General features: G+C 59.4%; 84 protein-coding genes, 1 tRNA gene and 2 riboswitches. Of the genes, 39 read left to right on the top strand and 46 right to left on the bottom strand.

From position 1 onward, the window contains the following. Nucleotides 1-238: 238 nt before the first annotated feature. The 3 genes from RHIBUN_RS0122085 to grxD form a co-directional block, all read right to left on the bottom strand. A complete protein-coding gene (locus RHIBUN_RS0122085) occupies nt 239-1,519 on the bottom strand; it encodes a multidrug effflux MFS transporter (protein WP_025661199.1) in 1,281 nt (426 codons plus the stop codon). A 35-nt stretch (nt 1,520-1,554) separates the two neighbouring features. Beyond that, complete coding sequence (locus RHIBUN_RS0122080) at nt 1,555-2,760, bottom strand: multidrug effflux MFS transporter (protein WP_018854872.1); 1,206 nt, start codon at nt 2,758-2,760, stop codon at nt 1,555-1,557. 143 nt (nt 2,761-2,903) lie between these two features. Then, complete coding sequence (gene grxD, locus RHIBUN_RS0122075) at nt 2,904-3,239, bottom strand: Grx4 family monothiol glutaredoxin (RefSeq protein WP_007532908.1); 336 nt, start codon at nt 3,237-3,239, stop codon at nt 2,904-2,906. A gap of 281 nt (nt 3,240-3,520) precedes the next feature. Between grxD and RHIBUN_RS0122070 the strand changes: the two genes are divergently transcribed. After that, on the top strand, nt 3,521-4,672 hold the full coding sequence (locus tag RHIBUN_RS0122070; RefSeq protein ID WP_025661198.1) for a hypothetical protein: 1,152 nt from the start codon (nt 3,521-3,523) through the stop codon (nt 4,670-4,672). A gap of 20 nt (nt 4,673-4,692) precedes the next feature. Here the strand turns inward: RHIBUN_RS0122070 and RHIBUN_RS0122065 are convergent, their stop codons facing one another. The 3 genes from RHIBUN_RS0122065 to RHIBUN_RS0122055 all read right to left on the bottom strand — a co-directional run bounded on the left by RHIBUN_RS0122065 (nt 4,693) and on the right by RHIBUN_RS0122055 (nt 8,854). After that, nucleotides 4,693-4,926 carry a BolA family transcriptional regulator gene (locus RHIBUN_RS0122065; protein WP_025661197.1) on the bottom strand — a complete coding sequence of 78 codons (234 nt, stop codon included), beginning with the start codon at nt 4,924-4,926 and terminating at the stop codon, nt 4,693-4,695. 19 nt (nt 4,927-4,945) lie between these two features. Next, entirely contained in the window at nt 4,946-7,180 is a 2,235-nt protein-coding gene (gene purL / locus RHIBUN_RS0122060; RefSeq protein ID WP_025661196.1) for a phosphoribosylformylglycinamidine synthase subunit PurL, read from the bottom strand. Nucleotides 7,181-7,435: 255 nt separating this feature from the next. Continuing rightward, nucleotides 7,436-8,854 carry a PLP-dependent aminotransferase family protein gene (locus RHIBUN_RS0122055; RefSeq protein ID WP_025661195.1) on the bottom strand — a complete coding sequence of 473 codons (1,419 nt, stop codon included), beginning with the start codon at nt 8,852-8,854 and terminating at the stop codon, nt 7,436-7,438. A gap of 78 nt (nt 8,855-8,932) precedes the next feature. Here RHIBUN_RS0122055 and RHIBUN_RS0122050 point away from each other — a divergent pair, with 78 nt between their 5' ends. After that, complete coding sequence (locus RHIBUN_RS0122050) at nt 8,933-9,193, top strand: DUF1127 domain-containing protein (RefSeq protein ID WP_025661194.1); 261 nt, start codon at nt 8,933-8,935, stop codon at nt 9,191-9,193. Here RHIBUN_RS0122050 and RHIBUN_RS0122045 read toward each other — a convergent pair whose 3' ends face one another. The 7 genes from RHIBUN_RS0122045 to RHIBUN_RS0122010 all read right to left on the bottom strand — a co-directional run bounded on the left by RHIBUN_RS0122045 (nt 9,194) and on the right by RHIBUN_RS0122010 (nt 15,101). Then, nucleotides 9,194-9,592 carry a hypothetical protein gene (locus RHIBUN_RS0122045; protein WP_025661193.1) on the bottom strand — a complete coding sequence of 133 codons (399 nt, stop codon included), beginning with the start codon at nt 9,590-9,592 and terminating at the stop codon, nt 9,194-9,196. Nucleotides 9,593-9,639: 47 nt separating this feature from the next. Then, the gene (purQ, locus tag RHIBUN_RS0122040) at nt 9,640-10,311 is read right to left on the bottom strand and encodes a phosphoribosylformylglycinamidine synthase subunit PurQ (RefSeq protein ID WP_018854879.1); all 672 of its coding nucleotides are present in this window, start codon (nt 10,309-10,311) and stop codon (nt 9,640-9,642) included. An 8-nt stretch (nt 10,312-10,319) separates the two neighbouring features. Then, nucleotides 10,320-10,565: a hypothetical protein gene (locus RHIBUN_RS0122035; protein WP_025661192.1), complete on the bottom strand. Its 246-nt coding sequence runs from the start codon at nt 10,563-10,565 to the stop codon at nt 10,320-10,322. A gap of 22 nt (nt 10,566-10,587) precedes the next feature. Continuing rightward, entirely contained in the window at nt 10,588-10,830 is a 243-nt protein-coding gene (gene purS, locus RHIBUN_RS0122030) for a phosphoribosylformylglycinamidine synthase subunit PurS (protein ID WP_025661191.1), read from the bottom strand. A 33-nt stretch (nt 10,831-10,863) separates the two neighbouring features. Then, nucleotides 10,864-11,628 (bottom strand): phosphoribosylaminoimidazolesuccinocarboxamide synthase, encoded by a 765-nt coding sequence (purC, locus tag RHIBUN_RS0122025; RefSeq protein ID WP_007532892.1) that lies wholly within the window; start codon nt 11,626-11,628, stop codon nt 10,864-10,866. A gap of 231 nt (nt 11,629-11,859) precedes the next feature. Next, nucleotides 11,860-14,073, bottom strand: a complete 2,214-nt coding sequence (locus RHIBUN_RS0122020; protein WP_245271700.1) for an EAL domain-containing protein — start codon at nt 14,071-14,073, stop codon at nt 11,860-11,862. Nucleotides 14,074-14,546: 473 nt separating this feature from the next. Beyond that, on the bottom strand, nt 14,547-15,101 hold the full coding sequence (locus tag RHIBUN_RS0122010; RefSeq protein ID WP_018854883.1) for an alpha/beta hydrolase: 555 nt from the start codon (nt 15,099-15,101) through the stop codon (nt 14,547-14,549). A gap of 158 nt (nt 15,102-15,259) precedes the next feature. Between RHIBUN_RS0122010 and RHIBUN_RS0122005 the strand changes: the two genes are divergently transcribed. Next, the gene (locus tag RHIBUN_RS0122005) at nt 15,260-16,063 is read left to right on the top strand and encodes a DUF2189 domain-containing protein (RefSeq protein WP_018854884.1); all 804 of its coding nucleotides are present in this window, start codon (nt 15,260-15,262) and stop codon (nt 16,061-16,063) included. A 71-nt stretch (nt 16,064-16,134) separates the two neighbouring features. After that, on the top strand, nt 16,135-16,614 hold the full coding sequence (locus RHIBUN_RS0122000) for a low affinity iron permease family protein (RefSeq protein ID WP_025661189.1): 480 nt from the start codon (nt 16,135-16,137) through the stop codon (nt 16,612-16,614). A gap of 6 nt (nt 16,615-16,620) precedes the next feature. Here RHIBUN_RS0122000 and purB read toward each other — a convergent pair whose 3' ends face one another. From purB to RHIBUN_RS0121980, 4 genes are all read right to left on the bottom strand, one after another. Beyond that, nucleotides 16,621-17,928, bottom strand: coding sequence for an adenylosuccinate lyase (purB, locus tag RHIBUN_RS0121995; protein ID WP_025661188.1), 1,308 nt, complete (start codon nt 17,926-17,928; stop codon nt 16,621-16,623). Nucleotides 17,929-17,990: 62 nt separating this feature from the next. Continuing rightward, nucleotides 17,991-18,482 carry a hypothetical protein gene (locus tag RHIBUN_RS0121990; RefSeq protein ID WP_018854887.1) on the bottom strand — a complete coding sequence of 164 codons (492 nt, stop codon included), beginning with the start codon at nt 18,480-18,482 and terminating at the stop codon, nt 17,991-17,993. Nucleotides 18,483-18,498: 16 nt separating this feature from the next. Next, the gene (rpe, locus tag RHIBUN_RS0121985; RefSeq protein WP_025661187.1) at nt 18,499-19,179 is read right to left on the bottom strand and encodes a ribulose-phosphate 3-epimerase; all 681 of its coding nucleotides are present in this window, start codon (nt 19,177-19,179) and stop codon (nt 18,499-18,501) included. Nucleotides 19,180-19,218: 39 nt separating this feature from the next. Next, nucleotides 19,219-20,301, bottom strand: coding sequence for a branched-chain amino acid ABC transporter substrate-binding protein (locus RHIBUN_RS0121980; protein ID WP_025661186.1), 1,083 nt, complete (start codon nt 20,299-20,301; stop codon nt 19,219-19,221). A 171-nt stretch (nt 20,302-20,472) separates the two neighbouring features. Here RHIBUN_RS0121980 and RHIBUN_RS0121975 point away from each other — a divergent pair, with 171 nt between their 5' ends. Genes RHIBUN_RS0121975 through RHIBUN_RS0121945 form a run of 7 tightly spaced genes read left to right on the top strand, consistent with a single transcriptional unit; the run spans nt 20,473 to nt 26,144 of the window. After that, nucleotides 20,473-20,967 carry a flavin reductase gene (locus RHIBUN_RS0121975; protein WP_018854890.1) on the top strand — a complete coding sequence of 165 codons (495 nt, stop codon included), beginning with the start codon at nt 20,473-20,475 and terminating at the stop codon, nt 20,965-20,967. Nucleotides 20,968-20,987: 20 nt separating this feature from the next. Next, entirely contained in the window at nt 20,988-21,917 is a 930-nt protein-coding gene (locus tag RHIBUN_RS0121970; protein WP_025661185.1) for a MoxR family ATPase, read from the top strand. A 3-nt stretch (nt 21,918-21,920) separates the two neighbouring features. Then, nucleotides 21,921-23,162 (top strand): VWA domain-containing protein, encoded by a 1,242-nt coding sequence (locus RHIBUN_RS0121965; protein WP_025661184.1) that lies wholly within the window; start codon nt 21,921-21,923, stop codon nt 23,160-23,162. Beyond that, nucleotides 23,159-23,488: an XdhC family protein gene (locus RHIBUN_RS0121960; protein WP_025661183.1), complete on the top strand. Its 330-nt coding sequence runs from the start codon at nt 23,159-23,161 to the stop codon at nt 23,486-23,488. Before RHIBUN_RS0121965 ends, RHIBUN_RS0121960 begins: the two co-directional genes overlap by 4 nt. Continuing rightward, nucleotides 23,488-24,192, top strand: a complete 705-nt coding sequence (locus RHIBUN_RS0121955; protein ID WP_025661182.1) for an XdhC family protein — start codon at nt 23,488-23,490, stop codon at nt 24,190-24,192. Before RHIBUN_RS0121960 ends, RHIBUN_RS0121955 begins: the two co-directional genes overlap by 1 nt. Next, nucleotides 24,189-25,823: a molybdopterin-binding/glycosyltransferase family 2 protein gene (locus RHIBUN_RS0121950; protein ID WP_025661181.1), complete on the top strand. Its 1,635-nt coding sequence runs from the start codon at nt 24,189-24,191 to the stop codon at nt 25,821-25,823. Before RHIBUN_RS0121955 ends, RHIBUN_RS0121950 begins: the two co-directional genes overlap by 4 nt. Before the next feature lie 3 nt (nt 25,824-25,826). Beyond that, a complete protein-coding gene (locus RHIBUN_RS0121945; protein ID WP_018854896.1) occupies nt 25,827-26,144 on the top strand; it encodes a TfoX/Sxy family protein in 318 nt (105 codons plus the stop codon). Nucleotides 26,145-26,147: 3 nt separating this feature from the next. On the opposite strand, the gene RHIBUN_RS0121940 is transcribed toward RHIBUN_RS0121945, so the two are convergent. The 5 genes from RHIBUN_RS0121940 to RHIBUN_RS0121920 form a co-directional block, all read right to left on the bottom strand. Beyond that, the gene (locus RHIBUN_RS0121940; RefSeq protein WP_025661180.1) at nt 26,148-26,570 is read right to left on the bottom strand and encodes an NUDIX domain-containing protein; all 423 of its coding nucleotides are present in this window, start codon (nt 26,568-26,570) and stop codon (nt 26,148-26,150) included. A gap of 5 nt (nt 26,571-26,575) precedes the next feature. Beyond that, nucleotides 26,576-28,063: a DEAD/DEAH box helicase gene (locus RHIBUN_RS0121935; RefSeq protein ID WP_018854898.1), complete on the bottom strand. Its 1,488-nt coding sequence runs from the start codon at nt 28,061-28,063 to the stop codon at nt 26,576-26,578. Between the two features lie 157 nt (nt 28,064-28,220). After that, on the bottom strand, nt 28,221-29,519 hold the full coding sequence (locus RHIBUN_RS0121930) for a M23 family metallopeptidase (RefSeq protein ID WP_025661179.1): 1,299 nt from the start codon (nt 29,517-29,519) through the stop codon (nt 28,221-28,223). Between the two features lie 97 nt (nt 29,520-29,616). Beyond that, nucleotides 29,617-30,444 (bottom strand): ferritin-like domain-containing protein, encoded by an 828-nt coding sequence (locus tag RHIBUN_RS0121925; RefSeq protein ID WP_025661178.1) that lies wholly within the window; start codon nt 30,442-30,444, stop codon nt 29,617-29,619. Further along, nucleotides 30,441-30,914 (bottom strand): peroxiredoxin, encoded by a 474-nt coding sequence (locus RHIBUN_RS0121920; protein WP_018854901.1) that lies wholly within the window; start codon nt 30,912-30,914, stop codon nt 30,441-30,443. The genes RHIBUN_RS0121925 and RHIBUN_RS0121920 overlap by 4 nt, the downstream gene beginning before the upstream one ends. 119 nt (nt 30,915-31,033) lie before the next feature. Here RHIBUN_RS0121920 and RHIBUN_RS0121915 point away from each other — a divergent pair, with 119 nt between their 5' ends. Then, the gene (locus RHIBUN_RS0121915) at nt 31,034-34,420 is read left to right on the top strand and encodes a DUF3971 domain-containing protein (protein WP_025661177.1); all 3,387 of its coding nucleotides are present in this window, start codon (nt 31,034-31,036) and stop codon (nt 34,418-34,420) included. Between the two features lie 52 nt (nt 34,421-34,472). On the opposite strand, the gene tyrS is transcribed toward RHIBUN_RS0121915, so the two are convergent. Continuing rightward, the gene (tyrS, locus tag RHIBUN_RS0121910) at nt 34,473-35,729 is read right to left on the bottom strand and encodes a tyrosine--tRNA ligase (RefSeq protein WP_025661176.1); all 1,257 of its coding nucleotides are present in this window, start codon (nt 35,727-35,729) and stop codon (nt 34,473-34,475) included. A gap of 116 nt (nt 35,730-35,845) precedes the next feature. On the opposite strand from tyrS, the gene RHIBUN_RS0121905 reads away from it, so the two are divergent. Together RHIBUN_RS0121905 and RHIBUN_RS0121900 are read left to right on the top strand one after the other, a co-directional pair. Continuing rightward, a complete protein-coding gene (locus RHIBUN_RS0121905) occupies nt 35,846-36,964 on the top strand; it encodes an anhydro-N-acetylmuramic acid kinase (protein ID WP_025661175.1) in 1,119 nt (372 codons plus the stop codon). Continuing rightward, nucleotides 36,964-37,488 (top strand): GNAT family N-acetyltransferase, encoded by a 525-nt coding sequence (locus RHIBUN_RS0121900; protein ID WP_025661174.1) that lies wholly within the window; start codon nt 36,964-36,966, stop codon nt 37,486-37,488. The genes RHIBUN_RS0121905 and RHIBUN_RS0121900 overlap by 1 nt, the downstream gene beginning before the upstream one ends. Here the strand turns inward: RHIBUN_RS0121900 and RHIBUN_RS0121895 are convergent. Beyond that, nucleotides 37,485-38,162 carry an alpha/beta hydrolase gene (locus RHIBUN_RS0121895; protein WP_007789602.1) on the bottom strand — a complete coding sequence of 226 codons (678 nt, stop codon included), beginning with the start codon at nt 38,160-38,162 and terminating at the stop codon, nt 37,485-37,487. The genes RHIBUN_RS0121900 and RHIBUN_RS0121895 overlap by 4 nt on opposite strands. A 205-nt stretch (nt 38,163-38,367) precedes the next feature. On the opposite strand from RHIBUN_RS0121895, the gene RHIBUN_RS0121890 reads away from it, so the two are divergent. The 9 genes from RHIBUN_RS0121890 to RHIBUN_RS0121850 all read left to right on the top strand — a co-directional run bounded on the left by RHIBUN_RS0121890 (nt 38,368) and on the right by RHIBUN_RS0121850 (nt 47,176). Next, nucleotides 38,368-39,531, top strand: coding sequence for a cysteine desulfurase family protein (locus RHIBUN_RS0121890; protein ID WP_025661173.1), 1,164 nt, complete (start codon nt 38,368-38,370; stop codon nt 39,529-39,531). A gap of 143 nt (nt 39,532-39,674) precedes the next feature. Continuing rightward, on the top strand, nt 39,675-41,144 hold the full coding sequence (gene sufB, locus RHIBUN_RS0121885; RefSeq protein WP_018854908.1) for a Fe-S cluster assembly protein SufB: 1,470 nt from the start codon (nt 39,675-39,677) through the stop codon (nt 41,142-41,144). A gap of 72 nt (nt 41,145-41,216) precedes the next feature. Next, nucleotides 41,217-41,972 (top strand): Fe-S cluster assembly ATPase SufC, encoded by a 756-nt coding sequence (sufC, locus tag RHIBUN_RS0121880; RefSeq protein ID WP_018854909.1) that lies wholly within the window; start codon nt 41,217-41,219, stop codon nt 41,970-41,972. A 23-nt stretch (nt 41,973-41,995) separates the two neighbouring features. Further along, a complete protein-coding gene (gene sufD, locus RHIBUN_RS0121875; protein WP_025661172.1) occupies nt 41,996-43,270 on the top strand; it encodes a Fe-S cluster assembly protein SufD in 1,275 nt (424 codons plus the stop codon). Nucleotides 43,271-43,282: 12 nt separating this feature from the next. After that, nucleotides 43,283-44,524 carry a cysteine desulfurase gene (locus tag RHIBUN_RS0121870; RefSeq protein ID WP_025661171.1) on the top strand — a complete coding sequence of 414 codons (1,242 nt, stop codon included), beginning with the start codon at nt 43,283-43,285 and terminating at the stop codon, nt 44,522-44,524. 11 nt (nt 44,525-44,535) lie between these two features. After that, nucleotides 44,536-44,916: an SUF system Fe-S cluster assembly protein gene (locus RHIBUN_RS0121865; protein ID WP_018854912.1), complete on the top strand. Its 381-nt coding sequence runs from the start codon at nt 44,536-44,538 to the stop codon at nt 44,914-44,916. 77 nt (nt 44,917-44,993) lie between these two features. After that, nucleotides 44,994-45,386: a Fe-S cluster assembly scaffold SufA gene (sufA, locus tag RHIBUN_RS0121860; protein ID WP_025661170.1), complete on the top strand. Its 393-nt coding sequence runs from the start codon at nt 44,994-44,996 to the stop codon at nt 45,384-45,386. Nucleotides 45,387-45,524: 138 nt separating this feature from the next. Continuing rightward, on the top strand, nt 45,525-46,142 hold the full coding sequence (locus RHIBUN_RS0121855) for a LysE family transporter (RefSeq protein WP_025661169.1): 618 nt from the start codon (nt 45,525-45,527) through the stop codon (nt 46,140-46,142). A 74-nt stretch (nt 46,143-46,216) separates the two neighbouring features. Continuing rightward, nucleotides 46,217-47,176 (top strand): UDP-glucuronic acid decarboxylase family protein, encoded by a 960-nt coding sequence (locus RHIBUN_RS0121850; protein ID WP_025661168.1) that lies wholly within the window; start codon nt 46,217-46,219, stop codon nt 47,174-47,176. A gap of 5 nt (nt 47,177-47,181) precedes the next feature. Here RHIBUN_RS0121850 and RHIBUN_RS0121845 read toward each other — a convergent pair whose 3' ends face one another. The 6 genes from RHIBUN_RS0121845 to RHIBUN_RS0121820 all read right to left on the bottom strand — a co-directional run bounded on the left by RHIBUN_RS0121845 (nt 47,182) and on the right by RHIBUN_RS0121820 (nt 53,710). Then, a complete protein-coding gene (locus RHIBUN_RS0121845) occupies nt 47,182-48,198 on the bottom strand; it encodes a glycosyl transferase family 90 (RefSeq protein WP_037217342.1) in 1,017 nt (338 codons plus the stop codon). Nucleotides 48,199-48,351: 153 nt separating this feature from the next. After that, nucleotides 48,352-48,624 carry a DUF982 domain-containing protein gene (locus RHIBUN_RS0121840; protein WP_051420074.1) on the bottom strand — a complete coding sequence of 91 codons (273 nt, stop codon included), beginning with the start codon at nt 48,622-48,624 and terminating at the stop codon, nt 48,352-48,354. A 70-nt stretch (nt 48,625-48,694) separates the two neighbouring features. Further along, on the bottom strand, nt 48,695-51,559 hold the full coding sequence (gene gcvP, locus RHIBUN_RS0121835; protein ID WP_025661165.1) for an aminomethyl-transferring glycine dehydrogenase: 2,865 nt from the start codon (nt 51,557-51,559) through the stop codon (nt 48,695-48,697). After that, the gene (gene gcvH / locus RHIBUN_RS0121830; RefSeq protein WP_018854919.1) at nt 51,559-51,921 is read right to left on the bottom strand and encodes a glycine cleavage system protein GcvH; all 363 of its coding nucleotides are present in this window, start codon (nt 51,919-51,921) and stop codon (nt 51,559-51,561) included. The genes gcvP and gcvH overlap by 1 nt, the downstream gene beginning before the upstream one ends. Before the next feature lie 23 nt (nt 51,922-51,944). Further along, nucleotides 51,945-53,081: a glycine cleavage system aminomethyltransferase GcvT gene (gcvT, locus tag RHIBUN_RS0121825; RefSeq protein WP_025661164.1), complete on the bottom strand. Its 1,137-nt coding sequence runs from the start codon at nt 53,079-53,081 to the stop codon at nt 51,945-51,947. A 74-nt stretch (nt 53,082-53,155) separates the two neighbouring features. Further along, a riboswitch (glycine riboswitch) is annotated at nt 53,156-53,236 on the bottom strand. A 3-nt stretch (nt 53,237-53,239) separates the two neighbouring features. Next, nucleotides 53,240-53,327: riboswitch (glycine riboswitch) on the bottom strand. A 113-nt stretch (nt 53,328-53,440) separates the two neighbouring features. Beyond that, complete coding sequence (locus RHIBUN_RS0121820) at nt 53,441-53,710, bottom strand: hypothetical protein (protein WP_018854921.1); 270 nt, start codon at nt 53,708-53,710, stop codon at nt 53,441-53,443. Nucleotides 53,711-53,828: 118 nt separating this feature from the next. Between RHIBUN_RS0121820 and crcB the strand changes: the two genes are divergently transcribed. The 7 genes from crcB (at nt 53,829) to RHIBUN_RS0121785 (ending at nt 59,339) form a co-directional block, all read left to right on the top strand. Next, on the top strand, nt 53,829-54,206 hold the full coding sequence (gene crcB, locus RHIBUN_RS0121815) for a fluoride efflux transporter CrcB (RefSeq protein ID WP_025661163.1): 378 nt from the start codon (nt 53,829-53,831) through the stop codon (nt 54,204-54,206). Between the two features lie 89 nt (nt 54,207-54,295). Further along, nucleotides 54,296-55,291, top strand: coding sequence for an RluA family pseudouridine synthase (locus RHIBUN_RS0121810; protein ID WP_018854923.1), 996 nt, complete (start codon nt 54,296-54,298; stop codon nt 55,289-55,291). Continuing rightward, nucleotides 55,288-55,941: an HAD-IA family hydrolase gene (locus RHIBUN_RS0121805; RefSeq protein ID WP_018854924.1), complete on the top strand. Its 654-nt coding sequence runs from the start codon at nt 55,288-55,290 to the stop codon at nt 55,939-55,941. Before RHIBUN_RS0121810 ends, RHIBUN_RS0121805 begins: the two co-directional genes overlap by 4 nt. Nucleotides 55,942-55,949: 8 nt before the next feature. Beyond that, complete coding sequence (locus RHIBUN_RS0121800; protein WP_025661162.1) at nt 55,950-56,735, top strand: ATP12 family chaperone protein; 786 nt, start codon at nt 55,950-55,952, stop codon at nt 56,733-56,735. Nucleotides 56,736-56,805: 70 nt separating this feature from the next. Next, on the top strand, nt 56,806-57,261 hold the full coding sequence (locus RHIBUN_RS0121795) for a hypothetical protein (protein WP_025661161.1): 456 nt from the start codon (nt 56,806-56,808) through the stop codon (nt 57,259-57,261). Between the two features lie 32 nt (nt 57,262-57,293). Continuing rightward, nucleotides 57,294-58,826 carry an acyl-CoA carboxylase subunit beta gene (locus RHIBUN_RS0121790; protein WP_025661160.1) on the top strand — a complete coding sequence of 511 codons (1,533 nt, stop codon included), beginning with the start codon at nt 57,294-57,296 and terminating at the stop codon, nt 58,824-58,826. Nucleotides 58,827-58,952: 126 nt separating this feature from the next. After that, a complete protein-coding gene (locus RHIBUN_RS0121785) occupies nt 58,953-59,339 on the top strand; it encodes a DoxX family protein (RefSeq protein ID WP_018854928.1) in 387 nt (128 codons plus the stop codon). Between the two features lie 67 nt (nt 59,340-59,406). On the opposite strand, the gene fghA is transcribed toward RHIBUN_RS0121785, so the two are convergent. From fghA to RHIBUN_RS0121745, 8 genes are all read right to left on the bottom strand, one after another. Continuing rightward, nucleotides 59,407-60,240 (bottom strand): S-formylglutathione hydrolase, encoded by an 834-nt coding sequence (gene fghA, locus RHIBUN_RS0121780; RefSeq protein ID WP_025661159.1) that lies wholly within the window; start codon nt 60,238-60,240, stop codon nt 59,407-59,409. After that, complete coding sequence (locus RHIBUN_RS0121775; RefSeq protein ID WP_025661158.1) at nt 60,237-60,704, bottom strand: YaiI/YqxD family protein; 468 nt, start codon at nt 60,702-60,704, stop codon at nt 60,237-60,239. Before RHIBUN_RS0121775 ends, fghA begins: the two co-directional genes overlap by 4 nt. Nucleotides 60,705-60,808: 104 nt before the next feature. Further along, nucleotides 60,809-61,387 carry an S-(hydroxymethyl)glutathione synthase gene (gene gfa / locus RHIBUN_RS0121770; protein ID WP_018854931.1) on the bottom strand — a complete coding sequence of 193 codons (579 nt, stop codon included), beginning with the start codon at nt 61,385-61,387 and terminating at the stop codon, nt 60,809-60,811. Between the two features lie 104 nt (nt 61,388-61,491). Next, nucleotides 61,492-62,619, bottom strand: coding sequence for an S-(hydroxymethyl)glutathione dehydrogenase/class III alcohol dehydrogenase (locus tag RHIBUN_RS0121765; protein WP_018854932.1), 1,128 nt, complete (start codon nt 62,617-62,619; stop codon nt 61,492-61,494). Nucleotides 62,620-62,751: 132 nt separating this feature from the next. Beyond that, nucleotides 62,752-64,020 (bottom strand): hypothetical protein, encoded by a 1,269-nt coding sequence (locus tag RHIBUN_RS0121760; RefSeq protein ID WP_025661157.1) that lies wholly within the window; start codon nt 64,018-64,020, stop codon nt 62,752-62,754. Between the two features lie 98 nt (nt 64,021-64,118). Further along, nucleotides 64,119-66,128: an acetyl/propionyl/methylcrotonyl-CoA carboxylase subunit alpha gene (locus RHIBUN_RS0121755; protein WP_025661156.1), complete on the bottom strand. Its 2,010-nt coding sequence runs from the start codon at nt 66,126-66,128 to the stop codon at nt 64,119-64,121. Nucleotides 66,129-66,213: 85 nt separating this feature from the next. After that, nucleotides 66,214-66,921 carry a hypothetical protein gene (locus RHIBUN_RS0121750; RefSeq protein ID WP_025661155.1) on the bottom strand — a complete coding sequence of 236 codons (708 nt, stop codon included), beginning with the start codon at nt 66,919-66,921 and terminating at the stop codon, nt 66,214-66,216. A gap of 98 nt (nt 66,922-67,019) precedes the next feature. Further along, nucleotides 67,020-67,946 carry a DMT family transporter gene (locus RHIBUN_RS0121745; protein WP_025661154.1) on the bottom strand — a complete coding sequence of 309 codons (927 nt, stop codon included), beginning with the start codon at nt 67,944-67,946 and terminating at the stop codon, nt 67,020-67,022. Between the two features lie 257 nt (nt 67,947-68,203). Between RHIBUN_RS0121745 and RHIBUN_RS0121740 the strand changes: the two genes are divergently transcribed. The 6 genes from RHIBUN_RS0121740 (at nt 68,204) to RHIBUN_RS0121715 (ending at nt 74,644) form a co-directional block, all read left to right on the top strand. Further along, a complete protein-coding gene (locus tag RHIBUN_RS0121740) occupies nt 68,204-69,691 on the top strand; it encodes a mechanosensitive ion channel domain-containing protein (protein ID WP_025661153.1) in 1,488 nt (495 codons plus the stop codon). A gap of 260 nt (nt 69,692-69,951) precedes the next feature. After that, nucleotides 69,952-70,362, top strand: coding sequence for a cupin domain-containing protein (locus tag RHIBUN_RS0121735; RefSeq protein WP_025661152.1), 411 nt, complete (start codon nt 69,952-69,954; stop codon nt 70,360-70,362). A 107-nt stretch (nt 70,363-70,469) separates the two neighbouring features. Further along, nucleotides 70,470-71,228 (top strand): SDR family oxidoreductase, encoded by a 759-nt coding sequence (locus tag RHIBUN_RS0121730; RefSeq protein ID WP_025661151.1) that lies wholly within the window; start codon nt 70,470-70,472, stop codon nt 71,226-71,228. A gap of 73 nt (nt 71,229-71,301) precedes the next feature. Continuing rightward, on the top strand, nt 71,302-72,465 hold the full coding sequence (locus RHIBUN_RS0121725; RefSeq protein ID WP_025661150.1) for an HlyD family secretion protein: 1,164 nt from the start codon (nt 71,302-71,304) through the stop codon (nt 72,463-72,465). 60 nt (nt 72,466-72,525) lie between these two features. Continuing rightward, a complete protein-coding gene (locus RHIBUN_RS0121720; protein ID WP_025661149.1) occupies nt 72,526-74,130 on the top strand; it encodes an MDR family MFS transporter in 1,605 nt (534 codons plus the stop codon). Between the two features lie 76 nt (nt 74,131-74,206). Continuing rightward, nucleotides 74,207-74,644 carry a hypothetical protein gene (locus RHIBUN_RS0121715; protein WP_025661148.1) on the top strand — a complete coding sequence of 146 codons (438 nt, stop codon included), beginning with the start codon at nt 74,207-74,209 and terminating at the stop codon, nt 74,642-74,644. A 33-nt stretch (nt 74,645-74,677) separates the two neighbouring features. Here RHIBUN_RS0121715 and RHIBUN_RS0121710 read toward each other — a convergent pair whose 3' ends face one another. Beyond that, nucleotides 74,678-75,442: an SDR family oxidoreductase gene (locus RHIBUN_RS0121710; RefSeq protein WP_025661147.1), complete on the bottom strand. Its 765-nt coding sequence runs from the start codon at nt 75,440-75,442 to the stop codon at nt 74,678-74,680. A gap of 325 nt (nt 75,443-75,767) precedes the next feature. On the opposite strand from RHIBUN_RS0121710, the gene RHIBUN_RS0121705 reads away from it, so the two are divergent. Continuing rightward, the gene (locus RHIBUN_RS0121705; RefSeq protein WP_025661146.1) at nt 75,768-76,406 is read left to right on the top strand and encodes a response regulator; all 639 of its coding nucleotides are present in this window, start codon (nt 75,768-75,770) and stop codon (nt 76,404-76,406) included. 55 nt (nt 76,407-76,461) lie between these two features. On the opposite strand, the gene RHIBUN_RS0121700 is transcribed toward RHIBUN_RS0121705, so the two are convergent. The 3 genes from RHIBUN_RS0121700 to RHIBUN_RS36485 all read right to left on the bottom strand — a co-directional run bounded on the left by RHIBUN_RS0121700 (nt 76,462) and on the right by RHIBUN_RS36485 (nt 79,332). Continuing rightward, the gene (locus RHIBUN_RS0121700; protein ID WP_025661145.1) at nt 76,462-77,100 is read right to left on the bottom strand and encodes a response regulator; all 639 of its coding nucleotides are present in this window, start codon (nt 77,098-77,100) and stop codon (nt 76,462-76,464) included. A gap of 348 nt (nt 77,101-77,448) precedes the next feature. Next, a complete protein-coding gene (locus RHIBUN_RS0121695) occupies nt 77,449-79,023 on the bottom strand; it encodes a carboxylesterase family protein (protein WP_025661144.1) in 1,575 nt (524 codons plus the stop codon). A 156-nt stretch (nt 79,024-79,179) separates the two neighbouring features. Further along, nucleotides 79,180-79,332 (bottom strand): hypothetical protein, encoded by a 153-nt coding sequence (locus RHIBUN_RS36485; protein WP_112647943.1) that lies wholly within the window; start codon nt 79,330-79,332, stop codon nt 79,180-79,182. A 250-nt stretch (nt 79,333-79,582) separates the two neighbouring features. Here RHIBUN_RS36485 and RHIBUN_RS0121685 point away from each other — a divergent pair, with 250 nt between their 5' ends. Next, nucleotides 79,583-81,901 carry a PAS domain-containing sensor histidine kinase gene (locus tag RHIBUN_RS0121685; RefSeq protein ID WP_025661143.1) on the top strand — a complete coding sequence of 773 codons (2,319 nt, stop codon included), beginning with the start codon at nt 79,583-79,585 and terminating at the stop codon, nt 81,899-81,901. A 22-nt stretch (nt 81,902-81,923) separates the two neighbouring features. Here RHIBUN_RS0121685 and RHIBUN_RS0121680 read toward each other — a convergent pair whose 3' ends face one another. Together RHIBUN_RS0121680 and RHIBUN_RS0121675 are read right to left on the bottom strand one after the other, a co-directional pair. Next, nucleotides 81,924-82,283, bottom strand: a complete 360-nt coding sequence (locus RHIBUN_RS0121680) for a response regulator (protein WP_025661142.1) — start codon at nt 82,281-82,283, stop codon at nt 81,924-81,926. A 927-nt stretch (nt 82,284-83,210) separates the two neighbouring features. Beyond that, nucleotides 83,211-83,295: transfer RNA gene (locus RHIBUN_RS0121675), tRNA-Leu, on the bottom strand. Between the two features lie 171 nt (nt 83,296-83,466). On the opposite strand from RHIBUN_RS0121675, the gene lipB reads away from it, so the two are divergent. Beyond that, the gene (lipB, locus tag RHIBUN_RS0121670; RefSeq protein WP_025661141.1) at nt 83,467-84,186 is read left to right on the top strand and encodes a lipoyl(octanoyl) transferase LipB; all 720 of its coding nucleotides are present in this window, start codon (nt 83,467-83,469) and stop codon (nt 84,184-84,186) included. A gap of 45 nt (nt 84,187-84,231) precedes the next feature. On the opposite strand, the gene RHIBUN_RS0121665 is transcribed toward lipB, so the two are convergent. Together RHIBUN_RS0121665 and RHIBUN_RS33730 are read right to left on the bottom strand one after the other, a co-directional pair. Continuing rightward, on the bottom strand, nt 84,232-84,603 hold the full coding sequence (locus RHIBUN_RS0121665) for a hypothetical protein (RefSeq protein ID WP_025661140.1): 372 nt from the start codon (nt 84,601-84,603) through the stop codon (nt 84,232-84,234). 247 nt (nt 84,604-84,850) lie between these two features. Beyond that, on the bottom strand, nt 84,851-84,966 hold a 116-nt coding region (locus RHIBUN_RS33730; protein WP_037217335.1), incomplete at its 5' end, for a peptide deformylase.

Below are 84,966 nucleotides of genomic sequence, written 5' to 3'. Positions count from 1 at the left end.
GCTCGGCCATGAGCCAGCCTGTCTTGCGCTCTACTCCCGACAGCACGCCATCAAGAAAGGCGCCGCTCGATAATCGCAGTTCACGACGACGAAAGATCGGCCCCAGTCGCTCCTTCAATGCATCGAGCTCGCGTTGCCATGCCAAAATCGACCCAGACCAGCTTGCGACGGACATGCAATTCCCTCCAGCTAAACGCCGAGAGTGAATCATGATCTCGCATAAAACGCAACTGTAGTACTAGAAATGCCCGGCGCCTGGATCGATGTGCGGGCTGTCACCCGGATGTGTGAACAGCTTGCCGCCTTCGGCCCACAGCGTTGCCGCGATGCTGATCGCCCCGAACACCGCGAAGCCGCCGAAGAGCGGCTGCACAGTCCCGTTGAATAGCTGTCCGACCGTGCCGCCGAGGATCGCGCCGAAGGTCGTCGATACGAAGCCGGTGATGGCTGTCGCGGTGCCGGCGAGGTTGCCCATGGGTTCCAGGCTGATTGCCGTAAAATTGGTGGCAATAACCGCAAACATCATCAGCAGGATCGTGAACAGGGTATAGGCAAAGGCGAAATCGGGCCGGCCACCGAGAGCTTTGACGAAACCGATTGCAGACACGATCGTGAACAGGATCATCGCAACGTGCGAGATGCGGCGCATCCCGAATTTGCGCACAAAAAACCCGTTGGCGAAGTTCGCGACAGCGATGCCGCCGGCCGTTGCCGCAAAGGCGATCGGTAACCAATCGCCAAGGCCGTAGACCTCGCCGAACACCTGCTGGACCGAAATAACGTAGGCGCTGATGACGCCCGTGAACATCGTCAGCCCGATCATGTAGCCACAGGTGATCTTGTTCGTCAGGACGGTCTTGAAACCGTCGACGACGGAGCCGACCGATAACGGGATGCGCTCTCCTTTCGGCAGAGATTCTTTCAGACGCGCGAGTGCCCAGATGAACAGGACCCCTCCGACAAGGCCGAGCAGGATAAAAATCCAGTGCCAGTTGGCGTAGGTGATGATCAACTGACCGACGGAAGGCGCCACGATCGGAACGATCATGAAGACGATCATCACGTAGGACATGACCCGCGCCATCTCACGGCCGCCGAAGCAGTCGCGAACAATCGCCATGGTCGTGATGCGGACGGCTGCGCCGCCGAGGCCTTGGACAAAGCGCATGATCAGCAGCATTTCGAAGCTGCCGGTAGCGGCAGCGGCGAACATAGCGAGGACATAAACGGCGAGGCCGCCAAGCAGGATGTTTCGGCGGCCGAAGGTATCAGACAGGCTACCGAAAATGATCTGCGACACGCCGAATCCGAGGAAGAAGACGCCGATCACGAGCTGCGTATCGTTGGCGTTCGTGACACCGAGCGAATGGCCGATCGCGGGCAGGGATGGCAGCATGCTGTCGATCGCCATCGCGACACTGGCGGTCATGATGGCGATGGTAATGACAAATTCGACGAAGCCCATGCCTATGCGGCGGGAGCCCTGATTCTCAACATGGGGTTTATGTGGTGGCGTCATAATCGAAATCCTGAAATAGGGGCGGAGAGAGCCGATCAGACCGCAGGATTGTGCGGCTGGAAGAGACGTCCCTTCTCTGCGATCAAAACGAAGACCAGACCGATGATCGAGACGGTGAAATAGCCTGCGACCATTGGCAATGCTGTGCCGTTGAATGCCTGGCCGATGCCGGCGCCGATCAGCGCGCCGCCGACCGTGCTCATGAAGCCGAGGACGGACGAAGCCGTTCCCGCGACGTGGCCGAGCGGCTCCATGGCAAGCGAGTTGAAGTTGGAGCCGATCCAGCCGAACTGGAACATGGCCACACCGAAGAAGCAGATGAAAAACGCAAAGGGCATCGGTTGCGGCCCAAGAACGAGGGCTGCGAGCCAGATGGTGTTGACGGTGATAAAGCCGACCAACGCGCCATGCGACAACCGCCGCATCCCGAACCTGCCAACAAGCCGCGCGTTGAGGAATGACGAAAGCGACATGAAGACAGCGACTCCGGCAAAGGCGAAGGGGAAGTAGACCCCCAGCTCGTAGATGCCGACGTATATCTGCTGCGCGGAATTGATGAAGCCGAAAAGCGAACCGAAGATGAAGGTGGTGGCAATCGTGTAGCAGAGGGCGATGCGGTTCGTGAGAACCAGCTTGAAGCCACCGATCACCGAGCGTGCGGTGAACGGGCGGACATTCGCGGGACGCAAGGTTTCGGGAAGGCGGATATAGGCCCAAACCGAGATCAAAGCGGCCAGGACGGCGATGAACACGAAGATCAGATGCCAGCTGCCGAAGAACATGATGATCTGGCCGCTGCCCGGCGCGATGACGGGAACGATCATGAAGACCATCATGATCAGGGACATGACCTCTGCCATCTGCCGGCCGCCGTAGATATCACGGACGATGGAGATGGTGATGACGCGCGTCGCTGCGGAACCAATGCCCTGAATGAAGCGAAGTGCGAGAAGGCCCGCAAAGGACGGTACCAGTGCGATCCCCAGCGCAGAACAGATATAGATGACAAGGCCGATCAACAGCGGCAGACGGCGGCCGAAGCGGTCGGAGAGAGGGCCGTAGAAGAGCTGAGCCGAGCCGAAGCCCAGCAGATAGGCGGAAACGACGAACTGACGGTGATTTTCGCTTTCGACGCCAAGGCTTGCGCCGATCTGCTGCAGTGCCGGCAACATGATGTCGATCGCGAGCGAATTGACCGCCATCAAGAAGGCGGCGAGCGCAATGAATTCCCCTTTGCCCATGGGCAATTGGCCCGCGTGCACGGTTTGTGATGAATCTGTCACAATGAAATTCCCATAAACGGGCCAAGGCGCTGTTCAGCACAGCGCCTCGGACTCAAAATGCAAGATATGGAAACCGGGCGGACGCCCGGTGACCGAACAGGTCAGGCGGCGCCGCGAACGGTCACGCCATGTTCCTGCAGGTGCTGCTGCAACTCGCCGGCCTGGAACATTTCCCGGACGATGTCGCAACCGCCGATGAACTCGCCCTTCACGTAGAGCTGCGGGATCGTCGGCCAGTTGGAGTAATCCTTGATGCCCTGGCGGATCTCAGAGTCAGCGAGCACGTTGATGCCCTTGTAGTCGACGCCGATGTAATCGAGAATCTGCACGACCTGGCCGGAGAATCCACACTGCGGAAACTGCGGCGTGCCCTTCATGAAGAGGACGACGTCGTTGCTCTTGATTTCGTTGTCGATGAATTCGTTGATACCGCTCATAGGGACTAATCCTTTCCACAGGCGAGTTAAAGGCCCGCCGTTTCAATCGTTAAGCTTAGATAGCATGTGATCCGCGGAATTCCAGCAGGCCGAGCCAAAAAAAGAGCGCCCTATCGGTTTGCGGACGGCGCATTGTTGCGCTTGCGTTACGCCTGGTTCAGGAGCGGCTTAGTCTCGCGCGCGCATTGCCGGTTATGGCAAGGAATTCACCCGGATTTTGCCACAATTCTCGCCGATTGCGGCGCAGCAATTTCCTGCCGTGCGCGGCCAGAAAGAAAATAATGACATTGATTTCGAAACGGGTCGTTCTCCATTTTCCGGGGTTCGAGCCACTTGATGGGCGTGCTCACAGGGCGCGCTATGAACGATCCGCAAAACAAAGTGCAGCGACCTGGAATTTCTCCGTGCTGACAGGCGAGCCGGACGACGGACCGGCGTCGACGGCGTTCAGGGTGAAGGCGGGTATTGACGGATGGGAAACCAACAGCCACATCCATATTTTCGACCACAATGCTTTGGTGGAGCAGCTTCGATCACGCAGCATACCTGCGCAAATTCTGGCGGGCTTTCGTAGTGCTCTGCAGGTCATCCTCCATGGCGGGATGGCCGGCTACTTCAGGCACGCTTGGCGATTCGGGCTGTTCTTCGTCTTTCCGTTCCTGATGATGATACTCGGCTTTTCGCTTAGCGCCATCATCGCCGTGATACCACTCGAAATGGAGTTGCCCGCTTTTCATCTCCTGTGGAGCACGGCGTTGGCATTGTGTTTCTTCGTCTTCGTGTTTCTGCCTTTCGCGGAGCGCTTCTACACGCTGCATCTCTTCGCTGACTGGCGGATGGCGGTCGCTCTTGCCCGGACGAGCGATGCGGCATTCAACCAGTGGCTAGATCGCTGTGCCACGGCCGCGCAGACCGCCCTGTCGGAACCTGCGCAGGAGTATGTGATCTCATCTCACAGTATGGGATCCAGCGTCGCCGCCCACGTCGTTGGCCTCCTGCTCGAACGGGATCCTGATGTTTTTGCCGGCAAGAAGGTGATCTTTGCAACGCTCGGCTCGGCAATCCTGCAATGCGCATTGTTGCGACCCGCGCGCGTGTTGCGGTCACGGGTCGGCCTGATCGCGCGATGCGACAGCGTCAACTGGCTTGATGTCCACTGTCTGACCGACGCCATTCATTTCTACAAGGTGCCGGTCGTGGCGGTTTGTGGACATGGAGATGCACGGCCTGCGAAGATGATCTTCATTCGCGTGAAGCATATGCTGACTATCGAGCACTATAAGAAGATCAAGAAGGATTTCCTGCGCGTGCATCGGCAGTATGTCCTGGGGCCAGACCTGCGGGCGCCCTTCGACTTCACGCTGCTAACCGCCGGCCCACGCTCGGACATGGTCTTTGCTGCAGACGTCTATAACGCAATGCCCGGCTTCTAACCGGGCATTTGCGTTCGATATCACTCAGGTGCCGATGTCTGCAGCGCCAGGGCATGCAGTATGCCACCCATGTTGCCCTTCAGGGCTTCGTAGACCATCTGATGCTGCTGCACGCGGCTCTTGCCGCGAAAAGCTTCCGCTACCACCTCAGCCGCATAATGATCGCCGTCGCCGGCAAGATCGCGGATGGTCACCTTGGCGCCGGGGATGCCGGCCCTGATCATGTCTTCGATATCACCGGGTTTCATAGGCATGATCGTTACTCCTTGCGCATTATTCCGTGGCAGCCAGTGTGCCATGGCCTTCCATGTAATCAGGGAACCATGATTCATGTGCGTCGCGCAATTGCTGAATCGGCAGCGACAGCAGATCGTCAATCACGAGGCTTTCACCTTCGACAGTGCCGAGGCGGCGGAAAGGTACACCCGCACCTTCGGCGTTGGCGCAGACGAAATTGGCAACATCCGCTGGCACCGTCAGCACGTAGCGGGCCTGATCTTCGCCGAATAGGAGCGCGTGCGGTGCGCCTTTGCTTTCATGAAGATCGATGTTAAGGCCCTTGCCTGACGCCATCGCCATTTCGGCGAGAGCCAGAACGAGGCCGCCGGAAGAGATATCGTGGCAGCTCGTTGCCTGGCCGTTTCGGATGACCGAGCGGACGAAGTTGCCGTTACGGCGCTCCGCGAGGAGATCGACCTCGGGAGCGGGGCCTTCAGTGCTGCCGACGACATCGCGCAGATAGGCCGACGAACCGAGATGGCTGCCGTCCGTACCGATCATGATTACCTTATCGCCATTCGAGGCGCTGCCGATGCGCGCCATCTTCTTCCAGTCGGGCAGAAGGCCGACGCCAGCGATCGTCGGTGTCGGCAGGATCGCAACGCCGTTGGTTTCATTGTAGAGTGAGACGTTCCCCGACACGATGGGGAAGTCGAGGACGCGGCAGGCTTCGCCGATGCCTTTCACGGCCTGAACGAACTGGCCCATGATTTCCGGCTTTTCAGGGTTGCCGAAGTTCAGGTTGTCGGTCGCCGCCAGCGGCTCTGCGCCGGTCGCCGTGATGTTGCGCCAGCATTCTGCGACTGCCTGCTTGCCGCCCTCGAACGGATCGGCCTCGACATAGCGCGGCGTCACATCGGACGAGAATGCAAGAGCCTTGGTCGGATGGTTCTCGACGCGAACGACGCCTGCATCACCTCCCGGAAGCTGGAGTGAGTTGCCCTGGATCAGGGTATCGTACTGTTCGTAAACCCAACGGCGGCTCGATTGATTGGGAGAGCCAACGAGCTGCAACAGCGCCTGGCCGTAGTCTGCCGGTGCGGCAACGAGGTTCGCGGGCAGCGGCGCACGCTTGTCCGATTCTCGCCACGGACGATCATATTCCGGCGCCTGGTCGCCGAGATCCTTGATCGGCAGGTTGGCGACTTCTTCGCCCTGATGGACAACGAGGAAGCGCAGGTCGTCGGTGGTCTTGCCGACGATCGCAAAATCCAGGCCCCACTTGATGAAGATCGCCTTCGCCACGGCTTCCTTTTCCGGCTCCAGAACCATGAGCATGCGCTCCTGGCTTTCGGACAGCATCATTTCGTAGGCGGTCATCTGCTCTTCGCGCACCGGCACGGTATCGAGATCGAGCAGAATGCCGAGATCGCCCTTTGCACCCATTTCGACGGCCGAGCAGGTGAGGCCGGCAGCACCCATGTCTTGGATGGCGATGACGGCGCCGGTCTGCATCAGCTCGAGGCAGGCTTCCAGCAGGCACTTTTCGGTGAAGGGGTCGCCGACCTGGACGGTCGGACGCTTTTCCTCGATGGACTCATCGAATTCGGCCGAGGCCATGGTCGCACCGCCGACGCCGTCGCGGCCCGTCTTTGCGCCGAGATAGACGACCGGCAAGCCGACGCCCTTGGCTTCCGAGAGGAATATGGCATTCGACTTGGCCAGGCCAGCCGCGAAGGCGTTGACCAGGATATTGCCGTTATAACGGGCGTCGAACTCGACTTCGCCGCCTACCGTCGGAACGCCGAAGGAGTTTCCATAACCGCCGACGCCCGAGACGACACCGGAGACTAGGTGACGGGTCTTCGGATGGTCCGGCTCGCCGAAACGCAGCGCATTCATTGCTGCGATCGGGCGTGCACCCATGGTGAAGACGTCGCGCAGAATGCCCCCGACGCCTGTGGCCGCGCCCTGATATGGCTCGATGTAGGACGGGTGGTTGTGGCTCTCCATCTTGAAGACTACGCAGTCGCCGTCATCGATATCGACAACACCGGCATTTTCACCGGGGCCCTGAATGACGCGCGGGCCTTTGGTCGGCAGCGTACGCAGCCACTTCTTGGAGGATTTGTAAGAGCAGTGCTCGTTCCACATGGCCGAAAAGATGCCGAGCTCGGTGAAAGTCGGTTCGCGTCCGATCAGGCTCAAGATCCGCTGATACTCGTCTGGCTTCAGGCCGTGGGCGGCAATCAGTTCGGGGGTGATCGGGCGGGTATTGGAAATGGTCATGAGCTCTCGGAAGTCCCTGCCGTTGCGCGATTGCGGTGTCTTTAGCCTAAGTGAATGAAACGCGCGATAGGAAAATGCCCGCTGTTAACAGACAGCAGGCACCAAAAGGCGACTATCGTGCCAGCTCAAAACTTGTAGCCGACCTGGATGCCGGCGCGCGTAATCCGAATTACGCACCATCGATCATTGGCGGGTAAAGCATTTTTGCCGACCGACGTTGCTTTGTCGCTGGTCTGCGGCCGATCTGCCGTCGCTTCAAATCTCACCATCATAGCCGGCGCCGCCGCTTTCTAGTAGGCGTCTCAAAGTCATCAATCCTGCAACCAGATCGTCACGGTTTCTGGGGGACGAGAAGCCTATCCGCACGCGGTGATAAACTTTCTCGGCGCGAGCGGCCTTGAACTCGTCCTCGTCATCGATCAGCACGCCATCTCTATAGGCGGCGTTCTTGAAGGTTCCCGAGAGCCAGGGATCGGGCAGCTTCAGCCAGAGGAAGGGAACATGCGGATGGGACACAAAATCGTATCCCTGTAGTTGTTGCCGTGCGAGGCGCTCGCGGATGGCCAGTTCGGCCGTGCTTGCCTTGCGGATTTCGTGTGCTTGGCCGCTCTGAACGAGACGCGCGCAAGCCTCGGCCAGAATGAAAGGCAGCCCGCCCGTAATCATCTTGTGCGTTACCTTGATCCGCTGCGCAAAATGCGGCGGGCAGGCGACCCAGCCGCCGCGCACTCCGGCAGCCACGGACTTTGAAAGGCCACTGATCAGGAAGGTGCGATCGGGCGCGAGCGACGCCAGCAGGGGATTTTCGTCGCCAGTCATGCCACCGTAGAGATCGTCCTCTATCAGCCAGACGCCATGCCTGCGTGCAATCTCCGCGATCCGTACCCGCCGCTCGTAAGGCATCGTAGCCAGGGTGGGATTGTGCGCGGTCGGCATGAGGAACGCGAGCTTGGGATGCTGCTGAAGACACAAGCGCTCGAAGTCATCGGGGATTACGCCGTTCTCGTCGGAGTCGACGGTGATCGTACGGCGACCAAGAATGCGGGCGCTGCGGCTGACCTGCGTATAGCTCAAATCTTCAAATACGATCTTGTCACCGGGCGACGACACGGCCGAAATCACCGAGACCGCCGCCGCGTGCGCGCCGAGGGTAGGGACGATGTTTTCGGTGTCGGGCGTCCAATCGTTCCTGGCGAGCCAGCGCCGCCCTGCCTCGTACCAATTTTGCGGGAAAACACGGGAATAGGACGAAATCTCGGAAAGCTGCTCCTCGCCGATTCCGGCGAGCACGCTGCCGATGATCTTGCCCTGGCCGAGGTCCGGAGCCGCGGTGGTGTCAAAGCGTATCTTGCCGGCCGGCGCATCGATCGGACGCGTGCCGCCGAGCGCGATGGTCAGTGGGTCCGGCTGATTGCCGGGTGCCGTCTCGGCGCGATCCAGGACATATGTGCCGCGGCCGACTTCTCCCGCGACGAGGCCGCGTTCGTGCACCAGCGCATAGGCCCGGCCGATTGTCCCGATTGTCACGCCTATGTCGTAGGCAAGGTTTCGCTGCGGCGGCAACTTGCTGCCAGCGGGCAATGTACCTGCGGCAATGGCTGATTCAATGCTGTCCGCAATTCGGAGGTAAACCGGGCCGAAACCGCGCGAAACGTCTGGGAGCCAATTTGTCATGATGACAATTCTCTATATTGTCACCCTTCGTCCGTCAAGATTATCTGAATTACAGACACAATCCACGTGGAGAATGAAATGTCCGCCGTTCCAGAGAACGAGCTCCGGATTGCACCGCTTCCTGCTAAGGTGCAATCGATACAATGCCGCATTCAGCAAGACTCTCGCCGTGTGCCGCGCACTTTGCTGGTGTCCGCATTGCAACGACTAACATCGTGGCATCAGAAGCGAGAGAGCCGCAGGGTGTTGCGTAATCTGACGGACGCCGAACTGCTGGACATTGGCGTCACGCGCGCCGAGGCGAATAAGGAGGCCAGCAAGTCGTTCTTTTGGGACTGATCAGCCGCAAGCCTTGCCGCCGGAGGCCCAGCGGGTGACATCCTTGGCGATCCGCGGTCCGGTGGCGCCTTGCATCATCGGACCGAAGGCATCGAGCTTGGAGGGATTGCCCTCTGCCTGAACAACGAGCAATGGGCGGCTTTCGGGGCTTCCCTTGTGCACGACGAGAATGCGCGGACGACCGGAGAAGGAATTCAACTCCGGCGCCAACCTGTATGCGGCAAAGGCCGCGTCGCCCGACTTGAACCAGCAGGCGTTCGCACCGAGAGCAACGCGCTCCATGGTGGACAGCGCGCTGCGGTCAGGACCCTTCGCGGGCGTGTTCGATTGGCAGGACGCGACCAGCGCCGCCGTTGCGGCAATCGCGAGAACACGTGTCGTCGAAAGGCGAGGACGCATCAACTTGCTCCAAGGGACCGGATGAATGGCCTCTTACGTGCCGAAGGTTAAGCTGCGATTACCTCGAGGGCGGATGCAAACAGACCGCGGCCGTCGGAACCGCCATGCGCTGCTTCGATGAGGTTTTCGGGATGCGGCATCATGCCGAGGACGTTGCCCTTATCGTTCATGACCGCGGCAATATCGTTGATCGAGCCGTTCGGGTTGGTGCCTTCCGCATAGCGGAATACGACCTGGCCGCTGCCTTCGATCTTTGCCAGGGTCTCGGCGTCGGCGAAGTAGTTGCCGTCGTGATGGGCGACTGGGCTGCGAATGATCTGACCCTTGGAATAGGCGCGGGTGAAATCGGTGTCGGCGTTGACGACTTCGAGCTTGATCTCGCGGCAGACGAATTTGAGCGAGGCATTGCGCATCAGCGCGCCAGGAAGCAGACCTGCCTCGAGCAGGATCTGGAACCCGTTACAAACGCCGAGAACCTTGACGCCCTTGTTTGCCTTTTCGATGATTGCCTGCATGACCGGCATGCGCGCTGCGATAGCGCCGCACCGGAGGTAGTCGCCATAGGAAAAGCCGCCGGGGATGACGATCAGGTCGACGTCCGGAATATCCGTCTCCGTTTGCCAGATGGTCACCGGCGCGTGACCGGAGATTTTCGTCAGTGCTGCGATCATGTCTCGATCGCGATTGAGACCCGGAAGTTGAACGACGGCTGATTTCATGAGTGCGGCTAAAACCTTGTTTGTGCTTCTGCAAGTTCTCTGAGTACGAGACGCTTTTCAATACGCTCCAGCCGGCCTTCGTGCCGACCGAGGACACCGTAAATACTGTGTATTTCCTGCTCCATCGTGGTCATCGTGTCGCGCATGCAATGCATTTCGCTTCGGATCTCGTCAAGCGACGCATCCAGCGTATCGATGTGCTCGTTCATCTTCGTCAACAACTCAAGCATGAGCTCTTGCGTCAATTCAGCCATCGAGTGCGCTCCACGACCAAGATTAGTCGACGAAAATATTATAGTTCTCGATCACCGTATTTGCGAGGAGTTTCTCACACATTGCCTTGAGATCGCTCTCCGCTTTCGCCTTGTCAGCGCCTTCGAGTTCGACGTCGAAAACCTTGCCCTGCCGGACATGGCCGACTCCATCGAAGCCGAGAGCACCGAGAGCGCCCTCGATCGCCTTGCCCTGCGGATCGAGAACGCCGTTCTTCAGCGTGACGGTTACACGAGCCTTGATCACTTTATCTTCCCTGTCTTGCTTTGCCTGATAGTCTTACTTTACGAGCACTGGGCCGGTGCCGCGCACAGGCTCGTTCTCGTTGATGATGCCGAGGCGGCGCGCAACTTCTGAGTAGGCTTCGAGAAGTCCACCCATGTCACGGCGGAAGCGGTCCTTGTCCATCTTTTCACGGGTATCGATATCCCAGAGACGGCAGGAGTCCGGCGAAATCTCATCGGCCAGGATGATGCGCATCATGTCGCCTTCGTACAGGCGACCGCATTCGATCTTGAAGTCGACAAGCTGGATGCCGACGCCGAGGAAAAGACCGGTCATGAAGTCGTTGACGCGAATGGCAAGCGCCATGATATCATCGAGTTCGGCGGGGTTCGCCCAGCCAAATGCCGTGATGTGCTCCTCGGAAACCATCGGATCGTCGAGCGCGTCGGACTTATAATAGAACTCGATGATCGAGCGTGGCAGCACCACGCCTTCCTCGATGCCAAGGCGCTTGGACAGCGAGCCGGCGGCAACGTTGCGTACAACGATCTCAAGCGGGATCATTTCGACTTCGCGGATCAACTGCTCGCGCATGTTGAGGCGACGAATAAAATGCGTCGGAATGCCGATCTTGTTCAGATGGCTGAAAATGTATTCCGAAATGCGGTTGTTCAGAACGCCCTTGCCATCGATGACTTCGTGCTTTTTCTTGTTGAAGGCGGTGGCATCGTCTTTGAAGAACTGGATCAGCGTGCCCGGTTCCGGGCCCTCATACAGAATCTTGGCCTTGCCCTCGTAAATACGGCGGCGACGGTTCATTGCAATTGTTCTCTATCGTTGGCGCTCTTGGGATAGCGCGAGTGGATCGATCTCGTGGCGTCCCCTTAAAGGAAAAGCGAGGGTTTCACAATCCGCCTGTCACTCCTTCCCCGGAATCCGGGATTGCCGGAGTGCCGCTAAGAGAATCGAAGACTTTCTGCGTAGCAGTTTACAGGTTTTTTGCGATCAACGGAATGTGAGCCGTCCGTCTCGGCGGAGTCATGCAGGCCTTTATCTTTGGCGGGAGCTGTTGATCGACTTGCGCAGGTCCTGTTGCAGGTCGCGGGCAGGGCCTTCCACGCCCCGCCAGGACGCAGCGCGTACAAAGGGCGCTATCTGCAGTGCGGGCATCGGGCGGGCCAGCGCGTAGCCCTGGAGCATGTCGCAACCGAGGTCGCAGAGGATTCGGACGTGGTCCATCGTCTCCACCCCCTCAGCCGTGACGAGAATGGTTAGCGAACGACCGATGTCGATGATCGAACGGACGAGCTTCCGCTGCTCTGCCGAGTGGGGCAGCATGCGGATCAGCTCGCGGTCGATTTTCAAGGTCTTCGGGCTCAGCTTCAAAAGGCTAACAATCGACGCGTGGCCCGTGCCGAAGTCATCGATCTCGATATCGATGCCGAGGCGGCGTAGCTGCCGGAGATTGGCGGTCACGGCATCATCGCAATCGTCCAGCGAGATCGATTCAAGCAGTTCGAAGGAGATCGTGCGAGGCTCGATCTTCAGTCCGCGAAGCTTCTTCGCAAGGTTCGGATCGGCGAGGCGACGAGACGAGACGTTGACTGCGATCTTCGGGATGCGAAGCCCTTCATCCTCCCATCGCTGGCGATCCGCCAGTGCCTGCTCGAGGATAAGACCGTCGATCGTCGAGACAACATCCAGATCTTCGGCAATCGCGAGGAAGCGATCGGGGGCCAGCAAACCGTGTTCGCGGTGCTGCCAACGCGCCAGCGTCTCGACGCCGGCAACCTCGAGCGTTCGCGCCTGGAACTGCAACTGGTAGAACGGAATAAACTCGCCGCGTTCCAGGCCCAGCAGGATTTCGTCGGCCAGTCGCTTGCTGGCGATGATGCGGCGGCGCTCATCGGTCGAGAAGAATTCGTGGCGATTGCGTCCGCCGCTCTTTGCACGGTAGAGCGCGATATCGGCATTTAGCAGAAGTTGCTTGGCATCCAGCGCCGGACCGTCCCCCGTGGCGATTCCTATACTTGCGCCGAAACGGCAATCATGGCCCTCGTAGCGAATAGGCTTGCAGAGCTCGCGGATGATGCGTTCGGCCAGATTAGAGATCTTCCTTGGTGTGACGTCGAGGGTACACAGGACCACGAACTCGTCGCCACCAATACGAGCGACGAAATCAGTGGAACGGACGTTCCTTTTCAGGACCTGCGCAACGTGCTTCAGCATCGCGTCGCCGGCACGGTGGCCGAGCGTATCGTTGATCTGCTTGAAGCGATCGAGATCGATATGGAGGATCGCGAGCGTCAGGCCGGTCCGGCGACATTCGGCGGAACGCTCGTCCAGCATGCGATCCAGGTATCGGCGATTGGGTAAGTTGGTGAGGTAATCATGCAGCGCCAGGTGCTCGATGTTTTCCTTGGCGCTTTCGAGCTCCCTATTGCGGGCTTCGGCGAGATCCTTGGCGCGCTGCAACTCGTTATTGAGCCGGACTTCGGCAGTGACATCCCAATTCGCACCGATCAGCTTGCGGCGTCCGTCGCTGTCGAGAAAAAATGCCGCCTTTGCGCGGATGACGCGCTCGATGCCGTCCTGCCGGATGATGCGGAATTCGTGCTCAAAATCGGTGTTGTCAGCGATGCTCTCGTTGATGGTCGCTAGCACACGTTCCCTGTCATTGGGATGCAGCGAAGCCTCCCAGGCATCGCCCGTGGTGGCTGGCGACGTCCCAGTAATGCCGTAGATCGCCAGAAGACGGTCGTCCCAGTCGACAGTGCCATTCTCGATGTCGGCCTCGAAGACGCCGATATTGGAGATATCAAGCGCGAGATCGAGGCGTCGCGACACGTGCGCCAGCCGCTCCTCCGCCTCCTTGCGCTCGGTGATGTCGGTATCGGTGCCGACGAGGCGGGCAGGGGCGCCATTTTCGTCCCATTCGACACAAGCACCACGGCATTCGATCCAGATCCAGTGGCCGTCCCTGTGGCGCTCGCGATACACGAAAATCTGATAGTCCGGATCGCCTGCATTCTGACGATCGATCGCCCTTACGACGAATTCCCGATCATCGGGGTGGATGAGTTCAATCCAAGTGTCATAATCCCCGTCGGCATCCTCATCGGGCGCCATGCCACGCATGGTCTTCCAGGTATCGGAATAGTAACGCTTGCCAAGACGAAGATCGTGGTCCCAGACGCCGAGGCCTGACCCGACAAGAGCGTAGTTCCAGCGACTCTCGCGCTCCGAGAGTTCGGCGCTATTTATTGGGGGCGCGTGGTCGTCGAGCCCGGTCGCATGAAGCTTGGTCTTCGGTTTGCCCCGGTTGCCGGGTGTCGATCGTTTCAATCTGCGTACTCGCTCTCCTGGCGCGTGTATATTTTGGATGCATTGAATTAAACAGCCCTTAATGCCATAAAAATAATATCCACGTAAAAACAATTACTTGGTTGTGCGTTCCGCCCTGCGTAGCCTGAGGGCGCAGACAAGGTTCGACAATGCCCATTCACTTGTGCAGTGGTGCCCTATATCGCCCCAATTGGCGGAGGGAATGCGATGTCTCCAGAATGGCCGATGTTCATACTGCAATGCATCGTTCTTGTGGGCCTGGCGGGCGTTCTCTTCATTCGCGGAGAGGGTGACTAGCCGATTGCTCAGCTAAAACCGCCCGAGCGTTCCCGTGCTGGGCGCGGCGATGCAATGCCCGACTGTGAATTGCGGTTCTGCCAAAGCGTCCGGTATTACGGCTTCAAACGGCCAAGGAATTGGGCAAACACCATTGTTCCTTCCGGCCAAGGCCCGTGGCCGGACTCGGTGTTGATATGGCCGGCCTCACCAGCGTCAATGAGGAGGGATCCCCAGCTTGCAGCGATGTCATCGGCGTGCTCGTAGCTGCCGAAGGGATCGTTGCGGCTGGCGATCGTGATTGTCGGGAAGGGAAGTGGATCCCGCGGGTACGGGCCGAATGTCATCAGGTGCTTCGGCCGTATTGCCGGATTGGCGACATCGGGCGGTGCAACGAAGAATGCCCCGGCTATCTTGTTGCGAAAATGGGGAATTGCATGGATCGCCGATGGAATGCCAAGCGAATGCGCAACCAGCACCACCGGTCGCGTGGCAGCGTTCACCTCCTCGGCGATCCGCTGAACCCAATCGTCGCGGACCGGCTTCGACCATTCTGCCTGTTCGACACGACGAGCCGTGCTGAGCTTGGCCTCCCAGCGGCTTTGCCAATGATCGGGGCCGGAATTCGTATAACCGGGAATGATGAGGATTTCGGCGTCTGAAGCTTTCATGATGGCGCGGATGTGAGAAAGCTTGACGGCGATGTCAAGGGAGGGTGGGACAAGGCCTCTGAAATTTGTTATGTTTTTGGCAGTGCCGGTTGCGTCTCGTATCGGCGTTGTCGCCGATCCTTTCGCTGCCGGCTATCTTGGCTGAGGAGGAGAAAGCCATGACGGCATTCCATGTTATGTCGGGTGCAAGCGATGTCTACACACGCCCGGTCGTCAACAAGATCAGCGTTTCGGATGTCTTTGATGCGCTACGGCGCGGCCTCGACGATTTTCGTGAAAAACCATCCCACTATGTATTTTTGTGCCTGATGTATCCGATTGCCGGCATTTTTCTCGCTGTCGCGACGTCAAGTGCTAACCTCCTGCCGATGATTTTTCCGCTGGTTTCGGGCTTTGCACTGATCGGCCCTATCGCCGCGATCGGGCTCTATGAGATCAGTCGCAGGCGCGAAGCTGGCATGGATACCTCGTGGAGGCACGCGCTCGAGGTAACAGGATCGCCAGCGTTTCCATCGATCATTGCTGGCGGATTGTTGCTGTTTGGCTTCTTCGTCGTCTGGCTTGTCGCTGCGCAGACGCTCTATGCCAACGTGTTCGGCGACGTTTTCCCGCGATCGATCTCGCTCTTCCTCTCAGAGATCTTCGGCACGGCTGCAGGGCTGCAGTTGATCATTTGGGGACACGTGCTTGGTCTGGGCTTTGCTATTATCGTGTTGGCCACGACCGTCGTCACCTTCCCGTTGTTGCTGGATCGGGATGTCGGTCTCGTCTGCGCGATGGAGACATCGGTCAGAGCGACCGTCGCCAACCCGATCCCCGTCTTCTGCTGGGGGCTGATCATTGCCGTTTCTCTCATCGTCGGCACCATCCCGCTCTTTGTCGGGTTGGCGTTGGTAATGCCGATCCTCGGGCATGCCAGTTGGCACCTGTATAGGAAGCTTGTGGCACCGCCAGTGGTCTGACAGTCAGGGCGCCGGGAACTGCAACACCTCCCTGGGAGTTTCGCTGAGGCGAATACCGAGGGAGGTTATACATGGCAACGCCGCAGCATCTGTTTACCCGCTTTGCCAGCAGGACTTCTGAATGGGCAGGCAGGCCCGCCACGTTCGTGCTGGCGGTCGTACTCGTCGCGGTATGGGCAGGGACAGGCCCGGTCTTCGATTTCTCCGAGACTTGGCAACTGGTCATCAACACCGGAACGACCATCATTACCTTCCTGATGGTGTTCGTGCTTCAGAACGCGCAGACGCGGGATGCTCGGGCGGTGCAGGCCAAACTCAACGAAATCATACTCACCAGCCACGCGGAAAACCGCTTCATCGGCATCGAGCATCTTGACGACGAGGACCTCCAACATCTCGATCGCCTCGTTGCCAAGGCGGCGAAAGGCGTTCGCAATCAACGGTCGTCAAAAGCGTCCAACGGTCAAAATGGTGGAGGCGAGGCGAGCGCGTCGGCAAGGCTCAAGAAGACGAAGCGTAAAACGGCGCCCGTGAAGGCGCCGTCTCGGTAATCCAGCTTAGGCAGCGCCGAAGACGCGCCGGAAGATCGTATCAACGTGCTTGGTATGATAGCCAAGGTCGAATTTCTCGCGGATTTCCTCTTCGGAGAGCGCGGCACGGACCTCGGAGTCGGCAAGCAGCTCCTCCAGGAAATCCTTGCCCTGTTCCCACACCTTCATGGCGTTTCGCTGGACGAGCCGGTAGGCATCCTCGCGGGAAACGCCTGCCTGTGTCAGCGCCAGAAGCACGCGCTGCGAATGCACGAGGCCACGGAACTTGTCGAGGTTCTTCATCATGTTGTCGGGATAGACCACGAGCTTCTCGATGACGCCGGCCAAACGGTTGAGGGCAAAGTCGAGCGTGATCGTCGTGTCGGGCCCGATGCCGCGCTCGACGCTCGAATGGCTGATATCGCGCTCATGCCACAGGGCGACGTTCTCCATGGCGGGAACGACCGACATGCGCACCAGGCGCGCCAGACCGGTCAGGTTTTCAGTCAGGACCGGGTTACGCTTGTGCGGCATGGCCGAAGAGCCCTTCTGGCCGGGCGAGAAGTATTCCTCAGCTTCCAGGACTTCCGTGCGCTGCATATGGCGAATCTCGATCGCGACGTTTTCGATCGAAGAGGCAATGACGCCGAGGATGGCGAAGAACATCGCATGCCGGTCGCGCGGAATGACCTGCGTCGAAACCGGCTCCGGCACCAGGCCGAGCTTGGCGCAGACATGTTCCTCGACGCGCGGGTCGATATTGGCGAAAGTGCCGACAGCGCCGGAGACCGCACCGGTGGCGATTTCGGCACGCGCGGCCAGCAGGCGGTCGCGGTTGCGGCTCATCTCGGCGTAGAAGCGCGCGAGCGTCAGGCCCATCGTAGTCGGCTCGGCATGAATGCCGTGGCTGCGACCGATGCGGACGGTGTCCTTGTGTTCGAAGGCGCGTGCCTTGAGAGCGGCGAGCAGACGATCCATGTCGGCGAGCAGGATGTCGGCTGCGCGGACGAGTTGGATGTTGAATGTGGTGTCGAGAACGTCAGAAGACGTCATGCCCTGGTGGACGAAACGCGCATCGGGACCGACGATCTCTGAAAGGTGCGTCAGGAAGGCAATGACATCGTGCTTGGTGACGGCCTCGATTTCATCGATCCGCGCAACGTCGAACGTGGCGGCGCCGCCTCGTTCCCAGATCGTCTTCGCAGCCGATTTCGGGATGACACCCAGTTCGGCGAGCGCATCGCAGGCGTGAGCCTCGATCTCGAACCAGATGCGGAATTTGGTTTCGGGCGACCAGATGGCGACCATCTCTGGCCGGGAATAGCGCGGGATCATGGCTTCCTGCTTTCGTTCATAAGGAAATGCTGGCGCCCCTGTATCAAAGACAGGCGGCAATCTCAACGCATGCGTTTAGCAAGCGCAACACTAGTGCCGAAAAGGCAGAGAAGGCCGAGCGGAAGAAACAGGCGAATTCCAAGGACGGCGAACTGATAGACTGCACTGGCACCGGTGAAGACGAATTGAAACACCCACGTAAGGGATCCAAAAGAAGCGTGCCACGCCGAGTAGAAGACCCGGTAGTCCATGGCGAATAGAAAGGCGGTCATCAGGATCGTCCCGGCAGCAAGTGTCAGGAAGAAGGCTGCAAAACGCGTCTCCGGCGAGCGTCGGTGCGCAAGGAATCGACCCAATGGCAACATGAATGGCCAAGCCAGCAATCCGCCTGTGAAATAGAGTAGCGCGAGGTCGCGGAGATGTGCCGTCTCCATTCCGTTTCTGAAACAGAGCGCGGCCATCGCGGACGCGAGCATCTGCGTGCCCCAGAGCACTGCGCCTGCGAATAGATCGGGGAGAGGCGGGCGCGCCGCCTTGAGCCGCTCGGAGATCAAGGACGGCCTGCTTTCATCACGACTTGGACTGACCTTCGGCGGCACTGCGCAAGGCGCTGATGGCCGCCTTGTAGGCCTCGACCGAGCCGCCCTTGAAGATCGCCGAACCTGCGACGAGAACATTGGCGCCAGCTTTGCCGACGATCGGCGCCGTTTCGACTGTTACTCCACCATCGACTTCGAGATCGATCGGCCTATCACCGATGAGTGACCGCGCGGCGGCAATCTTGTCCGCCATCGCGGGAATGAATTTCTGTCCGCCAAATCCGGGGTTTACCGACATGATAAGGATGAGGTCGACGTCGTCGAGGACATTTTCTAGTGCCGAAAGCGGCGTGGCCGGATTGAGGGTGACGCCGGCCTTTTTGCCCAGGCTGCGCACAGTTTGAAGCGACCGGTGGAGATGCGGCCCGGCTTCTGCATGGACGGTAATGCGGTCGCAGCCCGCCTTGGCGAAGGCCTCCAGGTAAGGATCGGCAGGTGCAATCATCAGATGGCAATCAAAAACGGCGTCCGTATAGGAACGCAGCGATTTGATCACATCAGGGCCGAAGGAAATGTTTGGGACGAAGTGACCGTCCATGACGTCGAGGTGAATCCAATCGGCTCCAGCCGCGGTCACGTCACGGACTTCCTGGCCCAGTTTGGCAAAATCGGCGGCAAGGATGGATGGCGCGATGCGAATGGGCGTGGTCATTGACGTCTCTCCGTAAAACTCGTGCAGCGGCGGCAAAGCCTATTCGATCGGAGCGCTTGGCAGCACGAACGAACCGGCGTGCCATAGCAGCAGGCGGTAGGGGTTATCGGCCAATTCATGGCCGGCGTTGAAAGCAATCTTTCCGATAATCGTCTCGAAGGAGGTGCCACCGATATGCTGCGCGATCGGCCTATCATCAGCGCCGGCATCCTGGACAGCCTTCGTCGCGATTTCCACAGCTGCATAAGCAGGCAGTACATAGCCCTCCGGCTCGACGCCGCCGGCGCGTAACGCATCGACAACCGACTTCGCTTCCGGCCGCGCCGCATAGTCCGGCAGGGCAACGGCGTAAACGCCATCGGCAAGCGCGAGCGGTTGGTTGGCAGCCCGCATGGCGTCGCCACCGAGGATATCGAGTTGAATCTTTTCCGCCGCTGCGTCACGTGCGATCACTGCAACGTCGCTGCGATCCCCGCCGACAAATACCTTTGTCGCCCCGGCCTTCTTCAGGCGGCGTACAAGAGCAACCTGCTGCTCCTGGCCCGGTCGATAGGTGTCGGTGAATACCGGCTTGAGGCCTTTTTCCTCGAGCGCGTTTCGGATCGCTTCCGTAAGCTCCCGGCCATGGATAGTGCCGTCTTCGACCAGTGCGATCGGCGAGGCCGCCCACTCCCGTACGATCACCTCGATAATCTTCTCCGCTTCCGCGCCATCGGCCGGCGCCATTCGATAGAGCGGCCAGGCATTTTTTAGCGCGTCTTCCATGAGGATGCGTGAGCGCACCGAGATGGTAATCGCCGGGATATTGGCATCCTTCAGCTTTGGCAGTGCGCCCTCGAGCGTCTCGCTGCAGAGAAAGCCTACGGCTAACTGGACCTTGGCATTGATCAACGCGTCAGCGATCGCCGCGCCGCTGTTTTCCTCGCAAGTCTCCGCGACCGTGACGATCGTGTTGCCATCCTGCTGGATCCTGGCAGTGGCACCGGCAATGATCTGGGCTCCGATTGGCGCGAGGTTGCCAGTCTGTGGCGCAACAACGCCAATCGTGAGGCCGGCGGCATGGCATTCTCCGGCCGCAAGGAGCAGCATCGGCAGAAGTGCTAGGCCACGCAAAGTATTCATAAAAGCCGCAGGTCCGTGTCGTTTGTCCTGCTCTTTTATCCGTCCGGCATCGATCGTCAAAGAAAAACGCACGGTTGGGAAGCTTTTCGCCTGGCTTTTGTAGAAAAGGTAACCGATCACCTTCATATTATAGAAAACAGCAAAACCGGTAACGCCGGATGGAGAATGCCTTTGTTGAACAAGCAACCGATCGACCCGCGCCTCTACCGGGATGCGATGAGCCGCTTTGGCGGCCATGTGCAGCTCGTAACGACGGCGATCGGCGAGGAGCGCCGAGGCGTGACGATCACTGCCGCTTGCTCGGTATCCGATAGCCCTGCGACCGTACTGGTATGCCTGAACAACAGTAATCCGAAGAACGACATCTTCTTTCGGAGCGGCATCTTTGCATTGAATACCTTGGCCGCGCATCATCAAGCGCTTGCGGATGCTTTTTCGGGGCGTGCGCTGCTCACCAACGACGAACGCTTCGCGACGGGTGTGTTCGACAAGCTGGTAACGGGCGCGCCTATCCTTCGCGACGCGCTTGCCTCCTTCGATTGCCGCGTGAGCGAAATCAAGGAAATGTCGACGCACCACATCATTTTCGGCGAGGTCGTGGCAGTCAGGTACAACGAGGCGAAGCCTGCGCTTGTCTATATGAACCGGGATTACCACACGCTATAACTCCTGAAAAGGGAGGAGACATGCCGGATCAAACTCATCCGCCGCTGCCATCGTCGATCGATGAGACGATCGCGATGCTGGGCGATCAGGATTATCTCGCGGGGCGGGCGCTTGGAACAGTGCTTTTCCTGGCCCTGAAGATGAAGCGTCCTCTCTTTCTGGAAGGCGAGGCGGGTGTCGGCAAGACCGAGATCGCAAAGGTGCTCTCGAAAGCTCTCGGCCGGCCGCTGATCCGCCTGCAATGCTACGAAGGACTGGATATCGCTTCGGCTGTCTACGAATGGAACTATCCGGCACAGATGCTCGAAATCCGCCTGGCCGAAGCGTCGGGGCTGGCCGACAGGAACAGGATAGAGTCGGACATCTTCTCCGAACGATACCTCATCCGCCGGCCGGTGTTGCAGGCTCTGTCGAGCGCAGATGGGCGGGCGCCCGTGTTCCTCATCGACGAGCTCGACCGCACCGATGAAGCGTTCGAGGCCTTTCTGTTGGAGGTTCTCTCTGATTTTCAGGTGACGATCCCCGAGCTCGGCACTATCCGTGCAGCCGAGCCACCGATCGTCATTATAACCACGAACCGGACGCGTGAGGTTCACGACGCGCTGAAGCGGCGTTGCCTATACCATTGGGTCGATTATCCCGATGCCGCGCAGGAGCTGGAGATTATTCGCCGCAAGGTGCCGGGCTGTAATGCGGCTCTGTCCGCGCAGATCGTCGCCTATGTACAGAAGCTTCGGGCACTGGATCTTTTCAAGAACCCGGGCGTAGCCGAGACGATTGATTGGGCGACAGCGCTGACCGAACTCGATCGCCTGGCGCTCGATCCGGAAACGATTTCCGATACGATCGGAACACTGCTGAAATACCAGGACGACATCGCGCGTATCCAGGGTAGCGACGGTGCGAAAGTCCTGGAGGATATCAGGGGCGAGCTGCAGGCGGCAGGATAACGGATGGAACCTGTCTTTCCGCCTCTTCCGGTCGGTGACGGTCGTTTTGCCGATAATATCGTTTTCTTTGCCAGGGTACTGCGGAAGGCCGGCATGAAGATCGGGCCGGCCGCGATCGTTGATGCGATCGAGGCGGTCGAGACGATCGGTATCGGGTCGCGTGAGGAATTTCACGCCGCGCTCTCATCCGTCTTCGTCAAACGGCACGAAGACAAGCCGGTCTTCGACGAGGCGTTTCGCCTTTTTTGGCGCTCGCGGGACCTTGTCGAGAAGATGATCGCAATGCTGTCGCCAAGGGCGTCGGAAACCCTCCAGAAGGAGAAGGCAAAGCCCGGCGAAAGCCGCGCCGCGGACGCCTTGCTCGGCGACCGAAGGGACAACAAGCCGCCGCGCGACGAGCCTGATATCGAGATCGATGCGCGCTTTACGATGTCGGGCAACGAAGTCTTCCGGCGGATGGACTTCGCCCAAATGTCTGCGTTGGAGATTGCCGCGGCCAAGAAGGCACTTGCGAAACTGCAGCTGCCCCTGGACAAGGTGCGGACCCGGCGCTTCCGCCCATCGCATGCTCACGCGCATGTGGATGCGCGCGCGACGATGCGGGCTGCATTGCGCAGCGGGGCCGGCCTCATTCTTCCGCGATACCGCGAGATCCGCGAGGTTCAGCCACCCTTGGTCGTTCTCGCCGATATCTCCGGCTCGATGAGCCAGTACACGCGCATCTTTCTGCACTTTCTCCATGTGCTAACGGAGAAGCGCCGGAGGGTTCATACCTTCCTGTTCGGAACGCGTCTCACGAATGTCACTCGCCAGATGCGGCACAAGGATCCCGACGAAGCGATGGATGAATGCGCGGCAGCGGTAAGGGATTGGTCCGGTGGGACGCGGATCGGTGAGACGCTGAGGGAGTTCAATCGCCTGTGGGCTCGCCGTGTGCTGGGGCAGGGCGCGGTCGTGCTGTTGATCACCGACGGGCTGGAGCGCGAGGGAACGGATCTGCTCGCGGCAGAAATGGACAGGTTGCATCGCTCGTGTCGGCGACTGATATGGCTCAATCCGCTGCTGCGCTTCGACGGCTTCGAGCCGCGCGCGCGTGGCGTGCGCGCAATGCTGCCGTATGTTGACGAATTCCGACCGGTACACAATCTATCATCCTTGAGCGACCTCGCGGAAGCACTCGGCGCAACGCGATCGACGGAATGTGACCCGCGCCGGTACCTCGAGAGATTGAAAGGCATCGCATGACAGGTACATCTTTTGACCTTGATCCGTTAATGACGGCGGAAGCCTGGAGAAAAAGCGGGCGAGACGTGGCGATTGCCACGGTCATCGAGACGTGGGGATCGGCGCCACGACCGGCCGGAAGCCATCTCGTGATCGACCGAGACGGCAATTTCGAAGGCTCCGTATCGGGGGGCTGCGTCGAGGGCGCCGTTATCGCCGAGGCGCTTGATGTGATCGCCGACGGTAAGGGGAAGATGCTCGAGTTTGGTGTTGCGGATGAAACGGCGTGGCGCGTCGGCCTTTCTTGCGGCGGCCGGATTCGTGTCTATGTCGAAAGGCTCAGTTGATGGATGCGGCAAATCTTGCGCGGCTGAATGACGCGCGCCGGGCGCGCCGCGCCGCCATGCTGCTGACTGATCTCGAAAAGGGAGGAGATGCCGTTGTCCTTGAGGGGGAGCCAGTGGAACCCTCCTTGCGAGCGGATATCGAGGCTGCCTTTCGCTCAGGGAAATCGACGGCAATCGAGGTCGATGGGCATCGATACTTTCTTAACGTGCATCTGCCGCCGGCCCATATCGTGATTATCGGCGCCGTTCACATCAGTCAGGTCCTGGCGCAGATGGCATCGCTTGCTGGCTTCGATGTGCGAATCATCGATCCGCGCACGGCTTTCGCCACGCCGGAACGGTTCCTCGGGACCGATCTGACGGCGGATTGGCCGGTGGATGTCCTCAAGGATCGTCCGCTGGACGCCTATACGGCGCTCGTCGCCGTGACGCATGACCCGAAGATCGACGACTATCCCATTACCGAGGCGTTGCGGACCGGCTGTTTCTATGTCGGAGCGCTCGGCAGCCGGAAGACGCATGCGACTCGGCTAGAACGGTTGCGCGCAGACGGTGCGGACGAGGCCGCGCTTGCCAAAATCAGCGCGCCGATCGGGCTTAATATCGGTGCGTCGAGCCCAGCCGAAATCGCGGTCGCCATTCTCGCGGAGATCGTCCAAACGCTGCGGACGCGGACCTTATCTCCGGTTGGTGACAGCAAATGAAGTTCGGATCATTCTCCATCGAGGCAGCCGAGGGCGTGGTCCTCGCCCATGCCGTGAAGCTTGCCGGCGGCAGCCTGTCCAAAGGACACAGGATCGGTGCCGGCGACATCGAAAGGCTGCGCGGTGAGGCTATAGGGCAGGTCATTGCTGCACTAATGGAGGAGGGCGACGTCGGGGAGGACGAGGCGGCGAGACGACTTGCGCAGGCAATCGCGCCCGACCATTTGCGCCTCTCTGAGGCTTCCACGGGACGCGTGAACGTCTATTCGACTGTTGACGGCCTGTTCGTCGCAAGCCGCAGCGCCGTCGACCGGCTGAACAGCATCGACCCTGCTATCACGCTTGCCTGTCTCAACGATCATGTGCCCGTTCGCAATGGCGACATGGTTGCGACATTCAAGATCATCCCGCTCGCCGTGTCCGGCGCCAAACTCGACCTTGCATGCGAGGTGCTGCGGTCGACATCCGCCTTCGAGGTGAAGCCCTTTGCCGGCCGCTCGGTCTCGTTGATCGCGACGGAACTGCCGTCGCTGAAGCCATCGGTCATGGACAAGACGGCACGCGTGCTTTCCCGGCGGCTCGTCGCATCAGGCAGTCATCTCGTGAGGGAGATGCGGGTTGCTCATCACGTCGAACCGGTAGCGCAGGCGCTTCTCGACGCATTGCGGCTACCCGACAGCGCCCCGAAGTTGGTCATCCTTTTCGGCGCGTCCGCCGTGATCGACGCGGAGGATGTGATTCCCGAAGCCATAAGAAGGGCCGGCGGCGAAGTCGTGCAGGTCGGCATGCCTGTCGATCCAGGGAACCTGCTTGTCCTCGGTCGGATCGGTGATATTCCCGTCATAGGCGCACCGGGATGTGCACGCAGCCCGAAGGAGAATGGCTTCGATTGGGTACTCGACCGCATTCTGGCTGGCGAACAGCCGAGCGCAGTCGACATCAGCTGCATGGGTGTGGGAGGTCTTCTGATGGAAATCCAGGCGCGGCCCAGCCTACGCGAAGCCGAGGCGCGCACTAGCCCCGCCGGCAAGCTTGTTACAGTCATTCTTGCCGCAGGCCAGGCCAGACGGATGGGAGAGGGCGGCCCGCACAAGCTGCTGGCGGAGTTTGGCGGTGTGCCGCTTATCCGGCGATCGGTGATGACCGCCATCGGCAGCCGCTCGGCGTCGGTAATCGTCGTGACGGGACATCGTAAAAGCGAGATTGAATCAGCACTGTCCGGACTTGACGTGACAATTGCTCACAATCCGGATTACGCGTCGGGCATGGCTTCGTCGCTCGCAACGGGATTCTCGGTCGAGCACGCCCGTGACGCGGATGGAATTCTCGTTATGCTTGCCGATATGCCGGGTGTGTCCAGTGATGATCTCGATAAGCTAATGGCAGCTTTCCGGCAATCTGGCGGCCAGTCGATCACCCGCGCGGTGTCGCGCGGCAAGCGTGGCAATCCCGTGATATTGCCTAAATCTCTATTTGATGCAGTGCTGCGGCTGGAGGGTGATGTCGGGGCGCGGTACATCATCGAAACATCGGGCGTGCCTGTCGTGGACATCGATATTGGCGATGCGGCGCATCTGGATGTGGATACGCCGGAAGCGGTCATTGGCGCAGGAGGGGTTTTAAAGGGCTAAGGGATGGACACGGCGGCAATTGAAGAAATGTTTCAGGGGCTTGGACCCGTCACCATCAGGCGCATGTTCGGCGGCAAGGGCATCTACCATATGGGGCGGATTGTTGCTGTCGAAGTGCGCGGCGAGATGCTGTTGAAGGCCGACGAGCAAAGCGCATCGGAATTCGAGGCGGCGGGAGCGTCGCAATGGGCCTATGAAGGCAAGAAGGGAAGCCCGGTGAAGATGCCGTATTGGTCCATCCCCGACGATGCCTATGACGACCCCGATGTCATGGCGCGATGGGTTCGGCTTGCCTACGAAGCGGCTGTCCGAGCGGAATGAACCTTAGAGGAGTTCGCCCGACTTGAGCTTTTCGATTGCGGCCGCCGCAAATGCGGAAAGCGGCTGCGGGAGATCGGCGCGGCTGAACCAACCGAAGTCCGACAGCTTATCCGGCTCCGTGAGCTGCGGTTCTCCATCGCACTCGGACGCTACATAGAGCAAGGAAATCCAGTGCTGGGCATCCGCGTCGCTGATCAGTTCCGTGGCGCCGAGAAGGTTGACGCGGCCGATCGATAGGCCGGTTTCTTCTTCCGCCTCGCGTCGAGCCGCCTGCTCGGACGGCTCCATATGATCGACCTTGCCGCCCACAATGCTCCAGTGGCCGGCTTCAGGAGCGCGCATGCGCCTGTAGAGCAGGATCTTGCGGTCGCGCAAAATCACCAGGCCAACGCCAAGGCCCGGGAAATCGATGCCAGGCGTGCCCATATTCGTCAGATCTTGGCGTTGGCCGTGATTAGCATGAAGGCGGGAATTTCATCACCGAAGCCAACCGGCGTCGGACCGTCGTCGTGGTCGCGATAGCGGCGGCGGTCGCGATTGTCGTCGTTTGCCGGGTAAGGACGAGCGGCGCGCGAGCTCTGCTGCGGCTTGTTTTGTTCTGCTTTGCGCTCTTGCTTCACGCTTTCGACCTTTGCTGGTGCTGCTGTTTCCATCGTCTCGACGTCATTATCTGCGACGGCGATTTCAGATTTATGACCTCGACGGCTCTTGCCGCGGCCGGTGTCCTTGTCACGGCCCTTGCGACGCGAGCGATCGTCGTCGCGGCTGGGTTCGGGCGGAGGCAAGGCGGAGAGGTCGCCGTTCAACCACTCGACCTTCTCGCCGATCAACTTTTCGATCGCGTCGGCATGTTTCTGGTCGTGGCGGGTGACGATGGTGAATGCAGCGCCGGAACGGCCTGCGCGGCCGGTACGGCCGATACGATGCACATAATCCTCGGAATGGATCGGAACATCGAAGTTGAAGACATGGCTGACGTCGGGAATATCGAGACCGCGAGCGGCGACATCGGAAGCCACGAGAAGCTGGAGATTACCGTCCTTGAAGTTCTGCAGCATGGCCATGCGCGAACGCTGATCCATGTCGCCGTGCAAAGCGCCGGCGGAAAAGCCGTGGCGGTCGAGCGAACGGAAGAGATCGGACACGTCCTTCTTGCGGTTGCAGAAGATGATTGCGTTCTTCAGATCGGTTTGAGCCTTGATAAGATCGCGCAGAACAGCACGCTTCTCATAATCCTTGCCATGCGAGGCAACGAAGCGCTGCGTTACCGTCTTTGCGGTGGATGCCGGCTTGGCAACTTCGATCCGCTCCGGATTCTGCAGGAAGCGATCCGCAAGCTTCTGGATCTCGGGCGGCATGGTTGCCGAGAAGAAAAGCGTCTGACGGGTGAACGGGATAAGCTTTGCGATGCGCTCGATATCCGGGATGAAGCCCATGTCGAGCATGCGGTCGGCTTCGTCGATGACGAAGATTTCGACAGCACTCATCAGGAGCTTGCCGCGTTCGAAATGGTCGAGCAGGCGGCCCGGCGTGCAGATCAGAACATCCGCGCCACGCTCGAGCTTGCGATCCTGATCTTCAAACGAAACGCCGCCGATCAGCAACGCGACATTCAAGCGGTGGTTCTTGCCGTACTTTTCGAAGTTCTCCGCAACCTGGGCGGCTAGTTCGCGGGTCGGCTCGAGGATCAGAGTCCGGGGCATGCGGGCACGGGCACGGCCCTTTTCCAGCAGCGACAGCATCGGCAGAACGAAAGACGCAGTCTTGCCCGTTCCCGTCTGCGCAATCCCGCAAATATCGCGGCGCTCAAGCGCAAAGGGGATGGCACCAGCCTGAATTGGGGTTGGCGTCGTGTAACCCGCGTCGGTCACGGCGGAAAGCACTTTTTGGCTCAAGCCAAGATCAGCAAATGTCGTCAAAGGGAAAACTGTTTCCGTTCCGGTTCGGCCGTACTCTGGTTGAGTCGGCGTGATTGCGTGGCGCAATGCAGCGCGACATAAGCCGAAACTGTCCTTAAGTCAAGGAATACAGGCCTTGCAGCCAGTGCAGAGGTAAAGACGTGGTTAGCGCGCGTAGTTACTGTATGTAACTCGCAAGCTTCAAGCCCGCATTCATGAAGTAAATGGGATCAATGGCACGACCATCCTGACGGACTTCATAGTGTAAATGCGTACCGGTGGACCGGCCGGTGCTGCCGGCAAGGCCAATCACGTCCGTGCGGTCGACTTTGTCGCCAATTTTCACGAGAATTTCCGACATGTGGCCGTAACGCGTGGAAATGCCCTTGCCGTGATCCACCTCGACCATGTTGCCGTAGCCGCCAGTCCAGCCGGCCGCTATGACCTTGCCGGGTGCCGTCGGGCGAACCTTTTCGCCAGGCGCAAAACGGAAATCGATGCCCGAGTGGAGTGCGAGGCGGCCGAGGAACGGATCACGCCGGTTCCCAAACGAGCTGGTGATCTCCTTGCCGGCGGCCGGATTCTGGAATGGCAGCGATTCGGCCATGCTCCGTACAGTCTCCAGGCGGGTGAGGGCATCGTCCAACTGCGCAAGCGACGTATCGAAATCATCGTTGCTCTCAGGCTCTACGTAAGGGCCGCCGACTGCGGTGTCATCCTGCTTCAAGCGCTCGGCCGGGACCGAAATCCTGAACCGCGTCAAGACCTTCGATATGGCATTGGCGGCGCCGCCGGCATCGCTCGTCAGTTGCGCGATGCGGGTGCGTTGCTTCTGCTCAATATCCTTCAGAGACAGCGTTACCTTGGAAAAAACCCGGTCAGCTCGGTCGCCGACGGTTTCCTTTGCCGGCACATCAGCCAGCGTCGCGTTATCAGGCGTCGCCTCAGCAGGTTCTACAGCGCCGGCAAGCTGATTCTCGATAGCCTGAACTGCGCCGGAGAGCGAGGCATGCTTCTCGTTTGCGTCGGGCGCGTAGGACTGGAGTGGTGTGGCCGCCTTGTTTCCGAGCCCGGAACTTTCGGCCCGGTCAAGAAGGGAGCCCAACTTGCCGTGGCGTGAGGTGAGCGCCAGTTGTTGCTCCATCAATTTGTCGACCTTGTCTTCGACGACCTGCTGATCGAGCAACTGGCGGGAGGTAACGCGATCGACCTGAGCTCGCAGAGCGGCGATCCGGTCCTCATAGTCGTGCTGCATGCGCGCCTGTCTGGCCATTGCCGCGCCGATCAGGTCGTCACGCAGCACGAGATAGGATGTGGCCAACAGATAGCCGATCGCAAAGACCCCGACAAAACATAAGACAAGCGCCGCCATCCACGGCTTGACGGTGAGGTGACGGACCCGGTCACCGCTCGCCAGGATCAGGATATGCTCTTGTTTTCGCTGACCAAATACGCGGCTATGCTGTGCATGCGTCACGGAGAATCTCCCGATCGAAGGCTGATGCCTCAATTGCCGCAATTACGCACGATTATGGTTAATATTTACTTAGGTCAGTATGGCTGTCGTGATCGGATCAGGCGTTGCTCGTCGATGTCAGCGATCGGTAGAAGGATGGCGTCAGTCCTGCTTCGGCCCGGGCGATGTCGTTGAAGGGAGGCTTCAACGGTCCGCGGAAATTGGCGCGTACCAACTCGTGGAATGTCCGTGCCGGATCCCGCTTTTCTCTGACGCAAAGGAAGCGGAACCATTTGGCGCCTATCGCAACGTGACCTTTCTCGTCGTTGTAGATGACATCGAGCACGGCAGCGCTCTCCAAATCCCCGGTTTCGCGCATCTTGGCCTGCAGCGACGGTGTGACGTCCAACCCGCGAGCCTCGAGAATAAGCGGGACAACGGCGAGGCGCGCCGTCAGGTCATTCCTCGTCGCGTGCGCGGCCTGCCAAAGGCCGTCATGGGCGGGGAGGTCACCGTAGTCGGCGTCGAGGTCATTCAGACGGGCGCGCACCATGCGGAAATGTTTCGCTTCTTCGAAGGCAACCTGCATCCACCCGTCGAAGAAGGAGTTCGGGACGGGTTCGGTCGCGAATCGCGCAACGATATCAAGCGCCAGATCGACGGCGTTGAGTTCGATGTGGGCGATGGCATGCAGCAGCGCGATGCGCCCCTTGACGGTATGCAAGGACCGCCTCTCCACCTGCGTCGGCGGTATCAACTCCGGCTTATCCGGACGGCCCGGCCTCTCAGGCAGCGGCGCGTCAAGTGGCGAACGCAGGGACAGTGTGCGAGCAAACCAACGCGTCGCAGTTTCCTGGGCGAGCGTCGTCTTCTTATCGAGATCAGTTGCTCGGATAGCGTCGATCGCTCCGCCGCGCAGGGACGTGATGCTGGAGCGAGAGGTCATCGCGACAGGTTCTGCACGGCGGCAAGAACGATTTCTGCGTGGCCGGGCACCTTCACCTTCTGCCAGATCGTTCCGATGGTCCCATCCTCACGTATGAGGAAGGTTGTGCGCTCCACGCCCATGAAATTGCGTCCATACATGCTCTTTTGTTTCCACACGCCGTAGGCCGCCAGCGTCGTCTTCTCTTCATCGGACGCCAGGACAACCGAAAGACTATGTTTCTTGATGAAGCGATCATGGCATTTTGCGGAATCGGGAGACATGCCGATGACGGCAGCACCGGCCTTTTCGAACTGGTCTGCAAGCGCCGTGAAAGCCAACGATTCGGCCGTGCATCCTGTCGTGTCGTCCTTGGGATAGAAGAACAACACCAGCGGCTTACCACGGAAATCGGCAAGCGCGACGCGGCCTCCGCCATCGCGCGGGAGATTGAAGTCAGGCGCCGTCGTGCCGATGCTGACATCCGTCATGGAGAGACCTTTCTTTTGCCGAGTTTATGGATAACAGGTGATTTGCCAGATATATATTGGACGGGCAGTCGTCCAGCCAGTCTGGTCCAAACCGCAAATTAGGGAGTTAGGCGAGACGCATGTCGGCGATCCGCGGCGAGAAAATTACATTCCGCAAGAAAGACATCGTCGCACTGCATGAGCTCCCTTCGGCGCAGGCCGAAGATCCCATGATCGTCAGTTGCCCGCCGTCGCGTTCGCGCATGCGCAAGACCGCCGGCGCCACGGGTGGCTGCATCGCCGTTATTTTCTTCGTGCTCGCTGCAATTGTCTTCACGGTAGAAAGCGGCATATTCGACGGGCCGCTGACGCGGCAGGCGCAGGCTGCACTCAATTCGGCCATCGGGCCTCGCTATAGGGCGGAGGTCGGCTCCACTGCTATCCGCTTTACCTCGAACCTGCGCCTTGCGCTCGAAGCGCGCAACGTCAACATGATTGACGAGAAGAGCGGCCAGCACCTGTCGACCACACATGCGATGCGTATGGCGCTCGACCCGCTACAACTCTTTCGCGGTCGGATTGCGATTGCGCAGATCGAGGCGGAAGATATAGCACTCGACACAGCGCTGCTGCCGTCTGGAAAGCCGCTCAAGCTCGATGACGTTCGCATCGACGAGATTCCGGCGGCGATGGAAGCTGCGTTCGCTCAACTCGACATGATCGACAGTTTCGTCGAGCGGGGTGGGACGCGCTCAGTGAAACTCTCGGGCATAGATATCAAGCTGGCCGATACGGCGAATGGTCCACTCTCGATCGTCATCAATAGCCTGGACTTCACAAGGACACGCCAAGGCGCGCTGGCGCTGGATGGTGAGGTCGCGATCAACGGCAAGGCAGCGACGCTCAGCGTCATCACCGAAAGAACCGGCGAACGTACCTCGAAGTTGACGGGACAACTGGCGGGCGTCGACCTGGGACCGTTCACACTCAAGCGGAATGTCCAGGGTCAAATCCGGCAGGGCATCGACGGCTCTGGTGATGTGACGATCTCGGCAGTTCGCACCGGCGATCAAGCCGAGCCGGCGCTCGGCGCCTCAGTCGACCTGGAGCCTGGGCAGTTCTATATGGATGGCGACCAGCAGGAGTTGAGCGGAGGGCGCATCAACCTCGCCTACGACTTTGACAAGCAGAAGCTTGAGATCGCGAAATCGCGTGTTCAGTTCGGCGCGACATCCGTACCGCTTACCGGCGCTCTTATCGATCTGGACAAGATCGATGCCGCTGCAGGAAAGGGCTTCGGGATAGATCTGCTGGTCAGTGGCGGCACCGCGGCCCCCACCGCGTCAGGCGAGCAACCGCTCGCCTTCGATATCCAGGCGACCGGTCGCTACCTCGTTACAGACCGCGAACTCGAATTCCCGAACATGCGGGTTTCGAGTCCTGCTGGCGGTCTTTTTGGCTCGCTGCATGTTCGTCTGGGCGACGTGTCGCCGGAGATCAGCTTTGCCGGGCAGTCACAGCAGTTGCAGACAACGGCCGTCAAGCAATTGTGGCCATTCTGGATGGCGTCGAAGGGCCGCGAATGGGTTCAGCGCAACCTCTTCGGGGGCACCGTCACCGACGCATCGATCTCCGTCTTCATTCCGTTCGGACGCCTTGACGAGGCGGTCGGCAAAGGGCTGAAACTCGACAAGAACCAGATCCGGATTGCTTTCGACATCGCAGATACCCGAATGAACGTGGCCGGCGACATCCCGCCAATCCGCGATATGAATGCCCACTTTGATCTGAGCGGTCCGCGGGCGACAATCTCGATCAAGAGCGGGACGGCATTCTTTCCGTCCGGACGATCGGTGAACGTCGGCGAGGGCACGTTTGTCCTGCCATCGACCTACGACAAGCCGCTCATGGCCGAACTCAATCTTCCCATTTCCGGCGCGGCTGACGCGGTCGGCGAATTGCTCACCTATAAGCCGATCCAGGTGTTACAGCGCGCGGGCTTCGTGCCCGAGGACCTGAGGGGCAAGGTGTCGGCGAAAGTGCAGGCTCGCATCGGGCTGATCTCGTCGCAGAATCCTCCTCCTGCTGAATGGAAAGCGGTCCTGCAGCTACAGGATCTCGATGTCGCCAAACCGTTTTCGGGCCGCAAGATCACTGGTCTCGACGGCGTGTTGAACGCGGATCCAAAGCAGGTCAGCCTCGACGGAAAAGGGCTGATCGATGGCATTCCCGCCGGGATCAAGCTTGTCGAGCCGACGGACAAGTCGTCCAATGTCCAGCCGCAGCAGACCATTACTGCCACCTTGAACAATGATCAGCGGGAAAAGGTGCTGCCCGGTCTCAACGACATCGTCGATGGTAGCGTCGACGTGGAACTCAATCGCATCGATCAGGACCGACAGGCGGTCACTGTCGACCTTGGAAGGGCGCGGCTGTCTCTCCCATGGATCGGCTGGTCCAAGGGCGGGGGGATCGGCGCGACGGCCACATTCGAGGCCTCCGGCCCTGCAGACAACACCGAGTTGAAGAACTTCGTCCTCAAGGGGGACGGATTCGGGGCAAATGGCTCGCTTGTTATCGGCAAGGGCAATCTCGTGAAGGCGGATTTCGACAGTGTCAAACTGTCGTCGCTGGACGACTTCTCCGTTTCTGTGAAGCGCGGCAAGGGAGGGTTTGATGTCTCCGTGTCAGGCGAGAGTGCAGATGCACGTCCGATCATCGCGAGATTGAAGTCCAGCAGCGGCGGTGACTCCGACCACAGCGGCAGCATATCCGTTCGAGCCAAGCTCGGCCGCGTCGTCGGTTTCAACGACGAGAAGTTGCGCAATGCCGAGATGACCTATGTGTCGTCAGGCGGGAGGCTGCAGACACTGAATTTCACCGGCGTCACCGACAGCGGCGAGGCGTTCGTAGCCCAGACGAAGGGAAATGGCGTTATCAATGTCACGAGCGGCGATGCCGGCTCTGTTTCGCGCTTCGCCGACCTCTATCAGCACATGATGGGCGGCTTGCTCAATATGCAGATCCGCCTAGGGGCTGGCGACAATTGGGATGGCTCCATCGACATCAGGCGCTTCTCGCTTGTCAACGAACAGCGCTTGCACTCGATCGTTTCGACGCCGGTCGGCGAGGAGCAACGAAGCCTGAATTCAGCGGTAAAACGGAACATCGATACATCGGCGCAGCGTTTCCAGCGCGGCTTTGCGCGCATTGTTTCTCAGAACGGCGTCGTCAGTATCGAGAACGGCGTGGTGCGTGGTGACCAGGTCGGCGCGGTGTTTCAGGGAATGGTTCGTGACCAGCGCGGGAGGATGGACATGACGGGTACCTTCATGCCTGCATATGGCCTCAACCGGCTGTTTGCCGAATTGCCGTTGATCGGCATCATCCTTGGGAACGGCACGGATCGCGGCCTGATCGGCATTACCTTCAAGCTCACAGGAAAGTTGGAATCGCCGGATCTGATCGTCAATCCGTTGTCGATCATCGCGCCGGGCGTTTTCCGCAACATCTTCGAATTCCAGTAGGCACAAAAAAGCCGGCGCGAGGCCGGCTTTCTGTTTGAGACGTTGACCGCGCCTAGGCAGCGCGGCGGATCAGGATGTGCTTCTTCTTGCCGAGCGATAGCTTGATCACGCCATCAGCGGTGATCTCTTCGCTGCCGATGATCTTGCGCTCGTCGCTGACGGCCTGGTCGTTGATGCGCACCGCACCGCCCTGAACGTGGCGGCGGGCCTCGCCGTTCGAGGCTGCAAGGCCGGCGCGGACGATCAGCGACAGAAGGCCGATGCCACCGTCGAGTTCGGCAGCCGGGACGTCGACAGCCGGAAGGTTCTCGGCAAGGCCGCCTTCCTCGAATGTCTTGCGGGCGGTTTCGGCAGCCTGCTCGGCGGCAACACGACCATGCAGGATCGCGGTGACCTCAGTCGCCAGGATCTTCTTGACCTCGTTGATCTCGGAACCGGCAAGCGCTGAGAGGCGTGCGATTTCGTCCATCGGCAGCGTTGTGTAGAGCTTCAGGAAGCGCGAGACGTCATCGTCCTCTGTGTTGCGCCAGTATTGCCAGAAGTCATAGGCCGACAGCATGTCCGCGTTGAGCCAGACAGCGCCGGTCGCAGACTTGCCCATCTTGGCGCCGGAAGCGGTCGTCAGCAGCGGCGAGGTGAGGGCGTAGAGCTGCTGCGTCCCCATGCGGTGACCGAGGTCGATGCCGTTGACGATGTTGCCCCACTGATCCGACCCCCCCATCTGCAGACGGCAGTCGTAGCGCTTGGCCAATTCGACGAAGTCGTAGGCCTGCAGGATCATGTAGTTGAATTCGAGGAACGACAGCGACTGTTCGCGGTCAAGGCGCGTCTTGACGCTGTCGAAAGCCAGCATGCGATTGACCGAGAAGTGCCGGCCGACATCGCGTAGGAATTCGAGGTAGTTGAGCGATCTCAGCCACTCTGCGTTGTTGATCATCAACGCATCCTTCGGGCCTTCGCCGTAGGAGAGGTAGTTCGAGAAAACGCGCTTAATCGAAGCGATGTTGCTCTCGATCGTATCGACGGTCATCAGCTGCCGCGCTTCCTCCTTAAAGGAGGGATCACCGACCATGCCGGTGCCGCCGCCCATCAGCGAAATGGCGCGATGGCCGGTCGCCTGCATCCAGTGCAGCATCATGATCTGGATCAGCGAGCCGGCATGCAGGCTGGGAGCGGTGGGGTCAAAGCCGATATAGGCCGTTACCGGTTCCTTGGCGAAGAGTTCGTCGAGGCCCGTTTCATCGGAAATCTGATGAATGAAGCCGCGCTCTTTCAGCGTACGTAGGAAATCGGATTTGAACTCGGACATGACCTTTTGCTCTCGGGTGCGGATTTTCGGATTGGCTATTGTTGAAGTGACGCGGCGCGTTTAGCACTGTTTTGCCGAACAGTCACCATTTGGCGAGAATCTTCCAGCGAGGGGTCATGGAGAAGATCAGGACCGCGATCGGCTTGATGAGCGGAACATCAATGGACGGCATCGATGTGGCGCTGCTGCGGACCGACGGCCGAGCCTTCGTCGAGCGCGGGCCGTTCCTCGGTGTTCCGTATGAGCCAGCCTTCCGCGACCGATTGAAGCTGGCGCTGGAGCAGGCGAAGTCTATTGCGCAACGTGAGCAGCGGCCGGGCGATCTGGCGTCTGTCGAGCGTGAACTGACGTTACGTCATGTAATTGCCGTGAGGGAATTTCTGGCTACGAATGCGCTCGATGCCTCGTCGATCGACGTCATCGGCTTTCACGGCCAAACAGTGTTACATCGCCCGGACGAAGCGCTGACGGTCCAGATCGGGGATGGGGCGCTTTTGGCACGGGAAACCGGCATTCCTGTTGTCTACGATCTTCGTGCCAACGACATGATGCATGGCGGCCAGGGCGCGCCATTGGTTCCGGTCTATCATGCGGCGCTCGCCGCCAACGTCCCTCATGCCACATTGCCGGTCTGCTTCGTCAATATCGGCGGGATCTCAAACCTGACTTATATTGGCGCGGAGGGCGTCATAGTCGGTTTTGACAGTGGCCCGGGCAATACGCTGATCGACCAGTGGGTCGAAACCCATGCGGGCGTGCCGTTCGATCAGGGCGGCATGATAGCCTCCGAGGGACGGATCGTGGGGGAACTGGCCGATCGCTATTTGAATAGCCCGTTCTTCACCGCAGAGAAGCGGCGCTCGCTCGACCGCAACGACTTTCCGCCGCCGTCGGGTGCAGATGCGGAGCTTGTAGACGGCGCCCGCACACTTGCCTATGTCGCGGCCGCCTCGATCATCAAGTCCGCCGGTCACTTGCCGGTCACGCCGACCCTCTATGTCATCAGCGGTGGTGGTCGGCTCAATCGCGTGCTGATGCAAGATTTGAAAGATATCGCCCATCGCAAGGGCGCCGAGGTGATAACGGCGGAGCAGGCGGGGTTCAATGGCGATTCCATGGAGGCTGAAGCCTGGGGCTATCTCGCGGTAAGGTCGTTGGACCGCTTACCATTGACATTTCCCGGCACGACCGGCGTGCGTGCGCCGGTCAGCGGCGGCGTCGTGGTGAAGCCGTGATGCAACGGGCGATTCTGGAGACGCCGCGCCTAGTCGCGGTCATGTGGGGACCTGACGACGCGGGCCTGATCCATGAGCTTCACTCCACGATTGAGACGACACGGTATCTTTCGGGCACTGCGCCGTGGTCGCGTGAGAAGGCCGAGGAACGGCTGCGCAATTGGTTCGGCGAGCAGGAGCGGGATGGAGCCACCAAGTACAAGATCCTCAGTCGTGACGACGGCCGCTTCATTGGCCACGCGGGCTTTTCCCTGCTTGGCGGTGAGCGGCAGGATTTCGAACTCGGCTATTCGCTTCGGTTCCAGGAATGGGGCAAGGGTTATGCGACGGAGATTGCCGGCGAGTTGGCGGAATGGTTCTTCGAACGGAACTTCGCGCAGCAGTTCATCGCATTCACGCATCCGGACAATGCCGCATCTCAGCATGTCCTAACGAAAATCGGCATGCGAAGCCGCATGCCGATGATCATTGACGGATTGACCTGTCCGACGTTCGAACTGACCGCCGGGATGCGGACCGCTTAGCGGATCCGCTTGGCAGCCGGTTCCGGCACGAGTTCGCCGTTCAGGCGGCGATCGAGGTAATCCTCGCATTCGCTCATCAGCGTCTCGACCTGGCCGTTGAAGAAGTGGTTGGCGCCAGGCACCGTGCGGTGCGTGATCAGGATACCCTTCTGCGTCTTCAGCTTCTCAACGAGGCCGTTTACGTCCTTCTCGGGCGCAACCTTATCGGCTTCGCCGTTGATGATGAGGCCGGAAGACGGGCAGGGCGCGAGGAACGAGAAATCATACGTGTTCGGTTGCGGCGCGATCGACATGAAACCTTCGATTTCGGGGCGGCGCATTAGAAGCTGCATGCCGATCCAGGAGCCGAAGGAATAACCGGCGACCCAGCAGGTCTTCGAATCAGGATGCAAGCTCTGTACCCAGTCGAGCGCGGACGCGGCGTCCGAAAGCTCGCCAGCGCCGTGGTCGAATTCACCCTGGCTGCGACCGATTCCCCGGAAATTGAAACGCAACGTCGTGAACCCGCGCTTCTGGAACATGTAGAAGAGCTGGTAGACGATCTGGTTGTTCATCGTGCCGCCGAACTGGGGGTGCGGGTGCAGAATGAGGGCAATCGGTGCGCTTTTTTCCTTGGAGGGCTGGTAGCGGCCTTCAAGACGGCCGGCAGGGCCGTTGAAAATGACTTCGGGCATCGGTACTCCGGCTTTTATTTTTCGCGTTCGGCCCTGCGTAAGACTTGACGAATGTTGTCAGCTTTTTTAAAACGCAGTTTAGAACAATTCGAAACTTGCATGACGATCCACGCATTGTGGGATGTGTCATAAGGCAAGCCCGGCCGAAATTTCAAGGAAAATGAGCCGAGCCGCCTCGCAAGGATTTAGCGCAGGACAAAAGATCATGGCGCCGCCACGCCTTTATCTCGATTGGAACGCGACTTCGCCGCTGCATCCGAATGCGCGCGACGCGGTCCTGCGCGCGTTGGACCTGTTCGGCAATCCAAACTCGGTCCACGGCGAAGGCCGAGCCGTTCGTGCTGCGATCGAGCATGCACGACGCCAGGTGGCGGCACTTGCAGGGGCTGATCCGGCCCATGTAATCTTTACGAGCGGCGCGACAGAGGCAGCCAATATGGTGCTGACGCCCGAGTTCAGGATGGGGCGCACGCCGCTTAAAGTCAGCCAGCTTTACTATTCTGCCGTCGAGCATCCTGCGGTGCGGGAAGGCGGTCGCTTCCCGAAGGAACAGACGGCGGAAATTCCGGTGACGGAGGCCGGCGTCGTCGATCTCGATGCGCTTGGTGCTTCGCTTGCCGCTCATGACAAGTCGGCCGGGTTGCCGATGGTCGCGGTCATGCTCGTTAACAACGAGACCGGCATCGTCCAACCGATTGCCGAGGTTGCGAAGCTGGTGCAGGCGCATGGCTGCCTTCTTGTTGTCGATGCCGTACAGGCAGCCGGTCGCTTGAAGCTGGATATCAACGCGCTCGGCGCCGATTTCCTAATCGTCTCATCGCACAAGATCGGCGGCCCGAAAGGCGCCGGTGCGCTTGTCACGCGCGGTGAAGTGCTGATGCCGCGACCGCTGATCCATGGCGGCGGCCAGGAGAAGGGTCACCGCTCGGGGACTGAGAACTCGCTTGCGGTGATCGGGTTTGGTGCTGCCGCCGAAGCTGCGATGGAATTTGAGGCACGCAACGAAGCGATCTCGGTGCTCCGTGACCGACTGGAAACCGGAATGCGAGGCGCGGCACCTGATGTCGTCATCTACGGCTCCGAGGGCCAGCGCGTTTCGAACACGACTTTCTTCACCCTTCCGGGGCTGAAGGCCGAAACGGGCCAGATCGCCTTCGATCTCGAAGGTGTGGCGCTTTCTGCCGGGTCTGCCTGCTCGTCCGGCAAGGTCGGAGAGAGCCATGTCCTGGTTGCCATGGGGCGAGACCCAAAGCTCGGCGCTTTGCGCATTTCGTTGGGCTTTGCCACCACCGAAGAGGAGATCGACAAGGCGATTTCGGTCTTCGCGAAAATAGCCGCTCGGCGCAAGCCGGCCGGGGAGGCGGCTTGACCGCTTCATAAATTTGCGGAAACGCAATTTTCCGCTTGCCATTCGGGCTGAAAAGTCCCTTTTGGCCACCTACATACGGGGCAAACGATACTGCCCGAACGACAAGCTGCCGGACCTTTTCTCCGGCGAGATTGGAGAATGACATGCCCGCCGTCCAGGAAACGGTTGATCGCGTTCGTCAGATTGACGTCGATCAATACAAATACGGTTTCGAGACCATTATCGAAATGGACAAGGCGCCCAAGGGCTTGTCCGAAGACATCATCCGTTTCATCTCCGCCAAGAAGCAGGAGCCGGAGTGGATGCTCGAATGGCGTCTGGAAGCCTACAAGCGCTGGCTGACCTTGGAGGAGCCCACCTGGGCTCGCGTCGATTATCCGAAGATCGATTTCAACGACATCTATTACTACGCCGCGCCGAAAAGCACGCCCGGCCCGAAGTCGCTTGACGAAGTCGATCCTGAAATCCTCAAGGTCTACGAAAAGCTTGGCATTCCGCTCAAGGAGCAGGAAATCCTGGCTGGCGTCGAGAAGCCGAAGATCGCCGTCGATGCCGTCTTCGACTCTGTCTCCGTTGTCACGACCTTCAAGGAAGAGCTGAAGAAGGCCGGCGTGATCTTCATGTCGATCTCGGAAGCCATTCGCGAGCATCCGGAACTGGTGCAGAAGTACCTCGGCTCCGTCGTTCCGACCTCCGACAATTACTACGCGACCCTGAACTCGGCCGTCTTCACCGATGGTTCGTTCGTGTTCGTTCCGAAGGGCGTTCGCTGCCCGATGGAGCTGTCCACCTATTTCCGCATCAACGAAAAGAATACGGGCCAGTTCGAACGCACGCTGATCATCGCCGAGGAAGGCGCATATGTCTCCTACCTCGAAGGCTGCACCGCGCCGCAGCGCGACGAAAACCAGCTGCATGCCGCTGTCGTTGAGCTCGTTGCGCTCGATGATGCCGAGATCAAGTACTCGACGGTCCAGAACTGGTATCCGGGCGATGCGCAGGGCAAGGGCGGCATCTACAACTTCGTCACCAAGCGCGGCGATTGCCGTGGCGACCGCTCGAAGATTTCGTGGACGCAGGTCGAGACCGGTTCGGCTATCACCTGGAAGTACCCATCCTGCATCCTGCGCGGCGATGACTCCAGAGGCGAGTTCTACTCGATCGCCGTCTCCAACGGCCACCAGCAGGTCGATAGCGGCACGAAGATGATCCATCTCGGCAAGAACACGTCGAGCCGTATCATCTCCAAGGGCATCGCTGCGGGCGTGTCGCAAAACACCTATCGCGGCCAGGTCTCGGCGCACCGCAAGGCATCCAACGCCCGCAACTTCACGCAGTGCGACTCGCTGCTGATTGGCGACAAGTGCGGCGCCCACACGGTTCCCTATATCGAGGCGAAGAACTCCACGGCGCAGTTCGAGCACGAGGCGACCACCTCGAAGATCTCGGAAGACCAGCTCTTCTATTGCCTGCAGCGCGGCATTCCGGAGGAAGCGGCGATCGCCCTGATCGTCAACGGCTTCGTCAAGGAAGTCCTGCAGGAACTGCCGATGGAATTTGCTGTCGAAGCGCAGAAGCTCATCAGCATCTCGCTTGAAGGCAGCGTCGGCTGACGCGACACGACATGAATGCGCGAGGGCGCGTGGATCGCGCCTTTCTCCGATTGCTTTTTATGGGAAAACACCATGCTTGAAATTAAGAACCTGCACGCCCGCATCGCCGAAGACGGCACCGAGATCATCCGCGGCTTGAACCTCACCGTGAAGGCCGGCGAAGTGGCCGCCATCATGGGCCCGAACGGCTCCGGCAAGTCGACGCTCTCCTACATCCTGTCCGGCCGCGAAGACTACGAAGTCACCGAAGGCGACATCCTCTACAACGGCGAAAGCATTCTGGAGCTCGACGCTGCCGAGCGTGCCGCCAAGGGCATCTTCCTGGCCTTCCAGTACCCGGTCGAAATTCCGGGGGTTGCCACCATGCAGTTTCTCAAGGTTGCGATGAACGAGCAGCGCAAGGCGCGCGGCGAAGAAGAGCTGAAGACGCCGGACTTCATGCGCCTCGTCAAGGACGCAGCCGGCAAGCTGCAGATCAACACTGAAATGCTGAAGCGCCCGCTGAACGTCGGTTTCTCCGGCGGTGAGAAGAAGCGCGCCGAAATCCTGCAGATGGCCCTCCTGCAGCCACAGCTTTGCGTTCTCGACGAAACCGACTCCGGTCTCGACATCGACGCGCTGAAAATCGTTGCCGACGGCGTCAACGCGCTGCGTTCGCCGGATCGCGCTGTCGTCGTCATCACGCACTACCAGCGCCTGCTCGACTACATCGTCCCTGATACCGTTCACGTTCTCTACAAGGGGCAAGTGATCAAGTCGGGCGACAAGACGCTGGCGCACGAGCTGGAAGCCAATGGCTACGCCGACATCATCGGTGCGGCAGCCTGATTGAGGCGGAAAGGACGAGTCTCATGAACATGCAGACGACGAGCCGCCAGACCGCCGCGGAAGCGGCGCTCATCGAGGCTTTCAACAACCAGATCGGCGAACTGCCGGGCGACGGTTCGGTCATCGCCATCCGGGACAGGCTGCTTGACGACCTGAAGAAGGCCGGTTTGCCGACGCGCCGCATCGAGGCCTGGCACTATACCGACCTCAAGACCCTGCTGCGCGCCATTCCGGATCAGGCTGGCGACGCCGGCTCCGAAGCTCGCGACCCGCTGGTCGAAGAGTCCTCCGTTTTGTCGGTTATTCAGGGTGTTCCAGATCTTAAGGCTTCGGTCGATGGTCTGGACATATCAGGCTATGCGGCTCAGCTCTCCAACGGCACGGCTGCCACCAGCCTCGGCGCGCTCGGCAATGACGACGCGATCGGCCGGATCAACGGCAGCTTCGTTCGCGATGGCTACGTCATTGACGTTGCCTCGGAAACGACGTTTGACGAACCGCTTGAGATCCAGTTTGTTCACGCTGGCGGCCAGACGCATACGCGCCTGCCGGTCACCTTCGGCGCGAACGTAAAGGCGACGGTCATCGAACGTCACCTTGCAGTGACTTCGGATTCGGCTTTCGTGTCCCACATCAGTGACATCACGGTTGGCGAGGGTACCGAGCTCACCTGGATCATCACCCAGCAACAGGGCGCTGATGATACGCACCTCGGCCAGATCCGTGTCGATCTCGGCGCCGATGCCAAGCTGAAGCTGTTCGTCATCAATGCCGGCGGCAAGCTGGTTCGCCAGGAACTGCACATCAAGGTGACTGGCGAGGGCGCCGATCTGACGCTTCGCGGGATCAACCTGCTGGGCGCTGAAACGCATACGGACGTTACCATGGTTCTCGGCCATAACGTCCCGCATACAGGTTCCACCGAAGTAATCCGTAACGTCGTCTTCGACCGCGCCAAGGGTGTATTCCAGGGTATGATCCGCGTTGCGCCCGATGCGCAGAAGACCGACGCGAAGATGGCGTGCAACACGCTATTGATATCTGACGACGCCGAGTTCTCGGTGAAGCCGGAGCTCGAGATCTTCGCTGACGACGTTCAGTGCGGTCACGGTGCAACCGTTGCCGACATCGACTACAACCATCTCTACTACATGATGGCGCGCGGCATTCCGGAGAACAAGGCGCGCGCCATGCTCGTCAATGCCTTCGTTGCCGAAATCGTCGAGGAACTGGAAGACGAAGCTCTGGTCGAGGCGCTGGAAGGCGTCATCTCGGCCTGGCTCGAAAAGCACGCCTGATCGGATAGCGTCATGGACAAGATAGTTCCGGCAACCGCATACGACGTCGAAGCCATTCGCAAGGATTTCCCGATCCTTGCGAAGGAAGTCTATGGCAAGCCGCTGGTCTATCTCGACAACGGCGCCTCCGCCCAGAAGCCGCAGGCCGTCATCGACGCGATTTCCCACGCCTATTCGAACGAGTATGCGAACGTTCATCGTGGTCTGCATTTCCTGTCGAATGCGGCTACGGACGCCTATGAGGGCGCTCGCGAGAAGATCCGGCGCTTCCTGAACGCGCCTGATATCAACGACATCGTGTTCACGAAGTCTTCAACGGAAGCGATCAACACCGTCGCCTATGGCTGGGGCATGCCCAAGCTCGGCGAGGGCGACGAGATCGTCATCTCGATCATGGAGCATCACTCCAACATCGTACCGTGGCATTTCATCCGTGAGCGGCAGGGTGCCAAGCTGGTCTGGGTACCCGTCGACGACGAGGGTGCTTTCCACGTCGAGGATTTCGAAAAGAGCCTGACGGAGCGGACCAAGCTCGTCGCGATCACGCATATGTCGAATGCGCTCGGCACGGTGGTTCCGGTCAAGGAAATCTGCCGGATCGCGCATGAGCGCGGCATTCCTGTACTGGTCGATGGTTCGCAGGGCGCCGTCCATATGCCTGTCGACGTGCAGGATATCGATTGCGACTGGTACGTGATGACCGGCCATAAGCTTTACGGGCCGTCGGGCATCGGCGTGCTGTATGGCAAGAAGGAGCGGCTTCGCGAGATGCGGCCCTTCCAGGGCGGCGGCGAGATGATCTTCGAGGTGACAGAGGATGCCGTGACCTACAACGATCCGCCACATCGCTTCGAAGCTGGCACGCCGCCAATCGTCCAGGCGATCGGGCTCGGCTATGCGCTCGACTACATGGAAAAGGTTGGCCGCGAGGCGATCGCGCGCCATGAGGCTGATCTCGCGGCCTACGCCGCGGAGCGGCTGCAGGCGGTCAATTCGTTGCGGGTGTTCGGCACGGCGCCGGGCAAAGGTGGTATCTTCTCCTTCGAGCTTGCCGGTCTGCATGCACATGACGTGTCGATGGTAATCGACCGTCAGGGTGTTGCCGTCCGCGCGGGCACGCATTGCGCCATGCCGCTCTTGAAACGCTTCGGCGTCACCTCCACATGCCGCGCGTCCTTCGGGATGTACAATACACGGGCCGAGGTCGATGCCTTGGCAGATGCGCTTGATTATGCGCGCAAGTTCTTTGCCTAAGGAGTGTCCATATGAGCTTGGACGAAAGCGAACAGAAGATCGACGTGCGCGAAGGCATCGTGCATTCCAGCATTCCGGCCGACGAACTGGCGCGGCTGAGCGACGACGTAATTTCGGCGCTCAAGACGGTCTATGACCCTGAAATTCCGGCTGACATTTTCGAGCTTGGGCTGGTCTACAAGATCGACATCGAAGACGATCGCATGGTGAAGATCATGATGACGCTGACTGCGCCGGGCTGCCCCGTTGCCGGTGAGATGCCGGGTTGGGTGGAGAACGCGGTCGGCGCGGTTGAGGGCGTATCCGGCGTCGAGGTCGAGATGACCTTCGATCCGCCGTGGACGCCGGACAGAATGTCGGAAGAGGCGCAGGTCGCCGTCGGCTGGTATTGATCGGTTAAGCTACTGGCACTACATTTGAATCATGAAACGCCGGAGCTTGAATCCGTGCGCGGAAGGAGAAAAGGCCCATGGGCTTTGCAATCATGAGCATGACGGAGACCGCTGCGAACCGCGTGAAGGCGATCGTCGAGAACTCCGGACCAGAGGCCAAAGGCATTCGCGTCGGGATCAAGAAGGGCGGCTGTGCAGGGATGGAGTATACCATCGACCTCGTGACCGATCCGAACGCCAAGGACGATTTGATCGAGCGGGATGGCGCCAAGGTCTGGGTCGAACCATCAGCAGTGCTCTATCTCCTCGGCACCGAAATGGGCTTCGAGAGCACGACGTTGCGCTCCGGTTTTACCTTTACCAATCCAAACCAGACGTCTGCGTGCGGCTGCGGCGAATCCGTGGAACTGAAGCCTGCAGACCTTGCGGCGCTTGCTGCCCAGGGCAATGCTGTCGTGCCTGCGCACTGATTGTCACAATCATTCGAATTCTCGATGAGGCCGCCGGTTCGGCGGCCTTTTTGATTTTACCTCTTCGCAATAGCGCCTTAAAGGCTCTCTTTCGAAAGTCCGCGGGATTGTCTCCTGTGGAGGGGAAGCGACTGACCAATGCTATTGCTGTTTGCGAAGGGCGCCCTGCTGGGCGTCATCATCACGGCCCCGCTGGGGCCGATTGGAATGCTGTGTATCAATCGTACATTGGAGCGCGGCTTTACTGCTGGCTTCTCCTGTGGCCTCGGAACGGCACTCGGTGATGCCGGTTATGCCCTGGTCGCAGTAACCGGAATCGCGGTCTTCGAGCAGGCCATGTCGGTAGCAACGCTGCCTCTGGCGATTGGCGGAGGCTTATTGCTCCTGGCGCTGGGCTATCGAGGGCTGACGCACGATCCGGTCAGGGCTGCAAATGTCAGGGCGGCGGGCCTCCTGGGCACAACAGCTGCAACGTTTTTTCTGACAATCTCCAACCCGGCCACCATTCTCTCCTTTGGCGCGCTGTTCGCCGGTTTCGGGTTGACGGAGGAAACGCGGCGTTTCAGCTCGGCCGTGATCGTGGGCGGCGTCTTCAGCGGATCGCTTGCTTGGTGGTTTCTTCTGAGCGGTACGGTCAGTGTCGCCAGGGGCAAATTGCCAATGAATTTCACAGCAAAGGTCGTGCGCGGAACAAGCTATCTGCTGATACTCTTCGGCCTCGCAGCGCTCGCCTCAGCAGCCTACTCGCTCCTCTAGTTTCAGGCCGGCTCCCTTGAAGGCAGGCAGAATCCGCGATAGGCCTGCGACGTCACAAACAAGCGCAAGCCACTATGAATAAACGCATTCTTGTTACCGGCGGCGCCGGCTTCGTCGGCACACATCTTTGCAGAAGGCTGCTCGACGGAGGGCATCGGGTTGTCTGCATGGATAATTTCTCGACGGGCTCCATGCACAATGTCGCGGAATTGCTCAATAACCCCGCCTTCAGCTTGCTTACTCAGGACGTGAACGAGGCCGTGAACCTCGAGGTTGACGAGATCTATAACCTCGCATGCCCAGCCTCACCGGTCCATTATCAGGCCGACCCGATCGCCACGTTGAAGACGAGTGTCGTCGGCGCGCTCAACATGCTCGAGCTGGCTCGAGACAGGAATATTCCGGTATTGCAGGCATCGACATCGGAGGTTTATGGCGATCCCCATGTCCATCCGCAATCGGAAAACTACTGGGGCAACGTCAATCCGATTGGCCCGCGTGCTTGCTATGACGAGGGGAAGCGGAGCGCCGAGACATTGTTTTTCGACTATCGCCGCCAGTTCGGACTACCGATCAAGGTCGTGCGCATCTTCAACACCTACGGGCCGCACATGCATCCCGCCGATGGAAGGGTTGTCGCAAATTTCATCAAGCAGGCGCTATCGGGCGACGACATCACCGTCTATGGCGACGGAACACAGACGCGGTCGTTTTGCTACGTGGATGACCTGGTCGCGGGTCTGATGGCCATGATGAGCGGTCGTCCGGATGTTACGGGTCCGATCAATCTTGGCAATCCGGAAGAGTTTACGATCCGACAGTTGGCGGACCTCATCCTCGAATTGACCAACTCCAATTCACGCATCATCCATCGCCCTCTACCCGTAGACGATCCGCGTCAGAGGTTGCCGGATATCGAAAAGGCGAGGCGGCTTTTGGACTGGACGCCGAGCGTTCCGCTCCGCGACGGCCTGACGCGCACCATTGCCTACTTCAAGACCGTTCGTGAGGCACCGGTACTGGCAGCCGTTTAAGCCAGTTAGTCCCGATCCCAGTGTTCTTCGATGAGGTTGGCGGCGCGCCGCGCCTGGGTTGCGAAAGTAAGCTTACGTGCCAGCGCCTGACCACGTTCCGCAATGGCCTTGGCTTCGATTTGGTGGCTGCGCACCCAATCGATCTTCTCGCGAAAGTCCGACATGTCGGCAGCGACCGGTACATAGTGTTCGAACGGCTTGAGTTCGTCATAATACCACTGGCGAAAGCCGAATTGTGACTCGACCTTCAGCACGCAGCATCCGTAGAGCATGCGCACCAGGAGGTTCGACCAGGTGTTGGTATAGCCATCGATATCAATCGCGAACTTGCGCCCAAGCCAACTTTGGGCCGCAATCGGCTGCCCCAGAAGCTTTTGCCGGTCCGCCAGCGTGCCGTAGTCGTCCGCAGTCGGATGGAGATCGACGAACTTGACGTCCAGTCCCGCCATGTCCCTGAGTTGCAAGACCATCCGGATCCTCTGAAGGACGGCGGGATTGTTGATGTCTTCCGGCGAAAAGCTCGCCCAGCCGCAGCCATTCATGCCGCCGCGCCAGACGATGTCGTTCGAGCGCTCCTCCCAGCGCGGCGCTGTCTGGCCGCGCTCCAACTCGGCGGCAAAGCCGTCGTTCTGGAAGAAGTGCGGATCTGGCAGCCCCACATGCTGAGGCAACCGCACGGACGCCGCAAATCGTGCGTTGGAGACCGCCTCTCCATCCGAGGCGTTCACGGTGATGTACCTCACCTCTGGCGGACACAGGCTCAGCCAATAGGCATAGCTGCAGACCTTGTACCGCATGTATCCGGAAAACCACCGTGTCGCGGCGCTCTCGAGAACGAGGATGAACTGCTGCCCATGCCGCTCGATCCGAACATCTCGAGGCGGATTCCCGGCATCGGTGTAACCAATGCGTACCTTTGGCGGCTTGGCGCCGACCCGTTTGAACTCGCGCCTGAAATAGGGTGCAACCCGTCGCGTGCTGTAGAGGCGAAGCGGGTTGAGGGTGGAAGAATACGTCATCATATTCCTGAGCTTACGCGACAATCGTCAAACGATCGCTGACGCGCGGCAATCAATATGGTGGATTGGGGCCAAAGAACAGATCGCGTGTGTGCGCATGCAGCGCGCAAGCCGGTACCGAACGAAGGCTTGGTCCAAGGGAGGTTGGACCGGTTGTCAGCTCTTGATGTCGATGCCCGCTTCGACGGCAGCTTCTATGAAGGCACGTCGTGCATCCTCGTTCGTGCGCTTGCCCTTGACGACGTCGGCGCAGATCAACAAGGCGCGGTCGAGCGCCGGACCGTCTTCGGTCGGCCAATCCTCGATCATCGTCCAGGAGGCCGCCTGCGTCGTTGCGATCGTCACGTAGTTGCCCGGCTCTTCAAGGGCAAGCAGGACCGGCTTTGGCCAGGGAGCCTGCGTCAGAGAATCGCTGTCGTCTTTTGGCATTCCGCGCGGACCTTCATTTCCAGTGTAAGTGCGGAACGGCCCTCCCTGAAAAGGGAAGGCCGTTCGGATGTTACTCAGCAGCTTCCGCGTAGCTCTCAACCGGCGGGCAGGTACAAATCAGGTTGCGGTCGCCGAAGACGTTGTCGACGCGGTTGACCGGTGACCAGTACTTGTCGACGCGGAAGGCGCCGGGTGGGAAGCAGGCCTGTTCGCGCGAATAAGGACGATCCCATTCGCCGACGAGATCCTCGACTGTGTGCGGGGCGTTCTTCAGCGGGTTATTGACCTTGTCCGAGCGACCTTCCTCGATGTCGCGGGCCTCCTGGCGGATCGCCAGCATCGCCTCGCAAAAGCGGTCGAGTTCGGCTTTAGTTTCCGACTCCGTTGGCTCGATCATGAGCGTGCCGGCGACCGGCCAGCTCATGGTCGGGGCGTGGAAGCCGCAGTCGATCAGGCGCTTTGCGACGTCGTCGACCGTCACGCCGGCGCTATCGACCAGCGGGCGCGTGTCAATGATGCACTCATGCGCCACGCGCCCGGCCTCGGACTTGTAGAGCACGTCGTAGGCGCCCTTCAGCCGTGCGGCGATGTAGTTGGCGTTGAGGATCGCCACCTTCGTTGCCTGCGTCAGGCCTTCGCCGCCCATCATCAGGCAGTAGCTCCAGGAGATCGGCAGGATCGATGCCGAGCCGAAAGCCGCAGCCGATACCGCGCCCTTACGACCGTCGGTTTCCAGATGACCCGGAAGGTAGGGTGCCAGATGCGCCTTGACGCCGATCGGACCCATGCCCGGGCCGCCGCCGCCATGCGGGATACAGAACGTCTTGTGCAAGTTGAGGTGGCTGACGTCGGAACCGATGTCACCAGGGCGGGACAAGCCGACCATGGCGTTCATGTTGGCACCGTCGAGATAAACCTGGCCACCATGCGTGTGCACGAGGTCGCAGATTTCCTTGACGGTTTCCTCGAAGACGCCGTGTGTCGACGGGTAGGTGATCATGCAGCAGGAGAGGTTCACCGAATACTGCTCCGCCTTGGCGCGGAAATCATCCATGTCGATGTCGCCGTTCTCACGAACCTTGACGACCACGACCTTCATGCCGACCATCTGTGCCGAGGCAGGATTGGTGCCGTGCGCCGACGTCGGGATGAGGCAAACGTCGCGATGGCCGTTGCCGTTGGCGATATGGTAGTTGCGGATCGTCAGCAGCCCAGCATATTCGCCCTGCGCGCCGGAGTTCGGCTGCATGGAGAAGGCATCATAGCCGGTTACGGCGCAGAGCTTTTCCGTCAGATCGTCGATCATCTCGCGATAACCGCGCGCCTGATCGGCTGGAACATACGGATGAATATCCGAGAACTCAGGCCAGGTGATCGGCAGCATTTCCGCTGTAGCGTTCAGCTTCATCGTGCAGGAGCCGAGCGGGATCATCGCGCGATCGAGCGCCAGATCGCGGTCCGACAGCCGGCGGATGTAACGGGTCATCTCGCTTTCGGCGCGGTTCATGTGGAAGATCGGATGCGTCAGGTACTCGCTGGTGCGGGCGAGGCCCTTCGGCAGGCGATAGCTCGGCTCGAAGTCGCCGACAGCAAAATTGCCGCCGAAGGCGCGCCAGACGGCTTCCAGCGTTGCCGGGCGCGTACGCTCGTCAAGGCTCATGCCGATCTTCGTCGCGCCGACCTTGCGCAGGTTCACACCTTCGGCGACGGCTGCCCGCATGATGAGGCCCTGCATATGGCCGACATCGACGGTAATGGTGTCGAAGAAAGTTTCGGGCTCGATGGTGTAGCCGAGCTTTTCCAGGCCTTTGGCCATCAGCACGGCCTTCTGATGAACCTGCTGTGCGATCGCCTTGATGCCCTTCGGGCCATGGAAGACGGCGTACATCGAGGCCATGACGGCAAGCAGCACCTGCGCTGTGCAAATGTTCGACGTCGCCTTTTCGCGACGAATATGCTGTTCGCGGGTCTGCAGCGACAGGCGATAGGCGCGGTTACCGCGAGCATCGACGGAAACACCGACGAGACGGCCGGGCATGGAGCGCTTGTGTGCGTCCTTGACCGACATGTAGGCCGCATGCGGGCCGCCATATCCAACAGGAACGCCGAAGCGCTGAGAATTGCCGATGGCGATGTCGGCGCCCATTTCCCCGGGTGACTTCAGAAGCGTCAGAGCCAGGATGTCGGCTGCGACGATCGCGATGGCACCGGTCTGATGCAGGCGCGAAATCAGGCCGGTGAAATCATGAACATGGCCATGCGTGCCCGGATACTGAAAGATGGCGCCGAAGACGTCGACCGGGTCCAGATCGATGAACGGATTGCCGACGATGACGCTCCAGCCGAGCGGTTCTGCGCGGGTCTTGATCAGCTCGATCGTCTGCGGATGGCAGGCGGCATCTACGAAGAAGGCCTTCGCCTTCGACTTGGAGACGCGCTCCGCCATTGCCATGCCCTCGGCAGCAGCAGTCGCTTCATCGAGCAGCGAGGCGTTGGCGACATCGAGACCGGTGAGGTCGCAGATCATGGTCTGGTAATTGAGCAGCGCCTCGAGGCGGCCCTGACTGATTTCCGGCTGGTAGGGCGTATAGGCCGTATACCAGGCGGGGTTTTCCAGGATGGTGCGCTGGATAACCGGCGGCGTGATCGTGCCGTAATAGCCTTGGCCAATCAGCGAGACGAGCACCTTGTTCATGTTGGCCGTCTCGCGCAGCTTGTCGAGCGCCTCGCGTTCCGTCATCGGCGCGCCCCAGACAAGCGGCGCCTTCTGACGGATGGAGGGCGGCACGGTGGCGTCGATCAGCCCGTCGAGGCTGCTGTAGCCGATGACACCAAGCATGTCAGCCATTTCAGCCGGCGAGGGGCCAATATGGCGACGGTTGGCGAAGTCATACGGCTGGTAGTCTGTAAACTGGAATTCGGTCGGCGTCGTCATTAGGCGGTGAGCTCCTTGTAGGCCGCTTCATCGAGCAGGCCATCGGCATCGGTGGCGTTTGCCAGCTTCAGCTTGAAGAACCAGCCGGCGCCCTGGGGATCGGAATTGACCAGCGACGGATCGGCGACGATCGCAGGATTGACTTCGGTGATCTCACCATCGAGCGGACAATAGACGTCGGAAGCAGCCTTGACGGACTCGACGGTGGCCGCGTTGTCGTTCTTGGAGAAGGTGGCGCCAACTTCAGGCAGTTCGACGAAAACGAGGTCGCCAAGCTGATCGACGGCATAATTGGTAATACCGACCGTTGCGACAGCGCCTTCGATTTTCAACCACTCGTGTTCTTCGGTAAATTTCAGCATGATTGTTCTCTCCGGAAAATGTTTCAGCGTTTGTAGGTCGGTGTGATGAAGGGAAGGGCGCTGACCGTGACAGGCAGGTATTTGCCGCGCACTTCGGCGTAAACTTGCGTTCCAACGGCTGCGTGGGGAAGCTGCACATAACCCATCGCAACGGGCCCCTCGACCGAGGGGCCGAAGCCACCCGAGGTCACTTCGCCGATTTCCGTCTTGCCTTCGGAATCCGCAAAGAGCTTGGCGTGGCCGCGAACCGGGGCCTTGCCCTCGGGCTTCAGGCCGACACGCCGGCGGGTCGCGCCGCTTTCCAACTCGCGCAGAATGCGATCAGCGCCGGGGAAACCGCCGGCGCGAGTGCCGCCGGACTTGCGGGCCCTCTGCATTCCCCATTCAAGCGCGGCTTCCACGGGCGTGGTGGTCGTGTCGATGTCGTTGCCATACAGGCAGAGGCCGGCCTCAAGGCGCAGGCTGTCACGAGCGCCAAGCCCGATCGGCGCGACGTCCGGATGTTCAAGCAACCGCTTGGCGACATCCTCCGCCTTGTCTTTGGGAATGGAGATTTCGAAGCCGTCCTCGCCGCTGTAGCCGGAGCGGGAGACCAGACAGGAAACGTCGTGCAGCCGGCAGTGGCGCACGTCCATGAATTTCATCGCGGCGACATCTGCCCACAGTTCCGCGAGCACCTCGACGGAGCGCGGTCCCTGGAGGGCGATCAGCGCGCGATCAAGGAGCGTGATGTCGCAGCTATCGCCGATATGCTTCTGGAGATGGGCAAGGTCGTCATCCTTGCAGGCCGCATTGACGACGACGAACAAGTGATCGTCGAGATGGGTGATCATAAGGTCGTCGAGAATTCCGCCGTTCTCATCGGTGAAGAAACCGTAGCGTTGGCGACCTTCCGCGAGGCCGAGGATATCGACCGGAACGAGGCTTTCCAGCGCCAGCGCGGCGTCCTCATACTTTCCGGACTTTGCCTTGATGACGACCTGGCCCATATGGGACACGTCGAAAACACCGGCGGACGTGCGGGTCTGGATGTGCTCCTTCATCACACCGGCCGGATATTGCACCGGCATGTCATAGCCTGCAAACGGCACCATACGGGCGCCAAGTGACAGATGCAGCTGATGCAGCGGGGTTTTCTTGAGGGCAGCAGTATCGTCCAACGACGCCTCCGGGGTTTGCGCCTGGAATTCCATGCGCGGGCTCAAATCTTCAGACGCAGTTGCGCCTTGTACTTCGAGCCCCCTCTGTCCCTGTGCCTGAGATTGTTATCCCTTCGGCGAGCGTTTCGAGAACGCTTCTCTCCAGAGTTCCGTCTGCCCCTTGCTGGTCCTTTGGCCTGAGAGTTTCCGGGGCGGTTGCTCCTTCGGCACCGGTCGTAGACGACCAGCTTCTCCCAACAAGGTCGAGGGCAATTATCTGGCCAGGGCTGTAGTTGGCAAGGGGGAATGTCGCCGCCGAACAAATTTTTGTCGCGCGCTCCTAATGATAGGTCGCTGCGGGTGAGAAAATCCGGCGACGCTCAGCTCTCGCTGTAGAATTCCAGGGCCTGTTTCAACCCGGCCTGCGGCTGCCTTTGCCCCATTGTCATGAGATCCAGCGCGACTTCCGTCGATTGAATGATATTGGCGGGCTCTTCGACGTCCTGGCCGCTGGCTGCCTTGGTTTGACGATCGGCGGCGCGGCGAGACTCTTTGGCAGAGGTGCTTGCGGACACACGCTGTGGAATCCGAAGCGTTTCAAACGCTGCGGCGGCGGTGCTTGCGGATATGCTGCCAACCAAGACTGTCATGGTGACACGATAAGGCGCGGGGGTTCTTAACTGGCTAAATCAACCGCTAGCATTTTATGCATCTTGATCTTCCCCGCAGATGATTGGAATGTCCCGCGCGTCAAAACAGAGTAGATCCATGATTCAGGCCTTCCTTGTCGCCGTCGGCGGTGCGATCGGTTCCGTGCTTAGATACTATGTCGGCCAGTTGGCTCTCAGGATTGCAGGGCCGGCATTTCCGTGGGGGACACTGACCGTCAACGTTGTTGGCTGCTTCATCATCGGCGTATTCGCGGAGATGATCGTCCGGCGCTTCGATGCCTCGCCGGAATTGCGCCTGCTACTGATCACCGGCTTCCTCGGCGGTCTTACAACCTTCTCCTCGTTCTCGCTCGATGCAATTTCGCTCTGCGAGCGTGGCGCAACTGTCGCCAGCGCGATCTATATCGCCGCCAGCGTCGGCCTCTCCTTGGCCGCCGTGATCGGCGGACTGGCACTCATGCGCGCGATCTTGTGAGATTACGGTTTCCGTTTTCGGCAAAAATGCTCTAAAGCCAGCCGCAAAGGCCGCGCCGTGCGCGGAAACCATTTTCCGAAAGATGACGTATGGCGGGTATTGAACACAAAAAGGTGGAGCCGGATGAGGCGGGCATGCGGCTCGACCGCTGGTTCAAGGTGCACTTCCCGGGCCTCGGTTTCGGCCCGCTCCAGAAGCTGCTTCGCTCCGGACAGGTTCGCGTCGACGGTGGGCGAGTGAAAAGCGACACGCGTGTGCAGCCCGGACAGATGGTGCGCGTGCCACCGCTTGATGTCGATGCCAAGGCGAAAACCGGACCGATCGCTGGCCGCGATCTCAAGCACTCCGGCGATTTCGAACTGTTGTCGCGGATGGTGCTGCACGAAGACGACAAGGTCATCGTCCTTAACAAGCCCGCGGGCCTTGCGGTGCAGGGCGGCTCAGGCGTGACACGCCATATCGACAAGATGCTCGAAGCCTGGACCAGTCCGAAAGGCGAGAAGCCGCGCCTGGTGCATCGCTTGGACAGGGACACATCGGGTGTCCTGGTCATCGCACGCACCCGCGGCGCCGCCCAGAAGCTGACAGCCGCCTTTCGGGAACGCGACACGAAGAAGACCTACTGGTCGCTCGTGAAGGGGGTACCGCGCAAGCGCGAGGACAAGATCTCGACTTGGCTTGTGAAGGAAGCAACGCCGGATGGCGACCGCATGCGGATTGCCAAGCATGGTGAGGAAGGCGCCGACCACGCCGTTTCCTACTACCGCGTGGTCGAGACGGCGGCGCAGAGGCTCGCCTGGCTTGAAATGGAGCCCTATACCGGCCGTACGCATCAGCTTCGCGTCCATGCGCTCCATATCGGTCACCCGATCATTGGGGATCCCAAATATTTCGACGATGATCCGAACTGGGATTTTCCCGGCGGCGTTCAAAAGCGACTGCACCTGCACGCACGCCACATCGACATCCCGCATCCGTCCGGAGGGCGCCTTCGCATCACCGCGCCGCTGCCTCCGCATATGGTCCAGACCTGGAACCTGCTGGGATTTGATGAGAACTCTGCCGACGGAGCCGATGACGAATGAGACTGGCGCTCTTCGATTGTGACGGCACGCTGGTCGACAGCGCAGCACTGATCCATGAGGTGATGGCGCGGACCTTCGTGCACTTCGGATACGATAGGCCGGATGTCTCGTTGACGAAGTCGATCATCGGACTGACGCTGGATATCGCCATTGCGCGGATGCAGGGAAAGCCGCACGTGGACGACGAAGCGATCGCGATGACGGCACACTACAAGACGATCTATGCCGGTGTTCGTGACGAACCTGGAATGGACGTGCCGCTGTTCAATGGCATCAGGCCGTTGATCGATGAATTGGCGCAGAACGATGACATCCTGATCGGAGCGGTAACGGGCAAGTCGCGTCGCGGTCTTGTCCACATTCTCGAAACACACGGTTTCGCACCCCATTTTATCGTTTCGCGCACGGCTGACGACTGCCCATCGAAGCCCCATCCAGCTATGGTAATGGAGTGCTGCAGCGAGATCGGCATGAATCCCGCCGATGCGATTGTTATCGGCGATGCCATCTACGATATGCAGATGGCGAAGGCCGCGGGCGCGAAAGCGGTTGGCGTGTCGTGGGGCTATGCGAGCGTGGACGATCTGGTGTCTGCAGGGGCCGACGGCATTGTTCGTCACCCGAGTGACGTTTTGAAGCATTTTTCCTGAGGTGAAGCATGCGTGATCTGTTGAACGACCTGGCGGAAGGATTGAGCCATCCGGACCCTATTCGCCGTGCCCAGATCCAGATGAAGAAGCCGTTGCCGAAGCGCTTCTACAAGGCTGTCACGATCGCGGAAGTCGACGAAGGCCATTCCATCGAGCTGGACGGCAAGGCCATTCGTACGCCAGCGCGCAAACTGCTTGTTGTCGCGACGAAGCCACTTGCGGAGCTTTTGGTACACGAATGGGAGGCGCAGGTTGAGGTGATCGACCCCTCGACCATGCCTGTGACTCGGCTCGTCAACACCGCCATCGACGGAGTTGCAGCCGACACGCAAGCCGTCTTCGACGATATCGTGCGCTTCTCCTCGAGCGATCTGCTTTGCTATCGTGCCGAAGCCCCGCAAGCCCTCGTCGAGCGCCAGAGAGATCTTTGGGACCCGGTGCTCGATTGGGCCGGCAACTCGCTCGGCGCGCGCTTCATCCTGATCGAAGGCGTCATGCACCATGACCAGCCGCCGGAAGCAATTTCTGCGTATTCCGCAGCATTGAGGCGGCACGACGATGCGACGACCCTGGCGGCCTTGCACACCATCACGACACTGACCGGCTCCGCGCTGCTGGCGCTTGCCTTCGCCGATGGCACTCTGCCGGCGGACAAGGTTTGGTCGCTCGCGCATCTCGATGAGGATTGGACGATCGAGCATTGGGGCAGTGACGAAGAAGCCGAAGAGCGGCGCGCGAAGCGCTTTGAGGACTTCAAAGCCGCTGCGGACGTTTTTTTGGCCTTGAAGGGCTGAAACATATTGCGTTGAGCCGGGTTATCGCGAAAATCTGCGAGTCTATTGGGGGCGGATGCGGATTTTCTTAATGAGCTGGGTCAAGTCGTGCTTTTTACCGGTGGCGCTGGTTTGCATCGCGCTTGCCTCGTGCTCGATTTTCGCAAAGGAGCAACCCGCCCCGGTCTATGACGTGCGAAGCGCTGTCGTTGTCAGCGCGCAGAAGATCCCGCCAGCAATCCTTGCCGGTGTCGGCGATCGGGTAAATGCCGCGATAAACGCTACGGTGCGAACAGACGTCTATCCGCGCGTTGTGCTGACAATCCGGATCCTTTTTGTCGAAAAGGGCCAGGGCTTCGACAAGAGCCGGAATGTCGCAAAGGTCAGCGTCGATGCCGCCTCCGTCGACGATGGTTCGGTCATCGCCGTCAGTGCGTTTGAAGTGACAAGCTTCTCCAGTAGTCCAACGGCAGCCGACGAGATCCTCGCCGAGGATATCGCCGCTCGCATTCGTTCCGCTTTCTCACTGAGCGCCGGACGCGCTTGAACCAGCCGCGTGATCCGCGGCGAGGAGTATCCATGAAGGAAATTCTTGAGGAACTCGAACGCCGGCGCGGCATTGCACGGCTCGGTGGAGGCAAGGTGCGTATCGACGCGCAGCATCAGCGCGGCAAGCTGACGGCACGTGAGCGGATCGATCTTTTCCTGGACGAAGACTCCTTTGAGGAGTTCGACATGTTTGTCGAGCATCGATCCAACGATTTTGGCATGGACAAGACGCGGATCGCCGGTGACGGCGTGGTCACCGGTTGGGGAACGGTGAACGGGCGAACGGTATTCGTCTTCGCGAAGGACTTCACGGTGTTCGGCGGTTCGCTCTCGGAAGCGCATGCCGAGAAGATCATGAAGGTTCAGGATATGGCGCTCAAGAACAGAGCGCCGATCATCGGCATCTATGATGCCGGCGGCGCGCGTATCCAGGAAGGCGTGGCGGCGCTGGGCGGGTATGCGGAGGTCTTTCAGCGCAATGTGCTCGCCTCCGGCGTCATTCCGCAAATCTCGGTCATCATGGGTCCATGTGCCGGCGGTGACGTCTACTCGCCCGCCATGACCGATTTCATCTTCATGGTCCGTGATACCTCCTACATGTTCGTGACCGGCCCCGACGTGGTGAAGACGGTGACGAATGAGACCGTCACCGCGGAAGAACTCGGTGGCGCCTCGGTGCATACGACCAAATCCTCGATTGCCGACGGCGCCTACGACAATGACGTCGAGGCGTTGCTGCAGGTTCGGCGACTCATCGACGTGCTACCGCAGTCGAACACATCACCGGTGCCCGAAATCGAATGTTACCAGTCGGTGACAGATGCCGATGCATCGCTCGACACACTGGTGCCAACGAACGCGAGCAAGCCCTACGACATCAAGGAATTGATCCTAAAGACGGTGGATGAGGGTGATTTCTTCGAGATCCAGGCGAGCTTCGCCAAGAATATCGTCTGCGGCTTCGGTCGGATCGAAGGCTCGACTGTCGGTTTCGTGGCAAACCAGCCGATGGTGCTCGCCGGCGTGCTCGACAGCGATGCGTCGCGAAAGGCAGCCCGGTTCGTCCGCTTCTGCGACTGCTTCAACATTCCGATCGTAACCTTTGTAGACGTGCCCGGCTTCCTGCCTGGAACCGCCCAGGAATATGGCGGGCTGATCAAACATGGTGCGAAACTGCTGTTCGCCTATGCGGAGGCGACGGTGCCGAAGCTCACCGTCATCACGCGCAAGGCGTTCGGCGGGGCCTATGACGTCATGGCATCCAAGCATTTGAGGGGGGACTTGAACTACGCTTGGCCGACGGCTCAGATCGCCGTGATGGGCGCGAAGGGGGCCGTCGAAATCATCTTCCGCAAGGATATCGCCGATCCCGAAAAGATCAGCGCGCATACGAAGATGTACGAAGATCGGTTCCTTTCTCCGTTCGTCGCTGCCGAGCGCGGTTACGTGGACGAGGTCATCATGCCGCATTCCACACGCCGACGGCTGGCGCGGGGCCTAAAGATGCTTCGCAATAAAGACCTGAGCAATCCTTGGAAGAAGCACGACAATATTCCGCTTTAAGGAGAATAAAGTGGGGAAAGCCAAGGAAAATCAACAGGAAGTGATCGCCCGTCAACGATCCGTGTCTTCTTTCCTCTTGGCGAAGCAGCTAACCCTCCGCTGTCTTTATTCAAAAGGAGAGTCTACATGGAACGACTGAGCGCCTACCAGTCCTACGCGCTTGCCGCTCTGCGCATCATCACTGCGCTGCTGTTTATCGAGCATGGAACGATGAAGCTTTTCGCGTTCCCGGCCGCGCAGATGGACGGCCCGCTGCCGCCCTTGCTGCTGGTCGCCGCTTTGCTCGAAGTGGTCGGTGGCCTGCTGGTGCTGATCGGGCTGTTTACGCGGCCGGTCGCCTTCATCCTTTCGGGCCAGATGGCTGTTGCCTACTTCATGGCGCACGGATCGAAAGCGTTCTGGCCGGCTCTGAACGGTGGCGAGGCGGCAATTCTGTTCAGCTTCATCTTCCTGTTCATCTTCTTCGCTGGCCCCGGTGCTCTGTCGGTCGAGGGGCGCAAGGCCTCCGCCTGATGCAATAAAATGCCGTGGCCGGCTTTACCGGCCGCGGCTGCGGCTCGCTACCTGTTTTTTTGCCGCCTCAGGCAAGACGCTCCGCGTGCCACTTCAGATGATCGTCCATGAAGGTCGAAATGAAGTAGTAGGAGTGATCGTAGCGCTCGTGCAGGCGCAGGGTAAGCTTGATGTCAGTATCCTTCACAGCCTCTTCGAACAGCCATGGACGCAGCCCGCTCTCTAGGAAGCCATCGGCCTTGCCTTGGTCAATCAGGAACTCGGGAAAACGTGCGCCGTCGCTTACCAAGGCGCAGGCATCATATTTCCGCCAGGTGGCACGGTCGGAGCCCAGATATTTCTCAAACGCTGGGGCCGACCAATCCGCGGTCGAAGGCTCCACGATGGGCGCAAAAGCCGAGCAGCTCTTGAACCGATCTGGGTTCCGGAGCGCGATGGTCATGGCACCGTGACCGCCCATCGAGTGACCGAAGATGCCCTGGCGGCTCATGTCCATGCGGAAGTGTTGGCTAACATAGGCCGGAAGTTCTTCGGTGATGTAGGTGTACGTCTGATAGTTTTCCGACCAAGGCCTTTCCGTCGCATCGAGATAGAAACCGGCGCCTTGGCCCATCTGCCAATTGGTAAGCTCATCCGGGACGTCATTGCCGCGCGGGCTCGTGTCCGGGCAAATGACGATCAGGCCGAGCTCTGCAGCCATGCGCCGATATTCGCCCTTTTCCATAACGTTTGCATGCGTGCAGGTTAGGCCTGAGAGATACCAGACAACCGGGCAGGGCTCCTTGATGGCCTTTGGTGGGACGAAAACTGCAAAAGTCATGTCGCACTTGCAGGCGTCGGATTCGTGCGTGAAAACACCCTGCATGCCACCAAAGGCAGTCGTCTGTGAAATTATGTTCATTCTTTATCGTCCGTTTTTGGGGTAAGAGCCTTGGCCCGGCGGCACAGGCGATCGAAAGTTTCGAGGAAGCGGGAGCGATCCTTCGGGCCGAAGGCCGCATTGTAACCCTTGCTTTCGCCGGTCTCTCTCAGGTGAGCGCCGAGATCGCGCATAGCGCTCGCCATGCCGATATTGGTATGGTCGAAGACCCGACCCGTCGGACCGCTGACGAGCGCGCCAGTTGCCACGCAACGGACCGCGAGCGGGACATCGGCAGTGACGACCACGTCACCGACACTGGCATGCTCGGCAATCCAGTTGTCGGCGGCATCGAACGAGGCCGAGACGATGACATTGTGCACCATCGGATCGCGGGAAGGACGCAGACCGGAATTCGCCACGAAGGTCACTTCCATGTCGTGGCGCTCGGCGACCTTGAGGATTTCCGGCTTCACCGGGCAGGCGTCTGCATCGACATAAATCATGAATTTCAATCTGCTTTGATGGAAACGCTAGGAGGCCCCGACGGGCGCGTAGCGGCGGTTCGTTCGGGGTCTCATAATCCGACGGCTGCCATTCGTTCAAGACGTCAGGCTTCCTTCAGTGTGCCTGCCTTTTTCGCCACCCAGGTTGCGATGACATCCATCAGCGTTGGGTTCAGGCAATCATAGGGCGTGAGGCCTAGCTCGTTCAGGCGACCGCGGACACCTGCCATCGCCGAAGGCGGCGTGCCAGATTCGATGATCGACGACACGAAGGCCGCGAATGTCGGCTCCGGCCAGCCACTCTCCTGAAAGCGTTCCGGATGAATGAAATCGAGCCCTTTGAAGGCATGTTCGCGCTCCACCGGTCCGTACATATGAACGCCGCAGGCCTTGCAGGCATGGCGCTGGATCAGCGCATCCGGATCGACGACCTGCAGCTTGTCGCCATTTTCCAGCACCGTGACGTTCTCATGCGGGGTCACGGCGACCACTGAAAAAGCCGCTCCCTTCGGCTTCCAGCATTTCGTGCAGCCGCAGGCGTGATTGTGCGCGATAGTACCCTTGATAGCGACCTTCACAGGACGGTCGACGCAGGCGCAGACCAGCGTGCCGCCGTTGAAATTTGCCTGGCCCTTTTTCACACCGCCGTCGAGGGCGGGGTGCAGCGATACTTGACTTGGCATGTTCAGCTCCTCCTCCTTAGCTGCCCACGGCTCCCAAATCAGGATCAATTTGCGAAAAAGCCGCAGGCCATTTTAAAGTCGCGCCGCATTCCGTCGTCCTCGCCTCAATACAGTACCACGCTTCGGATGCTTTCGCCGGAATGCATGAGTTCGAAGCCCTTGTTGATGTCTTCGAGCGGCATGGTGTGGGTGATCATCGGATCGATCTCGATCTTGCCCTGCATGTACCAATCGACGATCTTCGGCACATCGGTGCGGCCCCGTGCGCCGCCAAAGGCCGTGCCCATCCAGGAGCGACCGGTGACCAGCTGGAACGGCCGGGTAGAGATCTCCTGGCCGGCACCCGCAACACCGATGACCACGGACTTGCCCCAGCCGCGATGCGATGATTCCAGCGCCTGACGCATGACCTTGGTGTTGCCGGTGCAGTCGAAGGTATAGTCGGCGCCACCGATCTGGTCGGCGCCGCGCTTCGTCATGTTGACGAGGTAAGGCACGATGTCGTCGCCGACCTCCTTCGGGTTGACGAAATGCGTCATGCCGAAGCGCTCGCCCCAGGCCTTCTTGTCGTTGTTGAGATCAACGCCGATGATCATGTCGGCGCCGGCGAGGCGCAGGCCCTGGATGACGTTAAGGCCGATGCCGCCGAGACCGAAGACGATCGCGGTCGCGCCCATTTCCACCTTGGCGGTGTTGATGACGGCGCCGATGCCCGTGGTTACGCCGCAGCCGATATAGCAGATCTTGTCGAAGGGTGCGTCGGGATTGACCTTGGCGACGGCGATCTCCGGCAGCACCGTGTAGTTGGCGAAGGTTGAGCAGCCCATATAGTGGTGGATCTTGTCCTTGCCGATCGAGAAGCGCGAAGTGCCATCCGGCATCAGCCCCTGGCCCTGTGTCGAGCGGATGGCGGTGCACAGATTGGTCTTGCGCGACAGGCAGGACGGGCATTCGCGGCATTCCGGCGTGTAGAGCGGAATGACATGGTCACCCTTCTTCACCGAGGTCACACCTGGACCGACATCGACGACGATGCCGGCGCCCTCATGGCCGAGGATCGCCGGAAACAGACCTTCCGGATCGGCGCCCGAGAGGGTGAAATCATCCGTGTGGCAGATGCCGGTCGCTTTCACCTCGACCAGCACTTCGCCGGCTCGCGGGCCCTCCAACTGAACGGTCATCACTTCAAGCGGTTTTCCAGCCTGTACGGCAACGGCGGCGCGAACGTCCATGTCAGATGCTCCTACTGATTTGATTGGGCGGAGCTTTGCACGCACGACGCGGCCCGCTCAAGGGAAAACTGTCCGTGGGCGTGAGTTTCCGCCTCGAATAGGCTGATTGCGCCAATCCCTATACGGCCTGCGTCAAAAGAGCTTTTCAGTTGCGAAAATAATGGCATAGCCATGCACCGCGATGGCCGCGTAGAGGCCGAAGGCAACCAGCATGCGCTCGCCGTCCTTCATCTCTTCGAGCATCTGGCGCGGCTTCACGGAAGCGCCGCTGACGAGGCTAACAAGCGTGAAAACGAGCAGGCCCGCGGTTAGCACGTTCGCCGGCAAACCGATCTCGAATCCGATGCCGAGAATGCACAGGGTGACAACAAAACTGGCCGCAATCTGCGACCTTCGCGTGCGGAAAATTTGCCGGAGCACCTGGCCGCCGTCGAAACGGTGCATCGGCAGCAGGTTCAGCAGGTTGAAAGCGCCGAGGATCAACAGGAAGATGAGCAGAGGTCCACGTGACGCCAAGGGCAGCAGACCGGCATCGGCGAGCTGCGTGGCGACCGCGAGGATCGGGACAAGGAAAGCCGACATTCCTGCACCCATAAGGGCGCAGGTCGCCACCTCGAATAGCGACAGGTAGGGCCTCCCGCCGACCGCGATGCCACCCAGCAATGGTACGAAGATCATCCTGACGGATGCGTGACCGAACATCCGGTAGGCCGCCATATGCCCGAGTTCATGGAAGACAATGACAAGAGTCAGGAATGTCGAGAGCATCAGGCCACCTGCATCGAACCCAAGGAAGGGCCAGAGCAGCAGTGTCGACAACACCGCAAGACCGCCTTGGACCAGAGGTCGCTCAAAGTAGCCCTGTGGCAGCGACTCGCCTGTTTTCAACCATCCATCGAGCGCCTTCATTTCCCGGCGCAGGACGAAATAGCGGAACAAGAGGAACGCCAAGCCACGGTAGCGGTCGGTCTGTTCGATTTCCAGCAGCGCACCATCGGGTGTCGGTCGAATCATACGGCGCTCCCGGTAGTGGTCCCAGAATGTGGGATCCAGCGTGCTGTCATCGATGATGTGAGCCTGGAAGCCGTGGGCATTGCTCGCCATCCATGGCAACGGTTCCAATGCAAGTAGCCGTCGGGACGGCGCGCCGTTCTTGTCGAGATGCCGGTAGGTCTGTTCCACCACGCCGCGCCGATCGGCAAGGGCGTGACTGCTGATGACCGAGTGGTGCCAGGATGCATCCGGACCGGCGGGGTTCATCGCGTTCCAGAGTCTATCGGGGGAGCATCCGTAGGTCCGGCTGAGGCAAATGGTTCTGCGTCCCAGCGGGATTCGCATCAGAAGCCAGAGAAAACCGAGATTTATGACCAGCAAGAGGGTCGCCGATTGCAGCGCCGTCATTTGCTACCTCCACCGGGCATCCCGCCGGTGGGGCCACGATAGGCGGCCAGCCGTTAACAAAACCTAACCAGCGAGGCAGCAAGAGGCGTTAGCGTGCGTCAGGCAAACTCGAGAATGACGGCATCAACGGCAAGGCTCTCTCCGGGCTTGGCGTTGATCTTGCTGACGACCAAATCGCGCTCGGCGCGCAGCACGTTTTCCATTTTCATGGCTTCGACCACGGCAAGCGCTTCGCCCGCTTTGACTTCCTGGCCCTCGACCACGGCAATCGAAACGACGAGACCAGGCATCGGGCAGAGCAGCAGCTTCGACGTATCCGGCGGAAGCTTCACTGGCATCAGCTTATCGAGTGCGGCATGTCGCGGCGTCAATACCTTGGCTTTCAGCGATATTCCCTGCCAGTCCAGCCGGAGGCCATTGAGAACCGGGCGGATCTGCGCAATCACGCTTTGGCCCGCGACCTTGCCGCGCCAAACGGAATCGCCAGGTCTCCAGTCGGTGACGACATTGGAAATCTTGCCGCCAATCTCGATGTCCATGTCGAACGGGGTCGTCACGAGCCCATCGACCAGACGTGCATCGACGTAACTGTCACCCAGCCTGACGGTCCAGTCCTCACGGGTCGCGCCGGAGGGGCCGCGCAAGCGATCGGCGAAGCGTTCCCGACGGTTGGCTTCAACGAGAGACGCAGAAAGAGCGACGGCCGCGAGGGTGGCTTGCTGATGTGCGTCCGGTACCATCGGCGCAAACCCATCAGGGTATTCCTCCGCGATGAAACCGGTCGACAGACGCCCTTCGCGCCAGCGGGGGTGCTTCATCAGCGCGGCCAGGAAGGGGACGTTGTGTTCAATTCCGTCGACGACGAAACCGTCGAGTGCCTCGCCCATCGCCTCGATCGCTTCAAGACGTGACGGGGCCCAGGTGCAGAGCTTCGCGATCATCGGATCGTAGTACATCGAAATCTCGGCACCTTCGAAAACGCCCGTGTCGTTGCGCACGATGGTGTTGCCGGACTTGCCTTCGGCGGGTGGCCGATATCGCGTTAGGCGGCCGATCGATGGAAGAAAGGTTCGGTAGGGATCCTCGGCATATAACCGGCTCTCGATCGCCCAGCCGTTCAGCTTTATGTCGCTCTGCGTAAAGGGGAGCTTTTCACCGGCTGCAACGCGGATCATCTGTTCGACCAGGTCGATACCCGTCACCAGTTCGGTAACTGGATGTTCGACCTGCAGGCGCGTGTTCATTTCGAGAAAATAGAAATTGCGATCACGATCTACGATGAATTCCACAGTGCCGGCGCTTTGGTAGTCCACGGCGCGGGCGAGCGCGACCGACTGCTCGCCCATTGCCGCGCGAGTTTCGGCATCAAGGAAAGGCGAGGGAGCCTCTTCGACGACTTTCTGGTTGCGGCGCTGGATCGAGCATTCTCGTTCGCCGAGATAGACGACGTTGCCGTGTCCGTCCGCGAGCACCTGGATTTCAATGTGGCGGGGCTCGACAACATATTTTTCGATGAAGACGCGATCGTCGCCAAAGGAACTCTTCGCCTCGGAACGAGCCCGGTCGAAGCCGTCGCGGACTTCCGCTTCGCTCCAGGCAATGCGCATGCCCTTGCCGCCGCCGCCGGCAGAGGCCTTGATCATGACTGGGTAACCGATCTCGGCTGCGATCTTTTCCGCGTGAGATGCATCCTCGATGACGCCGAGATAGCCGGGTACGGTGGAGACCTTGGCGGCATTGGCGAACTTCTTCGACTCGATCTTGTCGCCCATCGCCATGATGGCTTTCGGCTTCGGGCCGATGAAGACAATGCCTTCCTTCTCCAGAGCTTCACAAAACGACGCTCGCTCGGAGAGGAAGCCGTAGCCGGGATGAACCGCTTCGGCGCCCGTCTGTTTGCAGGCGGCGATAATCTTGTTCGCCACGAGGTAGCTTTCGGCCGCCGCAGCGGGACCGATAAGAATGGCCTCATCAGCCATCTCCACGTGGAGTGCATCCCGATCCGCATCCGAGTAGACGGCTACCGTCGCAATTCCCATGCGGCGCGCAGTCTTGATGACGCGGCAAGCGATCTCGCCGCGGTTCGCGATCAGGATTTTCTTGAACATGGAGACTCCACCCAAAACATGCGTTCCGAAGTTTTACGCATAAAACCCCGGAACGCACAATCAGCCGAAAGAATATCGGCGGGTCTCAGGCCACGGCGGTTTCGTTGCAGAAACTGTCATCGACGATCCTCAGCCATCGGCTGCGGCGTGGGGCCTCGGCATAATCCGCGAGTTGGAGCGCAGAGAGAATGTCGGCCCAACGCGGATGATTTCCCGCCGGCAGCGTTGCCTCCGCGATCCGCATCATAACGCCCCAAGTGAGGGGCGGCGCACTGATAACGCCGGCATCGCTTATGCCGCGGAGAACCCGCATCATGTAATCGATATCCTGTCGCGTGATGCCCTTTCGATCCACTGCGCGCGATAGCCGATAGCCGCCGACGTTTTCCGCCAGCGCAAGACGTAACTGATCGAGGGCAAAGGCGCGCAACTCATCCGGCACGTTTACCGCGATCTCCATCACGTGCAGAACCAGTTCGAGCTCGAGCTCCGAATTGACCACGCCGTCGGTCGCGACCATGCGTATGAGCCAGGCCACATTGATCTCGTCGAGAGACCCCTGAGGGTAGCTATAGTTGACGATGAAGCCAGCAAGTTGCTCCACAAAGAAGGAGTTCCACTCCGGGCATTTTGCGGGGCAGGAATTGTTCAGCGCCAACATGGCGACAACGTCGTCGGCGGTCCGGATGCCTTCCGGGAAGGTATGCTTGCGCAGCAGACCGATGTCTTCGGTGGTCAGCTGATGCTTCCCGGCAATCACACATGCCGGAAAAGCGAGACGGAATTCGCTCATCTTTTGTCTCCAAGCCTCATCATGAGGCCGAAGGGCCCTTCTACTGCGAGCGAATTGATGATCCCTCAAGAAGCAGTGTTAATGGCGCGCTCAAATAGTCATGACGTTTTTAACGATCGCGCCTGCACACGCTCCCGCCAGATGATGAAGAGACCGGACGCGACGATGATCAGGATGCCGATCCACTTCGAAACGTTGGGAAAATCGCCGAAGAGCGCGTAGCCGAGTACTGTTGCTGAAATGATCTCGAAATACTGGAAGGGTGCGAGCAGCGACAGCGGTGCGAGCCGGAAGGCTCGGACGATAACCATATGGGCATAGCCCGAAATCGTCCCGAGGATCAGCAGCAGAACAAGTCCCAATGCCGAGGAGGGCAAGGAGGGATGGAAATCGCCGACGCCGAGTCCATTACCCACGATCAACGCGACAGCCATGAACACGGTGCCGCCGATACCAGCCATCGTCTGCATGGTCAGCGGGGAGTCAGCAATGCCGATCGCCCGGTTCATGAAGAGATAAAGCGAGTACAGGAAGGCGCAGAAGACGGGCAACAGCGCCTTCAGGCCGAAGATCTCATAGCTCGGCTGAATGACGATCATCGCGCCACCGAACCCGACGACAATCGCCATCCACCGACGCCAGCCAACCCTGTCACCGAGGAAGATAGCCGACAGCGCCGTGAGCATGAGGGGCTCGACAAAATAGATCGCGAATACGTCCGCGAGCGGCATATATTTCACGGCAACGAAGAAGAGCAGGCTCGCCGCCCCATGGAGGGCACCGCGCAACAGATTCATCCACGGGCGCTTGGCGTGAAGCGCCTTGCGGCCGAATACCGCGAAAAGGAACGGCAGCGTGCACACGAGCTGGAAGAAGAAGCGGTAGAATGTCACCTGGCCGGGCGACATCGCCTCGACGGTCGCCATGTATTTGGCGATTGCATCCATCGTCGGCAGCACGAGCATCGCGCCTGCCATCAGGGCCATTCCCTGGAGCGAATTCTGGTGTTCGGGAGGATTGCGCATCCGTGAGATTCTATATTTGGTCCAAGCGGCTATATAGAAAGTCACGGTGCGGGTGAAGGGGGCGGAGGGCACGTTGCAACCCAATGAGCACTCAGCAGGTCGCGAACGATGCGCCGTTATCGTCGTAAGGGTAAACCTTGGTGTAGTAGTCGCGCTCGCATCGTCGGCCTATGTTCGACTGTCGCGCTGAGCCGCCGCGTGATATGTGCGCCTCTAGATCGGCGCATGGGGTCAGAATTTTTCGTTGTGGGATCGTGATGGGTCAGGAAGTTCACCTGCTGCCGCTGCTTATCAGTGTGATGGGGCTCGCTGGGATTGCCATTTGGCATATGCAGGGACAGGGACACCCGACCCAGCGCCTGATCGTTCAGATCGCAGTCTTCCTCTCAATGACGGCCGTGCTCGCCTACGCTCGCATTGTGCCGTTCCGCTTCGACCCCGCGGACCTAAACGGCGCCAACGCGTTGATGGTATCGGCCAAGATCCTCTGGTGGGTCCATTTGTCTTGGGCCGTGATCGGTTTCGTTCGTATCTACATCGTCCTGGACGGGCGGCCACGAGAGGCAAGACTGATCCAGGATCTCGTCGTCGCAATCGTCTATCTCGGGGTGCTGTTGTCCATCATGGCGTTTGTTTTCGGCGTGCCGATCGGAACGCTGCTGGCAACCTCTGGCGTCATCGCCATCATTCTCGGTCTTGCCCTACAGAGCACCTTGAGCGACGTATTTTCCGGCATCGCTCTCACACTGGGGCGCCCCTATGTCATCGGAGACTTCATTTACTTGAGCGATGGCACCGAGGGACGTGTTGTCGCCACCAACTGGCGCTCGACTTACCTTTTGACAGGCGCTCATAACATCGTGGTGCTGCCCAATAGCGTCCTGGCCAAGCTGGGGCTGACGAATGTTAGCCGGCCGGACGAGAACCATCAAATCGACCTGTCGATACGGGTTGCCCCGACACACATGCCCCGAACTATTGTCGAAGTGATGCGCACCGTGCTCGACAGCTGCAACCTCATCGTGAAGCAGCCGCCCCCAAACGTCGTGCTTGCCGGCATTGACGGCAGCGCAGTGACTGTCGAACTGCAATTTCGCGTCACCAGCCCGGCACAACGCGGTGCAGCGCGAACCGAAGTCATCGACCTCGTATATCGTCATTGCAAGGCGAACGGCCTGCAGTTGGCGTTCCCCCCGGAAAGCCCACTTGCAGGAGACTACCTAAGAAGCGCGCTGCGTCCCGCGATGCCCCCGGCGCAGAGCCTCATCGACGCCATTTCGATCTTCTCATTGCTGAGCCAGGAAGAGCGCAACGTCCTCGCCGCGTCCGCCAGCCGACGAACCTTTTCCCCGGGGGCCGAAATCGCCCAGGAAGGGGGTCGTCTCGCCAGCCTCATGATCGTACGCGCGGGCATCATCGCAATGAGGAAGGGTGACGAGGAAGTGGCGCGGTTGGCCCCTGGAGACTTTTTCGGGGAACAGGGATCGCTCGCCGGCTTGGCAGAGCAACATGGGCTCTATGCGGTAACGCGCGTAACCGTCTATGAGATCGACCAGACTGCTTTTGCGCCGCTGCTGCGTGAACGACCGGAACTCGCCGAAGACCTGGCTGCCCATCTTGCTCATCGCGAAGGGTTCGGGGTGCATTCCGGCGTACTGACAATCCACAATGAGCGGCGCAGACTGGATTTGCTCAAAGGAATTCGGTCGATTTTTCGCGTGCACCGGGAACACCTGAACCCTTGAGGATCGATCAAGGCGCCCCCATCCCAATCGAAGCCTAGTGTGTTTTTGACACCGCGGTCGGGTACCCGCGGTGGCGTGCCCGGTCATGTTCGCTCTGCGGCAAGAGTCAAGCGGCCCATCGGATCGGCCCAAACCGGCGCGGTCGGTTCGGCAAACCTTCGTATAGATTTGGCAAACCTTCGTATATCTATTGCGCCCCATGCCCGTCGCATAGGATCGGCTTCGGTCACAATCAATGACGTCAACGAAGGAGAAATGCCATGCGAAGGCTCGCAAGTGGCTTGCTTTGGGCAGCGCTGATGGCTGTGCCTGCCGTAGCCGCGGATAAACCCCACAATGCCAAGGTCTCAATCGTATTCGACCATGTGCTCCCGAACGTACCCGGAAGAAGCGTGCGCGGCGTGCTCGTCGAATACGGTCCCGGCGGCTCCAATCCCTCGCATACACACGCCAAAAGCGCCTTCATTTACGCCACCGTGATCGAAGGCAGCATCAAGAGCCAGGTCAACGATGGCCCGGTCAAGGTCTACAAGACCGGTGAAAACTGGATCGAGGTCTCCGGCGATCACCATAAGGTCAGCGCGAATGCGAGCAACACGAAGCCTGCGAAGATTCTTGCCGTCTTCGTCGTCGACACGACCGAGACGGAGCTGACGACCCCCGACAAGTAGCCGTTGCGGTGGGGTGGCAGGAGGCGACGGCAGTGCCGCCTGCTACTGCCTCAATCTCAAAACCTGAGATGTCCTCGGTGGATATCCAACCCTCAAGGAATAGAACCATGAAAATCGTCATCATCGGAGGCACGGGCCTCGTTGGAACGAAAGTTGCAGAGCGCCTGCGCAAGCAGGGACACGATGTAGTGCAGTCGTCCCCGTCGACCGGGGTCAACACACTCACAGGCGAGGGACTCGGCGACGTACTTGCCGGCGCGAACGTCGTACTCGACGTCACCAACTCGCCGTCATTTGAGCCGAGTGCCGTTCTCTCGTTCTTCCAAAGTTCCACAACAAACCTGCTCAAAGCAGAGCGCGCGGCAGGCGTCGGCCACCACGTCGCGCTTTCCATCGTTGGCATCGAGAGATCGCCCGAGAACGGTTACTTCCGGGCCAAGGTTGCTCAGGAAGATCTCATCAAGAAGGGTGGCATCCCATACACCATCGTCCGCTCCACCCAGTTCCTCGAATTCCTGGGCGGGATCGCCGATAGCGCCACAGTCGATGGGACGGTCCACGTTTCACACGGCGCGTTCCAGCCAATTGCTGCGGACGAGGTTGCAGGCTTCGTCGCTGAGGCCGCTTCTGGTGCTGCCGAGAACCGAACCATCGAAATCGCAGGGCCTGAGAAGAAGCCCCTGAGTGATTTCGTTAAGGGCTATCTCACCGCAATCGGCGACAAGCGAACGGTCGTCGTCGATCCCCAGGCCAGGTACTTCGGTTCGCTAGTCGATGACCAGTCCTTGGTTCCTCTCGGACCAGCCAAGCTTGGCAAGCTGGACGTCAAAACGTGGTTTGCACAACGTCCCCAGGCTGCTGCCTGACCAGATGCGGCCTGGCGGCACCCCGCCGCCGGGCCTGCGTTTTTGAACGCGGGAGATTGCCGGGAGAAGGAAGATGGTCGAACTGCCTCGCCAGGATACCTTCGAGAAAACCGCCGAGACTGACAGAGGAACCACCGATGGGACCCCTGTCGATACGTTGAAGCCGACAGTGCCAGCGAAGTCGAACAGGAGCCTCTGGAAGAGACTATCTCTCGCCTTGGTCCTGCTAGCAGGCGCGGCGTTTGGTGTTCGATACGGCCATTACTATTGGACAGTCGGGCGCTTCATCGAGTCTACCGACAACTCCTACGTGAAGGCCGACTACACGACCGTCGCCCCCAAAGTGGCCGGCTATATCAAGGACGTGCGGGTCAGCGACAATGACCCAGTCACAGCCGGTCAGGTTCTCGCAACAATCGATGATCGCGATTTCCAGATCGCTCTCAACTCGGCACGCGCAGACTTGCAAGGTGCGGAGGCCGCCATTGCCAACCTGGATGCGCAGATTGAACTTCAGGCATCCGTGATCGAGCAGGCGAGGGCCTCAGTCGATGTCTCCAAAGCATCCTACAACTTTGCAAAATCCGATGCGGCGCGAAATGCGCGGCTGACATCAAATGGGTCCGGTACTCTGTCGCGCGCCGAACAGAGCCAGTCCATACTGGATCAGGCGTCTGCAGCGGTAGAGCGCGATCGGGCCGCGTTTGTTGCCGCACAGAACAAAGTGCGAGTCCTTAGGACACAACGCGACCAGATCGTAGCCCAGCGAGATCGAGCCGAGGCGGCCGTCCAGCAGGCCAAACTCAACCTTTCCTACACGAGCATTGTTGCAGCAGTCGACGGAACCGTTGGTGCGCGGTCGATCCGTGTTGGCCAGTTCGTCTCGTCCGGCACCCAGCTCATGGCGGTGGTTCCGCTCCATGCCGTGTATGTTGTCGCGAACTTCAAGGAAACCCAACTCACTTACGTTCGCCCCGGCCAAACCGTCGAGATCAGGGTCGACAGCTTTCCGGATCTTACGGTGAAGGGTCACGTCGACAGCATCTCGCCCGCCAGCGGCCTGGAATTTTCGTTGCTTCCACCCGACAACGCGACCGGAAACTTCACCAAGATCGTGCAGCGCATTCCGGTCAAGATCCTCATTGATGACGAGGGTGTCGCCGGCAAGCTCCGGTCCGGAATGTCGGTGGAGCCTGAAGTGGATACCAAGGCCACCCGGATGTCGGAAGGAATATGAGGATCGGTGCTTCCATGGTCGTGATCGGCAGTCATTGGAAGCCCGAAGGAGTGAGGTCTCATGGCTACTCTTCTGGTCCCTGCCAACAGCAATCAGCAGTTTGCGAAATCGGCCGAGCCCGCGCTGAGTGCTTTTCGGATGTGGTGCGCGGTGGTCGGCTCAACGCTCGGCGCGTTCATGGCCGTCCTGAACATTCAGATTGTCAACGCATCACTGGCAGACATCCAGGGAGCCATAGGAGCCGGGAAGGACGATGGAGGGTGGATATCGACCTCCTATCTGATCGCCGAGATTGTCGTTATTCCCCTCACGGGCTGGCTGGCGCGCGTCTTTTCTGTCCGCACCTATCTCCTAGTCAACGCCGCCCTGTTTCTGGTCTTCTCGGTTACCTGTGCCTTTGCAGCTAACCTGCAACAGATGATCGTGCTGCGCGCGATCCAGGGCTTTACCGGCGGCGTCCTCATCCCCATGGCATTCACCATCATCATCACGTTGTTGCCGAAACCCAAGCAACCGATCGGCCTCGCGCTGTTTGCGCTGTCGGCAACCTTTGCTCCCGCCATAGGACCGACGATCGGGGGCTACCTGACGGAAAACTACGGTTGGGAGTTCATCTTCTACGTCAATCTGGTTCCGGGATTACTCATGATTGCAATGCTCTTCGTATCTCTGGAGCCCACCCCGATGAATTTGGGTCTGCTTGCCAAGGGCGACTGGCCGGGCATCGTGATGATGGCCGTTGGATTGGCAGCCTTGCAAACGGTGCTCGAGGAAGGGAACAAGGAAGACTGGTTCGGATCCGACTTCATCGTTCGGCTATCGGTCATTGCCGTGGTGTCGCTTACGCTGTTTCTCATCATCGAGATAAAGTCGGCTCACCCACTTCTGAACCTGCGGCTGCTCCTGCGCCGCAATTTCGGTTTCGGTGTCGTTGCCAATTTTCTGCTGGGAATGGCACTCTACGGTTCGGCCTTCATCCTGCCGATCTATCTCTCACGGGTTCAAGGATACAATTCGGAGCAGATCGGGGCCGTTCTTGCCTGGACGGGCATACCGCAGCTTCTGCTCATCCCGCTTGTACCGCGGATGATGAAGGTCTTCGACGTCCGTTTGCTGATCGTCGTCGGATTCAGTCTATTTGCGGCTTCGAACTTCATGAATGTCTATATGACCGCTGACTATGGAAGCGACCAGCTTTTCTGGCCGAATGTCGTGCGTGCGGTCGGACAGGCGCTCGTCTTCACGCCGCTTTCGGCGATTGCAACAGCGGGTATCGAAGAGCAGAACGCCGGATCGGCGTCTGCTCTGTTCAACATGATGCGCAATCTCGGCGGCGCTGTCGGAATTGCTTCCCTGCAGACTTTCCTGACGAAGAGGGAGCAATTTCACTCCAACATTCTGACCAATGCGGTCAGCGCCTTTGAGGAAGCGACTCGTAATCGTGTCGCGCAGTTGACGGCCTATTTCATGAGCCACGGCGTCAGCGACCAAGCAACGGCAACACACAAGGCCGTTGTCGCGATCGCGCTCAGAGTCAGGAAACAGGCCAACATCATGGCCTTTAGCGATACTTTCTTCCTGTTGGGGGTGGCACTCGTCGTGGCCTTGCTTGCCTCGCTCCTGCTGAAGAAGCCCGGCCAGCTCTCCGAGGGTGGGGCGCACTGACTGCTACAGCCGACTGTGTAAGCTTGGAGCAAGCTGAAGTTGCAACTTATCTTCCACATCACGTCGATATGGAGGAATGAAAAACGTGCGAGTAAATTCTGATAGTTCGGTCTACAGCCTCATGATGCCAACGTCGCGTAAAGCGCCGTCTGTTTCCGACGAGAAGCTGCAAGTTGTGTCGGCGCCCAAGGCCCCGGCCGTTCGTTCGGACGATCAGCTCATCGATGATTTTTACGCGCGCCTGACCAAACAGCAGCTCGATTGGGCCGACAGCAACAAGGACAGCACTGTCACCAAGAGCGAATACATGGATTCACAGGCACGCCTTGCGAAGATCGACAATCGTGTGTTCGATCCTGCAACCGCCGAGCAGTATTGGAACAAGCTCGATCCCACCGGCAAAGGATGGCTCGACGAAAGCGAGTTGCGCGAAGGTTACGAGAACCTCCTACCGGTCAGTGTCGGACATCTGGATGCGAACTACGCCGAGCGTCTCCGCACGAGGCAGGGGTAGCGTCCATCGAGACCGCGAATTTCCCGTGATCTCTCACGCGACATCTTGCACGGACATGCTCGTGAACAGCCACTCGTGGAAGGAAAGCGTCCCTGTTGCGATGATGCAAGAGGGTAGAAGGCCGTCCTTCGAGAGGGCAACGCCGAAATAGCGGGCAGTAGGGTCGAGGACGACCGGACGGGGGTCTTCCGCGGCGGTAAGAAGCTCCTGCGCGATTTCCACCAGTTCAAAAGCTTCAGGGCCGCCGATCTCAACAATTGAGTTCGACGGCTTCGCGGTCGCCAAGTTGGTAATCGCGCCAGCCGCTTCGTCGGCAGCTATCGGTTGGACACGAACAGAAGGCACTCTCAGCGTTTCGTCCACGGCGCTTGCATCGACAATCCCATTGAAGAACTCGAACATCTGCGTCGAGCGTGCAATCGTGAACGGCAACCCGGAGGCTCGTATCAGGTTTTCCTGCACCAGCTTTGCGCGAAAATAGTCGTTCTCCACCAGTCGATCGACAGCAACAACCGACAGCGCAAGGTAGTGTGTCACTCCGGAAGCTTTCGCGGCGGACAGAAGGTTGCCGCTTGTTTTCCTGAAGAAGTCGAGTGTATCTGTCTCTCCGAATGATCCGGTATTCGTCACGTCAATGACGACATCTGCTCCGGACAGTGCACGTTCCACGCCTTCACCCGTGTAGGCGTTGACGCCTGTGCTCGTAGAGGCTCTTGTGATGTCGAATCCATCGCGTTCAAGGATGCGAGCGATCTTGGATCCCATCATGCCGGTTGCGCCGATAACCGCGATCTTCATCTCATGCCCCTCGTAGTTTGCTGTCTCATTCGATCCGTCTCGATTTTTGGGGTGCTGTTAGGTTCGGTTGTTGGTCGAAGAAGGTCAATGCAAACCAAGGTTTGGGGTGATCGGGCCGGCACTGTCGCCGGTCGTTGCGGCTCCCTAGGTCGCCCCCGAGACGTAAACCAAGGTTTACCATCCCAGGATCTCTAACTCGTGATAAGTTGGCGGTGAGCACAATTCCGCGAGCGGCGAACCCATCACGGGAGGGGCGAGCGGGAACCGGCCCTTCAACATCGGGAGTGCGATTGGTGAGCGTTCGCCTTTTAGTCGAGGTGAGATCATGGAAAGCCTGGCAACGAAGGCGGATTTATCCGCCGAACCTATCGTTCACGTCATCGACGACGACAAGGAGATCCGGGAGTCTTTGCTCGATCTCTTCATGATCACGAACAGGCGCGCCTCTGCCTACTCCACCGGTCCTGATTTCCTTAAGACTGTTGACACGACCGCGCCCGGTTGTGTCGTGGTCGACCTTCGAATGCCCGAAGGCAGCGGCTTGGATGTCCAAAGCGAACTCATCAGCATGGGAAGCAGGATGCCCGTGATATTTCTGACCGGCCACGCGGACGTTCGGGCGAGCGTCAGAGCCATGAAGGCGGGAGCCACCGATTTCATCATGAAGCCATTCGTCAACCGGGATCTACTCGATGCCGTGGATCACGCAATTCAACTGGACGGCGAAAGACGAAAGATTGAAGCCGAACAGGCTCATGTCCGGTCACTGGTCGACACGCTGACCCCGCGAGAGCATGAGGTCATGCTTGCCGTTGTCAGTGGGCTTATGAACAAACAGATCGCCTTTGAACTCGGGATCAGCGAGATGACTGTGAAGCTCCATCGGATGAGCGTGATGCGAAAGATGCAGGCTCGCTCTCTTGCCGACCTTGTTCGCAGGGTCGAGAAGCTCCAGACCCGTTGATCCGGCGGTACGAAACGACGACGCCGGAACACCCGTCAGCCTCCAGCGCAGAATACTAATGGCTGAGATATTCGAACTGCCGAACCAACTCCGCCAGGGACGCCGCCCGCATCTTTTTCATGGCACGCCCACGATGGAGCTTCACCATGATCTCGCTGATGCCGAGTTCAAAGGCGATCTGCTTGTTCATCAACCCGCTCACGACGAGTCCGATGATCTGGACTTCGCGTGGGGTGAGGGTGGCAGCTCGCTCCAGTATTTCTTTGCGATACGCTCGCTGGGTCTGCCGCTCCCGATCGATGGTGAACGCCGTTTTGATCGCCTCGACAACCTCGTGTCGCTGCAACGGTTTTGGCAGAAAGTCCACGGCGCCCGCCTTCATGGCATTGACGCTTGTCGTCACGTCCCCGTGTGCCGTCATGAAAACCACGGGAAGGTCATATCCACGTGTCTTCAGTTCCTTCTGGAATTCGATGCCGTTCAGATCGGGCAGTCGCACGTCAAGAAGAATGCAGCCACCCGCATCCTGCGAGGCTTGGCTGAAGAAATCGAGGGCCGCATCGAAGCCCAAGGCGTGAATTCCAAGTGACTCGAGCTGATCAATAAGTGAAATGCGAAATTGCTCGTCGTCTTCCACCACATGGACGGTCTGCTGAACCAGAGGTTCGCCTGTCTGCATAGTAGGATTGGCCATGAACGTCCCCCGGACAGCTCATTTGCTCATGGTATATTAGCCATCGCAATTTTCGCAGACAAGTAAGCGAATGTTGCATGAGGAAGCTCCGAGCGCTTTCTGCACCGCGGGCCTTGCTGGTGGCTATCCTCTTGGAAACGGGAGGAACCGGAAATAGCAACAGGCCTGAACCTTCTGTTATAGTGGGACGATGGACAGTTTCGAGTGCGGGATATGGAGCGGAATGGGGCAAGAGGCTGGCCTACAAATACGACGCCGATCGGCAACGTTTCCTTGACGGACTGCGCTGCGCCGGCCTCCCAGAATAGCATTTTGAGTAGGTGTTTCGCGCATTTAGGCGCCGCAGCCTCAGTTCTGCTCGTTCCAATATCTTTGCCAGAGGTCGAGCCTGGGCTTCAGCGGATCGGGCCCTACGATCGCGCCGTCGTTGGTGAAGTTGATGAGTTTATCGGTATTGGGGTCGTAGATGGGCCAATATGGCCGTGAGCCACCATTGGGATCGCCCTTTCTTGCAAAATCGACCCAATAGCCACTCGCAAGTGCGGCCATGGCCCAGTCGGCAGGCGTAACCTTGTCTTTCACCAATGCGGCTGGGATGTCGAACATATACGGAATCTCAAAGCCGTGCGGAGTGCCTTTCCATTTCGGATCATCGCGCAGCGCCTCGGCGACATAGGAGAAGCGATACCACCAGGTCGGCTGACCTGCTCGGATCATCTCGTCAGCGAGATGGCGAGACGGCTCAACGAGCGTCTTGTCTGCGAAAAGCTGCTGTCTGAGCTCTTCGAGCGTCTCTCGGTTCCCGGGGTCATAAAGCGCGCGAGCCTCTGCCGCAGCCTTCCCGAATATCTGGAACAGGTCGTCTTTCGTCGCGGCCTGGCCGATACCAAGATCACGACTATTCGCTCCGACAATGACGGGCACTGGCGCTTGACGTCCTGCTGCGAAGGCCGCCTCGGGCGTTTCGAGCAAAAACCGTCCATCAAGGATAGGTCCTGAAATGCCGATGACCGGCTTGCTTGTCGACATTCCCGCCAGCGCCTCTGGTGCCGATGCACCCTCGGTCAGCTTTTCAGCAGGTAGCGCCCGGAGCGCTGCGAGAGCGCCGGAATCGGTGCCAGTGATTCCGAGAGAGTCGGCAAAGTCCAACGCGGCTTTCTCCGCTTGCTTCAGCGATGACAGCGGCAAGCTTTGGGCACGCGCCGTGGGAGCGCCCGGCGACTGCAAAATGGCTGCCTGGAAGAGCCCTCGCGACAAAGGCGACACCATGTGAGCCATCACCGAGCCGCCGCCTGCTGACTCTCCGAATATGGTCACCCTCTTCGGATCGCCGCCGAAGGCCTTGATGTTCTGTTGCACCCATTTCAAGGCTGCAAGCTGGTCCATGTAACCATAGTTACCGACCGGTTCATCAGGAGATTCCTCTATGAGCCCAGGATGAGCGAAGAAACCCAACCGTCCCAGGCGGTAGTTCAAGCTGACGAACACAACTCTCTGCGCGGCGAGCTGGTCGCCGGGGTACTGAAGGGTATTCCCGTGTACAAGAGCGCCGCCGTGTATCCAAACCATAACCGGAAGCGGTGTCCTGGAACGTTTGACTGGTGTCCAGATGTTGAGAGTCAAACAGTCCTCGGACTTTGGCAAATCATCGGCCTGCACGCATGAGGGACCGAAGTTCCGCGATTCCCTGACGCCATTCCATTTCGACACCGGTGTTGGATTGCGCCATCGCAGATTACCAACAGGCGGAGCGGCGTAGGGTATGCCTTTGAAGCTAATGACCGTGCCTGTCGTCTCACCTCGCAGCATTCCGCTGTCGATTTGAACGGTATCGTCTGCAGCATCAGTTCTTGGTGCAAAGATCATCTGACACGTTGCGACCGCCAAAACGACCAAGAATTTGCTACTGCGGTCTACGGGCACCATCCCCTCCAATCACCAGATTCTGACGGTCTGCAGGTAAAAATACTCCCCTCTGGCGACATCAAAAAGCGTTCATCCGCTCACGACAAATGCTGTGCTAACGCACCCATTTCGCGTGCGTCGTGTCTGCGTGCATCTGATCGCGGACGCTTCACCTCAAACATGATGCTTGAAATATTGCACCTCGCGCTCGTGCTTCTCAGCCGCTTCGCGTGATTTGAACGTGCCGAGATTTTTGCGCTTATGGGTCTTTGGATCGACCTTGCGTGAATAGAGCCGATACTCGCCGGATTTCAGCCTACGGATCATGACAGCCTCCTTCGTGGTAGTCCGTAAATTCCAAAAAGACTTGAAGGTTCCCGTTTGCTGCGGTGGCATGAGATGTCCCGCTTGCCGGCGTAACTCACACGTTGGGCGGGTGCGCGCGACCAGCGGCAACAGGAGATTACTCTTTTCTTCAAACACTCGTGATCGGAACGCCACTCGGTTGGACTGAACCCTAAAGCGGGCGTAAAAAGCAGTGCGAGCAACTACAGTGCCGCTCAGGGGAGAGCAAACGATGGCGCCGGGCCTTGCTACAGCTGCTAATTCGCCCATAGGAGCCGCCAAGACCGTCGAGAAACTGTCAGGCAATGGCTGGGCTATGGATGCCAGCGGGAGGTGGACCTATCTGTCCCATGATCTGCAGCTCGCGCTCGCGAAGACCCCGGAAGACCTGAATGCGTGGTGGAGTGAAGGAGAGGGGGCCTGGAAGCAGCTGGTTCACCCCGACGACTTCGAACGTGTTGCCGGGGAGTGGCGGCATTGCCTTCGGTCAGGGTATCCGTTTGATAGTGAATTCCGCATCAGACGCAGGACCGGCTTTGGTTGGGTACGAAGCTCCGGTCGATCCATCCTGGACGACTCTGGCGACATTGTTGGCTGGTACGGAACCTCGCTCGATATCGATAGCGACCGAAAAACTGTCGACGCCTTGCATGACCGGGAGCTCGAACTCTCGCTGTTGGTGGATTCCGTACCGAGCCATCTTTGGCGGCTGACACCCGAGGGAGAACCGAGCTTCTTCAACAAGAGAATGATCGACTATCTCGGCCGGGACGTCAGCGATATCCAGATTCCTGGCCTCAGCCGGCTGGACGCCATGATCGAGATGGCAATTCATCCGGAAGATGCGGAAGAGTTCGGCGGCGCACTCAATCAGAGCCTGGTAACAGGCGAGAGCTTCTTCATGAGATATCGCCTGCGTCGCCATGACGGCGTTTACAGGTGGATGTCCAGCCGTGCGGAATCGGTGCGAGACCACGATGGCCGCATCGTCCAATGGTACGGCCTCTGTCACGACGTCAACGATCAGGTCGCCACCGAGGAGGCGCTCAGGCGAAGCGAATGGCACCTGCAACGCTTGATCGATGCCTTGCCGGTCCACATCTGCAGTTGGACAGCAGCGGGAGAGCTTTCTTACGTAAGCAAGCGCTTTCTCGAAGAAGCCGGATTGTCGAAGGCGAGCTTTTCGGAGTTCGCGAAGGCCGCGCTGGACTTGATCCATCCGGACGACGTCGCGCAGGTTCGAGGTCAGGCTCTCCAATGCATTCAGAAGGGCGACGCATTCTCAATGAGATATCGCCGACGACGGAAAGACGGAACTTTTCGTTGGACGGCCGACAGGTTCGAGCCCCTGCGCGGTACTAACGGCACTATTGTTGAATGGTATGGCCTTTCAGTTGATGTCGATGAGGAGATGCGGATTCAACAGTCGCTGCGGGAGAGCGAGCACTCTCTTCATCAGCTGGTGGAGACACTGCCGGCACTCATCTACTGCCTGGCCCCTGATGGCAGGCCGATCTATCGCAGCCAGAAGCTGAGCGAATATCTGGGCTTCAGGATTGAGGAAGATGCAGAAACCGGCAAGAGCCTCCACGCCACCTTGGAAGCGATCATCCATCCCGAGGACCTCCCCGCCGTTAAGAGAAAATACAGCCAGTCGCTGCCGACAGGAAAGCCGTACGCGATGAGGCACCGAATGCGGCGGTTCGACGGAGAATATCGCTGGATGGAGACCCGGGCACTGGCGATGTACAATGCGGAAGGTGAAATCGTTCAATGGAACGGCGTGTGCCTCGACATCGACGATTGGCTTCGTGCGCAGGAGGAACTGCGACTAGCCCAGAGGAACCTTGCCAGGGCCAGCCAGGCGGCAAGCCTGGCTGAGCTCACCGCATCGATCGCGCACGAGATAGGTCAACCGCTCGCGGCGATGATCTCCAGTTCCGACGCGTGCCAGCAGTGGCTGAACGCAGAACCACCGAATATGGAGCGAGCCCAGAAGGCGCTGGATCGTGTTGTGAGAAGTGCGAATACCGCGACGGATGTCGTGAACCGCATTCGGGCGCTTTTCAAGCATTCCGACGACTCACGTCGTGTCAACGCATTTGGTAACGTGGTTACCGAAGCGCGCGACCTGATGGCAGAAGAGGCACTGAGACGAGGCGTCCGGATAAACTCGCGTATCGACAGCGATCTTCCGCCGCTGTTCTTCGATCACATTCAAATCCAGCAGGTCCTCGTCAATCTTATCCGGAATGCGATGGAAGCGATGGATGCGGCTCCAGATCGCCGCCTCCTGCAGCTGCGCGTGCGCCGTGATGAAGACTGGGTTCACACGGAGATCACCGACAATGGTCCGGGCGTCGACAATCCTGACCGCATTTTCGAGCCGTTTTTTACGACAAAGGGGCAGGGGATGGGAATGGGGCTGGCGATCTGCAGGTCGATTCTCGAATCCCATGGCGGGAGAATCTGGGTTGAGAAAAATGATCCGAATGGCGCAAAATTCGTCTTCTCGCTACCGGTGAAAGCCGAGGCGGCCCGGGCGTCATAGCCTTCCTAAAGGTTCCGATCGCTCAGACCGTGACTGCCGCTTCAATGGCTGAGCGGAGTTCGCCACCGGCAAATGGTTTGAAAAGACAGGTACCCGTGCGTTTTGCTTCTTTGATAAGCGCATCCTGAGCATGACCGGTCATGAACACAACAGGTATGGTGATGTTCCGCCGTCGTAGCTCATTGCAGAGGTCGATGCCACTCATGCCAGGCATCGAAATATCGAGGACAAGACACTTCGTATCCCGGATTCGGGGGAATGCGAGGAAATCGGCAGCCGATGCGAATGTCACCACGGAATAGCCAGACACCTCCAGCAGATCGAGCAGCGATTCCCTCACTGCTTCGTCGTCATCTATGATCGCAATTAGCGTCGGATGCATGTTCTTCGTTTTCTGATCAGCACAAACCTGGTGGTTGCTTGCCGGACGTGACTTCCTTCCGGCTGTCCATGTCGTTTTGTCGAAGGATGAATGAGAAAGTGGTGCGCCGGTTCAGATGCGATGCCGTGCGCCCGTTCAACGGGTCTGCGGCGCAACCCGATCCGCTCAAGAACTTGTGCTCCCTAGGTAGCCGCCCGTCCGGGTTTGGTGCGACCCAGACGGCCAAGGCACCATTCAGGGCGCTCGCCCGGCGGCAAACGCGTTGGCTATCTACCCGCAGCAGGTCAACGAGGACGTCAATCGATCCTAAATGCGAGCAGGCTGAATCTCTGATGCTATCCAGGTCCAGCTGAACAGGATCGTTGTTTCGGTCAGAGGTCACTTGTGTTGTGGATGACATAGCTTCTCACGCTCTCGATTAGGTCGTATCATGAGCCTGAGGATACAACTCCCGTAAGGTTATGCGGACAGCGCGAAGGCAAAGAGCCTTTTGGCAACCTTGTTTGAAAGCACGTGCTTTTTCCGGATTTAGATTACGCCGATAAGTAGGCGCTCGCATCCCCAACACAAGTATATCTTGAGGGTCTGGTGCGTTCGGCCATGACGGCTAATCGCGCCATGAGTGCGCTCTTTTGCGCGATCTTTTGAGGATCCCGTGAATCGCTAAGGACGTGTCGTCAACAGGGCGGCGGCTCGCCCGAATCAAGCAGGGGAATGCCAGAACACCACAGTCGCTGCAAAGATGAGAGCCGTGCTTACCACAGCAGGAGGTAGCAGCCGATATCGACTGACTCCGTTGGAAACAGAGCCTCATGGCCTGCCAGGTGGCGTCGTCGCAAATCTATGCAAAGATTGTGAGGAGCTCTAAACGCTGGGCCACAAATGCGCCTCAGCAGGTTCAATGCTATCAATCCCATTGGGATTGAATGGTGCGGTCGAGAAGACTCGAACTTCCACGGGTTGCCCCACAGCGACCTCAACGCTGCGCGTCTACCAATTCCGCCACGACCGCATCGTGGTAGGTGCCGATTTGTGCCGGCGGGGCAGCATGTAGCAAAAGCATTTCGGGTACACAAGGGCGATATGACAGATTTTTTCAAAAGAAATCACAGCATTTGAATCGTGCTCGAAACGGGACCATATAGGCCTTCGCAGCGCTGCCTCCGCAGTCGCAGCACAAGGAATGGCCATGCTACGCAAAGATCTTGAATTCTCCATGATGCCCCGAGAAGGCTCGCGGCCGGTCCGATGGCGGATCGCCGACGGTCTCGTGCCCTATGAGGAGGCTGTGGAAAACATGGAGCGCGAGGTCGCGGCGATCGCAGACGGCGGTGACGAGCTCGTCTGGCTCGTGGAGCATCCGCCTCTCTACACGGCGGGGACGAGCGCTGATGCCAAAGACCTGGTCCAGCCCGACCGGTTCCCCGTCTTCGCAACAGGACGCGGCGGTGAATATACCTATCACGGGCCGGGCCAGCGTGTTGCATACGTGATGCTGGACCTGAAGCGCAGGCGTCAGGACGTGCGTGCCTTTGTTGCCGCGCTCGAGGAAGTGGTCATTCGCACGCTTGATTCGATGAACGTCCGCGGCGAACGGCGCGAGGACCGCGTCGGTGTCTGGGTTCGCAGGCCTGACAAGGCGGCTCTACCCGACGGCACGATGGCAGAAGACAAGATTGCGGCACTGGGGATCCGGCTGCGGAAATGGGTGACCTTTCATGGATTGTCGCTGAACGTCGAACCCGATCTCGATCACTTCAGTGGAATCGTTCCATGCGGGATTTCCGCCCATGGCGTCACGAGTCTGGTCGACCTCGGCCTGCCGGTCATGATGACTGATGTCGACATCCGGCTTCGCGAGGCATTCGAATCGGTTTTTGGTGAGACAGTCACCGAGGGGTGACGCAATAAAGAAAGGGCCGGATGACCGGCCCTCGGCAATCGATTGCTATTTGTCGCCGATGTCGCGGCAGGCATCGGTATGTGACGCTCCGCTATCGCCGCCAGCCGTATGCACCCCGGAGTTCGTCCTCATGTAGTCGCAGTCGGGCAGTCGCCTGACGCTTCCCGTTGTCATCCTGTCGACGGGAGCCGACATCCGGGCTGGCGCAAATCCGTCGCTGTCATTCGTGTAGTCGGAAGAGTATTCCGGTGCCTTGCGGTTGGCGTAGTGAATTGGCTTTTTCGCCGTCATCTGGACGGGCGCAAACCCGTCGCTATCGTTGCTGTAGTCGTTCGAGTACTGTTGGGCAAAGGCTGCACTTCCTAGGCCGAGGCTGAGGACAAGAACGGAAGCGGCGGCCGCAAATCTGAAACGCATGGGATAACTCCTCAATTCATCGTTGCATTGACAACGACACCAAACCCTCGGCAGGACTTAGTTCGCGCTCAAATTGCGGCAAGAATGCGGGCAAAAAATCACACGAACGGTGCCGTTTTATCAAATGAAATCACAGATCCGCGACCGAAATTGACCGTTTCGTGATGGAACATTCTCTCTCATTCGGAAAGCGCGCGCTTCCGGATTTACACAACCATAAGCAGATTAATTGTCCACGCAGCCGCCGCTACTTTCGTAACTTCTCCCACCGTTTGACCAGCCGCTCGCGCTTGAGCCTGGAAAGGCGCTGTATCCAAAAGATGCCGTCGAGCTGGTCAATTTCGTGCTGGATGCAGACGGCGA

The organism is Rhizobium sp. IBUN (genome assembly GCF_000510625.1).
Classification (GTDB): domain Bacteria; phylum Pseudomonadota; class Alphaproteobacteria; order Rhizobiales; family Rhizobiaceae; genus Rhizobium; species Rhizobium altiplani.
The sequence above is the reverse complement of the archived record's forward strand: the minus strand, read 5'-3'. Positions and strand labels throughout refer to the sequence as shown.

What these genes read in the sequence shown, in the direction of transcription:
- RHIBUN_RS0122085 (WP_025661199.1), bottom strand. Translation starts at nt 1,519, where the DNA reads ATGACGCCACCACATAAACCCCATGTTGAGAATCAGGGCTCCCGCCGC.
- RHIBUN_RS0122080 (WP_018854872.1), bottom strand. Translation starts at nt 2,760, where the DNA reads ATGGGCAAAGGGGAATTCATTGCGCTCGCCGCCTTCTTGATGGCGGTC.
- grxD (WP_007532908.1), bottom strand. Translation starts at nt 3,239, where the DNA reads ATGAGCGGTATCAACGAATTCATCGACAACGAAATCAAGAGCAACGAC.
- RHIBUN_RS0122070 (WP_025661198.1), top strand. Translation starts at nt 3,521, where the DNA reads ATGACATTGATTTCGAAACGGGTCGTTCTCCATTTTCCGGGGTTCGAG.
- RHIBUN_RS0122065 (WP_025661197.1), bottom strand. Translation starts at nt 4,926, where the DNA reads ATGCCTATGAAACCCGGTGATATCGAAGACATGATCAGGGCCGGCATC.
- purL (WP_025661196.1), bottom strand. Translation starts at nt 7,180, where the DNA reads ATGACCATTTCCAATACCCGCCCGATCACCCCCGAACTGATTGCCGCC.
- RHIBUN_RS0122055 (WP_025661195.1), bottom strand. Translation starts at nt 8,854, where the DNA reads ATGACAAATTGGCTCCCAGACGTTTCGCGCGGTTTCGGCCCGGTTTAC.
- RHIBUN_RS0122050 (WP_025661194.1), top strand. Translation starts at nt 8,933, where the DNA reads ATGTCCGCCGTTCCAGAGAACGAGCTCCGGATTGCACCGCTTCCTGCT.
- RHIBUN_RS0122045 (WP_025661193.1), bottom strand. Translation starts at nt 9,592, where the DNA reads ATGCGTCCTCGCCTTTCGACGACACGTGTTCTCGCGATTGCCGCAACG.
- purQ (WP_018854879.1), bottom strand. Translation starts at nt 10,311, where the DNA reads ATGAAATCAGCCGTCGTTCAACTTCCGGGTCTCAATCGCGATCGAGAC.
- RHIBUN_RS0122035 (WP_025661192.1), bottom strand. Translation starts at nt 10,565, where the DNA reads ATGGCTGAATTGACGCAAGAGCTCATGCTTGAGTTGTTGACGAAGATG.
- purC (WP_007532892.1), bottom strand. Translation starts at nt 11,628, where the DNA reads ATGAACCGTCGCCGCCGTATTTACGAGGGCAAGGCCAAGATTCTGTAT.
- RHIBUN_RS0122010 (WP_018854883.1), bottom strand. Translation starts at nt 15,101, where the DNA reads ATGAAAGCTTCAGACGCCGAAATCCTCATCATTCCCGGTTATACGAAT.
- RHIBUN_RS0122005 (WP_018854884.1), top strand. Translation starts at nt 15,260, where the DNA reads ATGACGGCATTCCATGTTATGTCGGGTGCAAGCGATGTCTACACACGC.
- RHIBUN_RS0122000 (WP_025661189.1), top strand. Translation starts at nt 16,135, where the DNA reads ATGGCAACGCCGCAGCATCTGTTTACCCGCTTTGCCAGCAGGACTTCT.
- purB (WP_025661188.1), bottom strand. Translation starts at nt 17,928, where the DNA reads ATGATCCCGCGCTATTCCCGGCCAGAGATGGTCGCCATCTGGTCGCCC.
- rpe (WP_025661187.1), bottom strand. Translation starts at nt 19,179, where the DNA reads ATGACCACGCCCATTCGCATCGCGCCATCCATCCTTGCCGCCGATTTT.
- RHIBUN_RS0121980 (WP_025661186.1), bottom strand. Translation starts at nt 20,301, where the DNA reads ATGAATACTTTGCGTGGCCTAGCACTTCTGCCGATGCTGCTCCTTGCG.
- RHIBUN_RS0121970 (WP_025661185.1), top strand. Translation starts at nt 20,988, where the DNA reads ATGCCGGATCAAACTCATCCGCCGCTGCCATCGTCGATCGATGAGACG.
- RHIBUN_RS0121965 (WP_025661184.1), top strand. Translation starts at nt 21,921, where the DNA reads ATGGAACCTGTCTTTCCGCCTCTTCCGGTCGGTGACGGTCGTTTTGCC.
- RHIBUN_RS0121960 (WP_025661183.1), top strand. Translation starts at nt 23,159, where the DNA reads ATGACAGGTACATCTTTTGACCTTGATCCGTTAATGACGGCGGAAGCC.
- RHIBUN_RS0121955 (WP_025661182.1), top strand. Translation starts at nt 23,488, where the DNA reads ATGGATGCGGCAAATCTTGCGCGGCTGAATGACGCGCGCCGGGCGCGC.
- RHIBUN_RS0121950 (WP_025661181.1), top strand. Translation starts at nt 24,189, where the DNA reads ATGAAGTTCGGATCATTCTCCATCGAGGCAGCCGAGGGCGTGGTCCTC.
- RHIBUN_RS0121945 (WP_018854896.1), top strand. Translation starts at nt 25,827, where the DNA reads ATGGACACGGCGGCAATTGAAGAAATGTTTCAGGGGCTTGGACCCGTC.
- RHIBUN_RS0121940 (WP_025661180.1), bottom strand. Translation starts at nt 26,570, where the DNA reads ATGGGCACGCCTGGCATCGATTTCCCGGGCCTTGGCGTTGGCCTGGTG.
- RHIBUN_RS0121925 (WP_025661178.1), bottom strand. Translation starts at nt 30,444, where the DNA reads ATGACCTCTCGCTCCAGCATCACGTCCCTGCGCGGCGGAGCGATCGAC.
- RHIBUN_RS0121920 (WP_018854901.1), bottom strand. Translation starts at nt 30,914, where the DNA reads ATGACGGATGTCAGCATCGGCACGACGGCGCCTGACTTCAATCTCCCG.
- RHIBUN_RS0121915 (WP_025661177.1), top strand. Translation starts at nt 31,034, where the DNA reads ATGTCGGCGATCCGCGGCGAGAAAATTACATTCCGCAAGAAAGACATC.
- tyrS (WP_025661176.1), bottom strand. Translation starts at nt 35,729, where the DNA reads ATGTCCGAGTTCAAATCCGATTTCCTACGTACGCTGAAAGAGCGCGGC.
- RHIBUN_RS0121905 (WP_025661175.1), top strand. Translation starts at nt 35,846, where the DNA reads ATGGAGAAGATCAGGACCGCGATCGGCTTGATGAGCGGAACATCAATG.
- RHIBUN_RS0121900 (WP_025661174.1), top strand. Translation starts at nt 36,964, where the DNA reads ATGCAACGGGCGATTCTGGAGACGCCGCGCCTAGTCGCGGTCATGTGG.
- RHIBUN_RS0121895 (WP_007789602.1), bottom strand. Translation starts at nt 38,162, where the DNA reads ATGCCCGAAGTCATTTTCAACGGCCCTGCCGGCCGTCTTGAAGGCCGC.
- RHIBUN_RS0121890 (WP_025661173.1), top strand. Translation starts at nt 38,368, where the DNA reads ATGGCGCCGCCACGCCTTTATCTCGATTGGAACGCGACTTCGCCGCTG.
- sufB (WP_018854908.1), top strand. Translation starts at nt 39,675, where the DNA reads ATGCCCGCCGTCCAGGAAACGGTTGATCGCGTTCGTCAGATTGACGTC.
- sufC (WP_018854909.1), top strand. Translation starts at nt 41,217, where the DNA reads ATGCTTGAAATTAAGAACCTGCACGCCCGCATCGCCGAAGACGGCACC.
- sufD (WP_025661172.1), top strand. Translation starts at nt 41,996, where the DNA reads ATGAACATGCAGACGACGAGCCGCCAGACCGCCGCGGAAGCGGCGCTC.
- RHIBUN_RS0121870 (WP_025661171.1), top strand. Translation starts at nt 43,283, where the DNA reads ATGGACAAGATAGTTCCGGCAACCGCATACGACGTCGAAGCCATTCGC.
- RHIBUN_RS0121865 (WP_018854912.1), top strand. Translation starts at nt 44,536, where the DNA reads ATGAGCTTGGACGAAAGCGAACAGAAGATCGACGTGCGCGAAGGCATC.
- sufA (WP_025661170.1), top strand. Translation starts at nt 44,994, where the DNA reads ATGGGCTTTGCAATCATGAGCATGACGGAGACCGCTGCGAACCGCGTG.
- RHIBUN_RS0121855 (WP_025661169.1), top strand. Translation starts at nt 45,525, where the DNA reads ATGCTATTGCTGTTTGCGAAGGGCGCCCTGCTGGGCGTCATCATCACG.
- RHIBUN_RS0121850 (WP_025661168.1), top strand. Translation starts at nt 46,217, where the DNA reads ATGAATAAACGCATTCTTGTTACCGGCGGCGCCGGCTTCGTCGGCACA.
- RHIBUN_RS0121845 (WP_037217342.1), bottom strand. Translation starts at nt 48,198, where the DNA reads ATGATGACGTATTCTTCCACCCTCAACCCGCTTCGCCTCTACAGCACG.
- RHIBUN_RS0121840 (WP_051420074.1), bottom strand. Translation starts at nt 48,624, where the DNA reads ATGCCAAAAGACGACAGCGATTCTCTGACGCAGGCTCCCTGGCCAAAG.
- gcvP (WP_025661165.1), bottom strand. Translation starts at nt 51,559, where the DNA reads ATGACGACGCCGACCGAATTCCAGTTTACAGACTACCAGCCGTATGAC.
- gcvH (WP_018854919.1), bottom strand. Translation starts at nt 51,921, where the DNA reads ATGCTGAAATTTACCGAAGAACACGAGTGGTTGAAAATCGAAGGCGCT.
- RHIBUN_RS0121820 (WP_018854921.1), bottom strand. Translation starts at nt 53,710, where the DNA reads ATGACAGTCTTGGTTGGCAGCATATCCGCAAGCACCGCCGCCGCAGCG.
- crcB (WP_025661163.1), top strand. Translation starts at nt 53,829, where the DNA reads ATGATTCAGGCCTTCCTTGTCGCCGTCGGCGGTGCGATCGGTTCCGTG.
- RHIBUN_RS0121810 (WP_018854923.1), top strand. Translation starts at nt 54,296, where the DNA reads ATGGCGGGTATTGAACACAAAAAGGTGGAGCCGGATGAGGCGGGCATG.
- RHIBUN_RS0121805 (WP_018854924.1), top strand. Translation starts at nt 55,288, where the DNA reads ATGAGACTGGCGCTCTTCGATTGTGACGGCACGCTGGTCGACAGCGCA.
- RHIBUN_RS0121800 (WP_025661162.1), top strand. Translation starts at nt 55,950, where the DNA reads ATGCGTGATCTGTTGAACGACCTGGCGGAAGGATTGAGCCATCCGGAC.
- RHIBUN_RS0121795 (WP_025661161.1), top strand. Translation starts at nt 56,806, where the DNA reads ATGAGCTGGGTCAAGTCGTGCTTTTTACCGGTGGCGCTGGTTTGCATC.
- RHIBUN_RS0121790 (WP_025661160.1), top strand. Translation starts at nt 57,294, where the DNA reads ATGAAGGAAATTCTTGAGGAACTCGAACGCCGGCGCGGCATTGCACGG.
- RHIBUN_RS0121785 (WP_018854928.1), top strand. Translation starts at nt 58,953, where the DNA reads ATGGAACGACTGAGCGCCTACCAGTCCTACGCGCTTGCCGCTCTGCGC.
- fghA (WP_025661159.1), bottom strand. Translation starts at nt 60,240, where the DNA reads ATGAACATAATTTCACAGACGACTGCCTTTGGTGGCATGCAGGGTGTT.
- RHIBUN_RS0121775 (WP_025661158.1), bottom strand. Translation starts at nt 60,704, where the DNA reads ATGATTTATGTCGATGCAGACGCCTGCCCGGTGAAGCCGGAAATCCTC.
- gfa (WP_018854931.1), bottom strand. Translation starts at nt 61,387, where the DNA reads ATGCCAAGTCAAGTATCGCTGCACCCCGCCCTCGACGGCGGTGTGAAA.
- RHIBUN_RS0121765 (WP_018854932.1), bottom strand. Translation starts at nt 62,619, where the DNA reads ATGGACGTTCGCGCCGCCGTTGCCGTACAGGCTGGAAAACCGCTTGAA.
- RHIBUN_RS0121760 (WP_025661157.1), bottom strand. Translation starts at nt 64,020, where the DNA reads ATGACGGCGCTGCAATCGGCGACCCTCTTGCTGGTCATAAATCTCGGT.
- RHIBUN_RS0121755 (WP_025661156.1), bottom strand. Translation starts at nt 66,128, where the DNA reads ATGTTCAAGAAAATCCTGATCGCGAACCGCGGCGAGATCGCTTGCCGC.
- RHIBUN_RS0121750 (WP_025661155.1), bottom strand. Translation starts at nt 66,921, where the DNA reads ATGAGCGAATTCCGTCTCGCTTTTCCGGCATGTGTGATTGCCGGGAAG.
- RHIBUN_RS0121745 (WP_025661154.1), bottom strand. Translation starts at nt 67,946, where the DNA reads ATGCGCAATCCTCCCGAACACCAGAATTCGCTCCAGGGAATGGCCCTG.
- RHIBUN_RS0121740 (WP_025661153.1), top strand. Translation starts at nt 68,204, where the DNA reads ATGGGTCAGGAAGTTCACCTGCTGCCGCTGCTTATCAGTGTGATGGGG.
- RHIBUN_RS0121735 (WP_025661152.1), top strand. Translation starts at nt 69,952, where the DNA reads ATGCGAAGGCTCGCAAGTGGCTTGCTTTGGGCAGCGCTGATGGCTGTG.
- RHIBUN_RS0121730 (WP_025661151.1), top strand. Translation starts at nt 70,470, where the DNA reads ATGAAAATCGTCATCATCGGAGGCACGGGCCTCGTTGGAACGAAAGTT.
- RHIBUN_RS0121725 (WP_025661150.1), top strand. Translation starts at nt 71,302, where the DNA reads ATGGTCGAACTGCCTCGCCAGGATACCTTCGAGAAAACCGCCGAGACT.
- RHIBUN_RS0121720 (WP_025661149.1), top strand. Translation starts at nt 72,526, where the DNA reads ATGGCTACTCTTCTGGTCCCTGCCAACAGCAATCAGCAGTTTGCGAAA.
- RHIBUN_RS0121715 (WP_025661148.1), top strand. Translation starts at nt 74,207, where the DNA reads ATGAAAAACGTGCGAGTAAATTCTGATAGTTCGGTCTACAGCCTCATG.
- RHIBUN_RS0121710 (WP_025661147.1), bottom strand. Translation starts at nt 75,442, where the DNA reads ATGAAGATCGCGGTTATCGGCGCAACCGGCATGATGGGATCCAAGATC.
- RHIBUN_RS0121705 (WP_025661146.1), top strand. Translation starts at nt 75,768, where the DNA reads ATGGAAAGCCTGGCAACGAAGGCGGATTTATCCGCCGAACCTATCGTT.
- RHIBUN_RS0121700 (WP_025661145.1), bottom strand. Translation starts at nt 77,100, where the DNA reads ATGGCCAATCCTACTATGCAGACAGGCGAACCTCTGGTTCAGCAGACC.
- RHIBUN_RS36485 (WP_112647943.1), bottom strand. Translation starts at nt 79,332, where the DNA reads ATGATCCGTAGGCTGAAATCCGGCGAGTATCGGCTCTATTCACGCAAG.
- RHIBUN_RS0121685 (WP_025661143.1), top strand. Translation starts at nt 79,583, where the DNA reads ATGGCGCCGGGCCTTGCTACAGCTGCTAATTCGCCCATAGGAGCCGCC.
- RHIBUN_RS0121680 (WP_025661142.1), bottom strand. Translation starts at nt 82,283, where the DNA reads ATGCATCCGACGCTAATTGCGATCATAGATGACGACGAAGCAGTGAGG.
- lipB (WP_025661141.1), top strand. Translation starts at nt 83,467, where the DNA reads ATGGCCATGCTACGCAAAGATCTTGAATTCTCCATGATGCCCCGAGAA.
- RHIBUN_RS0121665 (WP_025661140.1), bottom strand. Translation starts at nt 84,603, where the DNA reads ATGCGTTTCAGATTTGCGGCCGCCGCTTCCGTTCTTGTCCTCAGCCTC.